Origin of the sequence: Flavobacterium sp. TSSA_36, assembly GCF_051547165.1 — a bacterium.
GTDB lineage: Bacteria > Bacteroidota > Bacteroidia > Flavobacteriales > Flavobacteriaceae > Flavobacterium.
In genome coordinates, this window is record NZ_JBPTTP010000005.1 from 57,672 (window position 1) to 173,014 (window position 115,343).

The following is a 115,343-nucleotide window of genomic DNA, read 5'->3' on the forward strand; positions in this document are numbered from 1 at the left end:
GTGCCTATTTAAATTTATTTGTGGCTTTCTAAAGCTGTTATTGACCACAATTTGGTGCATTTTTATATGACTGCGCGTCTCTTCATTTCAAGAGGCTACATTTTAAGAAAATACATAGCGTTAGGAACTCTTGAAGTGTTTTAGTTGGACAAGAGTAAAAATGTTAATCTGTAAAATCTGGGTAGTCGCTATTATTTCTTTTCTTAATAGAAATTCCCTTTTGAAAAAAAAGATTGTTGGGATAAATAACAATTTCTCCTTCTTTGGATCGAATAGTTACATGATAAGCACCAATATCTTCAATTTCACCTTCAATTAAGTATTCTTTGTCGTGAATTTGGATCATGTCTCCAATTTTGAAAGGAAAAGAAAAAAACAAAATGATTCCTGCTGTAATATTGCTTAAAATTGACCATTGCGCAAACATGGCTACCCCAATAACAGTGGCTACAGACGAAATCGTAATGAAAATATCTTTAGCTTGTACCCCCCAAATTACGATTAAAAAAATAATTGCTAAAATAGTAATCAAAATATGAATGTATTTAATTACTAAATTTGTTCTTTTTTCAATTATTTCACTTGATTTTGCATAGCGTCTAACAATTTTGCTCACCAGTGTCCTACATATAACAACAACAATTAGTAAAATAAAGGTGCTGATTTCTTCTTTCAAAAATTGGTTTAAAAACGACATCTCAATACTAGTTTAAAGATTGTTTAGATATTCAAAGACTTTCTCAGTTGGCAACCCCATGACGTTAGTGTAAGATCCTTCTATTTTTTTAACGCCAATAAAACCAATCCATTCCTGTATTCCGTAAGCTCCAGCTTTATCATAAGGCTCGTATTTTTCAAGATAATAGGTAATAGCAGCATCGTTCAAGGTTGTAAAAGTAACTTTTGTTATTGCAGAGATAACGTCTGTTTTATTTTTTGTTTTGAAACATACTGAGGTGATTACTTCATGAGTCGTGTTGGATAAAGACGATAACATTTCAAAAGCCTCTTTGTAATTTTTGGGTTTTCCTAAAGCTTTTTCATGATGCCAAACAAGGGTGTCACTGGTTATTAAAAGTTCGTTTTCTTCTAATTCATTTTCAAATGCTTGGGCTTTCAACACTGATAAATATTCGGTTATTTCTTTTCCTTGCAAATGTTCCGGAAATACTTCTTCAATTTCTTTTAAACGAATTTCAAAATTTATATCTAAATCTACAAAAAACTGTTGCCTTCTTGGAGAACCAGAAGCAAGGATAATATGAAAAGCGGCTAATTTATTTTTAAGCATGATTTTGAATATTGTAATGAAGAATGGGTAAGATGAAAATTCCAAAGAAAATAATCCATTTTAAAACCAAGCTTAAATGATGGAAATCACTTTGGGTTCTTGCGCGTATAATTTTTACAGTAAAATACACAAAAGGGGCTAAGATTCCAACTAAACTATATAGTGTAACAATTTGCAAATTGTTGCTTATAAAATAGTGATACATATAATTGATGAATAAACCTATTGGAAGTAAGCTTACAACAAACAGTAATTTTGTCGTGTTTTTGATTCCTAATTGTATAGCTAATGTTTTCATTTCGTAGGTTGTATCCCCATGTAAGTCCTCCAAGTCTTTTACTATTTCTCGGATTAAATGTACTAAAAAAGCAAACACCGCATAGTCAAGCAAGAGACTAAAAATCGAGATCATTTGTATTTGATTTTCTGGTGTGGTGGAAGGGATAAGATCAAATATACCCACGATCACAATACTTAATCCTGCGAGCAAGGCAATTAGTAAGTTTCCTACTAGAAATAACTGCTTTAGCGTAGTTGCATAAAAATATAAAATGGAAGCAATAAAGATGAAGAATACTGCAAAATTTGGCTTTTGTACACTGTTAGCCAATAGAAATCCAATCGCAACTCCAATAATTGTCAAGGAAACATATAGGGAATAGGCTGTTTTTTCTGAAATCAAACGGCCAACAAAAACTTTATCAGGTTTGTTGATACTGTCTGTACCTTGATCAAAAATATCATTAATCACGTAGCCACCTGCAGCAATACATAAAGTAGATATAACTAACAATACATATTTCCAGTCAGTTAATGAAAGTGTAAAGTGTTGCTTGTTCAAAAAACCAAAGCGCAAAATGAGTTGCATCAGTGCCAGCAAAAGCAAATTTTGGAAACGAATGAATTGAAGGTATTTCATAGGGTATTAAAGGAATTGATGTTATTTAGCTTATCAAAAAATTAATTCTGAAAAGGGTTACAATTATCAACTAGGGTTACACTATATTTTTAAAAAATTAATCTAATTTTCCATCAAAATTTCCCATCCATTTACCTTGTACTCTCATCACTTGTTCAATGACATCTCGAACGGCTCCTTTTCCCCCATTTTTATGTGAAATATAGGCAGCAATAGATTTTATTTCCGAACAAGCATCTTGAGGGCAAGTAGGTAGTCCTACTAATTTCATAACATGATAATCGGGTATATCGTCTCCCATATAAAGTACTTGTTCGGGCTTAATTTGATATACATCTACATATTCATCAAAAGTTGCAACCTTGTCGGGAGTGCCTAAATGAATATCTGTAACACCTAAGTTTCTCAACCGAACGCGAACGCCCTCATTGCTTCCTCCAGATATAATACATACATTATAACCGCTGTCCACTGCCGTTTTTATTGCATAACCATCCCGAATATTCATAGTTCGCAGCATTTCCCCTTGATTGTTGATAAAAACAGAACCATCTGTTAATACTCCGTCTACGTCAAAAACGAATGTTGAAATAGCATTCATTATTTCTTTATAACTCTTAGCCATGATCTTGTATTGATTGTGTTAAAATTTGATATATTTTTTTTTGATTTTCATCAGTTAAAAAGGATTCATGCGTATTTAATGTGGTAAAATCTTTTCTTTTGGCTGGTCCGGTTTGTGCTACGGTAGGTGATAACTGTTGAATTTTTTGAGCGGTTTCAATAATTAGTGGTTTTAGAATATCAAAGGGTATACTATTGGCGACACAAATTTCTTCACCAAGACGATATAAATGATTCGTAAAATTATTGACAAAAACTGCAGCAACATGCAAAGCTTTTCTTTGCTCTGAATTGATGGTATACACGTGATTTGATATAGAATTTGCTATTTTTTCTAAAATGGAAAAATCATCAGAATGAAAGGATTCTAGACAAATGGGAATTGTTTCAAAATTTACTGCTTTACCTTTACTAAAGGTTTGTAAAGGATAAAAAACGCCACCTCTATTTTTTTTGTACAGCAAATCTAAAGAAGCTGCACCAGAGGTATGAACAATAAAACGATTTTCAAAAGGTAATTGTTGAGAAACTTCGCTAATAGCATCATCTGAAACAGCTAGAATATAAACATCTGCTTCAATTAATTCTGATAAGGAAGTAATTATTTTTTTGGGAGCTAAGTTGTTAATAGCCAACAAGGGGTTTCTACAAAAAACCTGTATAACCTCGATACCTTTGGCCGTATTAAAAGCCGTAATCAAGTGTTGTGCAACATTTCCAGAACCAATTATACTTACTTTAATCATCGTGCAAAAATAGTGTTTTTTTTGATTGTGATTTCATGATGTCTTGCGTCGGATTAATAATTTATTGGTAAAATTTGAATTTCATGTTCAGTGTTTTTTTTTAATAGAATCATTTTTTCATGAGTCATTAAGGAAGATTTTTTTGTTCTATTTTTTAGGTTTACGGATGTAAATCACCAAAAATAAATTATAATAAATGGTTTTAAATCAATAATTTGTGTTAAGTTTAGCAGATATAAATTAATTATTATGAAGAAAATAGTTTTTACTTTAGTATTGCTTTTGATAGGAGGATTGGTATCAAAGGCTCAGATTTCAATGAATGATGTTAATAAGGTATCTGCAATTGCAGGTAAAACAGCAACCTCAGCTTTTGATGTAAGTGGCATTAGTTCAGAAATTCTAGGTTCCTTAAAGCCTCAGTTGAAATTAACTCCAGAACAAGTGCCACAAGTTACCTCGATTGTGACCGAATTGTTAAATAAAAAGAAAAACGCGCTCCCCATGATGGCTAAGGACAAAGCGGGCTATTCAAAAGTAATGACGGGTATTCAAAGTGCTTTTCCTTCAAAAATGAAAACAGTTTTAAAAGCACAGCAATATGCTAGTTTGTTAGGAATTATGCCGAAGTCAGCTAGCGCAACAAATGTCTTGTCGAAATTATTATTTTAGTTACGCAGCAGTTTGAGTTTGTAACTTTTTGTAAGATTCAGTGGAGCTTTTGAATTAAAATTAATTCATTGTGCATTTCAATTCTTGGAATAGCATTTATTTTGTATTGTTTCAAATCGAAATGTGTCATAAAATTTTTATTTCTTTCTTCGTCTGATTTTTTTAGGAGCATAGTGTTGAAAAGAATAAAACCTTTTGGGTTTAGTAATGCAGCTAAGGGATGGATAAAAAAGGATTCAAATAAAAAATTTGGCATCTCAGTATCCTCAAATACATCTATTATAATTAAATCGTATTTTTCGGTACATCTTAGAACATACTCAAACGCATCTTGGATTTGAATGTCTACATTTGGTAAGGAATTCAATTGAAAATAAGTGTTGGCTACGTCAATTATTCTAGAATCAATGTCTATACCTTTTATTTTTCCTTTAAATTCGATTTCGTTGATCAATGTTTTGATAACGCTACCGCCGGCAACTCCAAGTACTAATGCCTTATCCATGGCTTGAATCGTTGAAAAACCTATTTTCAATAATCCTATTCTTAATATGCGCTGTAAGCTACCATATGAGTAATTGGTATTTTTAGAATCCATAACCAATTCACCATTTGTCCATGTGATTTCAATAGACTTACTGATGGTAGATTTTGATTTATAAATGGTAATCGGTAGGAGATAACTAAAAAGTTTTTTTAGCATTTGAAAAGTATTTTTTCAAAAATAACATTTTTATCAGTTATTTTGTGTCATATTTTCAAAAAAAACAATGAAAAAACAAATCTACAAATGGCTATTTTTTGATCTTATGGGTTGGAAAATTGTTGGGACTATAAAGCCAGAGGTTACAAAATGTGTAATGATGGTAATGCCTCATACGAGTAATCATGATTTTTATTTAGGGGTTTTTACTCGAGGTATTACGCAACTTGAGATGAATTGGATTGGTAAAAAGGAGTTGTTTATGTTTCCGTTCAATTATTATTTTCGTTACATGGGGGGTGAGCCTTTGGACAGAAGCGGTGGTTTGAATAAAGTGGATGCTATTGCTTCAATTTTTAAAAGAAAAGAAGTTTTTAGGTTGGCGGTTGCTCCAGAAGGTACTCGAAAAAAAGTAACGCAATTGAAAACGGGCTTCTATTATATTGCCTTGAAAGCCGGCGTCCCTATTATACCGGTGGCTTTTGATTTTGGAAAAAAGGAAGTCAATTTAGGGCAACCTATAATGCCAACGGGAGATTATGATGCGGATTTGGTTCAGCTTCAAAAGCATTTTGTTGGTGTAGTGGGTAAAATTCCAGAAAATGGGTTTGAATGGTAATGTGTTTAAAACTAAGTCTCTTTCGGATGTAAAATTTTAAAACTACCATCTTTATATATCATAATAATTTGATCTAATTGCTCTTTTGATTCTTCTGATGAAGAAGGAGTAACAGACGTATTGTTTTTTGTTTCTTCTAAAAAAGTACTACTATTTTCTTTGGTTAGAGACGGTAGGGTAGGTAGTATGTTGGAATTCTCACTTAAATCGTCATAGCGATCTTCCTGTTTGGGAAAATTTCCTTTTCCCAGAAGAATCCAATACAAATCTATTTCGGGGAATTTTTCTATTATTTTTAATACAAAATCAAGACTTGGTTTGTTTCTTCCAGATAAAAGATGAGACAAACTAGACCTTTGTACACCTATTTTATCTGCAAATGTAGCTGCATTCAAATTGTAGTAGTCTAGCAAAATTTCTAATCTTTGGATGAATTTATCTGTGTTTACCATTGTAAATAATTTTGAATGAATTTGAAGTTTTCAAAAGTAAATCATTTTAATGGGGTAGCCAATTAAAGATTTAAAAAACACTTTCGAAAAGAAAAATAGGGTGTTTTTTACTTTATATGAATAGTATTAATGTCTTGATTTGTATGTGTTTAGGTGTTAATTATTAAAATTGTTTTGTCTTCATTTTTTTTATCGCCGAAGGGTTTGTTTATGGGAGACTTAGTTTACATTCGTTATCTTTTGAAGGAGATGATGAATTTACAAATGTAAAATTAAAGATAGTTATTTTTGTAAACCAAATTTTATAATTTATGGAAGCACTAGAGTTATTTTACAAGTATAAAGAACAATCGATTCAAGGGAGGTATTTAACATTGGAGGCGATTTTGCCTATTCTCAAAAAGCATAACACGAATCAACAGGTTAAACAAGTGGGAGAATCGGTTTTGAAGAAACCTATTTATTCCTATCAGATAGGGGTTGGAAAAACAAAAATGTTTTTGTGGTCGCAAATGCATGGTAATGAAAGCACGACTACCAAAGCACTGTTAGATTTTATTAATTTTTTAAACGGTGATTCTGATTTAGCTAAAGAATTACTTGAAGTTTTTACTTTTTTAGCCATTCCGATACTCAATCCTGATGGTGCGGCATTGTATACAAGAGAAAATGCAAATAAAGTAGATTTAAATAGAGATTCGCAAGAATTGAGTCAGCCAGAAAGTCAAACACTGAGAGGAGTTTTTGAGGTTTTTGAGCCGGATTATTGTTTTAATCTTCATGATCAACGCACTATTTTTGGTGCCTCCGATACTGGAAAACCTGCAACTGTATCTTTTTTAGCGCCATCTTTTAATGAAGCAAGAGAGATTAATGCTACGCGACAAACGGCTATAAATACAATAGTCTCTATTAATGAAGTCTTGCAAAACTATATTCCTGGGCAAGTAGGCCGTTTTGATGATTCGTTTAATATAAATTGCATCGGAGATACCTTTCAGTTTTTAGGAGTGCCTACAATGCTGTTTGAGGCGGGACATTTTCCTAATGATTATCTGCGGGAAGAAACACGTAAATATATTTTTATCTCCTTATTGGTTAGTTGTGCTACAATATTCGAAAACGATATAGTTAGCAACAAAATGATTCAATATTTGAATATTCCTCAAAATAAAGTTGTTTTTTATGATTTTATATTTAAAAATGTCAAAATAAATTATGATGGTAATGAAATAATAACGAATTTTGCACTACAATATAAAGAAGAATTGATTGAGGGGGCTGTAGTTTTGAAAGCTTATGTCGCTGCAATGGATAATTTAGACTCTTTTTTCGGTCATTATGAGTATGATGCTAAAGAAGCATTGTATAAAGATGATTGGGGTAATTTGCCTAAAATTAATCAAATAGCTAGCTTTTCATTAGATAACCTAGTTTTTTTTGTTAATGGAGTGAATAAAGTTTAGTTTTTTTATCAAATCATTGATTTTTTCTTATATTTGTAATCATACTTGCTTTAACAGTAATATTAATTAATGAATTATGAGTAAATTTCGTTTAGATGAGGTAGATCATCAAATTTTAGATATGTTGATTGACAACACAAGAGTTCCTTTCACAGATATCGCAAAAAAATTATTAATCTCTGCAGGTACTGTTCATGTTAGAGTTAAAAAAATGGAAGACGCAGGAATCATTATGGGCTCTTCTTTAGTGTTAGATTATGATAAATTAGGATATTCATTTATTGCTTACGTTGGAGTTTTTCTGAACAATACATCACAAACTAAATTTGTTCTAGAGCGTATCAACGAAATTCCTTTTGTAACTGTTGCTTCAGTGACTACGGGAAAATTCAATATCTTTTGTAAAATCAGAGCAAAAGATACTAAACATGCTAAGGATGTTATCTTCATGATTGATGATATTGATGGGGTGTACAGAACTGAAACTATGATTTCTTTAGAAGAAAGCATCAATGATAAAAAGCGCTTAATGCATACCATCTTTAAAGAGATGTAATCAGCTTGAATGCTTATGTTTAAAATATAACCTCAAGTTTTCTTGGGGTTTTTTTATGAAATTGCTATTAATACAACCAAAAATCACCAAATAAATTATGTATACGTTACCAAAAATTGAACGTTTCAATAGAGATGTTCTTTCAAAATACCATATTTACAATAGTGTATTTATTACTTTACCTTTTGATTCGGTAGATAATACTGGGGTTTTGTTGCCTCTTTTTACCGATATCTGTGAAAAAGGTTTTAGAAAACAAGAAACTCCCAAAGAAATTGTAAATTTTTTTTCTGAAAAATATTTGAATGCTGCTTCTGAAAAAGAAGCAATCGATTTGATGTTTCGATTTATTCAATATATCGAGCGTCAAATTGTTTTGTTTGATGCGATTGAAGATGCTGCTTTTTCAACAGTAAATAACATGGAGGGTAGAGGTTCGCTGCGTGATGTCAAAGAAAAATCAGATGCCAAAAATAAGCAAGAAGAATTAATTGCTTTTCTGGAAAATTTCAACGTACGTACTGTATTAACGGCTCATCCGACACAGTTTTATCCTGGAGCGGTACTCGGTATTATTAATGATTTGACTGAGGCTATTCGCAAAAATGATTTAATCGAAATCAAACAACTTTTAGCTCAATTAGGTAAAACACCTTTTATTCAAAATGAAAAACCGAACCCTTTTGATGAAGCCATAAGTTTGATTTGGTATCTAGAGAATGTATTCTATGACACCTCTGGGGAAATGGTTCACTATTTAGAGAAAAACGTTTTTAACGGCACTACCATTCAAAATCCATTAATAAAACTTGGCTTTTGGCCTGGTGGAGATCGTGATGGTAATCCATTTGTAACAACAGATATTACCCTTAAAGTTGCAGAAAGACTTAGAACATCGATTTTAAAATGTTATTATTTTAACATCAGAAGTTTAAAAAGAAAACTGACCTTTTCTGGAGTTGATGTTATCATTTCAGAGTTAGAGCAAAAGTTATATCGTTCTGTTTTTTATTCTAAAGGAGATATTTTTATTACACTTGAGGAGTTTAAAGAGCAAATATGTAAAATAAAAACAATTATCATCGAGCAACATCAGTCACTGTACTTGGATGAAATAGAAGCGCTTTTAATTCGTGTAAACTTATTCGGATTTCATTTTGCTACATTGGATATTAGACAAAATAGTAAAATTCATAATGCGGTATTTAAGGACGTTGTAACCTATACTTTTGGACAAAAAAACGCTGTATTCCCTGATAATTATTTTGATTTATCCGAGAACGATAAATTTGAGGTGTTAGCTACTGTAACCGCAGATTTAGACCCTAGTGTCTTTGAAAATGATATTACACGGTTAACATTAGAATCAATTCAAGCTATAAAAACAATTCAAAAAAATAATGGTGAATTTGGTGCAAATCGATATATAATTAGCAATAACGAAAGTGCTTTGAATGTGATGGAGACTTTTGCATTGATTAAATTATGTAATTGGAATGAAGCTACGCTAGATATTGTTCCTTTATTTGAATCGGTAGATGACTTGCAACACGCTCATGAAATCATGGAAAAGTTGTACCTCAATCCTGCTTATGCTGCTCATTTGAAAAACCGAGGAAATAAACAAACTATCATGCTTGGTTTTTCTGATGGTACCAAAGATGGTGGTTATTTAATGGCGAATTGGAGTATATATAAAGCAAAAGTAGCGCTTACCGAAATTTCAAGAAAATACAATATTCAGGCGATATTTTTTGATGGTAGAGGAGGACCACCGGCTCGTGGAGGTGGAAAAACGCATCAGTTTTATGCTTCTTTAGGTTCAAAAATTGAGAATAAAGAAATTCAAATTACCATTCAAGGCCAAACCATTAGTTCTAATTTTGGCACAATAGATTCTTGCCGATATAATCTAGAAAATTTATTGAGTGCAGGAGTTACTAATCAGGTTTTTGGAAAAAATAAAAATATTTTATCTGAAACTGATATTGAAATATTAGATAAAATGGCTGAATTAGGTTATAATAAGTATTTAAGCTTTAAGAATCATCCTCAATTTATTCCTTACTTGGAGAAAATGAGTACCCTTAAATATTATGCTAAAACGAATATTGGAAGTCGTCCCTCTAAAAGAAATACATCTGAACAATTAGATTTTAGCGACTTGAGAGCCATTCCTTTTGTAGGATCTTGGAGTCAATTAAAGCAAAATGTTCCCGGTTTTTTTGGTGTAGGAACTGCTTTGAAGTATTTTGAAGATAGTAATGAATGGGATAAAGTTCAAAATTTGTACAAGAATTCTCTTTTTGTTAAAACATTGCTTGAAAACAGTATGATGTCTTTGGCAAAATCATTTTTTCCTTTAACGGCTTACATGAGAAAAGATCCCGTTTTTGGGGAGTTTTGGCAAATAATATACGATGAGTTTTTAGAAACCAAACGCTTGTTATTAAAAATTGCAGGACATAGTGAATTAATGGAAAACTATCCTGATGGAAAGGCTTCGATTGCAATGAGAGAAAGAATCGTAATGCCGTTGTTGACGATTCAGCAATATGCTTTATTGCGAATCAATGAGTTGAATAAAGAGGAAAAACCCAATGATGAACTTATAAAAGTGTACGAAAAAATTGTAACGCGCTCGCTTTTTGGAAATACTAACGCTAGTAGAAACTCTGCTTAAAATCAAACCTATGAACTCGAATCAATTGCCTATTAATGAATATTCAAAGTTTCAATCTACTTATATTAACGCTTTGCAAAGTGTTGAATTACTTGAAGAATTAGAAATCTCGCTGCATGATTTTATCCGTTTTATACAAAACATCCCAATGGATAAATTTGATTATCGTTATGCAGAAGGAAAATGGACAATCAAAGATATTATTCAACATGTTATAGATACCGAAAGAATTTTTAGCTATCGTGCTTTGCGTATTTCTAGAAATGATAAAACGCCTTTGCCTGGTTTTGAAGAAAATGATTACGCGGAAAACACTGAGGCCAACAAGCGTAGTATTCAAGATTTATTGACAGAATTATCAGCTGTTCGGCATGCGACCCTGCTTATGTTTAAAAGCTTTAGCAAGGATCAGTTGTTGAAAATTGGTATCTGTTCTGATAGTGAAGTTTCTGTGCGTGCCATTGGTTTTATAATTATTGGACATCAAAAGCATCATCAAAAAGTTTTTGAGGAGCGTTATTTGTAAGTACTTTTCAGTTTTTAGAAAACAACTATAAAGCTCTTTTCGTTACGTAATAGCGATACCCGATGATAGCCATTTGCCATTTTTTAGCTTTGCTAATATCTAGACGTTGTTTTGTAAAACTGGGTAATACTATTTTATTGATTTGAGCTAAAACTTTATACATAAATATATTTTTTTCAAAGATATAAAAAAAGACGGTCTTGTGATGAGACCGTCTTTTGTGTTTATATTTTCTGAGTATCAGCTTTTGCCTTTTCTATTTCTTTTTTGGCTTTTAGAATTTCTTGTTTTGCTTTTTCTATTTCGGCTTTTGCTTTTTGCATTTCAATTTTTGATAGCTCTATTTCCTTTCTAGCACGTTCAATATCGGCTTGCATATTTTCTCTTTCGTTGAGAGAGCGTTCTACATCTACTTGGGCTCTTTTGATTATCTTGTTCATATTTACTTCAGTTCTTCCATCTTTAGTTGTAATTGCGATTACGCCATTTTTGCCATCGTCTCCATACTTTTCAATAGATATGTCTCCTTTATAAACATCCATGCTTTCGATTGAATTAGGGTCTAATTTGGAATTTAATTCTTCCATATTGACATCCACTTTTTTTCCATTGATATAGATAATTGGTTTATCCATAGTTTTACTATTCTTTATGGAAATTGTCTTTTTTACAACAGCATAGGGTGCATTTGGAGATGTTGGGTTATAAGGGGAATGAATAGAAGGCGGGACTTTGTCATAAACAGCTGGTGTAGTTGCATTAGACGCATCAAGCGCATCAGGTGCATTAGGTGGAGTTACATCATCTTCGTCATCACTGAAAGAAAAAGCAAAGTTAGATTCTTCATCATCAGAAGAATTTAGTACCATTCTTTTATTGATTTTTCCTTTAGGATTAGCTTTTCCAGTATAAAATCCGATACTTGATTTTCCGTTGCTATCCGTGTTTTTAATAAAAGTGATAGGCGAAATCGGTCGATCGCTATCCACTTGATTGGTTCCTTTGTTACCCTTTTTGTCATCAAATTGCACTTTGATTCCTGTAATTTCTTGATTAGCGTTACGTTTAACTTTGGAAATTTTTAGATTAATACCGTGTAGGTCTTTTAGTAATTGAGCTTCTTGTTTTAACTTGGCATCAGAAGTGTTTTTGTCAATAACCAAGATGATATCTTCAGTTGTTGCTTTAGATGTTGTGGTGTTTGTTATTGTTTTTTCCTGTGCCAAAACCTTAATTTGGAAAATTAATACAAAGGCGATTAAAGCAGGAAATATCAGTACATACTTCCAAGAATTCCATTTTTTTGATTGATTTTTGTTTAACATAACGATTCGTTTTTTGATTAATGATTGATAAAAATGATTGGTGAGGGCAACACAATTTTCGTGTGTTGTTATTTTTACAAGTGCCATTTGATAGGCTTTTTTGTCGTTAAGTCGTTTTGTAGCCACGCTATCAGCAATGAATTCAAGGTTTTGTAATATGGCTCTTTGGTACAACCAAATAAAAGGATTGAACCAAAATACGATACTAAAAAAGCGAATAATCAAAACATCTAGGGTGTGATGCTGTTCGCTATGCACTTTTTCATGTTCTAAAATACTTTGCAATTCTGATGGCGAATACAAAGAAGAATTGAAAACAATCGTATTGAAATACGAAAATGGCGCTATTTTCTCCTGAACATCAATCAGTTTGAAGTCGGCCTGTTGTTGTGCTTTCGTTTTATATAACATGCGATTCAAACTCCAATAATCCATTCCGAATTTGATGAAAAACAAAGCAGAACCTACTATATAAATCACAATGGCAGTCAAATACCAATTTATTTCAAAGCTCTCCTTAGGAGCGGCTTGCTGTAGTGGTAGTTCTGAAATAGGAAAAGTGAGTGGAGTAGGGGTTACCCAAACGATTTTGGTAATGTAAAATAAAGGAAGCACCACAGCTGTTCCTAATCCAGCGAGTAAGAAAAAGCGATTGGCTGTAAAAAAAGTTTCTTTTCGCAGCGATAAATAGTAAGCCAGATAAAATAAGGCAATCAAACCGCTTGCTTTTAGTAAGTAGATATAGATGGTTTCCATAGCGCTTATTTTTGTTCTATCATCGCTACTATTTCTCGCAACTCTTCAGCTGATATTTTTTCTTCTTTCGCAAATTGCGAAACCATATTCTTATACGAACTACCAAAAAAAGTTTCTATCGCATTCGACATAAATTTCTTGCGATAGTCTTCAATCTGAACCACTGGAAAATATTGATGGGTATTGCCAAAAGCGTTATGCGACACATATCCTTTCTCTTCTAGATTTCTGACAATCGTTGAAAGGGTATTATAATGTGGCTGTTCTTCAGTAATTTCTGCTTGAATTTCTTTTACAAAAGCTTTTTTAAGCTTCCATAAAATGTGCATAATTTCTTCTTCCTTGTTGGTTAATTTTTGCATCTTGCTTGCGTTTAATTTAATGACAAAACAAACCTACAACTATTTTTATAGTTTACAAACTAAAAATATAGTTATTTAACTATAAATTAAGTTTTGATGCAATAATGAGTTATTATTTTGATATTCAGCAATTTATTTGTTTTCATTTTGGACCCTTCGTATTACCCAAAAACAGCCACACACGGATAACCCTCCGAGGAAACTCATAAAAATCCAATTATTTTGATAGCCAAATCGACTGATGATATCCATTCCTGTTTTGGAGCTAACAATATGAGCCAAACTAAAACTCATCGTGAAAAGTGCCATATAACGCCCTTCGTGTCCTTTCGGTGCGCGACTCAATGCAAAAGAATTAGAAAACGGAAAGATGAACATTTCTCCAAAAGTGATAAACAACAAACTAATGACTAAAAATCCTATCCAGAAATTGAATATTAAAATCAGGAAACTAATGGACATTAAAATACAACCCCAGAGAATAATCTTGAGTTTGTTTATGTTTTTTCGTTGTGAGGCACTTACAATAGGCATTTCGAAAAAAAAGACAAGTAAACCATTTAAGGATAACAAAAGTCCACTTTGAAATTCACTCATGCCAAATTGTTCTTTATGATACAAGGGTAAAGTGGTAAATAATTGAAAAAATAATACTGCGGTAATAAAACAAACAAACAAGAAAACCCAAAAGATAGTATCCTTGAATACAGAAATTCTTGTAGCATTGATTTCTTTCATTTTTTCGTGATCGATTGTCGTTTTTTTCTCTTTTACCATCAGCGCAAAAATCAAAATAGCAACAATGCATGAAGCACCATCTACCCAAAACAATCCTTGATAACCCATTCCCATAATGATTAAACCGCCAAGAGCAGGCCCAGCAGCAAAACCTAGATTTACAGACAATCGTACCAATGTCAAGGCCCTTGTTCTGTTTTCTGGTTTGGCATAGGTTCCTAAAGAAACAAACATCGCGGGTCGAAACATATCTGCAATAGCCATAACGCAAAACATCCCCAAACAGAGTCCTTCAAAAGTGGTGATATACTGTATTACGAAAAATAAAATCCCAGTGGTAAACAAGCTGAAAATCATTATTTTATAAAAGCCTATCTTATCCGATAGTTTACCTCCTAACCAAGAACCCAGCATTGAGCCTAAACCAAAACATACCATAATCCAACCCACTTGTCCAAATGAAAAACCAAGATCTTCTTTCAAGTATTTGGACAAAAAAGGCAACACCATCGTTCCTGCTCGATTGATAAAAGTCATCAAAGTGAGGATCCAAATTTCTCTCGAAAAACCTCGGTAATTGTCAAAATAGCGTTGAATGGCGGTGGTCAGCATCTTTTTTTTCGTTTTGCCAAAGGTAGTAACTTTGATTGGAAGCGCTTTGCTGGCTGATAACTTTAAGTTATTTTTGCCAAAAACGACTCAAAAGATGAAAAAAGCACTTCTTGTATTGATGATTATTTTCTGTAATTGGACTTTCGGACAAGCTCAAAAAGGCCTTGAAGCCGTCGAAAAATTCCAAAATGAACTCAATGCAGCATATGCTTCCCCTGAAAAAAGTCCCTTGCTCAAAGAGGATTTAGCCGTTTTCAAAAGCTTGGATTTCTTTCCTTACAATCCCAACTTGCAAATTGAAGCTCGTTTCGTTCGTACGCCTAATGAAAAAGTGTTCGAAATGAAAACCTCTACGACAAGAAAACCCTTGTATATTAAATTCGGAGAAGCACATTTCACCATCGACGGAAAAGCTTTGGTACTCAATATTTATCAAAACATCGAACTTTCCAAAAAGAAAGAATACGTAGACTACTTGTTTTTACCTTTTTCTGACCTGACTTGCGGCAAAGAAAGTTACATCGGCGGACGCTACATCGATTTGAAAATCCCAACAACTGAAACCATTTTTATCGATTTCAATTCGGCTTACAATCCTTACTGCGCTTACAATCACAAATATTCTTGCCCCATAGTACCGCTTGAAAATGATTTGCCAGTAGCCATAAATGCAGGAGTAAAAAAGTTTCACGACTAAATGAAGTATTTCAATTTACATACGCACAAAGCCACCCAAAATCCCAACCGAGTCGAGTTGGTCAATCAGTATCCTAACGAATTCGAGAACTCTTTTCCCTATTATTCCATAGGCATTCATCCTTGGTATATTGTGGAGGAACGGATAACAAGCGATTTAGAAATCATCGAGCAACAACTCCAAGACCCCAATTGTTTGGCTTTGGGCGAATGCGGTTTAGACAAACGAATTGCCATTCCGTTCGAGTTACAACAATCCGTTTTTGAGCAACAATTGCATTTGGCGCAGAAGTACAACAAACCCGTGGTGATTCATTGCGTGGCGGCCTATCAGGAAGTAATAGCTAGTAGTAAGAAACTAAAAATCAGCGTTCCGTTACTCATTCACGGATTCTCAAAGAACGAAACCGTGGCACAATCGTTACTCAACAATGGATTTTACTTGTCCTTTGGGAAGTATTTGGTTCAAAATCCAGCCTTGGCAAGCGTTTTTCAAAACGTACCAGACCATCAGTTCTTTCTAGAAACCGATACGATCGAAAACGGAATCGAAGAAGTCTATGCTTTGGCAGCTCAGTATAAAAACACAACTGTTGAAGCCATACAGCAACAAATTAACGCAAACACAAAACGAGTTTTTGGATTACACCTCGATTGATTTTATAATAAAATGATTTTTTAGGAGCAGAAAAAATAGGCATTTTAGCCAGCAAAGTCCCGTGATCCGCTATATCTTTGCTTTTTTAAAGAAAAAAGCAAAGGATGCCGCTCCTCCCGGGGCTAGAAGGCAAGATTGGTGATTTTTTGGAAACATTTAAAAAAATAAAAATAGATTCAAATAAAAATAAAGAAACATATCAGTCATTGAAACTTTTACTTTTTTGCACTTTTATTGTGCTTCAAATAATAAGTAGCAAAAACTAAAATGACTTAAATGTTTATAAAATAATCAAATAATAAAGAATATGGCAGAGTGGACAGAAAGAGCCGAGCTTTTATTTAAAGCCGAAGGATTACAAAAATTACAAAATGCAAAGGTATTAGTCGTAGGACTAGGAGGAGTAGGCTCATTTGCTGCAGAGTTTTTGGCAAGAGCTGGTGTAGGCAATATGACGATTGTTGATGGAGACGTGGTAGACATTACCAATATCAATCGTCAATTACCAGCTTTACATTCCACTGTTGGGCAACCCAAAGTAACCGTCGTTGGCGACCGATTAATGGACATCAATCCCGCACTTAACCTTACCAGAGTGCAAGAATTTCTATCTCCAGAGCGCGCTTTAGAAATTGTTTCTACCGATTTTGATTATGTTTTGGACTGTATCGATAGCGTAACGCCAAAATTGAATTTGATTTTGTCTGCCAAGCGCAACAGAGTCAAAATCATCAGCAGTATGGGAGCAGGAGGAAAAATGTTGGCTTCAAAAGTGAGAGTAACAGACATTTCCAACACCATCAATTGCTATTTCTCTAAAACCATTAGAAGACGATTAAAAGAGTTAAAAATTAATAAATTGAAAGTAGTTTTTTCTTCCGAAATTCAAGATACTACCAGTCTAAAAATGACAGATGGTTCTAATTTTAAGAAATCTTTTTACGGAACTAACAGTTATATGCCAGGTCTTTTTGGATTGCACGCCGCAGAAACTGTCATTCGTCATTTACTGAAGAATTAGTCCTTAGTACCCAGTAATTAGTTCAACACAAACAAAGCGACTCAGAAACTTAGCTTCTTAGCTACTTAGCAACTTAAAAAAATATGATACAAACTGTGATTTTTGATATGGATGGTGTAATTGTAGATACAGAACCTGTTCATCGTTATGCCTATTACCAATTATTTGAAGAATTAAATATTACCGTTACCGAGGAAATGTATACCTCTTTTACTGGTTTTTCGACTCGCAATACGTTTCAATTTTTGAAAAATCAGTTCAATCTACAACAAGAAGTAGAAGATTTAATTCAAGAAAAACGCAACCGCTTTAATGATGCTTTTGATACCAAAGAAGATTTGACGTTATTGGATGGTGTTGAAAATTTGATTAAAGATTTGCATCAAAACGGAATGCAGTTAATCGTAGCTTCATCAGCTTCAAAGGTTACGATTGATAGAGTGTTTACTCGTTTCAATTTACATCAATATTTCTCTCATATTGTGAGTGGTGAAGATTTTCCACAATCCAAACCGCATCCAGCTATTTTTGAACACGCGGCAAGTTTATCAACTGCTCCAAAGGAAAATTGTATCGTTATCGAAGACAGTACAAATGGTGTAAAAGCCGCCAATGCTGCGGGTATTTTCTGTGTTGGATATCAAAGTGAACATTCTAAAGATCAAGATTTAAGTACAGCAGATGTAATTATTGCTGATTTTAACAACTTAAACGCTGCAAAAGTAGCCCTATTTGGTTTTCAATCATAATAAGTAATTTACATTCTCTTTATCCAGTGCTAGTAGGATAATCAAGGTATTATTTGTTTCTGAATGTATCTTACTAGTAATGGGAAAGTAAATCTTCGCTAATCCTTTAGAAACCCCAAAATGGTTTTAAAAGGATGCTTAATTAGCTACTGAAAACTGTGAATCGTATAGGTTTTTATAAAATCCTTTTTCTAGATTAATTAATTCCTGATGTGTTCCTTGCTCTACAATCAAACCTTTGTCCATGACTACGATTTTGTCTGCGTTTACAATCGTAGCCAAACGGTGTGCAATCACTATTGAGGTTCTGCCTTGTGTAATGGTTTCGGTAGCACGCTGAATCAATTCTTCAGAATACGTATCGATAGAAGACGTGGCTTCATCCAAAATCAAAATACTTGGATTGGACACAAATGCTCGTAAAAAAGCTATCAATTGACGTTGCCCAGACGAAAGCATAACACCACGTTCTTTTACATCAAAATCGTAATCATCAGGTAAACTCATGATAAAGTCATGTACTCCAATTTTTTTGGCAGCCGCTAGTACTTTTTCTCTTGTAATTTCTGGATTATTAAGGGTGATGTTGTTGTAAATAGTATCGGCAAACAAAAACACATCCTGAAGCACCACAGCTATTTGTTTACGCAATGAACTTAAAGTATAATTTTCAATATTGTGATGGTCTATATCAATAGAACCACTGTTAATCTCGTAAAAACGATTCAGTAAATTGATTATAGTCGATTTTCCTGCGCCTGTAGAACCCACAATAGCAATGGTTTGTCCAGCACTAACCTCTAAATCTATTCCTTTGATTACTTCTTCATCCGGAATATAACCAAAACGGACGTCTTTGAAAAGGATGTTTCCTTCAAAGATAGGCGCCTCCATGGTTCCAGTATCCTGAATTTGATCCTCTGTATCCAAAATATCAAACACACGATTGGCTGCAATCATTCCCAATTGCATTTCGTTGAATTTATCTGCAATTTGGCGCAAGGGGTTGAATAGCATTCCAATAAACATGGTATAGGAAAATAAGTCTCCAAAAGTAGTAAAGTTGTCACCATTCAATATTTTGATACCGCCATACAAAACGATAAATCCCAGAGTCAACGACGAGATAATATCAGCAATAGGGAAGAAAATGGAGTTGTACAAAATGGTTTTTATCCACGCTTTTCTATGCTTGTCATTGATATTTTTGAATTTATCAAATTCAATATCTTCACGATTGAATAGTTGTACGATTTTCATTCCTGTAACTCGCTCTTGAACAAAAGTATTCATATTCGCAATTTGGGTACGTACTTCCTCAAAAGCCACTTGCATTTTCTTTTGAAAAATACGTGTAAAAAACACCAATATGGGCATTGCTACAATAACAATCCAAGTGAGTTTCCAGTTCATATAAAACATAAAAAGGAGCACTACCAGCATTTTCATCAAATCACTAATAATCATGAAAAGTCCTTGGCTAAAAATACGCGCAATAGCTTCAATGTCCGATACACATCGGGTTACGACTTGTCCAACAGGAACCAAATCAAAGTACTTCATCCTAAAACTAAGCAAATGCGCAAACAGTTTAATTCGGATGTCTTTTACAATATCTTGCCCCAACCAATTAGCCCAAAACACAAAATAGAATTGCGAAAAAACCTCAAGAAGCAATACAATTCCCATCAAGGAAACGTAGAATAGTAAACCTTGTTGGTCGTGGGTTTTGATGTATCCATCGACCGTTTGCTTTAGCAAATATGGTCGTAAGGCAGCAAAAATAGATAGAGAAATCGCAAACACAATGACCCCGTTAAATCGTAATTGATAAGGCTTTGTAAATTTTAAAATTCTTTTGAATAATCGAGTATCGAATGCTTTTGCTTTCATGTTTAGGAGCTATTTCCCGCTATTCGTGCAAATGTAATTCACTGAACTCCTATGTAAATAAAAGTTGAGTGAAGTAATCTTTTTTGTTTTTAAAGGAAAAACAAAAAAGGATTTCCACTACTATCGGGGCTATTTTAGGTATTCATAAGTGATTTCGGTTAAGTACAAACCATGTGCTGGAACCGAAAAACCTGCTTTTTCTCTGTTTTTGCTTTTTATGATGTTTTCAAAATCAACCAAAGTGATTTTATGTAATCCCACATTGACTAATGTTCCTACAATAGAACGCACCATGTTTCGCAAAAAACGATTGGCGGAAATGGTAAAAATCAAACGATCTTTTTCCTTTCTCCAAACTGCATCAAATATAGTGCAATCAAATGTATTTACGTCGGTATTCACTTTCGAAAAACACTGAAAATCGGTGTGATTTAACAATAATTTAGCAGCTTCATTCATTAACGCCACATCTAAATCTTGGTGGTAATACCAACTGAGTCCCTCAAGGAAAGGATTTTTTATGGTATTGATATGGTATTCGTAAGTGCGTTTGGTGGCATCAAATCGGGAGTGCGCCTCATCGCTTACGGGGATAATGTCAAATATGGCGATATCTTTTGGTAAATACGAATTGAGTTTGTGCACCAAGGTTGCTGTTTCTAGTTTTTTTTCACTATCAAAATGAGCATACATTTGGCTGGCATGTACGCCAGTATCGGTCCTGCCAGCACCCATAATATTGATAGAGGTATTCAAAAGTACCGAAAGGGCTTTGTTCAGGGTTTCTTGTACAGAACTGGCGTTGGGTTGGTATTGCCAACCGTGATAAGCTGTTCCGTTGTAGGCTAATTGTATAAAATACCTCAAGATGTTTTGTGATTTTTTGGTTGAAATCGTTTCCTAATGATGCAATGGTATGGCAACGATTGCTTGTTTTTATTGGCTGCAAATTTACAATCTTTAAGCTGATTTTTTTGATTTTATGTCATTTTTGTAACTGCCTGAAAAAATGCCGAATGTTTGATTCTAGTCCCGATGGGAGGGAATATCCTTTTTTCTAGACCTTGCAGGTTGCTAAACCGGCGAGGTGTAGAAAAAAGATAGGAAGGACAGCGGGAATCCCTGTTTATTTTTTTCTTTTGTTTTGCTCCCAAAAAAAGAACTTTAAATATTGGCTAAAATGGGAAAGAAGCGCTTATTTTTGCTGTTTTTTACTTTTAATTTTCTATGGTATGACCAAAATTCTTTTGCTCTCAGATACGCACAGCCACATCGATGAGGCGATTTTGAAACATGTAGCTTGGGCTGATGAAGTTTGGCATGCGGGGGATATTGGAGATTTGAGTGTGACCGATACGTTAAAAAAACTTAAGCCATTGCGAGCGGTGTATGGTAATATCGATGGGACTGAGGCTAGAATTGAATTTCCATTGCACAATCGGTTTATGTGTGAGCAAGTTTCGGTTTGGATTACGCATATTGGCGGTTATCCGGGGAAATACAATCCTGCTGTTAGAGATGAAATGGCAACGAATCCTCCTAAATTATTTATTTGTGGGCACTCTCATATTTTGAAAGTTCAGTTTGATAAGAAGCATAATTTGTTGCATATGAATCCTGGAGCCGCCGGAAAAAGTGGTTTTCATCAGGTACGAACGCTGTTGCGATTTGTCATAGAAGGCGATAAAATTAAAGACTTGGAAATTGTAGAAATGAAAAAATAACTATTCGATAGGAACATGAAGTTTAATCGTTGTTCCTTGATTTTTTTTAGAAATGATTACAAATTCTCCTTTCATATTGTTGATTCGTGCTTTAATTCTGTTGAGTCCATAACCATCTATACTGTTTTTTTTGAGGTCATCGAATCCTTTTCCGTTGTCTATAACTGAAACAATCAATCGATTATCGCTTTTATCGATGGTTACTTCTGAATTTGTGGCATTACTGTGTTTAATGATATTATTAAGCAATTCAGAGATGATAAAATAGAGTTTTGTTTCTAGGGTTTCTTCAAAGCGTAGCGAAGTATCTAAGCTGCTTTTGAATTTGAATGTAAGAGTAGAATTAGAGTTTTTTTCGCACAAATCGTCCAAGGCAAAAATTAATCCGAAACGAACTAATAAGGAAGGCATTAATTCATGCGATAAATCCCGTATTTTGTGATGTGTTTCTTCTAATATGACCTTAGTTTTGATAATTTCGGCGCTTTGATCTTTGTGTACCGTTGAGAAAACATTCAAATGCATGCCCGCCGAAGATAGTAAAGCACTGATGTTGTCGTGAAGAAATGCGGCTATTTTTTTACGTTCGGATTCTTGGCCATCTATGGTGGCATTGATAATGTTTTGTTGTACTTTGCTTTGAATTTCTTTTAATCGATTGTACTGTTTTAATTTTTCGTTTTTGGAAAAAGAATAAAAAATTAAGAAAACCAAGATCGAAATTACAATGACTAAAACCACAATTTTTTTGTTACGCGATTGTTGTTCCAGCCAATAGGTTTCTTTCGATTTATAGCTATTGGATATTTTGTTAATTTCTCTCTTGTATTCTTCCACCTCGAGATTAATCCCGGTATTTTTAGCAGTTTTTATTTTGCTATCGTTTAGGATTTGGTTATTTAAATTCTCGTATTTTTTGCTAAACTTGTAGGCTTCTTCAAACCTTTTGATTTTAGCTAAAAACAAAGAGTAATTGTAGTAGGTTACGGATAAATCAAATTTCTCGTTGCTTTTTTCACCGTATTGAATTGCTTTTTGATAATATTGATTAGCATTTGAATTATCATTCTTGTATTCAGCAAATAAACCATTCAGCATATTTAAGATGATTAAAGTGGATTCATCAGCAAATTTACTTTCGTATTTATTTAAATAATCAAGATAAGGTTTGGCTATTTTGTATTGATTTTCTTGAAAATAAGCCCAAGTAATATTGAGTTTTCTCAAGAATATTTTGGACGTATCTGCAATTTTTTCGGTATGGACCAATGATTTCTTATAATATTCGATTCCTTTTTGATAATTCTTTTTTTCAAAAAAATAAATATTTGCTAGATTATTGTAGATTTTTCCCTTGAGAGTGTCATCTGTTGTTTTACTAGCATATTTCAGACTTTTTTCATAGTAGCTGAAAGCTTTATCAAGCATGAAAAGATCATCAAAATTCACCCCAATAACGTTATAAGATTTAGCAATCAAATAGTTGTTTTTTAAAAAAATAGCTTTTTTTAATGCTAAATTAGATTGTTTTAAAGAAGTTTCATATTGGTCATTTTTCCAACTTTCAATGGCTTTGTTTAGTGAAATTTGCGTGCTTTTTTCAGAGACTTCCCCTTGTTGCGCCAAAACCCAAAAAGGAAGGAAAGATAGAAATAGGATACATTTTGATATGGTTTTAAAATTACAAAACATCATTACTTTGGTGCGTTTATCAATTCTTAGGAGACTAAAATTTACGTGTAATTTCGAAATAGTTTAGACGATAGGGACAAGTAATTCTACGGTAGTACCATTCTTTTTGTCAGATAGTATGTAAATTGTTCCTTTCATGTTATGAATTCGTGCTTTAATCCTGTTTAATCCGAAACCTTCCATGTTTTTATTCGTTTCATCTTCAAAACCATTTCCATTATCAATTACTAAAATATTTAGTTGATTTTGAATCATTTTTATATCTAGTTTTGCTAGGTTGGCATTACTGTGTTTTAAAATATTATTAAGTAATTCTGATATCACAAAATACAGTTTCATTTCAAGAAATTCTTTAAATCTAGTCGTTTCATCAACTGAGGAATGAAATTCAAAATGAATATTAGAATTTGAATTTTTTTCACATAAATCTTCCAAGGCATAGATTAATCCGAATCGCACTAATAACGACGGCATTAATTCATGAGAGAGATCTCTAACTTTATGATGCGCTTCTTCAAGAATGTATTTTGTTTTAATAATTTCAACGGATTGATCTTGATTTTTGCTCGAGAACACATTCAGATGCATTCCTGCAGAAGATAATAACGCACTTATGTTATCATGTAAAAAAGCAGCAATTTTTTTGCGTTCCGATTCTTGACCATCAATGGTTGCATTGATCAGGTTTTGTTGAATTTTATTTTGTATTTCACGCAATTTGTTTTTCTGCTTTAGTTTTTCATTTTTAGAAAAGAAATACAAAATAATAAAAATTAGAAGCGAAATAGTGACAATTAAAAGCACAATTTTCTTATTGCGCGATTGTTGTGCTAGCCAGTAATTTTCCTTGTTTTTATAGGTGGAAGAAATGTTGTCTATTTCTCTTTTGTACTCGTCTAACTCGAGGTTTATACCTGCAACATTCGCTTTCTTTATTTTGTCTTCAGAATTGATTTCTTCTGTAAGGATATTATATTTTTCGAGATTTGAATATGCTTTTTTATAATCCCCCATTTGATTTAAAAATTTTGAATATTCCAAATAGGTATATGATAAATCTGATTTTTCTTCATACAAAATTCCTGTTTTTATGGCTTTATTAAAAAAACTATCCGCTTTTTCAGGCTCTTTTTTATGTCTAAAATACATGCCATTCAGCATGTTGTGTACAGTTTCTAAAGTGTTATTTCCGTGTTTTTTGAAATGAGTATTTACGAATTGTAAATATTTAAAGCCTTGGTGAAATTTATTTACGTCAAAATGTGCCCAAGCCATATTGATCTTAGTAAAAAGGATTTTGCTAGTATCTTTAATTTTGGCACTGTATAAAATGGCCTTTTCATAATAAAAAACTCCTTTTTTGAAATCTTTTTTATCAAAAAAATAAATATTGCCGAGATTATTATTTAATTGAAATTTAATTTCATTTTTATTAGTAGTTTGAGCATAGCTAAGTCCTTTTTTGTAGTAAAGCATGGCTTTTTCGTACTCTAATAATCCGTCAAAATTACCTCCAATAGTGTTGTAGATTAACGCAATTATTGCATTGTCTTTTAATGTTGTGGCATCCTTTAGAGCAGCTCTTGACTGAATTAATGATTTTTCATAATTTTCCTTATTCATGTTTTGAATTGCACTGTAAGTCAATTCTAAAACTGTTTTTCTAGAGATTTTTTTCTTTTGCGCAAAAGTGCAAAAGGGGAGAAAAAGTAATAAAATTAATAGTACAAATTGGTAAGATGTAAATTGAATTTTATAAAAGAATTTTAGGATAGATATCATACATTTAAAATCAATTAAGCTTCAATTAATTGATTTTTTAAAGCATACTTTACAATACTTATAGTGTTTTTGGCTTTTATTTTTTTCATAATGTTTTTTCGATGGGTTTCAACCGTGTGGGTACTTATGAATAGCTGATCACTGATTTCTTTACCACTAAATTCTAAAGAAATCAAAATGATAATTTCAAGTTCTCTTTCGGTTAAGGTAGCGTTGATTCCCGTTGCAATACCTTTTACTTTTGGGTTATTACGTGTAACGGTGTTAAAAATTTTGTTTTGAATGCTTTTGCAAAAATATTCCTGACCCGAAGTGATGGTATGAATGGCATCAATAATGCTCTCGCAGGCACATTCTTTGGTCAAATAGCCACTTGCTCCTAATTTCATCACTTCTTTTACGATTTTTAAATCATCGTAGCTAGACAATATGATTACTTTACAAGGGAAGCCTTTCTTAGAAAATTCTCTTAATACTTGAATGCCATCTTTTTCAGGCATACTTATGTCTAGTACCAGTATATCGGTGTTGTTATTGGTAACCTCTTGATAAATATTAGCCCCGTTTTGCGAAGTTCCTACAATTGAAAATCCTTGAATTGTATTTAAAAGTGCTGTAATACCATCAATTAGAATTTGATGGTCATCGGCTAAATGTATTTTGATTTCTTGCATGCCTTATTTATTCTAAGTCTCAAATATATTATTTTTTAAATACATTAACTCTTTTTTTGTAAGAAATAAAAAAACCCGATTGTTACATCGGGTTTTCTTCGCACAAATAAATTAAGATTATAGGTTTATCTCAATCGGTCCACAGATTTTACAAGATCTTCATCCTTCTTGATGGCTTTATTAGCTAAAACTAATAACACGATAGCCAAGACAGGTACAAACATCCCAATACCTTTCTCAGAAACCAATGGGGTTTCTCCAGATAAATTTAGTGAATGATATACAAATAATCCTAATAAAATTAAATTTAAAATGATATTCAATCGTCCTAAAACAAATTGATTTTGTCTTTTTTTAAATGATACTATGCTGATTAATGACAAAGTCGTACTTAAGCCAAAAAGAAGAACATAAATGTTATTTTGCATAAAAAAATAAGATTTGTGATCATCAGTAATCCATAAAGGGAATAAAAATGGCGCGACTAATGTTGTTAAAAAAGCTGAAAACAAATAAATGGTTTGTATACGTTGTATCATGATATGTAATAAATATCTATTGCAAAAATATATTTTCTTTTTTTAAAATACTATTGTATGATTAAATTTTATTCGTATTATTGCATCATAAATCCGTAAGCACTTCATTTTGCGGTTGATTCAAGAAAATAAATCTATTCTTTTCTTCTCACAATTTTCCAAATTACAATAATTTAATAAAACATTCATGTTTGATATTGCTGCATTAAAAGAATTGAAGCTTTCTGAGCTTCAAGAAATTGCTAAAAAAGCAAAGACAATAAAATTTAATGGTGTCAAAAAGGAAACTTTAATTGGTCTTATTTTAGAAAATCAAAAAGCAACTTCCCAATCTAATCTAGATAAAGCTGAAGCTACAAACACAGAACAAAAAGTGGTTGAAAAAGCTAAAAAAGAACGAATCCGTATTGTTCCCACTAAAAAAGTAAAATCTAACCTAAATGTTGCCGAAGTTTTACCTGAATTAGAGTCGTCTGAAAATGAAAAAAACGCGGTGCGTTCAGACAATGTTACAGAGAGTAGGGAAGTAGTAGAAGAGAACATAATAGACACTAGTATTGAATCTGATAATAAACCGAAAGTTATTAAATTTAACAAAGCGGCTTACGAAAAAAAAATAGCGCTGCAAAAGGAAAAAGAAGCAGCAAAATTAGAGAAAGAGTCAACCCCTGTACCTTCTGATAATATACAGGAATCTAAAGAAGTTGGTGATAACATTTCCACAAGTGAATCAGAAAAAAGCCTTTCTTCTAAGAAAATTAATCCTAATCAATTAAAAAAACAAAATTCCAATCCTAATTTAGGCCAAAATGGAAATAATAACGGGAATCTAAATCCTAATTTCAAAAGTAAAAAAACCAATTTTAAAGATGCTGATTTTGAATTTGATGGGATCATAGAAAGTGAAGGTGTATTAGAAATGATGCCTGATGGCTACGGGTTTTTACGTTCTTCAGATTACAATTACTTAGCTTCACCGGATGATATTTATTTGTCAACGTCTCAAATTCGATTGTTTGGTTTAAAAACAGGTGATACAGTAAAAGGAGTAGTTCGTCCTCCAAAAGAAGGAGAGAAATATTTCCCTTTGGTTCGAGTACTCAAAATCAATGGTCACGATCCACAAGTGGTCAGAGATCGCGTTTCTTTTGAACATCTGACCCCAGTTTTTCCTTCTGAAAAATTCAAATTGGCCGAAAAACAATCCACTATCTCCACCAGAATTATTGATTTGTTTTCTCCAATTGGTAAAGGACAACGAGGAATGATTGTTGCTCAACCCAAAACGGGTAAAACAATGTTGTTGAAAGATATTGCTAATGCCATTGCTGCCAATCACCCCGAAGTTTATTTGATAGTTTTGTTAATTGATGAACGTCCGGAAGAGGTTACAGATATGCAACGTAGTGTAAGAGGGGAAGTGATAGCTTCTACTTTTGATAGAGAGCCACAAGAACATGTGAAGATTGCGAATATCGTTTTGGAAAAAGCGAAGCGTTTAGTAGAATGTGGTCATGATGTTGTCGTTTTGTTAGACTCTATTACTCGTTTAGCGCGTGCTTATAATACTGTACAACCTGCTTCAGGTAAAGTACTGAGTGGTGGTGTAGATGCTAATGCATTGCAAAAACCGAAACGCTTTTTTGGTGCTGCTCGTAATGTTGAAAACGGAGGTTCTTTGAGTATTATTGCTACGGCTTTAACTGAAACCGGTTCAAAAATGGACGAAGTAATCTTTGAGGAATTCAAAGGAACGGGTAATATGGAGCTACAATTAGATAGAAAAATTGCTAACAAACGTATATTTCCTGCTATTGATTTAACTTCATCAAGTACAAGGCGTGATGATTTATTGTTAGACCAAAATACCTTGCACCGCATGTGGATTATGAGAAAATATCTTTCAGATATGAATCCAATCGAAGCCATGGACTTTATTAATGATCGCTTTAAGAAAACTAAAAATAATGAAGAATTTTTGATTTCTATGAATGATTAACGTTTTATGAAACACCATAAAAAAAAATCCTCATTAGAGGATTTTTTTTTATAGTAAAGGTTATTTTTTAAGGTGAAATTGCATTAAAATTAAAGCAAAAACAGCATAATTAATCATATCTTGGTAATTGGCATCTATACCTTCTGATACTATTGTTTTTCCTTTATTATCCTCAATTTGTTTTACACGAAGTAATTTTTGCAAAATCAAATCAGTAAGTGAACTCACACGCATTTCGCGCCAAGCTTCTCCATAATCATGATTTTTAGCTTCCATTAAGGCTTTGGTACTATTAATTTTGTGGTCGTACCATTGTGTAGCGGTCGCTAAATCCAAATCTGGTTGTTCAACTACTCCTAGTTCTAGCTGAATTAAAGCCATAATTGAATAGTTGATGATGCCAATAAATTCGCCTGTTTCATCTTCATCAATTTTTCGAATCTCATTTTCTTGTAAACTACGAATGCGCTGTGCTTTGATGAATATTTGATCAGTGAGTGAAGGCAATCGCAAAATACGCCACGCACTACCGTAGTCTTTCATTTTATTAGTAAATAATTGACGGCAAATTGCTATGATGGTATCGTATTCTTGTGAAGTATTCTTCATTATTGGTGTATATTTGTATTCAATTGGCTCCAAAAATAAAACAATTTTTAATCAAATACCAAGTTATTACTAGAATCCTTTCCACTATGACTATTAACTGTAATGGTAACTTAATCGATTTGTCTACGCCTAAAGTGATGGGAATACTTAATATCACTCCCGATTCTTTTTATGCAAACAGTCGTTATGAAAACGAAAAAAGTATCTTGCAACGCGTTGAAGCCATGTTTTCTGAAGGCGCAACGTTTATTGATGTTGGGGGCTATTCTAGCAAACCGAACGCAAATGTGGTTTCAGCTCAAGAAGAAAAAGCACGAACACTACCTGTAGTAACAAGTATTATGCAACATTTTCCTACTGCAATACTTTCTATTGATACATTTAGAAGCGATGTAGCTCAGTTGTGTTTGGATCAAGGTGTAGCTATTGTAAATGACATTTCTGCTGGTGTTTTGGATCCTTTGATGCTAAAAATAGTATCGAGCTATAGCGTACCCTATATCATGATGCATATGAAAGGGACACCGCAAGATATGGTAAATCACTCTAATTATGTTGTACTAATTAAGGAGGTGCTGGGTTATTTTTCAGAACGAGTAGCGGCAGCAAGAAGTCATGGTATTTCTGATATAATAGTAGATCCAGGATTTGGTTTTGCTAAAACAACAGAACAAAATTTTGAACTTCTAAGCCAATTAAATTTGTTTAATACATTAGAATTACCTGTATTAGCAGGTATATCTCGAAAGTCTATGATCTACAAAACCTTAAATATTTCGGCTGATCAGGCTTTGAATGGGACAACTATATTGAATACAATAGCGCTGCAAAATGGGGCTGCTATACTCAGAGTTCATGATGTAAAAGAAGCTGTTGAAGTAGTGCAGTTATTTCAAAAATTAAAATCTTGTTTATGAAATTGAAGATATATTTAGGAGCAATGGTTGCTATTTTTTTAATTTCTTGTGAAGAAAAAAAAGAAATACAATTGCCTAAAGCGAATGCATCTATGGTTACAGCAGTAGGAGAACATTCTCTCGTTTATATTTTTTTCAAACAAAATAAAAATGATACCATTGCAGTGTTAAATCGTACCAATACGATTAGTTCAACGAATTGGATCTTTGCTGTAGATAAGAGGTTGTCCTTGCGTTTGGTTATGCCTGAAATTATAAAAATGCAAGCCAAAAAAGAGGGGAGTATGCACAAAAGCGAAATTTCGGAAAATTACTTTTCTTACGCGGATACCGTTCATAAAAGTTTGGCTTTTTTACCCTTTACAAAATCGAAATTTGAATTAGCAAGGCCTAAACAAAATGCAGTGGTATTTATGGATAAAGATAATTCTATTGCTATTGATGGATTGGATGTGAAAAGAGAAAATTTTGATTTGCTATTAAAGAATTTTTTAGAGAAAAACCCTCAACGAATTATTTTTGGTTTTTCCAGATACTGTAGTTTTGGACAATTCATCCAAAATCTGCTTTTTCTGCAGAATTCGGAAGTTTTTAAAGATAGTAATTATAAAACTTCAGACACGATTTATGTTTATTAGTATCCTAGATAGACTTTTTTACAAAAAAAAACTCCGTTAAAGAACGAAGTTTTTTAGGTAATATATTGCGTAAAATAGAAGTTCTTATTCTTCCATAGTGTGATATACATTCATCACATCATCGTCTTCTTCTAATTTTTCGATTAATTTTTCTACATCGGCCATTTCAGATTCAGATAGTTTTTTTGTGATTTGAGGAATTCGTTCAAAGCCAGAAGATAAAATTTCTAAGCTTCTATTTTCTAATTCTTTTTGAAGAGTTCCAAAACTTCCAAAAGGCGCATAAATTAAAATACCATCTTCGTCTTCAAAAACCTCTTCTGCTCCAAAATCGATCAATTCCAATTCTAATTCTTCAGCATCGATACCTTCTTTTGGAATTCTGAAGTTACAGGTGTGGTCAAACATGAATTCTACAGAACCTTGAGTGCCAAAAGTGCCATTACATTTGTTGAAATAACTTCTCACATTGGCTACAGTTCGGTTGTTATTATCAGTGGCCGTTTCAATTAAAAGTGCAATTCCGTGAGGAGCATATCCTTCAAAAAGAACTTCCTTATAATTGGCAGTATCTTTATCGGTTGCTTTTTTTATGGCGCGCTCCACGTTGTCTTTAGGCATGTTGGCTGCCTTAGCATTTTGTATTACTGCTCTTAAACGTGAATTGGCCTCTGGATTTGGACCTCCTTCTTTTACAGCCATTACAATATCTTTACCAATTCTAGTAAAGGCTTTGGCCATTGCGGACCAACGTTTCATTTTTCTACCTTTTCGGAATTCAAAAGCTCTTCCCATTTCTATACAAATTTATGAATTGCAAAAATACAGTTATTCCTTATTTTACCAAAGCTCTTTGCTTACTTTTCTCATAATTTGTTGCGAAAAACTTTATTTCAAATTCAAGTAATCATTTATAATTTCAATGGCTTCGTTGAGATAGTGATTCGATTTTAAACTACTAATTTGTTTTTCCTTGATAGCTCTTTCCGTAGGATAGACCTTCAATAAAGATTCGTTCATTTTTGAATTTTTCACATCAAGATTGATACTTTCATCCTTAAAATCACTAATTTCTTTCCATAATTTGGTTATCAATAGCTGTTCATTGTAAAACTCCTCTATTTTCATAGGAATTACGGTTCTAGGATTTTTTACAATCGCATCAATTTTTTTGTTAAGGCTTATGATATTGTTAAAATATGGGCTGCTATTTACTCTTTTATTACTGTTCTTGGTCAATTGATTAATCAGACTGTTTTTAACGTAAGGTTTGAATCCAATGTCGGTTTTTAGTACTTCATTTTTGAAAGCTGTTGGAAGATCACTTTCTTTAGTTAGGATATTTTCGTATAAAATTGGGAGTTTTACATTAGGTAGTACTCCTGTTGCTTGATGACTTTTGCCTGTAATTCTAAAAAATTTATTGATAGTTATCTTTACAAAATCTTTTTCTTCTTGTTCTAATGGAAGGATAGTTTGCATAGTAGCTTTGCCTTGAGTGTTACTACCAATTACCATGGCTCTGTTATAATCTTGTAAAATGGTGGCAAAAAACTCACTTGCGGAAGCACTATTGCCATTTACCAAAATAATAACGGGGCCTTTGTACAAATATCCTCTGTAGGGGTCTTTTATAATTTGTTGCTTTTGGGTGTTGTCTACAACTATTGATATTGGCCCATGATGTATAAACAAACCAGCAAGTTTGATAGCTTCCTCCATAGAGCCTCCTCCATTGTCCATAAGATCAATTACCAATCCGTCGATTACATCGTTTTGTAGTTTTACAATTTCTGTGGCAACATCTTCAGCACATCCACTACTATTTTTATTTTCGAAATTGGAATAAAAACTTGGGATTTTTATGTATCCGATTTTATTTTTTGCTTCAATTATAAAACTGTAAACGGTATTTTGTTCATCTTTAATCAACTCTTTTTCTAGGGTTACTTTGAAATTATTTTCGCCTTTTCTTTTAATCCAAAGGGTAATAATTCTGTTGCTGTCGGAGGCAATCAGCTCTCCAATTTCTTCTAGAGAAGCACAAGTAACTTTCAAAGTTTCCTTTTGATTCGAGAGTGCTATGATTTCATCCCCTTTTTTGAGTAATCCGTTTTTAAAAGCTGGACCATTCGGATCAATTTCTTCGATAATGATTTGATTTTTTTCATTAAGTGTGACCAAAAAACCTAGGGAGAGTTTTTCTTTAGATAATGATGACACAAAATTAGATTTAGTATCCATACTAAAATAATTAGTGTGTGGGTCAAAATAGGTGCAAAAAAGAGCGTAAATTTTTTGGTCAATAGTCTGAATTGTTTTGAGTTGACTATTTATTTTACAAATCTCATTTTGAATAATTATTTCCTTTTGTGTTTGTGTTTCTTGGTTAAAATTTATTGTAATAGAGTCTAAATTTTGTCCATGTGACGCTATATCACTCAGTATATCATATCGGATTTTTTTTCTCCAAATCTTTTCCATGTTGCTTGCGTTCATGTAAACAGGAAATGCTTTTTTATACAGTCGAATTGTGTCGTTAGCATTAAAGTTTAGGGAATCTTTATGGATTTTTTCTATCAGTAAAAGATTTCTTTGAAGTCCTTTTTGATAAGTTTCTTCGAATGATTTTATAAAACTACAATCGTTTTTTAAAATATTATTATCTAATTGAAGTCGATAATTGTGAGCTAGTGAATCGTACTCTGATTTAAAAAAAATATTTCTACCGGGATCTAATTGGTTAATCAGTTGATCAAATATAAAAACCGATAGACTGTCGTCTATCGGTTTAGGTTGGACATGCTCTTTTTGAATAAGGGCATTAATTTTTGAAAGTGTTTTACAGGAATCAAGATTATTTTGAGCATCAATGACGCTACTCAAGAGCAGAAAACCTAGTAAAATTTTTTTCATAATTTTATTTTTTATAAAATGGAAGTTTTACCACCTTGGCAGGAACATCATTTTTTCTTATTCTGATATAAATGGAGCTGTCTACTGCGCTGTTGGCGGTAGTTACATATCCCAAACCAATTCCCTTGTTCATAGAGGGTGACATGGTTCCGGAAGTTACAATTCCAATTACAGTTCCTGACGCATCTACGATTTCATAATCTTGTCTAGGAACAGCACGTTCTTGCATTTCAAAAGCGACTAATTTTTTAGTAACTCCAGTTTCTTTTTGTTTTTTTAAGTTTTCTGAATTAGTAAATTCTTTTGTGAATTTAGTAATCCATCCTAAACCAGCCTCTAAGGGTGAAGTGGTATCGTTGATGTCATTTCCATACAAACAGAAGCCCATTTCTAAACGCAAAGTGTCTCTCGCGGCTAAACCTATCGGTTTGATGTCAAAAGCTTTCCCTGCTTCGAAAACTTTATTCCAAATAGCTACGGCTTGATCGTTTTTACAATAAATTTCAAAACCTCCTGAGCCAGTATAGCCAGTTGCTGAAATGATAATATCTTGAAAACCAGCAAATTCTGCTATTTCAAAATGATAATAGTTAATTGCTGCTAAGTCAATATTTGTCAACGTTTGCATTGCTTCAACAGCTTTTGGACCTTGTATGGCTAGCAATGAATACTCATCGGATAAATTTTCCATCACTACTCCCAAATCATTGTGAGTAACTATCCAATTCCAATCTTTTTCAATATTTGAAGCATTAACCACTAAAAGGTATTTTTCATCTTCTATTTTATACAGTATTAAATCGTCAACAATTCCTCCTTCATTATTGGTAAAACATGAATATTGTGCTCTTCCAATTGTTATAGTTGAAGCATCATTGGAAGTTATTTTTTGAATTAAGGGTAAAGCATTTGGTCCAGAAAGTATAAATTCACCCATGTGTGATACATCAAAAACACCCACTCCGTTGCGAACGGTTTCGTGTTCTACATTTACGCCTTCGTAAAGAATAGGCATGTTATATCCTGCAAAAGGAAGCATTTTTGCTCCTAAACCTTCGTGTATTTGTGTAAGCGCTGTGTTCTTCATTGTTTTTTTGATAAAATTTAGTGGCGCTAATGTATTAATTTTATTTTTTTGTGGCAAAAATTCCTAAAATGATTACGTAGTCTGCTATTTAGTTTTGTTACGGATAAATTTATTTTAAATCAATTTCATTGAGATTTTGAAATAATCGAATGTAAAATCGAATCATATTTTGGTAATTTGAAATTGCTACACTTTCATCAACTCCGTGAACTTTTTCTAAATCAGAAGCATTAAAACGCAGTGGAATAAAACGCAATATATTTTTGCAAGTTAAGTTAAAATGGCGTGAATCTGTTGAGCCAATCACTAACACTGGAGCTACAAGTGCCTCAGGGAATAATTCTTGACAACTTTTGGCGATGGCTTTGTATCCAATGGATTTCTTTTTCGCTACTGGCGAAGCGTTATACGCATTTTCTTTTAAAGTAACATTGACTTTTGGGTTGTTGATTACTTTGTTTAGATAAGGCACAAGATCCTTTATGGAATCACCAGGAATTAATCGAAAATTAATGGTAGCTGAAGCTTTATGTGGAAGGACGTTTTCTGAATCTCCTGAATTAAAAATTGTTGTTGCGGCCGTAGTCCTAATGAAAGCATTAGTTGAATATTTCTTGGAAAGTTCTTTTTTGATTAATCCACTGAAAAGCCAACTATTTCTAAAAACCAAGCGGTGACTGAATTTCATGTCTGAAGCTATTTCGTCAAACATTTTTTTAGCTAAGCCATGGTAATGTGCTTTAAAAGGTTTGTTTTCAATATTGGCAATGGCTTGACTTAGTATGCCTATAGCGGTATGCTTAGAGGGCATAGAGGAGTGACCGCTTTCTTGAGTAACAGTCAATGTTGCGGTAGCATATCCTTTTTCGGCTATGCCAATAAAGGAGATTGGTTTACCTACTTCAGGTATAATGTCTTGTCCGATTCCTGGACCTTCGTCTAAAATCATTTCAAATTCTATTTTGTTGGACAAGAACCAATTTGCAATTTCTTTTGCGCCATTTCCGTCTGTTTCTTCGTCATCTCCAAAAGCAAAATAGGTGGTTCTTAAAGGTTCGTAATTGAATTTTAGCACGTATTCCGTTGCTTCTAATAAGCCTATCAAAGAAGATTTGTCATCCAAAGTTCCTCTGCCATAGATTCGACCTTCATTAATGATTCCACCAAAGGGAGGGAATCGCCATTCATGTGCTTGTTGTTTGGCAGGAACCACATCTTGATGTGCCATGAATAAATTTGGTTTTAAGTTTGTATTGGTTCCTTCCCATTTTAATAAAATAGCATTTGAATTTAATTTGATTTCCGTACAGTTTTTAAAGACCAAAGGATAGGATTCCTTTAAAAAAGCTTTAAATTTTTGGAATTCTTCTGTGTAAAAAAAGAGAGAGTCTGTTTTTGAAACGGTTTCAAATTGAATTGCTTTTGATAAATGTTCGGTTGCAGAATCACTGATGATGATATTTTCGTACTTTATAGTTTTCTTTTTCTTTTTGCGAAGAAATTGAGCCTGTAGACTGAAAGAAATCAATAATAAACAAAAATAGCAGATGAATCTCATTTAATTATAGGTTTTGTGTGACCAGTGATTTTTTTATTTTGGTTAGCAGATAACTATTGAATGATATTTTTGAATGTATTGTTTTTGGTTTTTATTTGATTATTTTTTATTTAAAATGTTAAATAATAACTAAAATACAAAATAATTATGATTTATGTATTCTTAGAAGCTTTATTTTTTAGAATAGTACCATTAAAAAAATGCTTGAAAAACTAATTTAATGCTTCCGTCGCACCCTCAAAATTCCGCCACTAGCTTCTTTGATAAATTGGATATAAGTAAACGCTTGTGGGTCAATAATCTCTATTTCGTCCTTAATTCGCAATAATTCTAGTCGAGTCACAATCGTAACAATTACATCACAATCAACTTTTACTTCAAAACTCTCGGGTAAGTATCCTCTTTCTCCTTTAATTATGGTAATTCCTTTCCCAAATTTTTTAACAATGAGTTCTTTGATTTCTTCACTTTTTGAAGAAATAATATGCAAAGCGGTGTATTGTTCAACACCATGTGAAATATAATCCAAAGCTTTTACGGCTGAGAAATAAGTCACTATAGAGTACAAAGCGGTACCAATTCCAAAAGTCCAAGCGGCAGCCAAAAAAAGTAATGTATTAAGTGCAAAAATGACTTCAGAAACGTTTAGTCCTATTTTGCGTGTAGTGAGTAATGCTAAAATTTCAATACCATCAGCAACGGCGCCACTTCGAATACATAAACCCATACCTACTCCTATCAAACAACCACCAAATAAGGCAATTAACAACGGATCTGAAGTAACGGCATCAAAATGAAAAAAAGTCATGCCAAAAGCGATTAGTAAAAATGTAATAAGGCTTTGTACTGCAAAAGTAATCCCCAATAATCGATGACCTAAAAACAAAAAAGGAACATTGAGTAATAAAACTAAAATACCAAAAGGCCAATGGGTGACTTCGTGAATTAAAATGGAGATGCCAATAACTCCTCCGTCTAGAAATTTATTGGGTATCATAAAACCTTTTAAGGCTAAAATGATGAAGGCGACCCCGATTAAATTTAGAATTATGTTTTTTAAATGAAAAATTTCTTTCCAGTCAATTGTTTTTGAAATTTTATGCATAATAAATTTATTTAAGGTTAAATTTAATTATTAAATTTTAATTTGTTAATTATCAAGATTTTATTTTTCAAAGTTTTAAGCTAAACATAAAAACTGTATATTTGATGATAGCTGTTTTATTCGATTATAAATCAGGTAATTATCATTTAAAATGTATTATGAATATTTATTTTTAATCTAAAACAAAATGTCATGGGTCGAAGAGTTAAAATAGAATTGAATGTAGAAGCAAGTCGGTTGTATCAAATGACGAATCCCTCTCAAAAGGATATTCATGAGCGTTGTTATTTATCGGATGATAATGATGGTTTTACAGAAAGTGGAAAAATTGAGGATTTTTTATCCAATGTGTATTTGTCTCAAGAAATCGAATGGGTTGGCGTCACTAAGGATAAATGGTATTCTGTAGCTATTGACAGTATTGTTTACGATTTGGATTTAAATAACAATGATACAGAAGTATGCTTTGGTAATGATGAATCAGATGATTATGTAATTAAAGGTAAGGGAGGGCAATCAGGAAATGTTGTAGCCACTGTTAAAGACCGTGAAAGCTTAATTGGAAAACAAAACGTATATAAAATTCATTTTACAGTGTACTACAAAGAAGCCTCTAAATCCTATCTTATTGATCCTAAAATAGCGATCAATCCATAATATTTTTTATGTTATCTAACCCTTTTTTTAAACCTTTTGCGCTGCTGTTTTCTGTGTTTTTGATGAGTTGTACGATAATGGCTCAAGATCAAAAAATAGCAGATAGTTTAGCGTTTATTTACAAAAATGGAAAAACAAAAGATACGGTTCGATTAGAGTTACTTCGAAATTTAGCGTTTAATGAAGTTAATGATTTTTCATTGTCAATCAAGTATGCAAATGAGCTAATTTCTTTATCAAAAAAAGAGAATAACAATTTGTATTTATTTAGAGGCTATTACCTTAGAGGTAGCAAACGAAAGTTGAAAGGAGATTTGCAAGAAGCTTTGCAAGATTTTATGGCCTCAATTAAGATAGCACAAATTTCTACAAATAAAATTGGTGAGGGGATTACTTATATGGAAATGGCAAATGTTTTTTCTGTTATGAAAGAAACAAAAAAAGCATTTCTTTATTATGATAAAGCTATCTTCATCTTGAGGAAATCAAAAGACAAGTTAAAATTAGCATCGGCATTGTCTAATCTTGGGGATGAATATCTAAAAAACAACTTGTTAGACAAGGCTTTAAAATGTTTTTATGAATCTGGAAAACTTTTTGAGGAAGAAAAATATACAAGTGGTATTGCCTACACGGTGGGTAGTATGGGGGTGATTTATTTTCAATTGGGTAATGAGGGCATGGCGGAAATTAACTTGAAGAAAGCCATACGTCTACTTGAGCCTATCGAAGATTATTACGGAATTTCAGAATATCTCATCAATCTCTCTGATGTTTATCAAAAACAAAAAAAATGGAATCTTGCAATTACTACCGCTTCTAGAAGTTTGCAACTAGCACAGAAAAATGGGTACAAAGATCAAATAAGTAGCTCTAGTTTACAGTTGTCTAAGCTTTACGAAAAAAACAATAATTACTCAAAGGCTTTACTGTTTTACAAATCACATGTAGCTTATAGAGATAGTGTTACCAATGTTAAAATGGTGCAAGAATTAGCCGATTTAAGAACTAATTTTGAAGTTTCGAAAAAGCAAACGGAAGTAAACTTACTCGAAAAAGAGTCCGAAATTCAGCAATTGAAAGCTAAAAAACAACAAACCATTTTATATGTCACCATAATTGCACTTTTTCTAATTGGTCTGCTTGTAATTGGTTTATTAAGAAGATATCAATTCATAAAGCGAACTAATGCGATTATTGAGAGTGAGAAAAAACGCTCTAACGAGTTGTTATTGAATATTTTACCAGAAGAAACAGCAGCTGAACTTAAAGCCTATGGAAAAGTACAAGCTCAAAAATTTGAATCTGTAACCGTTTTGTTTACTGATTTTGTAGGCTTTACGGCTTTTGCGGAAAACTTGTCGCCTGAAAAATTAGTTGAAACTGTAGATTTTTATTTTTCAAAATTTGACACCATAATTGATAAATATGAATTAGAAAAAATTAAAACAATTGGTGATTCCTATATGTGTGCTGGAGGACTGCCATTTGCTACATTCGACCATGCTTACAAAATGATTTTAGCCGCTCAGGAAATGCTTGATTTTGTATCAATGTCTAAAGTAGAAAATCAATCGCAACACATCCGTTTTGATATTAGAATTGGTATCAACACGGGGCCTGTGGTTGCAGGAATTGTAGGTACAAAAAAGTTTGCCTATGATATTTGGGGGGACACTGTGAATATTGCCTCTAGAATGGAATCAAATTCTGAATCTGGAAAAATTAATATTTCTGAAAACACTTATCAATTAGTAAAAGATCGATTAGATTGTGAGTGCAGAGGTTCAATTACTGTAAAAAACAGAGGGGAAATGAAAATGTATTTTGTAGAACGTTGCCGCAACTAGCGTTTTATTTGCTATCAATCAATCTCTTTTCTAATACAAAGAAATCAAGAACGACATCTTTAAGGATTTTATCATCTTTTCCCAAAGGGAATGGTGCTCTCAAGCCAGTATCTTCATAACCATTTCGGATATACCATTCCAATAATTCTTGTCGGATACCGATTACAGTCATTTGAATCCTATTTAATTGTAAAAGTCGTGCCTGCTTTTCAGCTTTAAGTAATAATTGTTTACCAATACCTTGATTTTGTAATTCGGGTGTAACCGTTAACATTCCTAGGTATAAAACGTCTTTTTTAGCAATTAATAATACGCTACCAATGATTTTTTGACAACGAGTAAATTTGTATAAATAGTGATTGGGTAAAGCAATAATTGTTTCCAATTCCTCTTCACTGGTTCTAGTACCTGCTAATAAATCAGCTTCGGTAGTCCATCCTTTTTTAGAAGATTCTCCACGATAAGCTGCATTAATCAGAAGCGATAATTCAACAACATTTTTTTTAGAAGCTTGTTTAATCATGCAATTTTTATTTATGCTTTAGGTTATTCTTTAGGTAATGGAGCGCCAACAGCAATATCGCATCGATGTTTGGGTTGACCATGGGCAGGATTCATGCCTTCTGGTGTAGTAGTTTCAGTTGTTGTCGCTAGGAGCGGAGGAACTGTGGGTGTATTAGAAGTTCCGGTAGTTAATGTCACATTGGATTTAGGATTGCTTGTTATTTTTGGAATGGCGGAATTGAGTGGGGCGCCCACTGGAATATCACATCTGTGTTTGGGCTCTCCGTGTGGGGGATTCATTCCTGGTTTCGTTATTATTTTGGAACTTATTTTAGAATTAGGTTTATTGACTACTGTGTATTTATATTGATACATAATACTTTCCTTTTTTTCTTCTTTAGCAACATAAGCATTACTTTGAATAGTTGCAGTAGGTGTCGGAGTATTTAAAGTCATTTGGGTAAAAGGAACAACATTGGTTCGTGTTTTAGGAGTATCGTTGTCATTCTTCTTACACGAATAAAATACTAAACAAGAAAAAAGAAGAGAATAAAATGTTGCTTTCATAAGGAAATTATTTTTAGAAGTCCAAATATAAAAGATTAATACTATTTATAATTCGCTTTACTTCTAGTAAAATTGAAATTTTCTGGTGTCATGTTGTTGAAACTTTAGTTTTCTTGTATTGAGTTAAATAATGTTAATTAAAAAAAAGTTAATTATTCTATTGATAAATTTGCAATTATTTAAAAAACAACAAGATATGAATAATAGAATAGTAATTTTATTAGTGGTTTCATTATTTTTTTTTATTTCATGTGATAAAAATGATGATAATTTAACAAATGACTCCAAAGATGCGCTGATAGATGTGAATAATGATTTATCAAGTTTGAAAAAGCGTATTTCTTTTGAGGGATCTGGAGTTTTAAGTATCAACAATCTTACAAGTAGGAGTAAAGTGGCCAACGACGCTAGTGATTTTCCTTTGGTTCAAATTGCAGAAGTTAATGCTCCTGTAGACGAATTTGGAAGACAACTACAGGCAAACCATGTATATGTTAGTGATAAATATGCCTATGTTGCTTACACTTTTCAGGGTGCAGTGTATTCTGGAGCGGTAGACGTGATTGATATTTCTGATCCGTATAAGCCTAAAATTATTATATCAGCTTTAATTAAAAATACTGATATTACTTCGTTAACTTATGCCGATGGTAAATTGTTTCTAGGAGCGGCTACTGACATAGATAAATCGCCTAATTTTACTAGTCCGGCAGTGGTAATTGTTATGCAATTGAATAATGGTTTACTTACTGAAAATTATACTATTGTTCCGCTACAAGGTCAAGTGACTACAGATATTGTGGCAAATGGAAATGCTTATTTTTCGGTAACAGGAGATAAAGGAAGTTTATCCAAGAATACTGTTGGGTCTAATCAGCAATTAGGGAATGTTCCGCAAGCGGATCTGCGATCTGTTTTATTGAATAATGAAGAGATTATTACTTTAAGTGGTACGCAAGGAGTTCAGATTTATAAAGAAAACAACCTAGCTTTCTCGCGCTCTTTTCCTACCTCTATTGATAGTAAAGAATCAAAACGTACCATGGATGTGTATGAGCAAAAGTTAATCGTAGCAGAAGGTTTAAATGGTGCAGGGGTGTATGCTATACAATCGGGCCAAAAAATACAATCTTTACCAATTATTGTTGGTACAAAAGATGGTATAGATCCGAATGATATTGTAACTAATGCTGTTGCTGTGAATGATAATAAAACATTTGTAGCTAATGGTGCTGCGGGAGTATCGGTATATCAAAACTCAAATCAATTAGATTGGTTGGGTAGAATTTCTATTAATGGATCTTCTAATTATATAAAAACTAAAGGGGATTATATTTATGTAGCTAGTGGTAAAGGTGGTTTAAAAATAATCAAAATAGAAGGGAAATCTAGTCCTGTTAATTGTACGGGCTATCCTACTTATACAGGAAATGCTAATTTGATTCTTAATTCTAATCAGACTGCTGCTTTTTCGGGTAGTACAGCTCTTTCTTCAATTATTGTGAATTCAAAATCGAGTCTTACTCATTGTGGAGCTCTCTCCGTGCAAAATGATCTCACGCTCAATAGTAACAGCTTGTTTGAAATGAGTGGTACTTTAAGTCAGGGAAGATATGGTCAAAACACACGATTGACTATTAATAGTAATGCTGAGATGAAAGTAAATGGTGCGGTAGTGATTTATGGTGACTTGGTTTTGAATAGTAATGCCAATTTAACTTTTTTAGGCACAGGTTCTTCAATAACTATTTATGGAAAAGTCATTAAAGGTAGTAATGTTAAAATCACAGGAAATTTCAAAGATACAGAGAATAAATTATAAAAATTAAAAACATCTTTTAAGTTTACGGAACCTGCATAGCAGGGTACTCCTTATTTATTTAAAATAAAAATGTTATTGATCTAGTTTAATTATTAGGCTCGATCTTTACTATCATGGCTTCAAAGTCCTCCTAATTATTGTTAATAAATCAGAAAAAATAGACTGTTAAAATAGCTGGAAAAAGTTCAGAAAGGCGTATATTGGCACGTTTTGAAATGAATATAATTATTTAATATAACAACTTATGTCTGAAGGAGAAAAGTTAATTCCTATTAACATAGAAGATGAAATGAAATCAGCTTACATCGATTATTCGATGTCAGTTATTGTATCAAGAGCGCTTCCTGATGTTAGAGATGGTCTAAAACCCGTACATCGAAGAGTGCTATACGGAATGTATGATTTAGGAGTTTTTTCAAATAAAGCCCATAAAAAATCCGCTAGAATTGTCGGAGAAGTATTAGGAAAGTATCATCCACACGGAGATACTTCTGTTTATGATGCCATGGTACGTATGGCACAAGAATGGAGCATGCGCTATTTGTTAGTAGATGGACAAGGTAACTTTGGGTCTGTTGATGGTGATAGTCCTGCAGCTATGCGTTATACAGAGGCAAGAATGCGTAAAATTTCAGAAGAAATAATGGCCGACATCGAAAAAGAAACGGTTGATTTTCAATTGAACTTTGACGACACCTTGTATGAACCAAAAGTAATGCCTACTCGCGTCCCTACCTTATTAATAAACGGGGCAACAGGTATTGCTGTAGGTATGGCAACGAATATGCCACCACATAACCTTACTGAGGTTATCAATGGTACATTAGCGTATATAGACAATAATGATATTGAAATAGACGAATTAATCACACATATCAAGGCTCCTGATTTTCCTACTGGTGGAATAATCTATGGGTATGAAGGTGTGCGTGAAGCTTTCAAAACGGGACGTGGCCGAATTGTAATGCGTGCTAAAGTTGGTTTTGAAGAAGTAGACGGCAGGGAGTCTATCATTGTAACTGAAATTCCTTATCAAGTGAATAAAGCAGATATGATCAAACGTACTGCAGACTTGGTTAATGAAAAGAAAATAGAAGGGATTGCTAATATTCGAGATGAATCGGATAGAAACGGTATGCGTATTGTATACATCTTAAAAAGAGATGCAACTCCAAATGTTGTTTTAAATACCTTATATAAGTATACACAACTGCAATCTTCTTTCAGTGTAAATAATATCGCATTAGTAGATGGTCGTCCACAAATGTTGAATCTAAAAGATTTGATTCATTATTTTGTGAAGCACCGCCATGATGTAGTAATTAGAAGAACCCAATACGAATTAAGAAAAGCAGAAGAGCGAGCTCATATTTTAGAAGGTTTAATTATTGCTTCTGATAATATAGATGAAGTTATTGCACTTATTAAAGCCTCAAAAAATACGGAAGAAGCTAGAGAAAAGTTAATTGAAAGATTCAAACTTTCGGATATTCAAGCAAGAGCTATTGTTGAAATGCGTTTGCGTCAACTTACAGGTTTAGAACAAGATAAGTTGAGAGCTGAATACGAAGAAATCATGAAATTAATTGATCATCTGCGTGCTTTGTTAGCAGATGTAAACCTAAGAACTGCTCTTATAAAAGAAGAACTAATTGAAATAAGAGATAAATATGGTGATGCACGTCGTTCTTTAATTGAATACTCCGGTGGAGATGTAAGTATAGAAGATTTGATTGCAGATGAAAATGTTGTGGTAACAATTTCGCATGCAGGCTACATTAAGAGAACTAATCTTAGTGAATATAAAACCCAAAATAGAGGTGGGGTAGGACAAAAAAGCGCTGGTACTAGAGATCAAGATTTCTTAGAACATATGTTTGTGGCTACTAATCATCAATATATGATGTTTTTTACGCAAAAAGGAAAATGTTTTTGGATGAGAGTCTACGAAATTCCTGAAGGAAACAAAACGGCCAAAGGAAGAGCGATTCAAAACTTGGTCAATATTGAAAGTGATGATAAGGTAAAAGCTTATATTTGTACTCAAGATTTAAAAGATAAAGAGTACATAAATAGTCATAATTTAATTATGGTGACTAAACAAGGTCAAGTCAAAAAAACGTCGTTAGAAAAATATTCAAAACCACGTGTTAATGGTGTTGCAGCCATTACTATCAAAGAAGGTGATGAATTATTGGAGGCTAAATTAACAAATGGCGAAAGTCAAATCATACTTGCTGTTAAATCAGGAAAATTAGTTCGTTTTGAAGAGACTAAAACTCGACCCATGGGAAGAACCGCTTCTGGAGTTCGAGGAATTACTTTAAACGATGAAAAGGATGAAGTGATTGGAATGGTGACCGTAGACAAAGAAAACATTACCGATTCTCAAATTTTGGTAGTAACCGAAAATGGATACGGAAAACGCACCAAATTAGTAGACGATGACGGAGAAGATGTGTATAGAATTACCAATCGAGGTGGAAAAGGTGTGAAAACATTAAATATCACTGAAAAGACGGGTAAATTAATCTCTATAAACGCAGTTACTGATGCTGATGATTTAATGATTATTAACAAATCAGGGTTAACCATCAGAATGGCAATTGAAGACTTGAGAGTAATGGGTCGCGCCACGCAAGGAGTGAAGTTAATCAATTTGAAAGGAAATGATTCAATCGCAGCTGTGACTAAAGTCATGAAAGATGAGGTAGACGAAAATTCTGAAGACGCTGCTGTTGAAAGAGTGAAACCTGTTTTAGAGGTATTAGAGGATGAAGAAGGTATTGTAGATAATGAAGAAGATGATGACGAAGAAATAGTAGATGATGAGGAAGAGGATGCAGAGGAAGAAGATAGTAACGAAGAGTAATAATTAAATAAATTTTAAATAGTAATACCATGAAAAGTAAATATGTAATGCTTGCATCAGCTATGCTGATATCAGTAGCTACTTTTGCACAAAAAGATCAAATTAAAGCAGCTGAAAAAGCATTAAAAGCTGGTAAATCGGACGAAGCAAAAAGTATTTTGTTAGATGCAGAATCCGTAATAACAAATGCTACTGATGCAGAAAAAGCACAATATTATTTTGTAAAAGGAAATGTAATGCTAGATTTAGCTACTAAAAGTGTTGATAAGGACACCAATTTGTCGCTTGCAGCCACCGCTTTTCAACAATTAATTGAAGTTGAAAAGACATCTGGTAAATCTAAATATACTTCCCAAGCTACAAAATCAGTTATTGATATCAAGTATAAATTGATTAATGAGGCCATAGCTGACTCAAAAATTGAAAAATATGATGTAGCTGCCAAAAAGCTATACGATGCTTATCAATTAGATAAGAAAGATACGATTAACTTATACTATGCCGCTTCGACCTATGTAAATGCTAAGAATTATGATGCCGCTTTGAGTAATTACGATGAGTTGAAAAAATTAAATTATTCAGGTAAGGGAACAAATTATTTTGCAGTTAACAAACTTACTTCACAAGAAGATATGTACTTGACGGCTGCAGAAAGAGACAGAATGATTAAATTAGGAACTCATGAAAAGCCAAGAACAGAAGTTATTCCTTCTAAAAGAGGCGAAATTTATAAAAATGTAGCTCTTATTTTAGTGCAACAAGGTAAAACCAAAGAGGCGCAGCAAGCTGTAGCTGAAGCTAGAAAGACAAATCCTGAAGATACGTCTTTGGCTTTAACTGAAGCGAATTTGTATTTAGAAACTAAAGATTTCGAAACCTATAAAAGATTAGTAGCCGATATTTTAACAAAAAATCCAAATGATGCAGATTTAGTTTTTAATTTAGGAGTTTTGAGTGCGAATGCCAAAAACACTGCTGATGCGGAAAAATATTACAATAAAGTTGTTGAAATCAACCCTAATTATACCAACGCTTATATTAATCTTGCTGCTTTGAAATTAGAAAATGAAAAGCCAATTATTGATGAAATGAATAAGTTAGGCACTTCAAACAATGACATGAAACGCTATGATGTTTTGAAGAAAAAAAGGGAAGACCTTTTCAAAAGTACTATTCCATTTTTGAAAAAAGCAGTTGAATTAGATCCGAAAAATACAGATGTAGCTAAAACATTAATGAATGTTTATAGTGCTTTGGAGATGACAGCAGAATATAAAGCCTTGAAAGCTAAAATTTAGATTTTACTACTTTTAACTTTGTTAAAAAAAAGTCGTTTATTTAAATAAACGACTTTTTTTTATGAATTTAATACTATACTAGATCAGTGCAACGTCTTTTTTATTGATTATGTTTTATTACTAAAAAAAAACAAAAGAAGGCAAAATTTTAAATTATTTTTTTGCTAAATCAAAATTAAATTCTATTTTGCAATTGTTAATTTAATCTTAAAATGATTTTTACAAATTAATGTTATAAATTATTATCTAACCCCAAAATAACCACCTACTATGAAAAAAAAATACCTTTTTACGCTTTTAACACTCGGGCTAACACTTTCTGGTATGGCTCAAAAAGAACAGATTAAAACGGCTCAATCGGAATTAACTAATGGAAATGCACAAGCATCGTTGAAAATATTAAACGATATAGAGTATTTGATTACCAATGCAAAAGAAGAGGATAAATCGGATTATTATTATTTAAAGGCTCAAGCATTTATTGCTTTAGCTCATAAAAATATAGAAACACCAAAAAATTTAGCATTGGCAGTTGGGTGCTATAATGAAATTATTGTTTTTGAGGTAGATTCTGGTAAATTAAAATATGCTGTGCAAGCTCGTGAAGGCATAAAAAATTTGAAAAATGAATTAGATAGAAGTGCTGCTACTGATAATAACTCACATAATTTTTCTGAAGCAGCCAATAAGATGAACTATCTTTATGAGATGGACAAAAAAGACACTGTTAATCTTTATAATGCGGCTTCCAATTATTTTAATGCCAAACAATATGATTTAGCATTAAAAAGCTATGAAAAATTGAAAGAGATTAAATACACCGGAAACGCAATGGAGTACTATGCAACGAACAAAGCAACAAATGAAGAAGAGCTATTTGGCTCGGCATCAAATAGAGATTTAGGTGTGAAACAAGGTTCACATGTAAATCCTAGAAATTTCAAGGCCCAATCTAAAAAAGTTGAAATTTTAAAAAAGATAGCATCTTTGTATTCTGAAAAAGGTGATATTGTTAGTGCTGAAAGTAATTACAAAGCTATAATTGATTTGAATCCTAATGATAGTGAAACCTATATTGATTTAGCATATGCTAAATTAGATCGAAAAAAAGAATTTTCAGACAAAATGTCATTATTAGGTACTTCCGCTGACGATATGAAAAAGTATGATGCTTTGAAAAGTCAGAAAGAGGAACTAGTTAAGTCTGCAGTAGTACATTTAGAAAAAGCCTTGAAATTAGATCCAAATAATAAAGATGTTTCTAAATTACTTCTCAACCTTTATAGATCTTTGGATATGACCGATAAATATGAAGCATTAAAATCAAAAGGATAATGTATTGCCTTATTTTGAAAACATAAAATCATAAAAGATTAAAAGTTAAAAAGAGGTTTGGATCATGAATGTTCCTAACCTCTTTTTTGTGCTTCTCACAAACTTTAAAGAAAAATTTTAATACCGTATTTTGGTTTGATTTTTTTTGCGTGTTTTACACTTGTTCTATAATTCTTCGGATGTTGATTCAATTTCGTTGTGCTCAGTAGCTATTTCTTCATCAGTGGATTTCTTTGAAAATAAATTCATTATTTTGTTTTTGAAAGCTCCAAAAAAACCAATTATTGCTAGAAAAATTATTTTTCCAAACTTAGCAAGAATTGCAAAAACTCCAACTTTTGTCAGTATCTTGCCTGCTACCAAACCACCTATTGTCCAAGCAGCCACAGTATCAATTGAACTGTCAAACTCATCATAGGTATATCCTTTATTAAAGGATACAATGTCTATGACTTTGCTAAGATCTCTTTGTACAAGTGGTAATTCTGAAGCGCCAGCAATCGCATTTAAAACTAAAACACCTTTTCTTCCTAAAATTCTAATGTTATAATTTAGAGTATTTTCTGATGCTTTACCAAATTTTATTTCTTTTGCCCAATGTAAAATTTTCTTTTCCTTATCATAAAAAGGAGTAGCTGCCCATCCTACAATGGTGATGGCTTCGTACCCTTCTTTTGTTCTCTCACTATTTTCTGTTTTAGTATCTTCCTTTATTTGGGTCAATAATTCGTCGTAATCAATGTCATCCGCATCTTTATCTTCTACATAACCAATCTCATCATACTGAATATTAAACACATAACCTTTTTGACTCAGAACACCTTGGTTCTCTGGAAGTAATAATCCAAGAGTGATATTTTCAGATTTAGGATTTCCCCATAAATCTACGAGTACTTTTTCTGCTTGTTCTGGATTTAAATATTTAAATCCTTTGGGGACTCTAATGCTGCCGATACCATTTTTTAGGGTGATAACACCTTTTTCATAATGAAAGGTTTGTTCGATGGAATCAATTTTCTGTTTCATTTCATTTTGGGAAAAGGATAGCAATGTGCATAAACAAAGCAGTAAAGACGAAAGACTTTTGTTAAGATTAAAATTCATGTTTTTAATAGGGTTACGGTTAGTTTGATTAATAATTTGATACTAGTACAATCAAATATATAAATTTTTCTTACATTGTTAAATCTTTTAAAAATAAAAATCTTAATAATTTTGTGTTAACACTATTGTTTTGCCTAATTAATCAACCTCAAATTAGTTTGATTTTTAATAGTAAAGTCAATTTAATTAATCGATAAAAACCAAAAAAGTATGTAGTTTTGAAAAAAACTATTTCGAATGAAAAAAATAGCGACCTTTTTATTGTTCACATCGGTGATGATCAATCATGCGCAAGGATTATTGAATGCAGCTGAAACTACTTTTACAAGACAGGATACCCTGAGAGGTAGTATTACCAAAGAACGTGCTTGGTGGGATTTGAAATACTATCATTTGGACATTAAAGTAAATCCTTCAGATAGCACTATTATTGGGTCAAATACCATTCGCTATCAAGTCTTACAAGAAAATATGGTAATGCAAATTGATTTGCAAAAACCTATGGCTATTACTAAAGTGATTCAAGATGGGAAACAGTTAAGCTATAAACGAGAAGGAAATGCCTATTTTATTACATTAAGTGCTCCTCAAATAGCTGGAAAAACGAAAGAAATTGTTGTTTTTTATAATGGTAAACCTAAAGTTGCGGTAAATCCACCATGGGATGGCGGAATTACCTGGAAAAAAGACAAGTATGGTAATCCTTTTGTAGCTTCCTCTTGTCAAGGTTTGGGGGCTAGCGTTTGGTGGCCGAATAAAGATCATATGTATGATGAAGTAGAGGAGGGCATGATGATTAGTGTAAATGTGCCAGGTAATTTAACAGAAGTTTCTAATGGTCGTTTACTTCGCATTCAAAAGCAAAAAGACGGGACTAAAACATTTCATTGGATCGTTAAAAATCCAATCAATAATTACGGAGTGAATATTAATATTGGTGATTACGTTTCTTTTTCTGAAAAATATAAAGGTGAAAAAGGCAACTTGGATTGTACGTATTATGCGTTACGCAATAATCTTGATAAAGCCAAAAAGCAATTCCAAGAAGTCCCTAAAATGTTGAAGGCTTTTGAATATTGGTTTGGTCCCTATCCTTTTTATGAAGACAGCTATAAGTTGGTCGAAGTCCCATACCTTGGCATGGAGCACCAAAGTAGCGTGACCTATGGTAATCAATATAAAAATGGTTATTTAGGACGCGATTTGAGTGGAACGGGGTGGGGGTTGAAGTTTGATTTTATTATTGTTCACGAGTCGGGTCACGAGTGGTTTGCAAACAATATTACTTATAAGGATATTGCGGATATGTGGATTCACGAGAGTTTTACAAATTACTCGGAGAGTTTATTTTTGGAATATTACTTTGGTAAAGAGGCAGGCTATACTTACGTAAGAGGGATTCGAAAAAATATCGAAAATGATAAACCTATTATTGGTCACTACGACGTTAACAATGAGGGGTCTTCGGATATGTATTACAAAGGGGCTAATATGTTGCACACCTTGCGACAAGTAGTTAGCGATGATGAGAAATGGCGCAATATTTTGAGAGGTTTGAATGCTACTTTTTATCATCAAACGGTAACTACGCAGCAAATTGAACACTATTTAAGTGAGAAAACAGGACGTGATTTAAGCTCTTTTTTTAATCAATATTTGCGCGATACACAAATTCCAACCTTAGAATATTTTTTTAAAAATAAGCAACTGGAGTATCGTTGGACAAATAGTGTTCCCCATTTCAATCTGCCTATAAAAGTATATTTGAATAATACAACTATGATTTTGGAACCTAGTAACGAGTGGAAATCTATTACAATTGATACTATAAACCCCGAATTTGAAGTTGATACTAATTTTTATATAACGAGTAAAAATACTACTAAATAAAAAAGAGTTTCCAAACGAAAAGATTGCAACACTTAATGATTATTGAATTTTTTCGAAAATGTAAAATTTTATTTTTATTGCAGCGGAAAGTTACCTTTTTAAACCTGTTTGTCAAACAATTGTATTTGACTTTTAATACGTTCAATAAGCATATTCATCATTCTTTTGTTGAGATTAGAAGAATTTTGAATGTAAGTTTTATACTCTTCTAATGTAAAAAGTCCAATAACGATTCCTTTTAAGGCATTTCGAAATTTTATATCTTTTTGAATAGCATTCTCTACCAAAAAAAGTTTTTTTTCAACAGAAAGAGTATAAAAATCTCTTTTGTTTTTATGAATGTAATTTTCAAAAGAAGCAAGAAAAAGTTCGTTTTGAAGTTTTAAAATAGGTCTAAGTACTTGATTTTGAAATTTTTCATCTGTTGAGGATTGATCTGTAAGGATTCCAATAGCCTCTCCTCGCAATTCTTTTAAAAGTAGTGTTCTTTGATCCATGCTTTTTTTTCTAAAGTTAATTAAAAAGGTTTTGGTAAATTGCTTAAATTTGAAAACCAACCAAAATAATTTTTCGTTAAACGAATCAAAAAAATAATTGTAGCTTTAAGTATCACATCATAAACTTAATTTTATCATCCATACAATGGAGAGTAGGCGTTTTAAAATTTGTAGCACTAGTATAATTAGGGTTGTGTAAAATAAACACTATGAGATTTCATACAAGAAAATGGGTTAAGCCCGAAGATTTAAATCCAAATGGAACCTTATTTGGTGGCCGATTATTAGCATGGATTGATGAAGAATTAGCCCTATATACCATTATCCAATTAGAAAATGCTAAAATTGTAACAAAATACATGTCAGAAATCAATTTTACTAGCTCAGCCAAACAAGGCGATATTATTGAAATTGGGATTGATGTTGTGAAATTTGGCACAACCTCATTAGTTTTAAAATGTGAAGCTCGAAATATGATGACTAGAGAAACTATTATTACTATTGATAAAACGACTATGGTAAATTTAGGAGCCGATGGCAAGCCGAAGCCACATGGTAAAACAGAAATTGAATATGTGAAAGATAGATTATAAAAAAGGGATGCTATTTAAAGTATCCCTTTATCGAATAAGCTATGTATCGGTTTTTAAGAATGTACTATTCGAAGGCATCTCATAAAGTTCTAAATAGAAATAAGGAACAGAAGCTATAACATGATCAAAAATGTCAGCCATAATATACTCGTAATTAATCCAACGTTTATCGGTTGAAAATGCATAAATCTCCAAAGGCATTCCATGTGAAGTGGGTTGCAATTGACGACACATCATGGTAAGATTTTTATTCAATCCCGGATGTTGGTGTAAATATTGATTGATGTATTTTCTGAACAAACCTAAGTTTGTCATGTTTCGGCCATTGATAGATAAGGATTTATCCACAGCGTTAGCCTGATTGTATCTTTCAATTTCTGCTTTGCGACTTTGAATATAAGGGCGGACTAATTCTACTTTTTGTAATTGATCTAATTCGTAATCTTCTAAAAAACGAATAGTACTAGCTTTAATTAAAAGATGTCTTTTAATTCTTCTACCATCCGAGTTAAGCATTCCTCTCCAATTTTGAAAAGAATCGGAACTAAGGCTATACGTAGGAATTGTGGTAGTCGTGTTGTCGAAATTGCGAACTTTTACTGTAGCCAAATTAATCTCGATTACATCCCCATCTGCTCCATAACGTTCCATAGTGATCCAATCCCCAATACGAACCATATCATTAATTGCAACTTGAACACTAGCAACAAATCCTAAAATGGTATCTCTAAAAATCAAAATAATAATTGCCGATACAGCTCCCAAAATAGTCAACATTTCTTTTTGACTAATTCCAAAAACTTTAGAAATAATTACTGAGATTCCAAACATCCAAAGTACAATCATAATTACCTGAATAAAACTATCTACAGGTTTATCACTGAATCTTGGAATTTGTTTTAAATAATCTTGAGTAGTGTTTAGCAATGACCTAATGATCCACAAAATCAGTAAAACAATATAGACGCCTACTAATTTTCCAAAGATATCTTCCCAGTAATCATAGCGTTTTAAAATGATGGGTACTGATTTGTAAATCAGTGTAAATGGAATTAATTGAGCAATATAAATTACCGTTTTGTTCGATATGATTAAATCATCAAATTTTGTTTTTGTTTTTAAAGCTATAATAGCCATAGTGGTAACAAACAAAAAACGAAAAATCATATAAATAGAATAGGTTAAAAAAATCAAAATAATGATATTTACAACCATACTTAAATACGAAGAGAAAGAATATCCAAAACCCCATCGTCGAAAGATAGGATAAAGGAAATTGAAAATTTGGTCTAAAAGATTACTCATTTCTTAAGTATTTCTTTTCAATATAAAAAGTGCCAAAGGGAATCAATGAGCCTAAAATAATCAGAGAAAATGTGGAAAAAGACCAATTTTGGCTCTTTTTCAAAAGTAAAGCTAATAGACAATACCCCACAAATAAAACTCCATGGCTCATGCCAATAGGATATAAAAGTGTTTTATACAAATCGATAAGATTAGGTTTAATAAACAACATATTCGCAAGTAAAATAAGATAGGAACAGCCTTCCAAAATAGCTGTGATTTTAAAAATTCTAAACATTATTTTGTAGTAATTTAAGTTGAAGCAGACAAAATTAAGGATTCTTATTGATTATAGTGTTTGTATTCGCAAAGTAATTTACTTTTACAGTATTCAAGTATTCAAAATGAGTAAGCGTGATTTAAAGAAATACATCGGCCAATTGACAAAAGAACAATTAGAAGAGCAAATTTTAGAATTGTACGACAAGTTTAATCCTGTAAAAGTGTTTTATAATTTTGTTTTTAATCCTAAAGAAGCTCTTCTTTTGAGAGAGGCTAAAACCAAAATTGCACAAGAATATTTTCCTGTTGCAAAATCGGGTGCCAAAAGATTGGCAAAAGCAAAACTACGGCGATCCGTAGCCCAAAAGTATTGTAAACATTTTTTAACTTTAGGAGTAGACCCCTTTATTACAGCAGATTTAATGCTTTATGGGATAGAAATTGCTCAAACCTATACGGCTGAAAACAACATAATTTCTGAGGCATTTTATAAAAGCACATACAATTCCTATGAACAAGTGGTGTCGTTTTGCATTAGTAATGGTATTTATTTTGATTTTAAAAATAGAATTGAAGGAATTTTAACCGAAACTAAAATTCAAAAATGGAAGAATTGCACTTATTTTGAAAACTTAATTCAGAAAAATACTCAATTATAGTGCCTCATTAATAAAATTATTGATTTCATGCCATAAAATTTTATTTTAATAGTAGTGCATTAACTCTTTTTTAGGCGTATTTTTGCAAAAATCCAAAATTTATAATGTTAGAAGACGCTTTAGAAATTCAAGTTGAAGGTAAAAAAGAATTATACGCCTATCAAAAAGGAGATATTGATGCCATATTTGAACGTATAGATAATGCACCGATTAATCATCATTTATTATATCAATTGCCAACAGGGGGAGGAAAAACAGTTGTTTTCTCTGAAATAGTGCGTCGATACTTATCACAACATGATAAAAAAGTGGTGGTTTTAACGCATCGTATAGAATTGTGTAAACAAACCTCTAAAATGTTAAAAGGATTTGGGGTTAAAAATAAAATTATTAATAGCAAAGTAAAAGAGTTACCTGATCAAAACGACTTTTCTTGCTTTGTTGCGATGGTGGAGACGCTCAAAAACCGTATTAATGATGAAAAATTGCATCTTGACAATATCGGATTAGTGATTATTGATGAAGCACATTACAATTCCTTCCGAAAATTATTAAGTTCCTTTAAAAATGCTTTTATATTAGGAGTTACAGCAACACCTTTGAGTTCTAATATTAAATTACCGATGCATCAAAGTTATAATGAATTAATTGTAGGGGATACTATAGGCTCTCTTATTGAAAAAGGATTTTTAGCTAGAGCGGTAACATATAGTTATGATGTAGGTTTAACCTCGTTAAAAGTTGGAATAAACGGAGATTATACGGTGAAATCATCAGATGATTTATACACTAATACGATAATGCAAGAGAAGTTGTTGTATGCCTATACCGAACGTTCTTTGGGTAAGAAAACGTTAATTTTTAATAACGGTATCAATACGTCTCTCTATGTATACGAAACGTTTCGCGAGGCAGGATATCCCATTCGACATTTAGATAACACGAGTAATAACGATGAACGTAAGGAAATTTTGCATTGGTTTAAGCATACTCCTGATGCAATTTTGACTTCAGTTGGTATTTTAACTACGGGTTTTGATGAGCCTACAGTTGAAACAATCATTTTAAATAGAGCTACTAAGTCCTTAACTTTATATTTTCAAATGATTGGGCGTGGCTCCAGAAAATTACCTGGAAAAGATGAATTTACGGTTATAGATTTAGGAAATAATGCTGCTAGATTCGGACTGTGGAGCGAGCCTGTAAATTGGCAACATATTTTTAAATCTCCTGAGTTTTATCTTGAAAATCTCAGAGATGACCAAGAAATTGAATTGCATTTTAAATACCAAATGCCTCCTGAATTAAGAGCAAAATTTAGTAAAACAGATGTAGTTACATTTGATGTAGATGAAGAACATAAATTAGCGATCAAACAAAATTTACGTTCGAAAGTAGTATTAGATAAGTCACTAGATCAACATTCCTCTATGTGTGTTGATAATGCAGATTTGCCACAAGAAGCCAAAGCGTTAGCACGTGAACTAGAGGATGATATAGAATGTCGTATTAAGCGCTATTCCAAATGTTTAAGTCAGTGTAGTAAAAATTATAGAGAATGGTTAGTGGAGGACTATAAGCAAAAATTGACGCTATTAATTGGAAAGAAATACCGTGAAAAAATTATGAATGAATTAGATTAATTTTTTGATTTCTATTTAAATACATTTCTAATTTATTGAATATAATCTTCGTTAAAATAAAAAAAACATGTCAAAACACTTCTCAAATTTAGGTCTTTCAGCACCTATTCTTAAAGCGATTGCCGAAATGGGAATTGTTGAACCAACCGAAATACAAGCAGAAGTTATTCCTTTAGTTCTAAAAAATAAAACTGACATTGTGGGCATTGCCAAAACGGGTACCGGAAAAACCGCCGCTTTTGGTTTGCCAATAATTGAAATGATTGAGGTGACAAAACCCTCGGTACAAGCACTTGTTTTAGTTCCAACTAGGGAATTAGGAAATCAAATTTTTCAGAATTTATTAGATTTTTCAAAATATAACGAAGCCCTGTCCATTGCAGTTACTTGTGGTGGTGTACCCATTAAACCTCAAATCGAGCGATTATCAAATACCGCTCATATAGTAATTGCTACACCTGGGCGATTAATTGATTTGATTGAAAGAAAAGCAATTGATTTGTCTCAAACGCCTTTTTTAATTATTGATGAAGCAGATGAAATGGTGAGTATCTTGAAAGATAGTTTAGATACAATCATAGCGCAATTGCCTAAAAATCACCGATCTTTTTTATTTACAGCGACACTTCCAGGTACTATAAAACAACTCATTCAGAATTATTTACATAAAAATGTGGTACAGGTAAGTGCTAACATGGAAATGATGGGTAATCAAGGTATTGATCATCATTATATTGTAGTTGATCCAATTGAAAAATTGGAGGTATTAATGCATTTTTTAAACACGAAAGAGGGGGAACGGGGAATTATTTTTTGCAAAACAAAAGCTGCTGTCAATAAATTAGCTAAAAATTTAGCAATTCATAAGTTCTCATCAGGTGCTTTACATGGTAGTTTATCGCAAGGAATTCGAGACAGAATTATGGGTCAATTTCGTCAGGGTCATATTAGCATTTTGATAGCAACCGATTTAGTTTCAAGGGGAATTGATGTTTCAGAGGTTTCTTATGTGGTCAATTATCATTTACCAGATACTTTTGAAGCTTACGTTCACAGAAGTGGAAGGACTGCGCGTGCCGGAGCTAAAGGACTGTCATTAACCATTTTGCAACCAGAGGAAGAAATTGAAATCCCTGAATTTGAAAAAGAATTGGGTTTACAATTTCAAAAGTATAATAAACCATCAGTGGCAAGTATTGAGGAAAATAACGCAATTTTATGGGCAAAACAAATTTTTAAAACTAAGCCTAACCATGATTTGGAGGTTGAATTTAAAAATAAAATTAAAACTATTTTTCATCATTTAACTAAAGACGAATTAGTTGAAAAATTAATAGCTCATTTTTCACTTCAAAATAAGTAATTTTTAGCTAAGTATTGAAAACGACTACAAGTTTTACAATCTATAAAACCTCATGAAGATTTATTTTGTGAGGTTTTTTATGAGTTATATTTGAATTATAATTTATAGTATGAAAAATACTATGACAATAGAACTATTTAAACTTTAGATAGTAAACATATACAAGCGTACACCAATATTTTTTTTAAGTATTTATTAACTTAAAAATTGGTGTTATGATCACAAAAAAAAACCAACAAAAAGCAATTAGTAATTATAATGCTTATTTGGTTGCTTGTTTCAAAATGCGCGTGCATCCTAAAATTTCCCTTGCGCAATTACAACGTACTTTAAGACCTTTCTGCAAAACTCAATTATCTAACGATGTTCATTTATATATTCGTTTTAAATTTACTGAAATTTCTTTCGGTATAACAATGATTGATTCATTTGAGTCTTTGCCTTGGTCTTACTTCCGAGTTTATTCTTCCTCTTATTCAAATTTAGAAATTTTATTTTCTGCTCGTAGCACTAAAGAGTTGATTTTGAAAATTAATCAAAAATTAGAAAAATTAAAACCTTTTCCAAATGATTGATATTTTAAAAATCCTCGTCCCTGTTGATTATCAATTATCTGCAAAAACATTTTTGTACTATTTAAAAACATTAAATAACAAATTGTATAAAGTACAGGCTTTAGAAATATCCTTGTATCAGATTGAAATACTTAAGACTGATAAAGGTTTAACTATTGTTAATCATCAATATTATACGTCAAATGTTCTAAACGTTACTTTTTCAAATTTAGAAAAAGAACTTAAAAAACATTTTGCACCTCAGGACCCTAAACAGTACGAAATTGATTTTATTAACTCTTTACGATTTTAAAAAATGGATACTTCTATAGCTTATGTTATTTGTATAAAAGATAAGTTCTTTTATAAATTTTCTAAGGATAAAAAAGCTTTAACGGCTTGGACTTTAGCTGGTTCTAAATTATTTGTCCCTTATATGGTTGATGATTTATTTTCAGATAATGAGTTTCATAAAACAATACGTTTATTACGTTCTAAGAAAGTAAACTATGTTATTAAGGAAGTTTGTTTGACTTCATATTAAAATTTAAGCCTTAATGCGTGGGTTGTTTGTTGATTAACATTACAAAACTAAGAAGGAAAATCCCGAACGATTTAAGGCTTTTTAAATATTTTTTTTATCTCTTATCAAAACTACTCAAGTCAAATCAAAATCAATGCCGTTGGGTAAAACGGCATTCAACTCACTATTAAATTTTCAATAATGCACCCAAAAACCTTAATTTCAATAGATTACCTTATTATTAATTTAATGGGCGATTTTAGACCTTTCGAGGCTTCCAACTCGTCCGAATTTGATATTATAAAAGAACCATTTGCAACCAAAACCTTTTCGGATAAATATTTAATAAAGTATCAAGGGCAAAACCTTGCGACAATTTTTTCTAAACCGCGTGCATCAATTATTAATGAATTTTTATCACAACTACAATTTGAAAATCATATATTTTATACTAAATCATTAGACGAAATAAGCGACATAATTAATTTATTTACAACTACTTACTGTTTGGATTTTTCAGCTATAAATCGTTTAGATATTGCATTCGATATACACGACAAAAACGAATATTACAGAAAATTAAATGCTGACTTGTCGAATGGTGCTCTGCGTGTTGCTGGTCGCAAAAAAGGTTTTTCATCTTATAATGAAATAGTAAAAGGTGTTTGTATAAATAACGGTTTTAATTTTGGTTCTCGTGGTTCTTCAAAGTTTTTGCGTGTCTATAACAAATCTTTGAGTTTAGAAATAAATGAGAAGTCATACATACAAGAATTTTATAAAAAGAATGATTTTGATAACAAAAACGTTTGGCGTTTTGAATATCAATTAAATGCTTCTTTTTTTACTAATTTAAAATCATTCGGACACGATAAAGATTTTTTTGAGGAAACAGGGCAAAAACTTGTTTTACCTTTTCAAGATGTAACTTACTCTTTGTTTAATTACTCTGCTTTAATTCAGTTGGTTATAATGGCTCAAACTAATTTTTTTGAATTGCGTGAGAATACAGGTAAATCACAAGTAAATAAAGAAAAATCAGTTTCTTTTATATTGGATTTTGATTATTTATTAGAAAATATTGGTAAATACAAACCGACCTTTATACGTTTAAAACGTTCGTTTGTTCCTAGCCTTGTGAAGCGTAAAAGATTGGCAAAAGCTTTGTTTCGGGAATATGTTGCGAACTTTCAAAATGTCACTTATATAGTGGCTTTGAATAGATTGTTATTAGAAAAAAATCCCTTTGATGGAACAACTTTACAAACGTGGTTTGATGATAAAATGCGCTTTTATTTATCGGAATTCCAACAACTTGAAAAGATGGGTATAAAATTTAATTATGCTCTTTATAATGAACAAACTAACCTATTTATTGAATAATGGCTACTATAAAAAAACCTTCTCCGACCCAAAAAGTGTCAAAGATGCAACTTAAGCACATATTAGAAATTAGTTACCCAACTGCAAGAAAGGAATATCAGACTATTATGGATTCTTTGCAAATAACAAGAGGTTATTTAACTATATCGGATTTGATTAAATACGGTATTTTGTCATAGTAAATAATGCTAAAAAATAGAAAAAAAGCATAATAAAGCAAAAAAAATAGAAATACCATTAATCAATCCTTTGTAACCTTTGTAACACGAAAATTTAATTAATAATATAAAAATGAAAATTAAAAGTATTACAGGAGTTACAAAAGTTGACGAAATTAGTGTAACGAAATCAATTGGGGCGCTTATTCTTGCTATTGATGGTTTGTCTATTGACCAACTCACAACGGAGAAAATTAGCATTTATATTGAGCGTGCGAATGGTTCAAACGTTTATTTGGCTAATAAAATTCCTGTATTGGATTTTATTTTGGCGTCTTCTTATGGATTAGAGGCGGTACAATCAGACGCAGTTTATGAGACTATCGCAATGTGTGAATTGGCTGTTGGTGGTGGTATTTTCTTGGCAGAAAAGGAAAGTATTAAAATTTCATTAGATGGATTAGATGCTTCTAAAACGTATGATTTGTACGGATTTGAAGAGCCTACGCAAACGGATGTTTTAGCGTTTTTTGAGCAAAAAACCGTAGCTAGTGAGGAATTCAGCAAAAAAATAGATGTTAATGGTTTTGATTTGGCGATTATGACAACTCACGCAACTATACAGGATGTTATTTATCGTTTCGAAAACGGTAAAAGTGTTAAATATCTTCCGTTTGAGTTACAAACTCAGTCAAGAGATAGTGACCCAATTCAAGCTATTAAAGGAACTGCTGTTTTGGCTCAGATTCCAAACCGTTTAGCGTTGCCTTTATTGCATATAGATGAAATCGAGGTAAATAAAGAACAGGGTGCAGTTATCAACTTTGTGGTTAGGAATTTTAAATCTGTTCAATAATGGGATTCTTTAAAGATGCGACAAACAAACTTAAAAGAGTAGTTTCTGTCAAAAATTTAGTAAGAGGTGTTACAGGGAATTTTTCGGCTATTGCCGAAGATGCACAAAGAGTTATGACTACAGAAGACCCGAAAAAAGTAGCTAAACAGGTTAATAGTTTGACTAATAAAACTTTTGCTATTCCTCAACCTGTTTCAGATGTTGTAAAACAAGCAGAAACGAATTATACTAATAATTTAATTAATTCCGTTGCTGGGATGCCTGCTGTACAGGATGCGAACGCTTTTATGTCTAAACTTTGGATTCAGTCTATGTGGAATAAGTATAAAACACAAATATTGCTCTTTGGTGGTGCTTTGGTCGCTCTCCTTGTGTTAAAATTTGGTATTAAAACGAATAACCGTAAAAGAAGGCGTTAGAAAATGAAATCTCAAAGGTGGCGCAATAGGCTCTATTTAATAATTTTTGTGATAGATTCTATTGTGCTAATCCTTAAGAAAATCACTCAAATAATAATTAATATTAAAAATATATTTCACTAATGGCAAATTATAATATGCAAAAGCCGAATCATTGGGATGGTGGAAATCAACACCCTTTTGTTCCTTTCAAAAATGATTATCAGCAAAGAAATGCTGGTTATTCAAGAACGCAAAGAAGAAACGATTTTGTTAAGCACTCTGGCGCAAAATTAACAAAGTACTTTCCTAAATCAGGGGTTAACGCTGGTGTTGAGCAGTTTCTAGTAACGGGATGGCGTTTATCGAATAAAGAATTGATTTCAATAAAAGCTGTAACTACCTCAAAATCAAAAGAATCTGACAAAGGTTGGTTTGGTTCGGTTGCTGTAACATTCACTAATACTAAAACGGGTCAGACTTCTTTTCATTGGGGTACAATGGAGAAAAAAACAGGAAAGGTGGTCATTAATGAAATGGCTTTCGTTATGAACCCTAAAGCAAAAAATGGCGGTTATGCTGGAACTTTCTTAAATAAATAGTATGTTCAAAGGATTATTAAAATTGTTGCCTTTGTTTATTCACGAATTAGCGGAAATTCTAATCGAGAAAGTAAAAGAAAGGCAACAAAGAAAAAAGCAAGAAAATGAATAAGTTAAAAGGTATTATCGGTGTTATTGGGATTATTGTTAAATATTCTGCCGTTGTTATGGCAATTATTAAAGGTGTCCAAGTTGTTTATGACGAATTGGAAAAAATCGATTTTGACAAACCTACAAAAACAATAGAAAATGAGTAGCTTTTTAGGTAAGGCAAATCTTTCGAGGGGTATTCGGAACAACAACCCGGGCAATTTGGTTAAAACCTCAGATGCTTGGCTTGGCAAAGTGTCTCATTCTAGTAATACAGATGGTCGTTTTGAACAATTTAGTGCTGTAAAGTATGGAATTCGTGCAATGCTTAGAGATGTTATAAATGACATTTTGAAAGGTAAAAATACCGTTAGAAAATTGATTGCTGAATATGCTCCTCCTTTTGAAAACAATACAGGGAACTATGTTGATTCTGTTGCAAAAAAGTTAGGTGTTCAACCTGACTCGAAAATTACTCTTATCAATGCTAGTTTTATGATGATGGTTGCAAAAGCAATTATTGAGAAAGAAAACGGCAAAGATGCAAAGTATATCAAGGATTCAGATATTAGGGATGCAATTCGTATTTTAGGTACTTTTAATGCTCCGAAGGATGTAAAAATTGATACTTCTGTATTTGCTCCTGTTTTGGTTCTTTTACCTCTTTTGCTTTTTTTTTATACGTGGTTTACGGTGATCCTTTGATTCAAAACCGTAAAAAAAGAAAATAATAATCTCAAAAAAATAAAAAAATGTTAGATAAAATTAAAAAGTTTGTTGACGAAAATAAGACTACTGTTTATGTTGGTTTAGGTTTAATTGGTGCTATTTTATTGTACCGTAAAATCAAAAAATAGTATATGTCTGTACGATTTCAAAATAGAAACACCGCTTTAAATCAAGGCGGTGTTTTAGAATTAATTAAAAATTATTGGTTTGTTATTCTCGGTTTGATTTTGGCTATTCCTTTTCTTATTCGTTATCTCCGAGATGCGAATACGGATATAACTATTAATAATCAACAAGAAGACGAAAAGTTAATTAAAGTTCAGAATGAAAACCCTACAACACAAAAGCAAGGTTTGGATAAAATTACAACACGTGAAGATTTGCAACTAATTGCACGGAATATAGCTTATAATTTCGGAACGTCTATACAGACAAAGGATGCGGGATGGGCTTCTTTTCTTAATCCGCGGGGTTGGACTGAAAATGACGAAAAGGCTTATAATCAGTTAAAAAAAATCAACTATGCAACTTCTCGAGATTTAGTCGCAAAATGTTATTATTTTTTGACTAGGCGAAATTTGTATGATGACGTTAAAACGTTATTAGATGAGGAATACCAAAAAAAACTACCATTATTTAAATAAAAACTATGTCACAAATTAAAAACTACATTCAGTACATAGACGAATTTCAAAACCTTAAAGTTATGCCAATATTGGCTTCTTATGATGGTTCGGGCGAGTTACAATACTATTTTCTGAAAGAATCTATTAAGATAGAATATTTCATCTTATCAGTTTATTTAGAAAATAAAAGGGTTGATTCTGTTGACTTCAAAAATTGTGATTCCTTATTTATGCTTTCTTTTATTAATGACGTTGCAACCGTTGATTTATCATTGATTAATAGGAATGAGTACTTTGCGCCTTCGTTTAATCCTCAGATTATTGTTGCTCCGAAATTGGTAAGTAGTTCGTCTGTTGTTTTTCCTTCGTATAATGGTAGTTTGGAAACGGCTAAAAAGCATCTTTTTCCAATTACTGATAAGTACGGAATTGTATTTCCGTTAATTATAACTTCTGGTAATCCTACTTATGATGGTTCTTCTTTTCCTTACGATATAAATGTAAAAACATTGGAGGTTTTTTCTGAGGGGTATAATAATGCGAATATTAATTATATTTTACCTATTTCATATGATGGTTATATGTCAAATTATGGCAGTACTTATCATACCTCACAAGTATTTGATAATGTATTTTCCATTGACGATATAAGGATTAAGATTTTTGTTAATACGGATATTTCGTATAATTTCAATGTTACGGTCTATCCAAATTATAACGCTGTTTTTTTTGATTGTACAATCCCTATAATATCTGTTGAAGAGAATCATAATAACTCTAGTACTGTAAGGATAGAGTGTAATGATGGTAACGGAAATTATGTTTTGTTTGGTCTGGATTGGAAGAGATTCCCCACATTATATGGTAGTTAATGAGTTATTTTTTAAAAGATAAAAACGATTATTCTGTTTATGTTTATAAAGATGGTCAAAAACGTTTGTTCACAGAATTCGTACACGACATTTATAAGTATTCCCTTTGGTTAAAAAGAAACGCTATTATGTGGGATTATTTGCTTGTGTTTTGTCGTAGAGATAGACAAATTATGTGTTATTACAAAAATGGCGATTATCTTCACGCAAAACCTGACTCGGGTAATATGGGTCGTAGGAAATCAAATTGGTAAATATTTTTTTTATCTCTTACCCCTTAATTTACTACGGTATTTTAGGGGGTTATTTTTGAAATAATATTTTTTTTATCTCTCACCATTTATTTCTTTATTCTTGTTAAATTTGGCATTATATTTGAAAATTTATTTTAATAATTTTAACAAAAAACAAGATGAAAAAAATAACTATTTTATTATTATTTGCTTTTGGAATAACAAGAGCGCAAACAACAACCGACGAATTTAATTATATGTCAAAGGGTTACGAAATTGCTGTTTCTTCTGGTATGGATATAAAAAAGGGTTATGTTGTCAAGGATTTAACCGTTTATAATTCAGATTCTTATACATTTGATTATAAGTTATTTTTAAGAGAATCTAACAATTCTTTGGCTGGTGTAATTTTAAAGGCTACGTCTAAAACATGGTCAAATGTTTATTATTTAGCTATTCCTATAAATAATCAGGAGTTGTTAACTTATTTTAATACTCGTTTGGAGTTATGGGATGAGTCAATGGTTACGGCATATTCTAAATCTTCAACTTTTTTAAATTCAGAGTTAATAAAGTTTTATAATCCATCAAAATAATTCAAAAAACCCTTAATAATAAGGGTTTTTTTTTATTTTAAATAAAACTTGTGTAATTGAATAATCTTATTAAATTTGTCAAAAAAAAATATTGTTATGCTTGTTAAATATTATAGTTCTATTGTCATTTAATGAATTATAATTTATATTATGTAAAATAGAAAATCTCATAAAAAACAATACTTTTATTTGCCCTCAAAATAATACTATCTGATGAAATCATAAAACTCAAAAAAAAACACCCATAAGGATGTTTTTAAAATAAAGAAATCAATTAATTATTTAATCGAGAAACCGATAATCCAATTTTCCCAAGCCAATTCAACTCTTGTAGCCAATATGGTGTATTGTAATTTTTCAACAAAAATGTCTGCTTTTTCATTTGAAACTGTAACACGTAATTGATCATTAGATTCTTTATAATCATAAGCACCCCATTGTTTTGAAATTTTATTAAAAATAAGGATGCTTTCTTTTGCATTGGGAATTATAAAAAATGCATATTTTCCAGCCGGTAACTGTTTTCCTTCAATGGATACTGTTTTATCGGTTTCGAATGTTGTAGCTTCATTTGCTCCCGCCCGCCATACTTGATCAAAGGGAACTAATCCGCCCCAAATTACCCTTCCTTTAACTGATGGACTCCCATAATTGATGGTTACGTTGGCACCATTATAAGTACCTTTTACAGTTTCGGCGGGGCTTGCCATTTTTTTTTGTGCAGTTGACACAAGTGTGCCTAAAAAAAGGAACACTAAGACTAATTTTGTTGTTTTAAATTTCATTAGGTTTTAAGTTAAATTTAGTATCTAAATATAATCCAACTTAAAGTATATTTGTATTTTAAAATCATTTTTTATGAAATTATTAAGATATTTGTAAATCAACAAGTTATGTCTTTTTTTTCTTAATTTTAATTTTTTATAAACCACTTTTTCTATGAATACAGTAGCTGAGCGTATTGCAGATTTCCTAAAAGAATATCCACCTTTTGACAATTTATCTTTTGGAGAACTAGCAGAAATTGCCTCAAACATCAGAGTACTTAATTTAGAGAAGCATCAAACCTTGTTTCAAATCAATGATGTGCTACATGAATGTTTTTATGTAGTAGCTTCCGGCACGATTAATTTATCTGTTATTTCAGATGCAGAGGAAACACTTTTGCATAAATGCCTTCAAGGAGAAATTTTTGGTTTGAGACCTTTTTTTGCTAAAAACAATTATATGATGACTTCCAAAGCAAGAGAAGAAAGCATCATATACGCTATACCTATTGCTACTTTTAGACCTTTTGTATCAAACAATTCCTTGGTCTTAAATTTTTTATTAGAAAGTTTTGCAGCTACCTCAAAGTTTTCCAATAATTCCGATTCAAATAGTGGTAGAATCATTTCTGATAATGTTTTTTTACCTGAGCAGCAATCTGAAGTTCAGTATTTTCAATCGCTCACCTATAATACTTCTCCATTAACTACTACGAAAAATACGGTTATTAAGGATATTGCTAAATTGATGACAGAAGAAGTCGTAAATAACGTTTTAATATGTGAAGCTAATTTCCCAATTGGTATTGTAACCGATCAAGACATGCGTTCAAAAGTGGCAACCGGAAGGTATTTAATCACTGATACAGTGGATAAAATAATGGATTCTCCTGTGATTACAGTTGTTGAGAGTATATCCTTGGCGGAGGCACAATTGCTAATGTTGAAACATAATGTAACACATCTTTGTGTAACTTTAGACGGAACGGCACAATCGGTAGTAAAGGGAATTATTTCTGAACACGATTTAATCATTGCTCAAGCGAGTAATCCTGGGGTGATGATTAAGGAAATAAAAAGAGCTTTGGCTCCAAAAGAATTAAAACAAATTCGGGAACGCGTAACAGATTTGGTTCAAAATGCTATTTACAAAAATATACCACTTTATCATGTAGCTAATATTGCTAGTGAAATCAATTTGGCAATTATTAAGCGAAGCGTAGAGTTATCTATTTTAGATATGGGCTCCCCTCCTGCCCGTTTTGCTTGGTTTAGCATTGGGAGTCAGGGACGGAAAGAGCAATTACTATTTACTGATCAAGATTCTATATTGATTTTTGAGGATGTACCAGCCGATCAATACAGGGATGTAAAAGATTATTTTATAAAATTAGCCAAACGAACAACTGCTACTTTAGAGCGAGTTGGCTACCCATTGTGTCCGCAAAATCATATAGCTAGTAATTTGCAATGGTGTAAATCCTTATCAGATTGGGTTAAGCAATACAACAGTTGGATGAATACCCCTGGAGAAAACAGTAGTGATATGAGTAGTATTTTCTTTGACTATGAATTGGTCTTTGGAGATGATAAACTTGAAGAAGCTATTGGTAATATCGTGGTACAGAATGCTAAAAATAATAGTTTATTTTATGATTTTCTGGGGAATAATGTATTGAAAAATAATGCACCTTTGACTTTCTTTAAAAAATTTATCACAGAAGAAGACGCTGTAAATAAAAATAAATTTGATTTAAAAACACGAGCATTAATGCCATTGATAGACGGAGCTCGCTTATTTTCCTTATTTTATAATTTAAAGGGAATTAACAATACCTATCTTCGTTTCAAACAATTAGCAATTGTTGATGCTAATAATCAAGAGATTTACTTAAATTGTGCGGATGCTTTTATTACTTTATCCAAATTTAGAACCATTGAAGGATTGAAAAATGATGATACAGGACAATTCATAGCAATTAATGATCTACCTAAATTAGAAAAAGAGAAATTAAAGGCAGCATTAGCGCCGATGAAAGATTTAGAAGAACTAATCAAAGGAAAGTTTAAACTCACACAATTTTCATAATATGCTCGATTGGCTAAAAAATATAAATAAAGACTACCCCGATTTTTGGAAAAACTATTTGGAAAAATTTGAAACCAAACCTAACCAAATCATTGTTTTTTCCACTGAAACCTCAGGTATGAATCCAACAAAAGATGTAATCTTGTCAATTGGGTCGTTTGTCATTGAGGAAGATAGTATTTCGATTAATAAAAGTTTTGAAGCTGTTTTGTTGCAATATAAATATTTTCATGATAACGGTTTGCCTAACGAGTTTATCGTTGAGAGTAAAATGAAAAAACTTGTCGAGATTGATGCTATTCAAATGTTTGTGGACTTCATTGGAAATTCCATTCTAATTGGTCATCATGTTGATTTTGATGTTGAGATGATTAATGCGGCATTAGAAAAGATAGATTGTGGAAGACTGAAAAATCAAGCTTTAGATGTAGATGTAATGTATCGTAAAATCAATGATATTACTGATAAACAGTTTTCTTTAGACGAATTGTGCTCGCTTCACAAAATACCCAAAAGCGACAGGCATTCCTCCTCTGAAGATGCATTTAGAATTGCATTACTTTTCTTAAAACTAAAAAATAAATTAGATTTGAAGTTTTAAAATGACTTAAAAGCACAAAATCTACCGAGTTAAAAAACTACGATTCCAAAAAAATTCCGTTCCAAAATCGACCGTGATGCGTGATTGAAGCGGGATTTTTTGTTTTAGTACTGGGATGAATCCAATAGGGAATTCCATTTTCTTTGCTAATTGTAGCTTCAGGCGATATGACTTGAATTTTGGAAAAAAGTGCACTATCACAAACCGCTATTGTATATATTTTACTCTCTTGTATTTCGGTATGAGTAGTATAGATTTTGTTTTTGATGGTAACGGTGCCTTCGAAAGTATCGTTAAGCATACATGAAAAATCCAACGGATTAAAGGAACGAATTTGTGTTTGGCGATTAAAAATTTTATACGCCGCTTCTTTTCTAGTCCATAAATTCCAAACCATTAGTTCTGGATTTTCTGCAGCCCAAATCAGTTGCTGTTCGTGAGGCAAAAAAAGTTTTTCTAAAAAACCTTTTCGTTCCCAAGCACTTTGCCAACGTGCTAAGTCCAAATCTACTACATCATTTCCTATCATCGAGTAGCTAGGATTCGTTCAACTTGTTTTCAATAATTTTTAAAGCGGCTTTTACGGTAAGCATTCGCTCCATCGAGGTATTATCAATTACGATTTCGTATTTCTCTTCTATATCCAAAACGATATCTACCAAATTAGCAGAATTGATTTGTAAATCTTTAATGAAATCGGTCTCTTCACTGAGTGTTTCAAGAGCTTCAGGACTTTGAATATAGGGCTTAATGATTTGTTTAAGCTCCTCGATTTTGGTGTTTTGATCTGTGTTCATATACAATCTTTAAGGTGAATAAATTTAAGTAGTACTCCATTTTTTAAAAACAATACAGGCATTTACATCTCCAAATCCAAAACTTGCCTTAGCAATATACTGCATTTTTTTAGTAAGTGCAAGTTGAGGAATTCGACTCGCAGATATCCAATCTAAAACTTCGGGGTTCAGATCCTCACAATTTAGGTTGGGAAAAATAAAATCATGATGGAGTTGTAAAACTGTAGCCACACACTCAATGCTACCTGCAGCCGACAAACAGTGTCCTACCATGGACTTCAAGGAATTGATATACGGAAAATCATCTCCTTTTAGGTTTAGTGCTTGGCACCAATTTTCAATTTCAAAAGCATCTTTGGCAGTAGCAGTCAAGTGTCCGTTAATCGCATCTACATCAGCAGCAGTAATTCCAGCATTAAGAAGCGCATCTGTAATGCATTTTTGCACTGCAATTCCATTAGGAGCCGTCATAGAACCCTGTGCTCTTTGTCCACCCGAATTGCAATTGCCTCCCAAAATTTCACCATAAATAGTGGCTCCACGTTCTAGGGCTGTTTCCAAGTCTTCGATAACTAATGCTCCTGCTCCGCTGCTAGGCACAAAACCCGAAGCTGATGCTGACAATGGTCTTGAGCCATTTTCTGGGGTATCATTATATTTAAAAGTACAGACTTTCATCGCGTCAAATCCTCCCCAAATATAAGGACCTGAATCGCTGGTACTCCCAACAAGCATTCTTTTGGACAAACCAGATTGTATGCGTTCGAATCCCATCAAAATGCTTTCTACACCAGTAGTGCAAGCCGAAGAGTTAGTACTAACTTGATTACCTAAACCCAATTTTCCACCGAGATAAGCGCTAACACCACTGTTCATGGTTTGTGCGACGGCAGTACTTCCCAACCGACGGGTTTGCAAGTCGTCTATTTTATATATGCTCTCTCTAAATTTTTCAATACCAGAAGTGCCCGTACCAAAGATTGTACCGCTGTCCCAATCGGGAACATCATTCATTTCTATAGTTAAACCTGCATTTTTCCATGCTTCCATCCCAGCGATAACGCCATATAAAATTCCTGTAGCCTTAAAATTACGCAGCTCTAAAGCGGTAAAATAGTCAAGCGCTAGTTCCTCAGAAATTGTAGGTTTGCCAGAAATCTGACATGAAAAGTCTAGACGTGCTAACTCGGGATCGTGTTGTATTCCTGAAACTCCATTTTGGATGGCTTTGGTAAAAGTGGGTATTCCTACTCCATTGGGAGCTACCACTCCTAAACCAGTAATCACTACTCTTTTTCTCATTTTAGCTTTAGCATTAAAGATTATAAAAGCGCTACTATTATTTCATCATACCAGAAATAAAACCTTTGCAAACGGTTTCATTCTTTTGATTTTCCATCCAAACTTTGCATTTTAATTTCCCAAAACGAAAATACATTTTTTCTGAAAAAACTTTTACAGTTTCATTTGGAAAAACAGGTTTTAAAAAATCAATTTCACTTGATGTTAAGGCAATTATACTATCTTTAGTGAAGTTATTATTTAAAATAAAAATACCTAAGCATACAACCCCAATTTGTGCCATTGTTTCTGTTAAAATCACTCCAGGAGTTACCGGATGATCTACAAAATGGCCTTTGTAAAATGCTAAGTCTTCATGATAATGATAAGTACCTATTACACCATTTTCATCTATTTTATCAATAGCATCAACAAACAAAAAAGGCTCCGCATAAGGTAATTTTGCTATGATTTCTTCGTTCTTCATCCTTTAAAATTGTAATAAAACACGTTGTGCCGAAAAACCAGGGCCAAAACTCAACATCAATCCTTTCGTTCCTTTGGATGGTTTTTTATTCATAATTGCTTCCAAAACATAAAGTACTGTTGCGCTTGACATGTTTCCGTATAAACGCAAAACTGCTTTGGTTTCTTCAATATCTTTGCCTAAACCTTCGAAAAGCGTTTCCACTGTTTGAATGATTTTTTTTCCGCCGGGATGAAAAATCAAATAATCCATATCTGAAATAGACAATTGGTGTTTTGCTAAAAATGGATGAATAATTGCTGGAAAATGATTGGCGATAGTCTCCGGAACGGCACTATCAAGCACCATTTGTAAACCTGAATTAGTCAATTCAAATCCCATCATATCAATTGCATCATAAAAATGATACATTTCTTCGCCAATGATTTCGGGGCCTTCATCTAAATCATTGGACGAAAGCAATACACAAGCCGCACCGTCTCCAAAAATAGCGGCACTCACAATATTAGCCATAGAAAAATCATCCAATTGAAAAGTTGCCGTTGGACTTTCGACTGCAATAACCGCAGCTCTTTTTCCAGGATTGGCTTTCAGGAAATTTTTTGCGTAAATAATACCCGAAATTCCAGCGGCACAACCCATTTCGGTTACAGGCAAGCGAACCACATCTTGACGTAATTTCAAGCTATTGATCAAATAAGCGTCAAGTGATGGAATCATAATTCCTGTGCAACTTACTGTAATTATGAAATCAATATCGGGTGCTTTCCATTCGGCTTGGAGCAATGCTTTTTGCAATACTTTCTCTCCTAATGTGATGACTTCACGGACATAAATAGCATTTCGTTCTGCTAAAGAAGTCTTTGTAAACACCTCGATTGGATCCATGATAGAATAGCGCTTATCGACAGCGGCTCCTTCGAATATTTTTTTGACTTTTCGAATAAAACGCTCGTCTTGACCTTCGAGCCAAGCATCCAAAAAAGGAATAATTTCTTCGGTAGCCTTTGAATAATTAGGCAATTGTTTGGCTACGGTACAAATTTTTACACTCATAATTTTGAAATTATCCATTGGTATCTAAATGCCCACCTCCAACGAATGGACCACTTATTAAAATTCATTTGATTTGAAAAAAGAATCAATTCTTCTTTGGTAAAACCTCTTAAAATAGAGATCAATCCGTCTTCACGCGACATCGTATTGAGATGAAAAACAAAACACAACAGCTGGAATAATCGATACGCTAAGCCGCTTCGTTGCAAATCATTGATAACTATTCCTAATCGTGAATTTCTATACAACAACGGCAGTAAATATTCGATTTCCTCGTTTTTAAAATGATGTAAAGTCAAGGTACACAAAAATAAATCTGCTTTTATTTCTTGAAATGAAGACTCAAATATATCCTCACACCGAAATGAAATATTTTCGTAATCAGCAGACAATTGCTTTGCATGATTCACTGTAAATCCATTAGCATCAATCCCAATTAATTCGAATACTAAATCCGATTTTTTTGCATATTGAGCTAAGGTACGCAACATGTCGCCATTTCCGCAGCCAATATCTACAATTGTGATTATTTCATTGTGAGAGGCATTATGAAGTAATTGTTCTACTCCATCGAGCGTAACTTTATTTCCACCTAAAAGTTGATTGATAGAAGCGATTTTGTCTAAAGCTTCTCTAAGTTCTTCTCCTTCAAGAGAAAAATCATCCATAATTTCAGGTGAAGTAGTTCTGTATTTTGTGGGGACTCTAAAATTCATTTACGAAATGGGTGTACCATGAGTACGTTTGATGATTTGTTTAATAATAAAAGGAAAAAGAACGGTTATTTGCAGCAGTAATATAGTAAGAATAGGTTGTTCCAAAATAGCACTCAAAGTTCTCCCCATACGCAATCGTGCTTTGAAATTGGTGTCCCAATTTTTGGTATAGATCTGTTCTAAGGTTGCTCTACTTCTTTTATGCTGAAGAAAATCAATACTCAATTCAGAAGCTATTTTGGCACTATGAATCGCCATCGCCATTCCGTTACCACACAAAGGATGAATGAGTCCAGCCGTATCGCCTATCATCAACATGTGAGTTAAAACAGGTTCTTTTTTTTCAAATGAAATTTGACTAATCGTTAATGATTTGTCAAAAACAGGAATTGAATTTTCTAAAATGTGACTTAATTTTTGATTTTTGAATAGAACGGCTTTTTGAAAATCTTCTATATTTTTAAACCGTTTGAACGCTTTATAATTGGTAATATAACATATATTTATCCGATCATTTTCTACTTTTGAAACACCACAATATCCGCCTTTAAAATGATACAAACCTACCACATCATCTGGATAATTGCCTTTATAGTGATTTTTGACTGCTAACCAAGGGGATGTTTTTTTTATAAACGTTCTGTGCAAATAATGGTCTAAATTGGCTCTTTTGCCAAAGGCGCCTAAAACAATTTTGGCTTTATATTGTACCTGATCTTGTGTCGTCACGATGAATTGATTCTCTTCAAAAACACATGTTGCTACGGTGTTTTTTATTATGTTGCATCCACTTTCAATCGCTTTTTGGCACAACATAAAATCAAGTGCGTAGCGACTAATACCAAAACCACCTAAAGGTAATTTTTGATGCAAACTTACTCCGTATAAAGTTGAAAATTCTAATTGTGTAATCGAAGTTGGAGCTGCTTTTTGAATTGGAATTCCTAAAGATTCTAGATAAGGCTTGACTTCATTAGAAATATATTCTCCACACACTTTGTGTTTGGGATAGTCGTTTTTTTCGATAACAACAACAGCAATTCCCTTTTGTGATAAGTGAATTCCGGCAGTTAATCCTGCTAAACCTCCCCCAATTATTACAACTTCTGTGTTTACCATATGGGTAAATTTAATCAAATGTTTTCGAATGCAATGGCTTATACAATTTTATATAAAAAAAATGCATTATCTATTGAATAAAGTCGATGTGAGTTGTCAATGGCGTGATCCTGATGCATCGCGCTCAATGTCATTAAGTTAAGGAAAAGTCAATCATTTTATTGCTGATTTTTTTTAGCGCTATTTGATTTAAGATTGGTAAACCACTGAAAACAAGTAGTTTTTATTGAAAACCACGAAAATCTAAAAACTCTTAACTTAATGAGATTGGTATCGCACTAGCCGTTGAACTTATCTCTACTTGCGCCAGCGGTGGGAGGACAAGGAAGCCGCTTTATTTCTTTGCTATACATTTCATAAAACTTCTTCTGGAACTTGATTTTGAACATAAAAAAAGGAACATTTCTGCTCCTTTGATTTTATTCTTTTTGAGTATTCGGATTTTGTCTAGTATCAAAAATTCTAGCAATAAATATAATTCCTTCTTCCTCAATGTAAAGTAATTTATAGTGTCTTACAATGATTCTTCTAAACTCAGGCTCCATCTCATCCCTTTGGTATTGTTCTGCAAAATGGAGTTCTTTAGTTGCTTGCCATATTTCATCTTTTATGGCTTTTGCACCTTGAAGAGATTTTACTTTGTAATTTTCATAAATCGCTTTTAACTGTGTTTTGGCTGTATTTGTCCAAACCTTTTTTAATTCACCCATTTACCAGTTATTCAATTCTTTTTCTAAATCTTCCTGCGAAGTATATTCGCCTCTTTTTATTTCTGCTTTTGCTTCTTGAAGCTCTTCTTTGTAGGTCCTTCTAGTCAATGGTTCTCCATCAATTGTATGAGCCACAATGTCATTCTCCTGATAACTTTCTATAACTGCTTTAACGACTTTCAAAAGACGTTCATCAGCCATATTTATGTATTCTAAAACACTATCTCTCAATTCTAAAGCTCCCATAATCGTATTGATTTTAATATCCCAAAGGTAATTGTTTTTGTCTCATTTTTTTATTCTATCGAATGAAACTAGTAATCATTTCGTGTAAACTTTCTAAATTATCTTGTTTGTAACGCTCGATAGAATTTATATATCGGTGTCCTGCAAGGTATATGTTTTTAGGTAAGTTGTGCCTTTTAAGCCCGTTTATAATTACCCTATTTCGGATTTTGATAACTGTAATTAATGAGTTTCAAATCTTCTGCTATCTTTATAATCACATTGTTAATACCAGTATTTCTGTAGATTGAAGTTTTTCTCTTCCTATAATAAGATGCCTATTTACACTTAATCTAACTTAGATTTAAAACGTACTAATTACAATCTATTGTTCTTAATTTCATCAACAATCTCAGGATTAAGAAGTGTTGAAGTATCTCCGAAATTAGAGAAATCGCCTTCTGCAATCTTACGTAAAATACGTCGCATGATTTTTCCTGAGCGTGTTTTTGGTAAGCCTGTTACAAACTGAATTTTATCTAATTTTGCAATTGGACCAATATGATCAGTGATGATTTGGTTGATTTCTTTGATTAAGTTTTCTCTGTCTCTTGATTCACCCGTTTCTTTCAAAATAACATAACCATATAAGGCATTTCCTTTGATTTCGTGAGGAAAACCTACAATAGCTGATTCAGCCACAGCCGGATGTTCATTGATGGCATCTTCTATTGGAGCAGTTCCTAAATTATGTCCAGAAACAATCACCACATCATCCACGCGCCCTGTGATTCTGTAATAGCCTACTTCATCACGTAATGCTCCATCTCCAGTAAAAAATTTACCAGGAAAGGACGAAAAATAGGTATCAATATAACGTTGGTGATCACCCCAAATCGTTCTGGCAATACCAGGCCAAGGAAATTTGATACATAAACTTCCTACGGCTTGATTTCCGTCAATTTCATTGCCTTTTTCATCCATTAACGATGGTTGTATGCCCGGTAAAGGTAACGTAGCATAAGTCGGTTTTGTAGGAGTTACAAAAGAAATTGGGGCAATCATTATTCCTCCAGTCTCAGTTTGCCACCAAGTATCTACGATTGGACAACGTTTGTCTCCCACATGGTCATTAAACCAATGCCACGCCTCTTCATTAATAGGTTCACCTACAGAGCCAATTACTTTTAACGATTTTAAAGGAAATCGCTGTACATAGTCAAGACTTTCTTTGGCTAAAGAACGTATGGCCGTTGGGGCAGTGTAAAATTGTGTGATTTTATGCTTTTCGATAATTTCCCAAAAACGGCTAAAATCAGGATAAGAAGGAATACCTTCAAAAATAACGGTTGTTCCACCATTTAGCAACGGACCATATAATGAATAAGAATGTCCTGTAATCCATCCTAAATCAGCGGTACACCAAAAGATATCATTTTCATCATGATTGAATACATTTTTATAGGTATAAGAAGTGTACACCATATAGCCTGCAGTGGTATGTACCATTCCCTTTGGTTTTCCTGTTGAACCTGAGGTATATAATATGAATAAAGGATCTTCCGCGTCCATTATTTCGGCCACATTGTTATCAGAGGCTTGATCTAATAAAGGTTGTAACCATTGATCACGACCTGGTTTCATGCTGATTTCTGTGTGCGTTCTTTTAGCAACCATGACCCCTTGTACTGAGGGACAAGTTAGTAAGGCTTCATCAATAATCCCTTTTAGATCTATAGTTTTATTGCCTCTAAAGCCACCATCTGCAGTAATAACCATTTTACATGCACTATCATTTATTCTGGAGGCGACTGCCGAAGATGAAAATCCTGCAAAAATCACCGAATGAATAGCTCCAATTCTTGCGCAAGCCAAAATAGCAATGGCCAATTCGGGAATCATAGGTAAATAGATGCAAACTCTATCTCCTTTTTCTATTCCCTGCTCTCTTAGCACATTAGCCATTTTGCAAACACTTTGATGTAGCTCGTTGTAAGTAATATGTTGTGCTACTTGTTCAGGATTGTTAGGTTCAAAAATAATAGCTGTTTTGCTACCTCTTTTTGCCAAATGTCTATCAATGCAGTTTTTGGTGATGTTTACTTTTGCCTCGGTGAACCATTTTACTTCTGCAGTGGCCATATTAAAATCGACAACTTTATCCCAATATTGATACCATGTAAAATTTTCTTCGGCAATTTTTCCCCAAAATTTTCTTGGCTCACGTACCGATTTATTATAGTGTTTAAAATATTGTTCTAAATTTTCGATTTTAAAATAACTCATTTTTTTTTCAATTTTATATGGTATTCAAATATAGTAAAACCTTTTTTGAAGTTTACAATCTAAAATATAATATTTATTAAATGATTCTTATTTTTTATGTTAAATAAAAAAAGAGAGGCACTTTTGAAATGCATCTCTTTTTAATATAAAATCTTACATAAAGAGAGTAAACTCTTTACTGTGAATTACATTCACTTAACTTCAAAACGAAGTTAAGTGAATCTGAAGATATCAAATCGCTTGGCCCATTTTAAAATTTTATAACTAATTCAAGCTAAAAATAGGAGAATATTGAGAAGATAAAGGATCAGCACACACTCCTTGTGTGGTAATTACATTTTGTTATCCAATTTTTTTCATGGCGGTCATTGATTCACGCAACCAAGCACCAACTTCTTCAATTGGATGTTGACGAATGCTTGCATTTACAGCAATCAAAACGGCATTATCTACTCCATTTGAAGTTGTAAAAGGTTTTCCGATCACATTCGTATCAATGGCTTTCATGAAGTCAATTAATAAAGGTTTGCATGCGTGATCAAACAAATAACAGCCATATTCAGCAGTATCTGAAATGATTCGGTTCATTTCATATAATTTTTTTCTAGCAACAGTATTAGCAATTAATGGTAATTCGTGCAAGGATTCATAGTATGCAGATTCTTCAATAATTCCAGATTCTGTCATAGTTTCAAAAGCTAATTCTACTCCTGCTTTTACCATCGCTATCATAAGAATACCATTATCAAAATACTCTTGTTCCGAGATAGGGGCTTCCGTAGGGGCTGTTTTTTCAAAATTAGTTTCGGCAGTAGCTGCTCTCCATGATAACAAATTGATATCATCATTTGCCCAATCAATCATCATGTTTTTAGAAAACTCACCTGAAATAATATCATCCATATGTTTTTGAAACAACGGACGCATAATGTCTTTTAGTTCGTCTGCTAATTCATAAGCTTCGATTTTTGAAGGGTTATTTAATCGATCCATCATATTGGTAATTCCGCCATGTTTCAAAGCTTCGGTAATCGTTTCCCATCCGTACTGAATTAATTTAGAAGCATATCCTGGCTCAATTCCATTCTCGACCATTTTATCAAAACATAAAATAGAACCTGTTTGTAACATACCACACAAAATGGTTTGTTCTCCCATTAAATCTGATTTAACTTCGGCTACAAATGATGATTTTAATACTCCAGCTCTATGTCCTCCGGTGGCAACTGCATAAGCTTTAGCTTGTTCTAAACCTTCACCATTTGGATCATTTTCAGGGTGAACCGCAATTAATGTTGGTACACCAAAACCTCTTTTATATTCTTCACGAACTTCAGAGCCTGGGCATTTTGGAGCACACATGATTACGGTAATATCTTTTCTGATTTGCATACCTTCCTCAACAATGTTAAATCCGTGAGAATAAGCCAAAGTTGCTCCTTCTTTCATCAAAGGCATAATCGCTGAAACTACGGCAGTATGTTGTTTGTCAGGAGTTAAATTGCATACTAAATCGGCCGAAGGAATTAATTCTTCATAAGTACCTACTGTAAAACCGTTGTCAGCCGCATTGGTATAAGAAGCTCTTTTTTGCGCAATAGCTTCCGCACGTAACGCATAGGAAATGTCTAAGCCTGAATCTCTCATGTTTAAACCTTGATTTAAACCTTGAGCTCCACAACCAACGATGACTACTTTTTTACCTGCAAGAGCTGTAACTCCATTTGAGAATTCTGATTGATCCATGAATTCGCATACGCCCAATTGTTCTAACTGTAATCTTAGTGGTAATGAATTGAAATAATTTGCCATTTTTTGTGTTATTTAAATGATTTTGTATTAATGTTATTACTATTCTTGATTAAAAATTTTCTAAAATGGCTGAAATTTCCATTTTTGATTTTGAAATTGAAATTCTTCCGGAGCGTACAAATTGCATGATTCCAAAAGGTTTTAATTTAGCATACAAATCTTCAATTTCAGTTCGTTTACCTGATTTTGAAATCACAAAGAAATCTCTCGAAACGGTGACAATTTCTGAATTGCTTTCTTTGATGATATTTTGAATTTGTCTTTCATCAAAAAGTAAGCTAGAATCGATTTTGAAAATAGCACTTTCCAAGAAAATAGTTTCTTCGTCAATGTGATAAAAAGCCTTGATAACTTCTATTTGTTTTTCAATTTGACCTACTATATTTTGTACCCATTTCTCGGTAGTATTTACTACAATTACGAATCGGGAAACATTTTCTATTTCAGATTCGGATACATTTAAGCTCAAAATATTGATATGTCGTTTCAAGAAAATACCCGAAATACGATTTAATAATCCCACGTTGTTTTCTGAATATACAGAAATTGTAAATGTTTTATTTTCCATAATTTTTAACTTAATCGGATATCAGACACAGATGCTCCTGTAGGAATCATCGGAAACACGTTGTTTTCTTTTTCTACCATTACTTCAAGGAAATAAGCCTCTTCAGAAGCCAGCATTTCGGCCACAGCGGCATCCAATTCTTCTCTTTTGGTTACTTTTTTGGCTTTGATGTAATACCCTTCTGCAATAGCAATAAAATTAGGATTAATCATTTCTGTTGAAGCATAGCGTTTGTCAAAAAACAATTGTTGCCATTGTCTTACCATTCCTAAGAATTCGTTGTTGAGTACTACAATTTTGACAGGAACTCTTGTTTGAAAAATAGTGCCTAATTCCTGAATCGTCATTTGAAAACCACCGTCACCAATAATGGCAACCACCTCTCTGTCAGGACGTCCCATTTTGGCACCAATTGCTGCTGGTAAAGCAAACCCCATCGTACCTAATCCACCAGAAGTGATGTTGCTTTTGGATTGGTTAAACTTGGAATATCTACAGGTAAACATTTGATGTTGTCCTACATCCGAAACCATAATTGCATCTCCTTTAGAGTGTTTATTAATCATTTCGATAGTTTCCCCCATAGAAATTCCACCTTCTTTAGGTGTGAGTTCATCTTGTATCACTTTTTCAAATTCAATGGTATATTTTTCTTTGAATTCGTTATGCCAAGCTTCGTGTGATTTAGCTTCTACCAAAGGTAAAAGTGCCGCTAATGATTCTTTTACATCACCCAAAACTGCAATTTCTGTTTTGACATTTTTATCTACTTCCGCTGGATCAATTTCAAAATGAATAACCTTAGCTTGTTTGGCATAAGTAGCTAAATTTCCGGTGACACGATCGTCAAAACGCATCCCAATCGCAATTAATACATCGCATTCATTGGTTAATACATTAGGGCCATAATTGCCATGCATTCCTAGCATTCCTACATTTAAAGGATGGTCTGTTGGCAAAGCCGAAAGTCCCAAAATTGTCCAAGCAGCAGGAATTCCTGTTTTCTCTATAAGTGCTTTTAGTAAATCTTCCGCTTGACCAAGAATAACACCTTGACCAAAAACAATATAAGGTTTTTTAGCTGCATTGATTAATGTTGCCGCTTCTTGTACTTTATTAAGATCCAAAATTGGTTTTGGAAAATAACTACGAACGCCTTTACACTTTGAATAACTAAAATCAAGCTCATCAAACTGCGCATTTTTAGTGATATCAATAAGCACAGGACCAGGACGTCCAGATCTAGCGATATAAAAGGCTTTCGCAATAATTTCAGGGATTTCATGCGCTTCGGTAACTTGATAATTCCATTTAGTTACGGGAGTTGAAATTCCAATAATATCTGTTTCTTGAAAGGCATCAGAACCTAATAAGTGCTTCCCTACTTGGCCTGTAATACACACCATTGGAGTAGAATCTATTTGTGCATCGGCAATTCCTGTGACCAAATTAGTTGCTCCTGGACCGGAAGTCGCTATAGCTACCCCTACTTTTCCTGTAGCTCTTGCGTATCCTTGAGCAGCATGAGTGGCTCCCTGTTCGTGACGCACTAATACATGATGTAATTGATCTTGAAATTTATATAATTCATCATAAACAGGCATTATAGCACCTCCTGGATATCCATAGACAATGTCTACTCCTTCTTCTAAAAGGCATCTAATAATTGCTTCTGCTCCTGTAATTTTTTTTGTTACCATTGGTATTTATTTTGAAATGAAATCAATTTCATTTTTTAAACTTCTTATTTATCGGTTACACATCCTGTAGATGCACTAGAAACGGATCGGGCGTATTTAAGTAATACTCCTTTTGTGGCTTTTAATGGGGGTTGCACCCAATTGGCTTTTCTGACTGCAAGTTCTTCTTCCGGGATTTTTAAATTAATGGTATTATTCACTGCATCAATACTAATTAAATCGCCATCTTTCACTAAAGCAATGGTTCCACCTTCGTAAGCCTCAGGGGTAATATGTCCTACTACAAAACCATGAGAACCGCCTGAGAATCTACCATCAGTGATTAAGGCAACTGATTTTCCTAAGCCTGCTCCCATTATGGCCGATGTTGGTTTCAGCATTTCAGGCATACCAGGGCCTCCTTTGGGACCACAATACCTAATGACGACCACATTACCCGGTTGTATTTTTCCTTCTTTTAATCCCGGAATTACTTCAAATTCGCTTTCAAAAACAACTGCAGTTCCTTCAAAATATTCCCCTTCATTTCCACTAATTTTTGCGATACAACCTTCCTCAGCAAGATTTCCGTATAAAACCTGTATATTACCTGTTGGTTTAAGTGCTTTATGTATTTCATAAACTACTTCCTGTCCGTCATTCAAATCAGGAAGTTCGGCTAAATTTTCAGCGACTGTTTTACCTGTTACGGTTAAACAATCCCCGTGAATATAACCTTCTTTCAATAAATATTTCATTACTGCTGGAATTCCGCCAACAGCATGTAAATCTTCCATCATGTATTTTCCACTGGGTTTTAAATCAGCTAATACGGGTGTTTTGTCATTTATTTTTTGAAAATCATCTAAAGTAATCTCAATATCTACGGCATGCGCCATGGCAATTAAGTGCATTACAGCATTTGTTGATCCGCCCAAAACTGCCACAATAGTGATGGCATTTTCAAAAGCCTTGCGCGTCATGATATCTCTTGGTTTGATATCTTTTTCTAATAAAACTCTGATCGCTTTTCCGACATTATTACATTCTTCTCTTTTTTCAACACTTAAAGCAGGATTAGAAGAACTATAAGGTAAGCTCATTCCGAGAGCTTCAATTGCTGAAGACATGGTATTGGCAGTATACATCCCACCACAAGCGCCTGGTCCTGGGCAGGAATTTTTTACAACCCCCTTAAAATCTTCATCTGAAATAGTATTATTGAATTTTTTTCCCAATGCTTCAAAAGAAGAAACAATATTCAATGATTCTCCTTTCCATGTTCCAGAATGGATAGTTCCTCCATAAACCATAATCGATGGACGATTGACTCTTCCCATAGCAATAAGAGCACCTGGCATATTCTTATCACAACCCGGTACTGCAATCATTCCATCATACCATTGCGCCCCCATAACCGTTTCAATTGAATCTGCAATCACATCTCTGGAAACTAATGAAAAACGCATTCCTTCTGTGCCGTTAGAAATGCCATCACTTACACCTACTGTATTAAAAATCAATCCAACCAAATCAGCAGACCAAACACTACTTTTGATGTCTTTTGCTAAATCATTTAGGTGCATGTTGCAAGTATTGCCATCATATCCCATACTCACTATTCCTACTTGTGCTTTATTTAGATCTTCTTCAGTTAATCCAATTCCATACAACATTGCTTGTGCGGCAGGTTGTGTTTCATCTTGTGTAATTGTTTTACTGTATTTATTTAATTCCATTTTGTTTTTAATTTTAATTGTAAGAATAAAAAAACCTCCCAAGTTATTTGGAAGGTTCTATTAAATATGATTTACATCAATCTATAGTATCTCCCTTGCCTACGTAATAATTACGATGACATTAATAATAGAGACAATTACGATATTTTGCTTGTTCATTGTGTTAGATTGAAATTCAAAACTAGCTAAATATTTTGAATAAAAAAAACAAACAAGAAATTGCTCTATTTTAAATGCTGTAACTTATTTTAAACAATTGTAGACCGCCCTATTTGTACAAAATCTTTTTTAAAGTACAAATCTTCAGCATCCATAATGTGATTGGCAATAAAGTCGCCTACTTCATTAGTTCCAAATCTTGAATCCACCTTTAAATCGACCGTTACTACTTGATTAATAAAGGCAGCTTCTACTGCAGCTACTATTTTTTTGGCTTCTTCGATTAATCCAAAATGCTCCAAAAGCATGGCTGCGGACAAAATAGAGGCCACTGGATTAGCGCTATTTTTATCTTTAGCTTCGGTATAGCACCCGTGAATCGGTTCAAATAGAGAAACTTTTTCTCCTATAGAGGCAGAAGCCATAAGTCCTTTTGAACCAGAAATTACACTAGCTTCATCTGATAGTATATCTCCAAATAAGTTATCGGTTAACAAAACATCAAATTGTCTTGGATTTAAAATAATTTGCATTGCAGCATTATCAACATAAAGGAAATGTAATGCTACATCTGAATATTCTTGAGCCACTTTAGAAACTACTCTTCGCCATAAACGAGATGTTTCTAAAACGTTTGCTTTGTCTACTAAAGTGACTTTCTTTTTTCTAGTTTGAGCCGCTTGAAAAGCTAAATGAGTAATTTTCTCAATTTCTGTTTCATGGTATTCGCATAAATCAGAGGCGTAGGTTGCGGCTTCATTGGTTGTTTTTTGACCAAAATACATTCCACCATTCAATTCACGATACACTATAAAATCAGTTCCTTCCAAAACTTCTTTCTTAATGGGGGAAGAATTCATCAAAATCGGATAGGCTTTGATAGGGCGAATATTAGCAAACAAACCAAGCTCTTGTCTGAGTTTTAACAAACCTTGTTCGGGTCTTATTTTAGCATTAGGATTGTTGTCATAGATAGGATCACCAATGGCACCAAACAAAATACAATCCGTATTTCTACATAAATTTAAAGTTTGATCAGGCAATGGTTTTCCTGTTTTCTCAATGGCAATGGCACCAATGTAAGCATCTTCAAAAACAAATTCATGGTTAAAAACCACACCAATTGCATGTAACGCTTTTTTAGCCTGCAAGGTTACCTCTGGTCCTATTCCATCGCCTGAGAGTACCGCTATTTTTAAATTCATAAAGTTTTGTTTTTAATATTTATAAAACTAAGCCGATTGACTATTGATTTTACAAATGGCTATGATTTGATGAATATCTGTATCTAGAACTTCTTTTTTAATATCTGCAAATTTTAAAAATTCTTGATAGACCAAATCCAATTGCACTTTTGTCAATTCATAACCTACTTTTTTAGCACGATAAGCTAAAGCTGCACGCCCACTTCTAGCAGTAAGAATGATGGAAGATTCGTTGACTCCAACATCTAAAGGATCCATAATTTCGTAAGTAGCTCTATTTTTAATGACACCATCTTGGTGAATTCCTGAGCTATGAGCAAAAGCATTCGCTCCAACTATAGCTTTGTTAGGTTGTACCATCATCCCCATACTTTCGGATACTAATCGACTCATTTCATTCAATTGGCGCGTATTGATATTCGTATCCAAGTTTAGGTAAGGATGTTGCTTGAAGATCATAACCACTTCTTCAAGTGCTGTATTACCAGCTCTTTCTCCAATACCATTAATAGTACATTCTATTTGTCTCGCACCGTTAATAGCCCCTGCAATTGAATTAGCGGTAGCCATTCCTAAATCATTGTGACAATGACAAGAAAGGGTTACCTTCTCAATCCCTTTAACATTCTCTCTCAAATATTTTATTTTTGCCCCATATTCTTCTGGTAAGCAATATCCTGTAGTATCAGGAATATTTAGAACGGTGGCTCCTGATTTGATGACTTCTTCACAGACTCGAGCCAAAAATTCATTATCTGTTCGACCAGCGTCTTCTGCATAAAACTCTACATCTTCTACATACGATTTTGCATGAGCAACAGCCGCTTTCGCTCTTTCAATAACATCTTCCCTTGTCGTATTCAATTTATGAATAACATGCGAATCTGACGTTCCAATACCCGTATGAATTCTTGGTTTCTTCGCATATTTTAAAGCTTGTGCAGCGACATCTATATCATTTTTAACAGCTCTGGTTAAGCCACAAACTGCAGCATTTTTTACAATTTTAGAAATTTCTGAAACAGATAAAAAATCACCGGGACTAGAAACCGGAAAGCCTGCTTCTATTATATCAACTCCCATTTCATCTAAACGACTGGCAATAACGAGCTTTTGTTTCGTATCTAGTTTGCATCCAGGAACTTGCTCTCCATCACGTAATGTGGTGTCAAAAATTTGAACTTTCTCTCTATTCATTTTGATTTATTTAATGTAATTTCACATCTCTAAACAAAAATAGATTTCGAAACACAAGTATAAAAACCAATATATTCAAATATACTCTTTATAAAATCAACTAATTACTTGTAATGTATTGATTTTTAATATTTTAAGATACACTATTTTACAATGGCTAACCATCAAAAAGATTTTTTATTTGTATTAATTAAGTCCCTTTCAAAGTCCGAAAAACGTCAATTTAAGATATTTGCTAGTCGTTTGGAAACGAGTTCGAATACAAAATTTATTGAACTATTCAACATTTTGGACAAATCAGAAGTGTATGATGAAAAAATGATTTTGAAAAATGGATTAATTAAAAAAGTCCAATTATCCAATTTAAAATCCTATCTCTACAAACAAATTTTGGTAAGTATTCGCTTGAATATCCCTAGTCAAAATATTCGATATCAATTAAGAGAACAAATCGATTTTGCGACAATTTTATATAATAAAGGACTTTACAAACAAAGTCTAAAAATTTTAGACAAAACCAAAGCTTTGGCATTAGAAAATGACGAAAAATACATGGCGTTTGAAATTGTTGAGTTTGAAAAATTAATAGAATCACAATACATTACACGCAGTATTCAAGGCAGAGCTGATGAACTTGTAGTTCAAGCCAAAGATTTGAATTACAGAAACACCATTTCGAGTAAATTATCGAATCTTTCCTTGCAATTATATGGAACCATGCTCAAAACTGGGTATGTTAAAAACGATGCTGAGTACAAATATATCGATGACTATTTTATCAAGCATATCTCTAAATTAGACGAAAGTAAATTTGGATTTAGAGAAAAATATTGGTTTTATAATGCCAATTTGTGGCGCAGTTTCTTAGTTCAAGATTTTTTAGCGAGTTTCAAATACTCCTTTAAGTGGGTAACCTTGTTTTATGATAATCCGAACATGATTTATTTGAATCCCGTATTTTTCTTAAAAGGAAACAATTATTTATTGGAGTCATTGTATATGCTCAAATACCAAACTAAATTCAAAAAATACTTAGGATTATTGGAAGAAACCATTAAAGATAATCGTTTTCCAATCAATGACAATATTGCTTGTTTGTCCTTTTTGTATCTATATAATAATAAAATAAATTATCATATTTTAGAAGGAAGTTTTATTGAAAGTGAGTATTTGATTCCTGAAATTTTGAATAAACTCAAAATTCATAACGATCATTTAGATGAGCATCACGAAATGTTATTCTATTATAAATTTGCTTCTATTTATTTTGGTAATGAAAAATATACCGAATGTATTTGGTATTTAGAAAAAATCATCAACAACAAAAACTTATCTATGCGAGAAGATTTGATGTGCTTTTCTAGGCTATTGTGTTTGATTGCTCATTACGAAGCAGGGAAAGATTTCTATATTGAAAATCAGATTAAAAATACGTATAAGTTTTTGATCAAAATGAATGATATGCATGAAGTACAAAAGGAAATCATACGATTTATGAAAAATTTAAACGCTATTTATCCAAGCGATATCAAAAAGGAATTTGTTAAAATGAAAGAACGCTTTGTAGAATTAGACAAAAATACTTACGAAAAAAGAGCTTTCCTATATCTTGATATCATCTCTTGGCTTGAAAGTAAAATCGAAAACAGAAAGATTAGCGAAATTATTAAAGAAAAAGCGAAGCTAAATAACCGTTAACAAAAAAGGAGATTTCAGAAATCTCCTTTTTTTTATTATAATTCTTTTCTACCTCGTAAAATATCTTCAAAACTACTACATTTCACAATTTCTTCTTCACCTTCTATCTTGATGGGAAGATAAACGAATTCGACCTCGGATAAATCTTCTTTTAAATGAAAAGCCATGTCATCCAATTTAAAAAACCATTCTTTGTCATATTGCACTTTATGAATGGAGGCATCTTGAAGCAGTAGTTTTTCTCTTAATGGTTTCATCTTGGCTTTTTTTTTCAAAAATAAGGCAATGGTCTTATTGATACAAATGAAAAATTTAAATAGACATAAAAAAACCTCACATTGCTGTGAGGTTTTCTATATTCAAAAAATCTAGAAATTATTTTTTCTCTGATTTTTCCATTTTAGCTTTCAATGCAGCTAATACATCATTGTTATCTCCTAAAGTTGCAGCTGGTGCATTAGTAGAAGCAGATGAAGTATTTTCAGTGGCAGCTTTCACATTTTTCTCTTCTTCTTCACGGAAGATAGCTGTGTGAGAAGCCACTACTCTTTTGAATTCTTTGTTGAATTCAATTACTTTGAAATCTGCAGATTCGCCTTTTTTCAATTTCTTTCCGTCTTCTTTTTCAAGGTGACGCGTAGGAATGAAAGCAACGATATCATCTCCAAATTCTACAGTAGCTCCTTTGTCAACGATTTCAGAAATTTCACCATTGTGGATAGTTCCTACAGCGAATGAATCTTCGTATTGATCCCAAGGATTAGCAGTAGTTTGTTTGTGACCTAAAGATAATTTACGTCCATCAACATCTAATTCTAATACAACTACGTCTAATTTTTCACCAACATTTACAAATTCAGATGGGTGTTTGATTTTCTTAGTCCAAGAAAGGTCAGAAATGTAGATTAATCCATCAATTCCTTCTTCTAATTCTACGAAAATACCAAAGTTTGTAAAGTTTCTAACGATACCTGAATGTTTAGAACCTACTGGGTATTTAGAAGTAATATCAGTCCAAGGATCTTGAGACAATTGTTTGATACCCAATGACATTTTACGGTCATCTCTATCCAAAGTTAAGATAACTCCTTCAACGATATCACCTACTTTTACGAAATCTTGAGCAGAACGTAAGTGAGTAGACCATGACATTTCAGAAACGTGGATCAACCCTTCAACACCTTCAGCTACTTCAATGAAAGCACCATAGTCAGCGATAACTACAACTTTACCTTTCACTTTGTCACCAACAGTTAAGTTAGCATCTAAAGCATCCCATGGGTGAGCGTTTAATTGTTTCAATCCTAATTGAATTCTTGTTTTCTCATCATCGAAATCAAGGATTACAACGTTTAATTTTTGGTCTAATTCTAGCACTTCACTTGGGTGGTTGATTCTACTCCAAGAAAGGTCAGTAATGTGAATTAATCCGTCAACACCACCTAAGTCAATAAACACACCATAAGAAGTAATGTTTTTAACAACACCTTCTAATACTTGTCCTTTTTGTAATTGACCGATGATTTCTTTTTTCTGTACTTCAATATCTGCTTCGATAAGCGCTTTGTGAGATACTACAACGTTTTTGAATTCGTGGTTAATTTTTACCACTTTGAATTCCATCATTTTGTTTACATATACATCGTAGTCTCTAATTGGCTTAACGTCAATTTGAGATCCTGGTAAGAAAGCTTCAATTCCGAAAACGTCAACGATCATACCACCTTTAGTTCTGCATTTTACAAAACCATTAACGATTTCACCTGTTTCGTTAGCAGAAATAACTCTATCCCAAGATTTGATAGTACGTGCTTTTCTGTGAGATAATACCAATTGACCAGTTTTGTCCTCACGGATATCAATTAATACTTCTACTTTGTCACCTACTTTTAAAGCTGGGTTGTAACGGAATTCGTTTAATGAAATAACACCTTCCGATTTTGCGTTGATATCAACGATAACGTCTCTATCTGTGATTCTTACAACTACTCCTTCTACAACTTCTTCTTGATCTGTAGCGATAAAAGTTTTTGATACTAGTTCTTCGAATTCCAATAAGTTTTTCTCATCTACTGCATCGATACCTTCTTCGAAGTTATGCCAGTTAAAATTTGCTAAAAACTCTTCTTGTGATTTTAATTGTTCAGACATGCTGATAAAAAATTTGTATTCTGTTTTCCTTGAGTTTCTTAAAGCGAGAGAAAAAACAGAAGTTGTTTTACATAAATAGTTGATACCTAAAGGAAACTCTTATTCACCAAAAGGTGTGCAAAAGTACACTATTTATTCAAGATGACAAATTTTTAAAAACAGTAAATTCATATTTCAATTAACTTTCAAAAAAAATCCCTCAATAATCGAAATTATCAAGGGATTCAAGCGTTTTAAAACTTAAAAAACTTTGCTAAACGCAAAAGTTATTTGTTTCCTTTTTCAAAATCAGCTACAAATTGAGCCAATCCAATATCCGTTAATGGGTGTTTCAATAAACCGTAAATCGCCGAAAGTGGTCCTGTCATTACATCTGCCCCAATTTTTGCGCAATTCACGATATGCATCGTATGACGAACTGAAGCAGCTAAAATTTGAGTTTCGTACCCGTAGTTATCATATACCAATCTGATTTCTTCAATCAAATTCAAACCATCTGTAGAAACATCATCTAAACGACCTACAAATGGAGAAACATAAGTAGCTCCTGCTTTAGCTGCCAAAATCGCTTGTCCTACTGAAAACACTAACGTTACATTAGTTTTAATTCCTTTATCAGAAAAATACTTTGCAGCCATAACTCCTTCTTTAGTCATTGGTAATTTTACTACAATTTGCTCATGCAAATCGGCTAATTCTTCTCCTTCTTTGATCATTCCGTCATAATCCAAAGCATTCACTTCAGCACTTACATCACCTTCTACTAAGTTGCAGATATCCACATAATGCTTCAAAATGTTATTTTTTCCCGTGATTCCTTCTTTAGCCATTAAAGATGGATTCGTCGTTACTCCATCTAAAACACCTAATGCTTGTGCTTCTTTAATTTGTGCTAAGTTAGCGGTGTCAATAAAAAATTTCATATCCTATTTATATTTAATTGTGTTCTTTTTGGGGCGTGACCACATTTACAAAAGGCGCTTCAAGGCTACCGGTTATGGGCGCCTTTTGTAAATGCGGTCGGGCTATACGCACTACTTCGGTAGTTTGCTTCTATCCCTCACGCAATTTTTTGCAAAACTACAATTTATAATTATGTAACAGAATTGTTTTTATTTAATTCTTTTAACTCATCTCTAATTTTCTCAAGAACATTTCGTAGGTCTTCCTAATAAAATTCTGAAATCTTAATTTGACCATTCAAACCAATTAACAAATTGCGAATAAAGCACCTAACAACCAATTTTATATGTGCCAAAAGTACAACTGACAAAAAAATCAATACTCTTTTTCTAATTATTATATTTTATAATGATTCATTAGCATTTTTTCATACACTTTATCCGGTAAAATCCTTTTCAAAACAATTGAAAACTTTTGCATAAAAACCCCAACTTTATAATGAATTTTTGGATTTGGATTTTGAATAATTTGGTACACTTCTTCGGCCATTTCATTTGGATTACTGCCGCTATCCACGTGTTCATTCATCGCTTGAAGTGTTCGTTTGTAAACTACCTCATAATCTGAGCCTTGAATAACAGGAGCATGATATCTTCCTGCGGCTATATTGGTTGCAAAATCACCTGGAGCAACATTGGTTATGGTTATCCCAAAACTCTTTACTTCCATTCTCAAAGCTTCAGTAATAAGTTCTAAAGCTCCTTTTGAAGCCGAATATACACTTCGATAAGGTAATCCCATATAACCCGCAATAGAAGTTATATTAATGATCAAACCCGATTTTTGAGCACGCATTTGAGGCAAAGCTGCTTTCATTACTTGGATTGGTCCAAATAAGTTGGTTTCAAAATTATTTTTGATTTCTTCTGTTGGAATTTCTTCAAGTGGCCCAGTTATTCCTACGCCCGCATTGTTAATAACCACATCTAGCCTACCTGTTATAGTAATGATTTCGGTAATCGCAGTCTTAATAGAGGTAGTGTCTCTAACATCTAAAGCAAGTAATGGAAAAATCGAATTAGTGATTCTCTCTGGATTTCTGCTGGTGCCATACACTACAAAACCTTTATGATGCAAAAATTCTCCAATCGATTTACCAATCCCTGAAGAACCTCCTGTTATTAAAACTACTCTATTCATAACTAAACTATTGTTTTAAAATTTTGAATCAAATCTACCGTATTTATGCTTTAGATTCGTCCTAAAATAAAAAAATCCTCCCGAGGGAAGATACTGTTTTTTAAATTTTATAAAAAAAAAGGCAAGCGACCTACATCGCACCGCTCAACCGCTTACCCTTGCTGCGTTCCCACCCTGGGGGAGTCTGCAGGAGCTGGTCGTGTAGGACTTGCCGGTGCAAATATACAACCTTTTTATATTTTTGCAAGAGCTTTGGCGCTTAAAATTATCGTTGTATATTAGCTTAAGCTAAATTTTTAATCATGAAAAAACTCAACTTCCTAGCGTTCATTTTATTAGGAATTATTTTAACTAACTGTGGAGATACTAAAAAAGGTAAAAATTCTCTTTTTACCATTGATAATTCTTCTTTTAAACCCTTTTACACATCAAATGATGTTCTAAAAATCGGAATCTTGAATCCAAAAGCAAAAACGATAGACAGTATCGTTTACTATATTAACGAGGTTAAAATTTCAAGCATCAAAGGAAATACAACTTTCGACTTTTCTTTCAAAGAACAAAAACTAGGATATCAAAACATAAAAGCATTGGTTTATTTTGAAGGTGAAAATTCAGAAGCAACTGCTAGAGTGGAATTAGTTTCTAACATTCAACCTAAATTATTGAAATACACCATTATCAATACTTATCCGCATGACACAACAGCTTACACTCAAGGACTTGAATTCTATAGAGACACTCTTTTTGAAGGAACAGGAAACGGGTCTGGACCAAGTGGAAAAAGAGGAATCTCTAGTTTGAGGAAAACGGATTATAGAACAGGAAAAGTATATACAAAAATTGAATTTCCTGAGCATATTTTTGGAGAAGGGATAACCATTCTTAATAACAAAATTTACCAGCTTACCTATAAAAATAACGAAGCCTACATTTATAATACAGATACTTTTAAGAAGGAAAAAACATTTTCTTATTTTAAAGACATGGAGGGTTGGGGGTTAACTTCGGATGGAACAAATTTATACATGACGGATGGTACTGAAAATATTCATATGGTAAATCCAAACTCTTTTCAATCTATTGGAAGTATTTTTGTCTATTCTTTAAACACAAAAATTAAAGCTGTTAATGAATTAGAGTGGGTAAATGGGAAAATTTATGGAAATGTGTATCAAAAAGATGCGATTGCAGTGATTAATCCTAAAAACGGAGCTGTTGAAGCAATTTTAAATTTAGTCGATTTAAAAAATAAAATTACACCACAAATAGACACTGATGTTTTAAACGGTATAGCTTATAATCCCAAAACGAAAACTTTTTTTGTAACTGGAAAAAACTGGGATAAAATGTTCGAGATTAAAGTTTCAGAATAAAAAAATATAAAAATGATCATCAAATTTCACAGTTGTTATGAAGCCATTCATTTCTATTTGTGAAATTTGTTTTTGACACACTTCCCTAAAATGACTACATTACTTATCAATATAAAAGAACTTTTGCAAGTCCGAAATAATGACATTGTAAAAGTTTCTGGCGCTGCAATGGCGATTTTACCCAGTATTAAAAATGCATTTTTAGTGATTAAAGATGACTTAATTTCTGATTTTGGCACTATGGATGATTTACCAGTCATTACAGCTGATACCACTATTGATGCTAACGGAAAAATTGTACTCCCAACTTGGTGTGATAGTCATACACATATTGTTTATGCTGGAAACCGTGAGCAAGAATTTGTGGACCGAATTAATGGATTGACTTATGAAGAAATAGCAAATCGTGGTGGAGGTATTTTAAATTCTGCTCAAAAGTTAAACGAAACTAGCGAAGAAGATTTATATCTACAATCCGCTTCTCGACTAAAAGAAGTGATGCAATTAGGAACAGGAGCTATTGAAATAAAATCAGGATACGGATTGACTGTAGAAGGAGAATTAAAAATGCTGCGCGTAATCAAGAAATTAGCACAAAATTTTCCCATTGCGATTCAATCAACTTTTTTAGGAGCCCATGCCTTCCCTACTTTATACCAAGAAAAAAAACAAGCCTACATTGATCTCATTATTAATGAAATGCTCCCAAAAATTGCGAAAGAAAATTTAGCTGATTTTATTGATGTTTTTTGTGAAAGTGGTTACTTTACAGTAGCCCAAACCGAAGAAATAATTAAGGCAGGTGCACACTACGGACTGAGGTCTAAAATACATGTGAACCAATTTAACTCTATTGGTGGTATTCAAATTGGAGTTCAAAATAATGCGCTTTCGGTAGATCATCTAGAAGTAATGACTCACGAAGATATTTTAGCTTTAAAAGATGCTGTCACAATGCCTGTTGCACTGCCCTCTTGTTCTTATTTTTTGAGTATCCCATACACCCCTGCTCGCGCTATGATGGCTGAAGGACTTCCACTAGCTTTAGCAACAGACTACAACCCTGGCTCTACACCTTCAGGCAATATGAATTTTGTAGTGGCAACTGCCTGTATCAAAATGAAAATGACACCCGAGGAAGCTATCAATGCAGCTACAATAAATGGCGCTTATGCTATGGGAATTGCAAAAACTCACGGAAGCATTACAATAGGAAAAAAAGCTAATTTAATTGTTACCAAAGAAATTTCTTCTTTTTATCAACTTCCTTATGCTTTTGGTAGTAACTTAATAGATTTTGTTTTAATTGAGGGAAAAGTATATGAATAAAAAAAGAGGAAACTTAATTTCCTCTTTTTAATAATAGACTACCGATTTTTGATTATTTCAAAGTAAAACTTGTTTTAGAAACTAATTCTGATTTATCAAAAATATTGATGAAATAAGTTCCTTTCTCGAATTTTTTTCCAGGAAGATCTTCTGAAACATCCACAGTTTTATTTTGATATGTTACTGTTGTAGCAAAGCTGTAAGTCAAACTTTTTTCACCAAAGGTTTCCGTTTGTTTTTCACCTAGTACATTGTTTTTGCTATCAATAACTTGTACATAATAAGTTTTGTCACCTGATTTTGCAATTTGATTTTCTGCAATCGTAAAACTAATTTTTAAAATATCAGCTCTACTAGCTTTTTCTGTTTCAATTTGTTTTCCAGAACTTCTTAATTTGTAAGCAGCTGTTTTTGTATTTAAAACAGTAAGTTTAGATCCTTTTTCAACAGTTTTAGATAAATCTTCATTTTGACCTACTAATACTTCGTTGAATTTTTTAGACTCTCCTAATACCACTACTGTACTATCTCTTTGTGCAGTAACTTTCTCATTAGCTAATTTTAGTCCCTCATTTTCAGTCATCAATGCTTTCATTTTATTTTGCAAAGCTGATAACTGAGTTTTGTATTTAGAAACATCTCCTTTTGATTGATTCAATTCATCCATTAAAGCTACAATTTTGTCTCTTTCTTGAATTAATTCTTCAGACATTGAAGTGTTTTCCGCAATAGCTGCATCATAAGTAGTCTTCAAGGTTTGAAGATCTTTCATTACAGATTCTTTTTCACTTAAAGTTGTAGTTAGTTCGGTTTTTACTACCTCTTTATCAGAAGATAATTTAAATATATACACCAAACTTCCTACCAATAATACGGCTAATACAGCTATGATAGCTTTTAAACTTGAATTGTTTTGTTCTTTTTCCATGTAGATTAATTTTTTTAGCAAATTTAAGTAATTCTTTTAAGGGTATAACGACTGTTAACATATTTATAGTATTTTTGAAATAAAAAAAATGGAAAAATTAATCCAATTCACCTCAAGTGATCTGGCTAAAATTACCAATCATAGAAGCGGAGAAATCAAGTTTGGCGAAAAAATGATCACGGTACCAAAAGACACTGATCTAGAGTCTTTTATTGTGAGTTCAGATGCTAGATATGTCCTTTTTGGAATTCCTGAAGATATTGGTATTCGTGCAAATTATGGAAGACCGGGCGCAGCCTCTGCTTGGGATTGTGCCATAAAAGGAATTGCAAATATTCAACACAATCGTTTTTGTAAAGGTAGTCAACTTCTGATTTTGGGAAAAATTGATGTAAGAGATGAAATGAATGAAGTTAAAAGCTTAGATTTTAATAACGCTGACGACCGTTCCAAATTAAGTCAATTGGTAAAAAAAATTGACAAAGAAGTTTCTTATATTGTTTGCAAAATCATTCAAGCCGGTAAAATTCCAATCATTATTGGCGGAGGACATAATAATGCCTACGGCAATATTAAAGGTACTGCATTGGCTAAAGGAAAAGCGATAAATGCCATTAATTTTGATGCACATTCAGATTTTAGAATTTTAGAAGGAAGACATAGCGGTAATGGTTTTTCTTATGCATTTGAAGAAGGGTTTTTGAAAAAATACTTCATTTTTGGATTACATGAAAATTATACTTCTAAAAGTGTTCTAGATATTATTAAAAAATTAGAAGATCGAGTTCGATATAATACCTATGATAGTATCAATGTACGTAAAGAAAAGAAATTCAGTCACGAAATGATTGAAGCACTTGAATTTATAAAAAATGATTCTTTTGGTATTGAAATTGATTTAGACGCTATTCCGAATATTCCTAGTAGCGCCATGACATTAAGTGGTTTTTCAATAGAAGAATTACGCATGTTTATTTCTTTTTTTGCTAATCAAAAAAACGCAACTTATCTTCATATTTGCGAAGGTGCTCCTGATTTAGATCACACTCAAAATAATCACTTGATTGGAAAATTAATTGGTTACTTGGTCACTGATTTTATAAAAGCACATAACCAAAACTTTCTTTAAATCACTTTTAATCCGTTAAAATTGTATTTAGATTCCTAGTTAAAATTTAGCTTATAAATAATAACACTATCTTTGCAGCCCTATTCTTTGAGAATTTTAAAGAATATTAAAACAAAAACTATGTTATTCGAAGATTTATCCCTTTCCAAAAGTATACAAAAAGCAGTTATCGAGCAGGGTTACACTAGTCCTACTCCTATTCAGCAACAATCTATTCCTCTTATTTTATCCGGAAAAGATCTCGTTGGATGTGCACAAACAGGAACCGGAAAGACAGCCGCTTTTGCGATTCCTATTATTCACCAATTACATCGAATTGTAGGTTCATCAAAGAAAAAAAAGGAAATAAGAGCTTTGATCATCACCCCTACAAGAGAATTAGCTGTTCAAATTGGTCAAAATTTTGATGCTTATGCTCAATATACCAATTTAACACAACTAACCATTTTTGGTGGGGTATCTCAAAATCCTCAAGTAGATATTTTAAGACAAGGCGTGGATATATTAATTGCTACCCCTGGCAGATTATTAGATCTTCATAAACAGGGTTTTATTAGTTTTGATCATCTTCATACTTTGGTTTTAGACGAAGCAGATCAAATGTTGGATATGGGATTCGTAAATGATGTCAAAAAAATTGTAAAACTTACTCCAAAAAACAGGCAAACACTATTGTTTTCAGCCACAATGCCTTTGGCTATTAGAGAATTGGCTGAAATGTTCTTAAATAATCCTGAAACTGTTACGGTATCTCCAGTTTCTTCAACTGCTGAAAAGGTTGAACAACATTTGTATTTTGTTGAAAAAGCAGAAAAACGCAATCTTTTGTATCATTTAATACAAGATAAAAATCTTACAGATGTGCTGGTTTTTTCAAGGACAAAACATGGTGCCGATAATGTGGTAAAAGCATTAAAAAAGAGAGGTATCGCTGCGGAAGCAATACATGGTGATAAATCTCAAAATGCAAGACAACGCGTTTTAGATGCATTTAAAAATAAGGAAATTGGTGTACTAGTGGCTACAGATATTGCAGCTAGAGGTATTGATATTGATCAGCTTCCCTTCGTTGTAAATTTTGATCTTCCTAACATCCCTGAAACGTATGTGCACCGAATCGGAAGAACTGGCAGGGCTGGAAATGGCGGACTTGCTATTTCATTTTGTGGCAAAGACGAACACCCGTATTGGAAAGATATTCAGAAATTAATAAAAGTAGACGTTAAAACCATTTCAGATCATCCTTACCCTTGGCAATCGGGGAATCCTGAAGCTACAAATGAAAAACCAAAGAATTCAAATAGAAGTGGCGGGGCTCATAAATCAAGAAAATCGGTAAATTCAAAACAAAACAAAAAGCGTTGGTATTAACTAACGCTTTGCGAATTTGAAACTAAGGAATGTATTACTTTGAATAGTTTTGACTGATCAAATGGCTTAATAATGATATCATCAAGTCCAGCAGCAAGGGCCTCTTCTGCTATTTCTTCTTTATCAAAAGCAGTTAAGGCAACTATGGGTGTTTCAATTTGTTGACTTCTAATTAATCGGGTGGTTTCAAATCCATTCATCAAAGGCATGTTGATGTCCATTAATATGATGTCGAAGGTTTCTTTTTCGAGTACCGAAAGCGCTTGAAATCCATCCTCTACCACGTGGCACTTAAAGTGATTTTTTTCCATCAATTTTCGAGTAACCATTTGGTTGATTTTATTATCTTCAACTATCAACACTTTAAAAATATGACTTGTACTTAAGTCAACATTTATATTATTGATGATTGCATTGGTTTTTTGAAGATCACTTTCAAAAGGAATAGTAAATGTAAAAGTGGTGCCTTGTCCAATTACACTTTCTAAATGCACCTCGCTATTGAATAATTCTAATAATCTTTTTACTATTGACAAGCCTAAACCCGTACCTTGATAATCCGTATCATTTCGGCCCACTTGTACAAATTTGTCAAATATCTTTAATTGATCTTTTACATCGATTCCAACACCGGTATCTGAGATTTTAAATTGAATATAACAAATATTACCTTCTTTTTTCTCTACAACTGCACTTATTTTTACATTACCGTTCTTTGTAAATTTTAGTGCATTACTAACGATATTCATGATAATTTGAGAAAATCTTAATTTGTCTCCAATAACATATTCTGGAAGATTAGAATGTATATCTATCTCTACTCTATTTCTATTGTTTTGGGCTAAAAAAGACAAAGATTGAATGATTAACTCTATTTCATCGGAAATATTAAAAGTCATATGTTCTAAAACAATTCGATTTTCTTCAATTTTATTGATTTGTAAAATGTCATTAATTAGAGAAAGTAAATAACGTGCCGAAAATTTTAAAGAAGTCAGGTGCGGGCTTTTGGCTAAATACTTATATTCATCTACCAGCATATTGGTGATACCGATAACGCCATACAAAGGTGTTCTTAATTCATGGCTAATTGTAGATACAAATTGTGATTTCATTTGAGAAGCCACCTCTGCTTTTTCTTTCGCAATTAGTAAATCATTATTCGCAATAGTTAATTCTGTATTTATTTTTCTTTTGTAACTGTTGTTTCTCACTAAAGTATAAATGAGGATCAATAAAATACAAAACACAATGATAAAAAGCACCACTATAATCTTCGACTTGATCAAATTTTGTTTTTGAGCTTCTTTAATTAATTCAAACTTGGTTAATTCTCTCTTGTATTCATCTAATTCAACGTTTAATCCTGCTACCGAAGCCTTTATTATTTTGTTTTCTTCATAAATAGAATTGATTAAATCATCATATTTTTTTAGATGGATATAAGCTTCCTTATAATGACCATACTTAAATAGTAATTTTGAATATTCATTATGAGCATCGGAAACATCGTCTAAATCATTATGAATATAGCCATGTTTAATCGATTTTTGCAAATGCTCTGACGCTTTTTTGAAGTTTCCTAGATGATTAAAGTACATACCATTGATCATTTCGAATACGGTACAAATAGATTCATTTCCATTTTCTACAAAATTAGCATTGGCATATTTCAGAAAGGGTAATCCGTGTTCAAAATCAGAATTTTCAAAATAGGCCCACGCCATATTGATGCTTACAAACAATTGGTAATTCTTATTATTTATTTTTTTACAGTAAAAAATAGCTTTTTTAAAGAATGGAATGCCTTTATTGTAGTTCTTTTTACTAAAACAATATACATTTCCTAGATTGTTGAAGGCTTTAAATTGAAGTGTATCATTAGCCACTATTTTGGCGTAATGTAATGATTTATTAAAATATTCAATGGCTTTATCAAATTCAGAAAATTCATTGTAATTGCAGCCAATTAGATTATAACTTGCAGCTACTAACTCATTATTTTTGGTTTGTAGTGCTTTTTTCAAAACTTCTCTAGCTAACAGCAATGACTTTTCAAAATTGTTATCTCGAAAATAAGAATTAGCTTCTTTGGATTGATTTATTAGTGCCTTTTGTGCAGCTGCTTTATTGCTAGCTATCAGATTACAAAGACTAAATATCACGAGAAAAAAAGCTAAAACAATTCGATTTCGAAGCATCTTTTAATAAATAATTTGGATTAATATGTTGGGAACAATGGTCTAAAATAAGACTATTTTATGAAAAAATTAACTAGTTTGTTGAAATATTTTCAAAAAAAATAACCATATGATAATCACATATTTACTTACAATAAAAAAGCCTGTAGTTTTACACCACAGGCTTTTGAATTCGTAGGTAATACAGATTATTCTTTTTCCCATTTTCCCACTACCGATGTTGCTAGAGCATTACCTAATACATTAGTTGCACTCCTAAACATATCACAAAAATGGTCAATTGGTAAAATTAAAGCAATTCCTTCTACGGGTATATCGAACATTCCACAAGTAGCTGCCACCACGACTAAACTAGCCCTTGGGACACCGGCAATTCCTTTACTAGTCAACATTAAAACAAAAAGCATTGTAAATTGTGTGGCTAAATCTAGGTGAATTCCATAAGCTTGCGCTATAAAAATTCCTGCAAAAGTCATGTACATCATACTACCATCTAGATTAAATGAATATCCAAGTGGCAACATAAAAGATACAATTTTGTCTTTAACTCCAAATCGTTCTAATTCTTCTGTCAATTTTGGAAACACTGCTTCCGAACTTGTAGTACCAAAAGCTATGATAAGTGGACTAACTATATGCTTTAAAAGTGAAGCCATTTTCTTTCCTAAAAATAGATATCCAATTGCAATTAAAACCAACCAAAGAGTACTAATACCGATCAAAAATGATCCAAAGAATTTGAAATAAGTGATGGCCAGCTCGCTAAAATCTCTGACAGCAAATACTCCTGCAATGGCACCAAAAACTCCAATTGGCGCAAACTTCATAACAAAATTGACCATTTTTAGAATGATATGCGATAATCTATCCATGAAATCTACCACAGGTTTTGCATGACTTCCAATGGAAGCTGCCGCTAATCCGAAAAAAATGGAAAAAACTACAATTTGCAAAATTTCATTGGTAGCCATTGCTTCAATAATACTCTTGGGTACAATATGTTCAATAAAATTATTGAAAGAAAGACTTTGTGTTTTTCCGGTAACCTCGCTAACAGCGCTTGTATCAACATTGGATAAATTTAGCCCCACTCCTGGACTTAAAATGTTAACATAAAACATTCCAATTAGCAAAGAAATAAATGAGGCGGTAAAAAACCAAGCCAAAGCTTTGCCTCCGATTCTACCAACAGCTTTGATATCACCTAATTTAGCTATCCCTACAACAAGAGTCGTAAATACCAAAGGTGAAATAATCATTTGTACCAAGCGAATAAAAATTGTGGCAAGAACTTTTATTTTGTTGCTAAATTCCTGTGCATTATCCATATCCCAAGAATTATGAATAAAAATTCCTAAGATAGCACCAAGAATCATGGCTATTAAAATTTGACCCGTGAGTCCTTTAAAAAAAGCTTTTTTTGGGGTTTGGATTACTTCCATTGGTTAATTGATTATACTATTATTGTTGATTTGTAAAAAAAATTATTGATAGGTTTTGTTCAATAAATAAAAATCTGCTAGAACGATGGCTGCCATTGCTTCTACGATAGGTACAGCTCTCGGTACTACACAAGGATCGTGTCTGCCTTTTCCGGTCATTTCCACTTGATTACCATCTTTGTTAATGGTGTTTTGTTTTTGCATAATGGTAGCTACTGGTTTAAAAGCTACTCGAAAATAGATATCCATACCATTACTTATTCCTCCTTGAATTCCTCCCGAAAGGTTTGTTTGAGTTGTTCCGTCAAGATTAAATAAATCGTTATGTTCGCTTCCTTTCATTTTTGCACCACAGAATCCACTTCCAAATTCAAAGCCTTTTACAGCATTGATCGACAGCATTGCTTTGCCTAGTTCGGCATGTAATTTATCAAAAACGGGTTCGCCAAGTCCAATGGGGACATTTTGAATAACACAAGTGATTGTTCCGCCTACTGTATCACCTTGTTTTCTGATTTCTTTAATGTAGTCCTCCATTTTAGCGGCCATCTCCATATCCGGACAACGAACTGGGTTGTCTTCAATTTTAGAAAAATCCAAATCTTGATAGGGTTTTTCCAAAAAAAGAGGACCCACAGAGGAAACATAAGCCTTGAATGTAATAGAGGGCATCATTTGTTTTGCAATAGCACCAGCAACTACTCTACTAGCGGTTTCTCTTGCAGAGCTCCTACCACCACCTCTATAATCTCGAATTCCATATTTCTTTTCATATACATAATCGGCATGACTCGGTCTGTAATTATCTTTAATATGAGAATAGTCATCCGATTTTTGATTAGTGTTAGGAATGATAAAACCTATAGGTGTACCTGTTGTTTTGCCTTCAAAAAGGCCTGATAAAAACTGTACTGTATCAGGTTCTTTTCTTTGGGTAACGATAGCTGATTGTCCTGGTTTTCTTCGAGACATTTCAACTTCAATTGCCTCTAAATCAAGTGTAATTCCAGGAGGACATCCGTCAATAATTCCCCCTAGAGCTTCTCCATGCGACTCTCCAAATGTTGTGATTTTGTATAAAGTACCGTAACTGTTTCCTGCCATGATTTTAATATTTTGGACAAATGTAAGTTTTAACGAGTAAACAAAAAAATTAATTTAGCAAGTATGTTATATAAAATTTATTAAAAATACTGATTTTTGTTAAAAAATTAACTTTATAAACAATTATTAAAGTAATATTTATTATTAATATAATCAAATAAAGTTATTTGTATAATCCTTAAACTATTATAATCCTTCTGTTATTTAACAAATGACTAATAAATAATGAAATTAAATCCAAAAAAAAGCAAATAAAATAACGCCTTTTATTGGTTAAAAAATTCATAATGAATTCGTTGATGTCTATTTTTTACTAATTTTGCAGCTCTATGTTATTTATATTATTAATATTTTAGTACAAAAATTATGAAAAAATTTCTTTTAGGATTACTGTTTTTGGGATCAGCACATTTTGCAAATGCTCAAGAAATTGGGGTTAGATTTGGAGATGTAACAGGTAATGATGTGGCTGTAGATGCTGTTTTTTCTGCAGGTAAATTCAGCCGAATCCACGCTGACGTTTCTTTTGGAAATGGTGGTGTTGGAGTGGAAGCATTATACGATTTCATTTATAGACCTCTAGGGAGTGAATCGTTCAATTGGTATATGGGAGCAGGTCCATCTGCTTTTATTGGCGATGATTTTCTTTTAGGCCTTAGTGGAGAAGTGGGTCTAGAATATCGTTTTAAAGGAGCTCCAATTGCCATTGGTGTTGACTGGAGACCTACACTGTGGGTACTAGAAGATACAGATTTCCATGCAGGAGGTTTTGGGTTAAATGTTAGATTTGTTTTCTAAAAAGAAGCAAAGAAAAATAAAAGGGAAGCTGCAGCTTCCCTTTTATTATATAAAAAAACAGGAATAGTAGTATTTCTTATGTGAACACTAAAAAACAATAGTCTATTGCGTTTTGATTTCGTAGCAAAGACGAGTTAAATAAATTATTTTGTGTTTTGTTTGAAATACACTTCTGTAGCGCCTAATCCATATTTTTGGTAATTAGCATCTTGAAATACTACATTGTCATAGCGACCTAAGAGAAAATCTAGCTCAGCTTTGAGGACTCCTTCTCCTACTCCATGAATGAAAACAATCTTAGGAATTCTATTTCTAATAGCAAATTCAATATGACGCTTAGCGGTATCAGCTTGCAGGGTCAATATATCGTAATTAGACATTCCGCGTTTATTAGGTACTAATTTTTCGATATGTAAATCAAATTCGGGAACGCCTACTTCCTTTTTTTCTTTGCGCTCTTTTACAAAACTTCTAGGCGCAGGAATTGTTTTTTCTTTGATGATTTCTTCTACATTAATTCTTCGGATAGTATCCATTAAATTACTGTCGTTGTGCAGTTTAACTAATTCATGTGATCCAAATTTCATCATAAAACCATCCTCCGTTTCAATGGTTACATCTGTTCCATTAACAGCGATCACTTGACCATTAATTGCCTCGTCTAAAACTGACACTCGGTCCCCTTTATTCCACATCATTTTCACCTTTATTTTGATTTTTACTGGGCGTTTTGGCACTTAAACGCATCATTCCATACATAAAAACAATCAAAGCCATCACCATCAAATACACATTTTTCTCTGGTTTACTTTGTTCATAAAAAGCAACTCCAATGGCCAAAACCATAATCAGCATCAGTATCTTTTTCATTTGTAAAAAAATTTCAAGCTTCAAAAATAAGAAATAAAAACGAGCAGCCCGTTTATTAAAAAAAGGATTTCCATTCGGTTTTGCGCGAAAAGCTTAAAATAAATAAAAATATTCCAGCCCCAAAAGGCAACCACAAACAAATAAACCAGTAAGCACATTAAGAAAATTAAGATTAATTATACTTGATGTGCCTTACTATCTTACTAGTTAAAAAAGAAGCTTACTTTTAAACTATTTCCCTTAATTCGCAGCGCTTTCTTTGCAGCTTTGTGAGAAATCAACGGAATGCATGACACTATTTTATTCTAATTACTTGTAATGGTTTTTATGCCTCAAATTTTTAATAGCTGTCTTATTAGTATCCTTTACTTTCAAAAATAGTACCCTTTGTGCTGTTCGTGGCTACCTTTTTTAAAAACAAATTACTGAAATGGAATCGACTTTTTTCGTAAAATTGTATCAAATTAATGGTGATGCATTTAGAAAAGTATTTGATTCCTTGTTTGAGTAAAACACTGTTTGGCGTAGAATGCATGGGCTGTGGTTTTCAACGCGCCCTACTTTTGATAGTAAAGGGTGAATTGGTGAATGCTTTTGTAATGTATCCTGCGGTGTACAGCATGATTTTCATGTTTTGTGGTCTTTTACTGTTTTATACTACCAAAAAAACGGCCACCACTAAAAATGTATTGACAATTTTAATCGGCATTAATATTATTTTCGTAATTGGCGGCTATGTATACAAACACTATTGATTAATCTTATATTTTCATTCTGCTTAAGATATCGTTCATCATTTCGATTTGAACTTTCTGAATTTCTATTAACTCGTGTTGCTGATGTTGAATTAAATGATCCAATTTATCATGTAACATTCGCACTTCTACTTCTGATTTTAAATTAATCATATAGTCTTTTTTAGCGCGTTCTCGGTCTTTTTCTTCTTGACGGTTTTGACTCATCATGATCACTGGTGCTTGCAAAGCAGCTAAACAAGATAAAATCAAATTTAGTAAAATAAAAGGATAGGGATCAAAGCCTTTATTAAGGTAAACATAGGTATTAATGCTAATCCACACTAAAATAAAGAAGCCAAAACAAATAATAAATGTCCAACTCCCTCCAAAAGTTGCGACTTTGTCAGCCACCATTTGTCCGAAAGTACGAGTGGCTATTTCGTCTTCAACTTCTGAAACCAAAGAAGTGTCCTCCTTTAATGAGCCAATAACATGTTGTTCTAAATGACTCAATTCCCCAATCTCAGCCAATAAATAATTTGAAATATATTTTTCTCTGTAAAAATTCAACTCCGATATAGCCAAAAATTGATCACTTGTAAAATCTGGGTAATCGGCTTTTATAAGTCCCAAAATTGGATTTTGAACGGCATGGCCGGCGATTCTTTCGGTCAAAGAAAATTCACTTTGAGAGAGGTCACTTTTAAACGTGGTAGTATTTTTCATAAAAAAAAGAGTAAAATATTGATTAATAGCAAACTAAAACTTACAAAAATTTTGTAAAAATAACACTAAAACGTTCCAAAAAAACTATATTTACTTTTACAAAACACAAAACTTTTAGTACTAAATTAAAAAAAACCAAAATGAAATTAACCCACTATTTTATTATTATTTTGACAATGCTCCTGTTTTCTGGCTGTGCCTCAGGATACAAAAATCTGGAACCTTCCAAAATCAATTATATTTCTTCTGACAAAAATAATGAGGTAACCTTTAGCTACAAATATGATGTATTAAATAAAAAATATTCAAAAAAAGAGATTAAAAAAGATCTTAGGCTAATTGCTGTAAAAGTGACAAACGCTTCTGGAAAAGAAATAACTATTGGGGATGATTGTACGCTAATTTTTGATAATGGAGAGCAGGCAAAGTTAATGGAAAACAATGAAATTTTTGCTTTTTTAAAGCAAAGTCCTGCTTCTTATTTATGGTATTTATTATTAACACCCATGCAATTTTATACCGCTAAAACAAATAACAATGGTTATACTGAGCAAACTTCCTCGTTTCCTGTCGGCGTAATTATCGGTCCAGGTTTAGCAGCGGGTAATTTTTTTACGGCAAGCGCTGCAAATAAAAAATTAAAAAATGATTTGTCAATATTGAATTTATTAGGAAGAAAAATTAATCAAGGCGAAACTGTCTACGGCCTTTTAGGAATCCGGTCCACTAACTATAATGCCTTGCATATCAAACTTAAATAATTAAAGCATTATTATTTAGAACTAACAATCATAACATCTGAATAAAAATTCCTTTCATCGAAGTTTTAACTAGAGAACGCGCTTGGAAATAAGTAGCATAATATAAAGAACTTACTTTCTTTTGAAGCAAAATGGTTTGCTTAGAAACACTGAAAAAATGAGTGAATTCGTGTACAACCAAATTACAACATCGGCAATCTTTTATGGATTTAAATAAAATCAATTTGAGATGAAATAATGCAGTTAGAATACGTATAGTTTTATTAGATTTCAACACAAACAGCATTCATTTTATAAACATGAAATGAATGCTGTTTTTTTTATTTTAATTATCATATAAAATCTATCAAAAAAATAGACTAAACAGATATTATTCCCCTAAAAATGGAGATTATCTCTAAAAAACATCTTATTTTTACGCTTTAATTTCACTTAAATCGCTTTATTGTTGTGTCAAAATCGCAAACCATTCAAAATATAAGAGTTCTTAAAAGTCATTTGACTATTATTTATAGCATCAAAACCAAAACAGAAGCTTTCACAGAAAAACTATTCTATACTCTTTTTGACTCCAATGCATCTCTGGAGCAAAGTATTGATACATTAGAACAACAATTTAAAGAGATTGCTAAAATTGCTTGTAAAAAAGCGGAGAATCATTGCGAAAGTGCTTGGGAAAATTTCCTCAAAAAATTGCCTTTGGTGCTGGAACAACTCAATCAAGATGCCGCTTATATTCTAAAAAATGATCCTGCCTCAAATGGTATTGAAGAAGTATATTTGGCTTATCCAGGCTTTTATGCTATCGCTATTTATAGGCTAAGTCACGAATTGTATTTGTTAGATTTACTACTTTTTTCAAGATTAATGAGCGAATATGCACATCGAATCACTGGTACGGATATTCATGCAGGTGCTAGCATTGCGTCTCCTTTTTTTATTGATCATGCTACCGGAATAGTGATTGGTGAAACGACAGTAATTGAAGAAAACGTCAAAATTTACCAAGGAGTCACTTTGGGTGCGCTTAGCGTTAGTAAGGAAATGAAAAACACCAAAAGACACCCTACCGTAGAAAAAAACGTGTGCATTTATGCTAATGCCACTATTTTAGGGGGCGATACGATTATTGGAGAAAATAGTATAGTGGGGGGAAACTCATGGGTCACCAAATCCATTCCTGCCAACTCAACCGTATTAAACACTACCACTACCGAGGTTAAGATAAAAGAAAAACGATAATGAAACCACAAAAGTTAGCGAATCTTATTGGCAACACTCCTTTAGCCATCAGTCAAAATTTAGTTAAAAATCCTAACATACAATTACTTCTAAAACTGGAAGGAAATAATCCGGGAGGCAGCGTAAAAGATCGCGCGGCCTACAACATGATTAAATCTGCAATAGAACGAGGAGACATCAAAAAAGGCGATAAATTAATTGAAGCTACCAGCGGAAATACCGGTATCGCTTTGGCTATGATTGCTCAATTATTCCAGATAGAAATAGAATTGGTTTTACCTGAAGATGCTACAATTGAACGTACACAGACCATGAGAGCCTATGGCGCAACAGTAATTTTAACATCTGCGAGCTCAGGCATCATTGGATCAAGAGACTATGCCGATAAAAAAGTAGCCGAAGGTGGATATTACATGCTCAACCAATTTGCCAATGAGGACAATTGGAAAGCACATTACAACACTACGGGCCCTGAAATATGGGAGGACACCGAAGGAACTGTAACTCATTTCGTCTCGGCCATGGGGACTACCGGAACCATTATTGGTACTTCGACTTATTTGAAAGAAAAAAATCCTTCCATTCAAATTGTTGGAGCGCAACCAAGTGATGGTTCTCAAATTCCGGGTATTCGCAAATGGCCACAAGAATATTTACCTAAAATTTTTGATGCTTCCAAAGTAGATACCATTATTGAAGTAACCGAAACAGAGGCTAGAGCTATGACACAACGCTTAGCTAAAGAGGAAGGAATTTTTGCGGGTATGAGCAGTGGTGGCTCAGTTGCCGCTGCCTTAAAATTGGCATCCACTCTTGAATCCGGAGTGATTGTTGCTATTATTTGTGATCGAGGGGATCGGTATCTGTCTTCTGATTTATTTGACTAATTAGGAGCAAACAAATTAAAATCAATTCAAATTGAATTTCAAATTAAAATAATAGGTTGCACCAAAATGGTTTTAAAAAGAATAACTGTAATTTTTATAGGTTTAATAAGTACTATCGGTATTGCACAAGAAAGCAATACGACACATAAGGATCAGGTTACTTCTTTGGGTGTCGGCTTTTCCATAGGGAAAACCATTCCATCAATTAGTATTTTTCCAGCAACTGAAAATCAAAAAGGGTTTGATGTATCGATAGCAAAAACAACTTTTGACAACCACACTTGGGCTAAAGCATTACATTATCCAAAAACAGGATTGCTATTTTCCTTAGCCGATTTTGGAAACACGCAACAGGTAGGCTACGGATTTACACTTATGCCCTATCTGGATTTTGGTGTGCTGAATAAGTGCACTAACAGACTTCGTTTCCAAATAGGACTTGGAGCATCTTATAATAATGTAATCTATGACAAAGTTACTAATCCGGGAAATTTTGGTATTTCAACGCATTTTACATGGGCATTTCGTTCCTTTATATATTACGACATTATTCATAAAAAAGATTTTAGTGTTAAAATTGGTGGAGGGGCGACTCATTTTTCTAACGGACACACCCGACTACCCAATCATGGTTTAAATTCATTTTTAGCAACGGTAAAAACAGATTTTAACCTTTCAAGAAGTCCTTTGCAGACATCTTCTTCTTCGGAAGATCATGACGATAGTGCAAATCAGTATTATTTTTCAACTCGATTGGGTTTAGGTCAAAAAGTATTAGCTAGAGATTTTAATGAAAGAAAAAATACCTATACCCTCTCTTTAGCAGTGGGACGAATAAAAAACAAAACCTACAAATATGGCTTTGGAGTGTACTATCGTTTTTATGAAGATTACTATGATTACATCAAAGAATCAGGTACTGTTATCACTACTAAATTTCCAACATTAAAAAACAATCCTTATCATAATGCTACTGCTTTAGGAGTATTTTCAAATTTTGAAGTATTGATGAATCATTTCAGTATAGAAACCGAATTGGGATTAAATCTTTATAAGCCTGCTTACAAATTAGATTGGTACCTAAACAATGGGGGCTCTAGTACAGGGGTGTATGTAGCAAAAGAATTTGGTACAAAAGCAAAAATAAAGCAATACATTTCTTCTCGTTTAGGCTTTCGTTATTATGCCATTACTGCAAATAAAGCTCCGAAACACAACTTGTTTGTAGCAGCGAATATTAATGCAAACCTGGGACAAGCTGATTTTTCAGAACTAAGTTTGGGATATGTTTACAGTCCAAAATAGTGAACATTGCTTGTTAGTTAAACCCAGAATCCGCATTAGACTTCGTAGCGAAACTGAATTATTCAATAAAAGCAAGAGCTCACGGACTATTTTTGAAGAAGGAATACTTTCGTATTTTGAATTTAAAAATAGGAGTAAGTTCTTGGTTTTGAAGAAGAATTTAGTTGTAGTAGATTTCTAATGCGGAATCTGGGTTAAAAGTCAAAACTCAAGGATTTTGAAAAGCAAATCTAGGTTTTACCCATAAAAAATCCCATTCTTGTTGAAGCGAATGGGATTTTTTTTGACTATGAAAATCACGAATTATTTTTTACTCCACTCCGTAATACTGTCTTTATTCATTTTTACATAATCTTGATTTTTGGCGATTTCAGCTGCAGCAAGAGATAATTTTGCAGTTTCGATTGCGCCATTTTTATCTCCTTGTTTGGCTTGAATCAATGACTTCAATCTCAAGAACCAAAATGGTTTTTCAGTACTTAATTCTAAAGCTTTATCTACATAGGTTCTTGATTTTGTGAGATCACCATTAGATTGAAACAAATATTGTGAGGCAGCAAAATAATCATTGGCCGTTGGGCCAGCTAATACTTTATTGATGCTTTCTGTAGCAATTTTTTGTGTAGGAACTTCAAATTTCATAGACACTGAAGAATTTTCCCATGCCATGTCCAAGTGTCCGGAATTTAAATCTAAGTTATTAATCCCAATGGTAAACGATTCAACTGCTTTGGGTAAAGCCTCTTCTTTTACAGTAGTTCTTAAAGCTACATTTTCTTCTTTGAATTCCTCGGGTAATCCCCAATTATCGGTTGTGCTGTAAAAAATCACTTCCCAACTTTCAATTTTTGGAATGGTGTACAAAGCATACTTCCCTTTTTTTAAGGTTTTTCCGTCTATAATTACGTCATCTGAAAAAGAAATAGTAGTATTGGCATTGGCTCCTGTTCTCCATAATTTCCCAAAAGGAACTAAATTTCCAAAAACGGGTCTTCCTTTGGCTGCAGGGCGTGAATAGACCACTTCTACCTCTGTAAGTCCAACAGTTTGCATAATAGTCGCTTTCGGACTCGGTGCGGGTGTTTTTACTTGCGCTTCGATTGTGAAGTTCGCTATAAAAACCGCTAAAGCAATGATAATTTTTTTCATGTTTATTTATTAAGTTAGTGGCCCAAATTTACAAATAAGATTGCTTTAGTTGTTTGTTTTTTTTTGACATTTTAAGCAACAATCCAATAAATTGTAGGGAACTCAAATATTATTTTATATGACTATCCGTGACTAGTACCATTTCACAGAATAAATTAGTTGTTGAATGTTTTTCACAAATATAAACCTTTCTGATCTTTGCGTCTTCGCGACTTTGCGAGCCCAATTTCACGCAAAGGCGCAGAGACGCAAAGTATATTGTCATTATTTAGACTGTTGGTATGAGTTACGGACAGTCCTATTGTTTTTTTTAAAATTTCAGGATGGGTAGTAATAACAGCTAGCAATGTTTGCGTTGTTAAGATTCTATTTTTCTTACTCTCTTACTCGCAAAATAGGATAGCTTAACCCTAAAATCTATTCCGTTTAAAATATACATTTTATGACAAAAAAGTTAGATTAACATATTCTCACATTGAAAGTTTCTCAAAACAGAATAAATCCTTAATTTTGTTTCCGATTTAAAAGAACACCTTAAATTCATCCAAACAAATAATTTATACTTTTAAAAAATTAAAATTAAAAAAAATGAAATACGATATTATAGTTTTAGGAAGTGGTCCTGGAGGTTATGTTACAGCCATTAGAGCTTCACAATTAGGTTTTAAAGTTGCGGTTGTAGAAAAAGAAAACCTTGGTGGTGTTTGCTTAAATTGGGGATGTATCCCAACGAAAGCCTTACTAAAATCAGCACAAGTTTTTGATTATTTAAAACATGCTGCTGACTACGGATTGACTGTAAAAGAATTTGACAAAGATTTTGGTGCTGTTGTTAACCGTAGCCGTAGTGTAGCTGACGGAATGAGCAAAGGGGTTCAGTTCCTAATGAAAAAAAATAAAATTGACGTTATTGACGGATTTGGAAAGCTAAAAGCTGGAAAAAAACTAGACGTTACGGATAAAGACGGAAAAGTAACGGAATACAGCGCTGATCACATCATTATTGCTACAGGTGCTCGTTCTCGTGAATTACCTAACTTACCTCAAGATGGTGTAAAAGTTATTGGTTACAGACAAGCCATGACGTTACCAACTCAACCTAAATCTATGATTATTGTAGGTTCTGGAGCAATTGGAGTGGAGTTTGCACATTTCTACAACTCAATGGGAACAGAGGTGACTATTGTAGAATTTATGCCAAACATTGTTCCTGTAGAAGACGAAGACATTTCAAAACAAATGGAACGTTCTATGAAAAAAGCTGGAGTTAAAATTATGACTAACGCTTCTGTCGAAAGAATCGATACTACTGGTGCTGGAGTAAAAGCTTATGTGAAAACGGCTAAAGGTGAAGAAGTCTTAGAAGCAGATATTTTATTATCGGCTGTTGGAATCAAAACCAACATCGAAAACATTGGATTAGAAGAAGTAGGAATTGCTACTGACAGAGATAAAATTTTAGTAAACGCCTACAATGCTACAAACATTCCTGGTTACTACGCAATTGGAGATGTAACTCCAGGTCAAGCGTTAGCGCACGTGGCTTCTGCAGAAGGAATCAACTGTGTTGAAAAAATTGCAGGTCTTCATGTTGACCCAATCGATTACGGAAATGTACCAGGTTGTACGTATGCCACCCCAGAAATTGCTTCTGTTGGTTTGACAGAAAAACAAGCCAAAGAAAAAGGATACGAATTGAAAATTGGTAAATTCCCATTCTCTGCTTCTGGAAAAGCAAAGGCTTCTGGAGCTGCAGATGGTTTTGTAAAAGTAATTTTTGATGCTAAATACGGTGAATGGTTAGGATGCCATATGATTGGTGCTGGTGTTACGGATATGATTGCTGAAGCAGTGGTAGCTCGTAAACTAGAAACTACAGGTCACGAAATCTTAAAAGCTATCCACCCTCACCCAACGATGAGTGAAGCGGTTATGGAAGCTGTAGCTGATGCTTACGGAGAAGTAATTCACTTGTAAGTTCTACTTTAAAAGTTAAAAACCGATTTGAATTTTTTCAAATCGGTTTTTTTATGCTAATCCTGAAGATTTACTTTTATTCTATATGTTTTCAATAAATTTAAAAAACGTTCTTCTTTAAAATACTTTTTATAAACTTCTTCTTCATGAACTATTCTATCAAAATTTTCAGAATTCATTCCAAAAATAAAAGATAATTGAAGATTTTTATAAAATTCGTTTTCATTACCCAATTCTGCATATATCTCAGCTAAAGTAGTAGAAGCAAATTCATTTTTAGGATTTAGTTCTAAACATTTATAAACATATTCAAATGCTTTTTCAAATTCTTTTAATAATCTATATGAATTTCCAACAGCATTATATCCATTATCATAGTCAGGAAAATATTCAATTACTTTTAAATAATAACTTAAAGCTTTTTTATAATCTAATTTATCATAATAAATATTACCTAAAAACAACAATGATGATGAATTTCTATTATCATTTTTTAAAATATTCTCAAGTATTTTTTTTGCTTCATCTGTCTCATTTAACTCATCTAGACAAAAAGCAATACGATACTGATAGTGCCAATTTTTACTGTCAATTTCCGAGGCTTGTCTTGCATATAATAGTGCCTCATCATAATTATGCAATTCAATAAAAGCTAGAGCCAGCAAATCCATTCCTTCATGAGAATTTGAATTTAGCGCAATTGCTTTTTTAAGTTTATTAATTTTTATAGCATTATCTAATATGTTTCGAGCTTCTTCAATTAATAATTCAGATTCTCTTAAATCATTAAACCTACAGAGTTCATCATCAGTTAAATCATCCTTAGTCAACTCTTCAAATAAAGTCAAATAATCCTCTTCGATTGGTACGACTTGATTTGAAGTAGTTTTCTCTGAAACAATATTAATCTTAAATCTCTCTTCCTCTTCCAAATCTCTATCAGAATGAATTACAAATACTTTATCTATTAATTTTCCATCTTTGTTTATTTGAAGTAAGGCTTTTCGAGTTATTCTAATTTCTTTATGTTTTTCATCAGGATTTGGATAATAAGGAATTCTTGTTAAAACAAAATGAATTTTAGGTAATCTACCTAACAAATTATTTTCATTATTCATTAAACTCTTGATTATTCTAGCAGTTCCAGAAATATTTTCATCATTATTAGCAGCTAAAGTAACTACACTATCAGCCAATAATGTCATTGCAATTCCTGAAATATCTGTAATTCCCGTTCTTGAATCTATCAGAATAAAATCTGGCTTTAAATCAATTTTTATTAATTCTTTAAGATGCAACAATAGGTTAACACCATTATTTTCCTCAGAATAAAATAAATCTTTCCAATTAATAGAAGATAAATTTTTCCAGTACTCGTTGCTATAAATATCTCCTGCCGGAATCAACTTTATAGAACCATTTAGAGTTCCTAAATAATTCACATCAGTCACATATTCATTAATAGTTTTTGGAACATAATCTTTATTCTGAAAATCAGAAATATATTCCACAATTCCTTTATTTATTTCTGATTGATTTATGTGTTTATTGAATTTAAGATGCAAACCTGGAGCTTCTAAATCAAAATCAATAATACATACCTTTTTCCCTAAATCAGCCAATCGCATTGCAATGTTTGATAATGTTAGCGACCTACCAACTCCACCTTTATATGAATAAAAAGTTATTGTTTTCATTTCTTATCTGCACATTGATACAGTTGTGCCTCTGCTTCTTATTCTATTTCGAATTTCTATGGTATCAACTCCTTGAGGAGCTAAAAAGTCTGATACCGCAAAACGTCTTTTTTTACTAAAATTAAATGTTGCATCAACGTCTACATCAAGAACAACCACTATTTCTTGTAAACGCTTTAAGCTAATATTAGAATAATTTTCAGATTCATACTTCTGAACTTGTTGCTCACTTGTTTTAAGTAATTCCGCAAATTGTTTTTGATTATAACCTTTAGCAATTCTGCTTTCTATAATACCACAACTTAAATCTTCAAAACCTCTGGAGATATTTGCAATTTTTCCTTTTTTTAATCCTTCATACATTTCAATTTCTTTCTCAAAAACATCAATTTGACTTTGAATAGAATCAATTTGAAGTTTTAATAATAATGGATTCTTAGAACTACTAGATTCAGAAATCACTCTTATTGCATCTTGAAATTTTTTCAAATTGTTTTTTGTGACACCGTATTGTTTTTCATTTTTTATCATAACTCAAATTTTTAGTCCAATTATACCTTTTGGATTACCGTCCCTATCTTGCTGGAAAAACTCTATAAATGTTATATCTGGTGGAGCTGCAATAAAATCCATTACAAAAAACTCACATCCAAATTTATCTTTCTGAGCTTTCCTTTTAAAATTGAAATCGAAAAGTACTGGTTCAATAGCAAGTAGAAAAT

The 115,343-nt window shown here is 32.7% G+C and carries 113 protein-coding genes and 1 other RNA gene (1 of these 114 only partly in view); 52 read left to right on the forward strand and 62 right to left on the reverse strand.

Features of this window, described 5'->3' with window-relative positions; translation table 11 throughout:
- Positions 1-163 precede the first annotated feature (163 nt).
- The 5 genes from ACSVH7_RS10835 to ACSVH7_RS10855 form a co-directional block, all read right to left on the reverse strand.
- Positions 164-697, reverse strand: a complete 534-nt coding sequence (locus ACSVH7_RS10835; protein ID WP_438066714.1) for a mechanosensitive ion channel domain-containing protein — start codon at positions 695-697, stop codon at positions 164-166.
- Positions 698-709: 12 nt separating this feature from the next.
- Positions 710-1,291 carry a Maf family nucleotide pyrophosphatase gene (locus ACSVH7_RS10840; protein WP_438066715.1) on the reverse strand — a complete coding sequence of 194 codons (582 nt, stop codon included), beginning with the start codon at positions 1,289-1,291 and terminating at the stop codon, positions 710-712.
- Positions 1,284-2,210, reverse strand: coding sequence for a geranylgeranylglycerol-phosphate geranylgeranyltransferase (locus ACSVH7_RS10845; RefSeq protein ID WP_438066716.1), 927 nt, complete (start codon positions 2,208-2,210; stop codon positions 1,284-1,286). Before ACSVH7_RS10845 ends, ACSVH7_RS10840 begins: the two co-directional genes overlap by 8 nt.
- Before the next feature lie 97 nt (positions 2,211-2,307).
- Positions 2,308-2,835, reverse strand: coding sequence for a KdsC family phosphatase (locus ACSVH7_RS10850; protein WP_438066717.1), 528 nt, complete (start codon positions 2,833-2,835; stop codon positions 2,308-2,310).
- Positions 2,828-3,580: a Rossmann-like and DUF2520 domain-containing protein gene (locus ACSVH7_RS10855; protein WP_438066718.1), complete on the reverse strand. Its 753-nt coding sequence runs from the start codon at positions 3,578-3,580 to the stop codon at positions 2,828-2,830. Before ACSVH7_RS10855 ends, ACSVH7_RS10850 begins: the two co-directional genes overlap by 8 nt.
- 249 nt (positions 3,581-3,829) lie before the next feature.
- Here ACSVH7_RS10855 and ACSVH7_RS10860 point away from each other — a divergent pair, with 249 nt between their 5' ends.
- Positions 3,830-4,252, forward strand: coding sequence for a hypothetical protein (locus tag ACSVH7_RS10860; RefSeq protein ID WP_438066719.1), 423 nt, complete (start codon positions 3,830-3,832; stop codon positions 4,250-4,252).
- 37 nt (positions 4,253-4,289) lie between these two features.
- On the opposite strand, the gene ACSVH7_RS10865 is transcribed toward ACSVH7_RS10860, so the two are convergent.
- Positions 4,290-4,955 (reverse strand): spermidine synthase, encoded by a 666-nt coding sequence (locus ACSVH7_RS10865; RefSeq protein WP_438066720.1) that lies wholly within the window; start codon positions 4,953-4,955, stop codon positions 4,290-4,292.
- A 67-nt stretch (positions 4,956-5,022) separates the two neighbouring features.
- Here ACSVH7_RS10865 and ACSVH7_RS10870 point away from each other — a divergent pair, with 67 nt between their 5' ends.
- Positions 5,023-5,574 carry a 1-acyl-sn-glycerol-3-phosphate acyltransferase gene (locus tag ACSVH7_RS10870; protein ID WP_438066721.1) on the forward strand — a complete coding sequence of 184 codons (552 nt, stop codon included), beginning with the start codon at positions 5,023-5,025 and terminating at the stop codon, positions 5,572-5,574.
- A gap of 11 nt (positions 5,575-5,585) precedes the next feature.
- Here ACSVH7_RS10870 and ACSVH7_RS10875 read toward each other — a convergent pair whose 3' ends face one another.
- A complete protein-coding gene (locus ACSVH7_RS10875) occupies positions 5,586-6,026 on the reverse strand; it encodes a helix-turn-helix transcriptional regulator (protein WP_438066722.1) in 441 nt (146 codons plus the stop codon).
- 311 nt (positions 6,027-6,337) lie between these two features.
- On the opposite strand from ACSVH7_RS10875, the gene ACSVH7_RS10880 reads away from it, so the two are divergent.
- The 4 genes from ACSVH7_RS10880 to ACSVH7_RS10895 all read left to right on the forward strand — a co-directional run bounded on the left by ACSVH7_RS10880 (position 6,338) and on the right by ACSVH7_RS10895 (position 11,257).
- On the forward strand, positions 6,338-7,492 hold the full coding sequence (locus tag ACSVH7_RS10880) for a M14 family metallopeptidase (protein ID WP_438066723.1): 1,155 nt from the start codon (positions 6,338-6,340) through the stop codon (positions 7,490-7,492).
- A 76-nt stretch (positions 7,493-7,568) separates the two neighbouring features.
- A complete protein-coding gene (locus ACSVH7_RS10885) occupies positions 7,569-8,048 on the forward strand; it encodes an Lrp/AsnC family transcriptional regulator (protein ID WP_159685266.1) in 480 nt (159 codons plus the stop codon).
- A 97-nt stretch (positions 8,049-8,145) separates the two neighbouring features.
- Entirely contained in the window at positions 8,146-10,731 is a 2,586-nt protein-coding gene (locus ACSVH7_RS10890) for a phosphoenolpyruvate carboxylase (RefSeq protein ID WP_438066724.1), read from the forward strand.
- Positions 10,732-10,741: 10 nt separating this feature from the next.
- Complete coding sequence (locus tag ACSVH7_RS10895; RefSeq protein WP_438066725.1) at positions 10,742-11,257, forward strand: DinB family protein; 516 nt, start codon at positions 10,742-10,744, stop codon at positions 11,255-11,257.
- 25 nt (positions 11,258-11,282) lie between these two features.
- On the opposite strand, the gene ACSVH7_RS10900 is transcribed toward ACSVH7_RS10895, so the two are convergent.
- The 4 genes from ACSVH7_RS10900 to ACSVH7_RS10915 all read right to left on the reverse strand — a co-directional run bounded on the left by ACSVH7_RS10900 (position 11,283) and on the right by ACSVH7_RS10915 (position 15,050).
- Positions 11,283-11,420, reverse strand: a complete 138-nt coding sequence (locus tag ACSVH7_RS10900) for an SsrA-binding protein (protein WP_438066726.1) — start codon at positions 11,418-11,420, stop codon at positions 11,283-11,285.
- A 61-nt stretch (positions 11,421-11,481) separates the two neighbouring features.
- Positions 11,482-13,338 (reverse strand): M56 family metallopeptidase, encoded by a 1,857-nt coding sequence (locus ACSVH7_RS10905; protein WP_438066727.1) that lies wholly within the window; start codon positions 13,336-13,338, stop codon positions 11,482-11,484.
- A gap of 5 nt (positions 13,339-13,343) precedes the next feature.
- Positions 13,344-13,700, reverse strand: coding sequence for a BlaI/MecI/CopY family transcriptional regulator (locus ACSVH7_RS10910; RefSeq protein WP_438066728.1), 357 nt, complete (start codon positions 13,698-13,700; stop codon positions 13,344-13,346).
- A 132-nt stretch (positions 13,701-13,832) separates the two neighbouring features.
- Positions 13,833-15,050, reverse strand: a complete 1,218-nt coding sequence (locus ACSVH7_RS10915; protein ID WP_438066729.1) for an MFS transporter — start codon at positions 15,048-15,050, stop codon at positions 13,833-13,835.
- Between the two features lie 94 nt (positions 15,051-15,144).
- On the opposite strand from ACSVH7_RS10915, the gene ACSVH7_RS10920 reads away from it, so the two are divergent.
- The 4 genes from ACSVH7_RS10920 (at position 15,145) to ACSVH7_RS10935 (ending at position 18,174) form a co-directional block, all read left to right on the forward strand.
- Complete coding sequence (locus ACSVH7_RS10920; RefSeq protein ID WP_438066730.1) at positions 15,145-15,747, forward strand: DUF1684 domain-containing protein; 603 nt, start codon at positions 15,145-15,147, stop codon at positions 15,745-15,747.
- Positions 15,748-16,404: a TatD family hydrolase gene (locus ACSVH7_RS10925; RefSeq protein ID WP_438066731.1), complete on the forward strand. Its 657-nt coding sequence runs from the start codon at positions 15,748-15,750 to the stop codon at positions 16,402-16,404. It begins immediately after the preceding gene.
- Positions 16,405-16,711: 307 nt separating this feature from the next.
- Positions 16,712-17,425, forward strand: a complete 714-nt coding sequence (locus tag ACSVH7_RS10930; protein ID WP_438066732.1) for a tRNA threonylcarbamoyladenosine dehydratase — start codon at positions 16,712-16,714, stop codon at positions 17,423-17,425.
- An 83-nt stretch (positions 17,426-17,508) separates the two neighbouring features.
- Positions 17,509-18,174, forward strand: coding sequence for an HAD family hydrolase (locus tag ACSVH7_RS10935; RefSeq protein WP_438066733.1), 666 nt, complete (start codon positions 17,509-17,511; stop codon positions 18,172-18,174).
- Positions 18,175-18,312: 138 nt separating this feature from the next.
- Here the strand turns inward: ACSVH7_RS10935 and ACSVH7_RS10940 are convergent, their stop codons facing one another.
- Positions 18,313-20,067 carry an ABC transporter ATP-binding protein gene (locus ACSVH7_RS10940; RefSeq protein WP_438066734.1) on the reverse strand — a complete coding sequence of 585 codons (1,755 nt, stop codon included), beginning with the start codon at positions 20,065-20,067 and terminating at the stop codon, positions 18,313-18,315.
- A 129-nt stretch (positions 20,068-20,196) separates the two neighbouring features.
- A complete protein-coding gene (truA, locus tag ACSVH7_RS10945; protein WP_438066735.1) occupies positions 20,197-20,934 on the reverse strand; it encodes a tRNA pseudouridine(38-40) synthase TruA in 738 nt (245 codons plus the stop codon).
- Positions 20,935-21,299: 365 nt separating this feature from the next.
- Here truA and ACSVH7_RS10950 point away from each other — a divergent pair, with 365 nt between their 5' ends.
- Complete coding sequence (locus ACSVH7_RS10950) at positions 21,300-21,791, forward strand: metallophosphoesterase family protein (RefSeq protein WP_438066736.1); 492 nt, start codon at positions 21,300-21,302, stop codon at positions 21,789-21,791.
- Here ACSVH7_RS10950 and ACSVH7_RS10955 read toward each other — a convergent pair whose 3' ends face one another.
- From ACSVH7_RS10955 to ACSVH7_RS10970, 4 genes are all read right to left on the reverse strand, one after another.
- Positions 21,792-23,486, reverse strand: a complete 1,695-nt coding sequence (locus ACSVH7_RS10955) for a tetratricopeptide repeat-containing sensor histidine kinase (RefSeq protein ID WP_438066737.1) — start codon at positions 23,484-23,486, stop codon at positions 21,792-21,794.
- A 60-nt stretch (positions 23,487-23,546) separates the two neighbouring features.
- Positions 23,547-25,106 (reverse strand): ATP-binding protein, encoded by a 1,560-nt coding sequence (locus ACSVH7_RS10960; RefSeq protein WP_438066738.1) that lies wholly within the window; start codon positions 25,104-25,106, stop codon positions 23,547-23,549.
- A gap of 173 nt (positions 25,107-25,279) precedes the next feature.
- The gene (locus ACSVH7_RS10965) at positions 25,280-25,939 is read right to left on the reverse strand and encodes a response regulator (protein ID WP_438066739.1); all 660 of its coding nucleotides are present in this window, start codon (positions 25,937-25,939) and stop codon (positions 25,280-25,282) included.
- Positions 25,940-26,064: 125 nt separating this feature from the next.
- Positions 26,065-26,478 carry a DUF4293 domain-containing protein gene (locus ACSVH7_RS10970; RefSeq protein WP_438066740.1) on the reverse strand — a complete coding sequence of 138 codons (414 nt, stop codon included), beginning with the start codon at positions 26,476-26,478 and terminating at the stop codon, positions 26,065-26,067.
- Between the two features lie 187 nt (positions 26,479-26,665).
- On the opposite strand from ACSVH7_RS10970, the gene rho reads away from it, so the two are divergent.
- Positions 26,666-28,477, forward strand: a complete 1,812-nt coding sequence (gene rho, locus ACSVH7_RS10975) for a transcription termination factor Rho (protein WP_438066741.1) — start codon at positions 26,666-26,668, stop codon at positions 28,475-28,477.
- Positions 28,478-28,537: 60 nt separating this feature from the next.
- Here the strand turns inward: rho and ACSVH7_RS10980 are convergent, their stop codons facing one another.
- Complete coding sequence (locus tag ACSVH7_RS10980) at positions 28,538-29,086, reverse strand: DUF1599 domain-containing protein (RefSeq protein ID WP_438066742.1); 549 nt, start codon at positions 29,084-29,086, stop codon at positions 28,538-28,540.
- A gap of 86 nt (positions 29,087-29,172) precedes the next feature.
- On the opposite strand from ACSVH7_RS10980, the gene folP reads away from it, so the two are divergent.
- Together folP and ACSVH7_RS10990 are read left to right on the forward strand one after the other, a co-directional pair.
- Entirely contained in the window at positions 29,173-30,003 is an 831-nt protein-coding gene (folP, locus tag ACSVH7_RS10985; RefSeq protein ID WP_438066743.1) for a dihydropteroate synthase, read from the forward strand.
- Positions 30,000-30,641 carry a hypothetical protein gene (locus ACSVH7_RS10990; protein ID WP_438066744.1) on the forward strand — a complete coding sequence of 214 codons (642 nt, stop codon included), beginning with the start codon at positions 30,000-30,002 and terminating at the stop codon, positions 30,639-30,641. Before folP ends, ACSVH7_RS10990 begins: the two co-directional genes overlap by 4 nt.
- 84 nt (positions 30,642-30,725) lie before the next feature.
- Here the strand turns inward: ACSVH7_RS10990 and ACSVH7_RS10995 are convergent, their stop codons facing one another.
- From ACSVH7_RS10995 to ACSVH7_RS11015, 5 genes are all read right to left on the reverse strand, one after another.
- Positions 30,726-31,436 (reverse strand): YebC/PmpR family DNA-binding transcriptional regulator, encoded by a 711-nt coding sequence (locus ACSVH7_RS10995; RefSeq protein ID WP_438066745.1) that lies wholly within the window; start codon positions 31,434-31,436, stop codon positions 30,726-30,728.
- 93 nt (positions 31,437-31,529) lie between these two features.
- Positions 31,530-33,557 (reverse strand): carboxy terminal-processing peptidase, encoded by a 2,028-nt coding sequence (locus tag ACSVH7_RS11000; RefSeq protein WP_438066746.1) that lies wholly within the window; start codon positions 33,555-33,557, stop codon positions 31,530-31,532.
- Positions 33,558-33,561: 4 nt separating this feature from the next.
- Positions 33,562-34,644, reverse strand: a complete 1,083-nt coding sequence (gene gcvT, locus ACSVH7_RS11005; RefSeq protein WP_438066747.1) for a glycine cleavage system aminomethyltransferase GcvT — start codon at positions 34,642-34,644, stop codon at positions 33,562-33,564.
- A 109-nt stretch (positions 34,645-34,753) separates the two neighbouring features.
- Positions 34,754-36,202 (reverse strand): M20/M25/M40 family metallo-hydrolase, encoded by a 1,449-nt coding sequence (locus ACSVH7_RS11010; RefSeq protein ID WP_438066748.1) that lies wholly within the window; start codon positions 36,200-36,202, stop codon positions 34,754-34,756.
- A gap of 217 nt (positions 36,203-36,419) precedes the next feature.
- The gene (locus ACSVH7_RS11015; protein WP_438066749.1) at positions 36,420-37,307 is read right to left on the reverse strand and encodes a YitT family protein; all 888 of its coding nucleotides are present in this window, start codon (positions 37,305-37,307) and stop codon (positions 36,420-36,422) included.
- 192 nt (positions 37,308-37,499) lie between these two features.
- On the opposite strand from ACSVH7_RS11015, the gene ACSVH7_RS11020 reads away from it, so the two are divergent.
- Entirely contained in the window at positions 37,500-37,964 is a 465-nt protein-coding gene (locus ACSVH7_RS11020; protein WP_438066750.1) for a hypothetical protein, read from the forward strand.
- A gap of 8 nt (positions 37,965-37,972) precedes the next feature.
- Positions 37,973-39,814 (forward strand): adenylate/guanylate cyclase domain-containing protein, encoded by a 1,842-nt coding sequence (locus tag ACSVH7_RS11025; RefSeq protein ID WP_438066751.1) that lies wholly within the window; start codon positions 37,973-37,975, stop codon positions 39,812-39,814.
- 4 nt (positions 39,815-39,818) lie between these two features.
- Here the strand turns inward: ACSVH7_RS11025 and ACSVH7_RS11030 are convergent, their stop codons facing one another.
- Both ACSVH7_RS11030 and ACSVH7_RS11035 read right to left on the reverse strand, forming a co-directional pair.
- The gene (locus ACSVH7_RS11030) at positions 39,819-40,337 is read right to left on the reverse strand and encodes a GNAT family N-acetyltransferase (RefSeq protein WP_438066752.1); all 519 of its coding nucleotides are present in this window, start codon (positions 40,335-40,337) and stop codon (positions 39,819-39,821) included.
- Between the two features lie 23 nt (positions 40,338-40,360).
- Positions 40,361-40,885: a hypothetical protein gene (locus ACSVH7_RS11035; protein ID WP_438066753.1), complete on the reverse strand. Its 525-nt coding sequence runs from the start codon at positions 40,883-40,885 to the stop codon at positions 40,361-40,363.
- A gap of 196 nt (positions 40,886-41,081) precedes the next feature.
- Here ACSVH7_RS11035 and ACSVH7_RS11040 point away from each other — a divergent pair, with 196 nt between their 5' ends.
- The 4 genes from ACSVH7_RS11040 to ACSVH7_RS11055 all read left to right on the forward strand — a co-directional run bounded on the left by ACSVH7_RS11040 (position 41,082) and on the right by ACSVH7_RS11055 (position 48,212).
- Positions 41,082-42,707: a hypothetical protein gene (locus ACSVH7_RS11040; protein ID WP_438066754.1), complete on the forward strand. Its 1,626-nt coding sequence runs from the start codon at positions 41,082-41,084 to the stop codon at positions 42,705-42,707.
- A gap of 244 nt (positions 42,708-42,951) precedes the next feature.
- Positions 42,952-45,579: a DNA gyrase subunit A gene (gyrA, locus tag ACSVH7_RS11045; RefSeq protein WP_438066755.1), complete on the forward strand. Its 2,628-nt coding sequence runs from the start codon at positions 42,952-42,954 to the stop codon at positions 45,577-45,579.
- Positions 45,580-45,608: 29 nt separating this feature from the next.
- Positions 45,609-46,877, forward strand: coding sequence for a tetratricopeptide repeat protein (locus tag ACSVH7_RS11050; protein ID WP_438066756.1), 1,269 nt, complete (start codon positions 45,609-45,611; stop codon positions 46,875-46,877).
- Positions 46,878-47,147: 270 nt separating this feature from the next.
- Positions 47,148-48,212: a tetratricopeptide repeat protein gene (locus tag ACSVH7_RS11055; protein WP_438066757.1), complete on the forward strand. Its 1,065-nt coding sequence runs from the start codon at positions 47,148-47,150 to the stop codon at positions 48,210-48,212.
- Between the two features lie 165 nt (positions 48,213-48,377).
- Here ACSVH7_RS11055 and ACSVH7_RS11060 read toward each other — a convergent pair whose 3' ends face one another.
- A complete protein-coding gene (locus ACSVH7_RS11060; protein WP_438066758.1) occupies positions 48,378-49,238 on the reverse strand; it encodes a DUF2167 domain-containing protein in 861 nt (286 codons plus the stop codon).
- A gap of 315 nt (positions 49,239-49,553) precedes the next feature.
- Here ACSVH7_RS11060 and ACSVH7_RS11065 point away from each other — a divergent pair, with 315 nt between their 5' ends.
- Positions 49,554-51,206 carry a M1 family metallopeptidase gene (locus ACSVH7_RS11065; RefSeq protein ID WP_438066759.1) on the forward strand — a complete coding sequence of 551 codons (1,653 nt, stop codon included), beginning with the start codon at positions 49,554-49,556 and terminating at the stop codon, positions 51,204-51,206.
- A gap of 98 nt (positions 51,207-51,304) precedes the next feature.
- Here ACSVH7_RS11065 and ACSVH7_RS11070 read toward each other — a convergent pair whose 3' ends face one another.
- Entirely contained in the window at positions 51,305-51,703 is a 399-nt protein-coding gene (locus ACSVH7_RS11070; RefSeq protein ID WP_438066760.1) for a glyoxalase, read from the reverse strand.
- Between the two features lie 209 nt (positions 51,704-51,912).
- Between ACSVH7_RS11070 and ACSVH7_RS11075 the strand changes: the two genes are divergently transcribed.
- On the forward strand, positions 51,913-52,296 hold the full coding sequence (locus ACSVH7_RS11075; RefSeq protein ID WP_438066761.1) for an acyl-CoA thioesterase: 384 nt from the start codon (positions 51,913-51,915) through the stop codon (positions 52,294-52,296).
- 39 nt (positions 52,297-52,335) lie between these two features.
- Here ACSVH7_RS11075 and ACSVH7_RS11080 read toward each other — a convergent pair whose 3' ends face one another.
- Together ACSVH7_RS11080 and ACSVH7_RS11085 are read right to left on the reverse strand one after the other, a co-directional pair.
- Complete coding sequence (locus ACSVH7_RS11080; protein ID WP_438066762.1) at positions 52,336-53,601, reverse strand: mechanosensitive ion channel family protein; 1,266 nt, start codon at positions 53,599-53,601, stop codon at positions 52,336-52,338.
- The gene (locus ACSVH7_RS11085) at positions 53,594-53,878 is read right to left on the reverse strand and encodes a DUF3817 domain-containing protein (protein ID WP_438066763.1); all 285 of its coding nucleotides are present in this window, start codon (positions 53,876-53,878) and stop codon (positions 53,594-53,596) included. Before ACSVH7_RS11085 ends, ACSVH7_RS11080 begins: the two co-directional genes overlap by 8 nt.
- A 106-nt stretch (positions 53,879-53,984) precedes the next feature.
- Between ACSVH7_RS11085 and ACSVH7_RS11090 the strand changes: the two genes are divergently transcribed.
- The 16 genes from ACSVH7_RS11090 to ACSVH7_RS11165 all read left to right on the forward strand — a co-directional run bounded on the left by ACSVH7_RS11090 (position 53,985) and on the right by ACSVH7_RS11165 (position 65,147).
- Complete coding sequence (locus ACSVH7_RS11090; protein WP_438066764.1) at positions 53,985-54,521, forward strand: DUF6155 family protein; 537 nt, start codon at positions 53,985-53,987, stop codon at positions 54,519-54,521.
- Positions 54,522-54,625: 104 nt separating this feature from the next.
- On the forward strand, positions 54,626-56,164 hold the full coding sequence (locus ACSVH7_RS11095) for a DEAD/DEAH box helicase (RefSeq protein WP_438066765.1): 1,539 nt from the start codon (positions 54,626-54,628) through the stop codon (positions 56,162-56,164).
- A 67-nt stretch (positions 56,165-56,231) separates the two neighbouring features.
- A complete protein-coding gene (locus tag ACSVH7_RS11100; RefSeq protein ID WP_438066766.1) occupies positions 56,232-57,527 on the forward strand; it encodes a DEAD/DEAH box helicase in 1,296 nt (431 codons plus the stop codon).
- A gap of 215 nt (positions 57,528-57,742) precedes the next feature.
- Positions 57,743-58,102: a hypothetical protein gene (locus ACSVH7_RS11105; protein WP_438066767.1), complete on the forward strand. Its 360-nt coding sequence runs from the start codon at positions 57,743-57,745 to the stop codon at positions 58,100-58,102.
- Complete coding sequence (locus ACSVH7_RS11110) at positions 58,095-58,394, forward strand: hypothetical protein (RefSeq protein WP_438066768.1); 300 nt, start codon at positions 58,095-58,097, stop codon at positions 58,392-58,394. The genes ACSVH7_RS11105 and ACSVH7_RS11110 overlap by 8 nt, the downstream gene beginning before the upstream one ends.
- A 3-nt stretch (positions 58,395-58,397) precedes the next feature.
- On the forward strand, positions 58,398-58,625 hold the full coding sequence (locus ACSVH7_RS11115) for a hypothetical protein (RefSeq protein WP_438066769.1): 228 nt from the start codon (positions 58,398-58,400) through the stop codon (positions 58,623-58,625).
- A gap of 180 nt (positions 58,626-58,805) precedes the next feature.
- Positions 58,806-59,987, forward strand: coding sequence for a replication initiation factor domain-containing protein (locus ACSVH7_RS11120; RefSeq protein ID WP_438066770.1), 1,182 nt, complete (start codon positions 58,806-58,808; stop codon positions 59,985-59,987).
- A gap of 291 nt (positions 59,988-60,278) precedes the next feature.
- On the forward strand, positions 60,279-61,001 hold the full coding sequence (locus ACSVH7_RS11125; RefSeq protein WP_438066771.1) for a hypothetical protein: 723 nt from the start codon (positions 60,279-60,281) through the stop codon (positions 60,999-61,001).
- Positions 61,001-61,420 (forward strand): hypothetical protein, encoded by a 420-nt coding sequence (locus ACSVH7_RS11130; protein WP_438066772.1) that lies wholly within the window; start codon positions 61,001-61,003, stop codon positions 61,418-61,420. The genes ACSVH7_RS11125 and ACSVH7_RS11130 overlap by 1 nt, the downstream gene beginning before the upstream one ends.
- Positions 61,421-61,542: 122 nt before the next feature.
- Positions 61,543-62,001 (forward strand): hypothetical protein, encoded by a 459-nt coding sequence (locus ACSVH7_RS11135; RefSeq protein WP_438066773.1) that lies wholly within the window; start codon positions 61,543-61,545, stop codon positions 61,999-62,001.
- A 104-nt stretch (positions 62,002-62,105) separates the two neighbouring features.
- Positions 62,106-62,258: a hypothetical protein gene (locus ACSVH7_RS11140; protein WP_438066774.1), complete on the forward strand. Its 153-nt coding sequence runs from the start codon at positions 62,106-62,108 to the stop codon at positions 62,256-62,258.
- Positions 62,251-62,796 carry a hypothetical protein gene (locus ACSVH7_RS11145; RefSeq protein WP_438066775.1) on the forward strand — a complete coding sequence of 182 codons (546 nt, stop codon included), beginning with the start codon at positions 62,251-62,253 and terminating at the stop codon, positions 62,794-62,796. The genes ACSVH7_RS11140 and ACSVH7_RS11145 overlap by 8 nt, the downstream gene beginning before the upstream one ends.
- A gap of 155 nt (positions 62,797-62,951) precedes the next feature.
- Entirely contained in the window at positions 62,952-63,464 is a 513-nt protein-coding gene (locus tag ACSVH7_RS11150) for a hypothetical protein (RefSeq protein WP_438066776.1), read from the forward strand.
- A gap of 5 nt (positions 63,465-63,469) precedes the next feature.
- On the forward strand, positions 63,470-64,318 hold the full coding sequence (locus ACSVH7_RS11155) for a hypothetical protein (RefSeq protein WP_438066777.1): 849 nt from the start codon (positions 63,470-63,472) through the stop codon (positions 64,316-64,318).
- Positions 64,318-64,572, forward strand: a complete 255-nt coding sequence (locus ACSVH7_RS11160) for a hypothetical protein (protein WP_438066778.1) — start codon at positions 64,318-64,320, stop codon at positions 64,570-64,572. The genes ACSVH7_RS11155 and ACSVH7_RS11160 overlap by 1 nt, the downstream gene beginning before the upstream one ends.
- 158 nt (positions 64,573-64,730) lie before the next feature.
- Positions 64,731-65,147: a hypothetical protein gene (locus ACSVH7_RS11165; RefSeq protein WP_438066779.1), complete on the forward strand. Its 417-nt coding sequence runs from the start codon at positions 64,731-64,733 to the stop codon at positions 65,145-65,147.
- Between the two features lie 278 nt (positions 65,148-65,425).
- Here the strand turns inward: ACSVH7_RS11165 and ACSVH7_RS11170 are convergent, their stop codons facing one another.
- Positions 65,426-65,857 carry a DUF2911 domain-containing protein gene (locus ACSVH7_RS11170; RefSeq protein WP_438066780.1) on the reverse strand — a complete coding sequence of 144 codons (432 nt, stop codon included), beginning with the start codon at positions 65,855-65,857 and terminating at the stop codon, positions 65,426-65,428.
- A 229-nt stretch (positions 65,858-66,086) separates the two neighbouring features.
- Here ACSVH7_RS11170 and ACSVH7_RS11175 point away from each other — a divergent pair, with 229 nt between their 5' ends.
- A complete protein-coding gene (locus ACSVH7_RS11175) occupies positions 66,087-68,003 on the forward strand; it encodes a DUF294 nucleotidyltransferase-like domain-containing protein (protein ID WP_438066781.1) in 1,917 nt (638 codons plus the stop codon).
- Position 68,004: 1 nt separating this feature from the next.
- Entirely contained in the window at positions 68,005-68,604 is a 600-nt protein-coding gene (locus ACSVH7_RS11180) for a 3'-5' exonuclease (protein WP_438066782.1), read from the forward strand.
- A gap of 37 nt (positions 68,605-68,641) precedes the next feature.
- On the opposite strand, the gene ACSVH7_RS11185 is transcribed toward ACSVH7_RS11180, so the two are convergent.
- The 16 genes from ACSVH7_RS11185 to ACSVH7_RS11260 all read right to left on the reverse strand — a co-directional run bounded on the left by ACSVH7_RS11185 (position 68,642) and on the right by ACSVH7_RS11260 (position 85,640).
- On the reverse strand, positions 68,642-69,133 hold the full coding sequence (locus ACSVH7_RS11185; protein ID WP_438066783.1) for a 4'-phosphopantetheinyl transferase family protein: 492 nt from the start codon (positions 69,131-69,133) through the stop codon (positions 68,642-68,644).
- Between the two features lie 7 nt (positions 69,134-69,140).
- The gene (locus ACSVH7_RS11190; RefSeq protein WP_438066784.1) at positions 69,141-69,401 is read right to left on the reverse strand and encodes an acyl carrier protein; all 261 of its coding nucleotides are present in this window, start codon (positions 69,399-69,401) and stop codon (positions 69,141-69,143) included.
- Positions 69,402-69,425: 24 nt separating this feature from the next.
- Positions 69,426-70,703: a beta-ketoacyl-[acyl-carrier-protein] synthase family protein gene (locus ACSVH7_RS11195; RefSeq protein ID WP_438066785.1), complete on the reverse strand. Its 1,278-nt coding sequence runs from the start codon at positions 70,701-70,703 to the stop codon at positions 69,426-69,428.
- Between the two features lie 37 nt (positions 70,704-70,740).
- Complete coding sequence (locus ACSVH7_RS11200) at positions 70,741-71,169, reverse strand: 3-hydroxyacyl-ACP dehydratase FabZ family protein (RefSeq protein ID WP_438066786.1); 429 nt, start codon at positions 71,167-71,169, stop codon at positions 70,741-70,743.
- 3 nt (positions 71,170-71,172) lie between these two features.
- On the reverse strand, positions 71,173-72,225 hold the full coding sequence (locus ACSVH7_RS11205) for a type III polyketide synthase (RefSeq protein ID WP_438066787.1): 1,053 nt from the start codon (positions 72,223-72,225) through the stop codon (positions 71,173-71,175).
- Positions 72,222-72,941, reverse strand: coding sequence for a methyltransferase domain-containing protein (locus ACSVH7_RS11210; RefSeq protein WP_438066788.1), 720 nt, complete (start codon positions 72,939-72,941; stop codon positions 72,222-72,224). Before ACSVH7_RS11210 ends, ACSVH7_RS11205 begins: the two co-directional genes overlap by 4 nt.
- Positions 72,942-74,060 (reverse strand): NAD(P)/FAD-dependent oxidoreductase, encoded by a 1,119-nt coding sequence (locus ACSVH7_RS11215; protein WP_438066789.1) that lies wholly within the window; start codon positions 74,058-74,060, stop codon positions 72,942-72,944.
- Positions 74,061-74,479: 419 nt separating this feature from the next.
- On the reverse strand, positions 74,480-74,770 hold the full coding sequence (locus ACSVH7_RS11220) for a type II toxin-antitoxin system RelE/ParE family toxin (protein ID WP_438066790.1): 291 nt from the start codon (positions 74,768-74,770) through the stop codon (positions 74,480-74,482).
- The gene (locus tag ACSVH7_RS11225; RefSeq protein ID WP_438066791.1) at positions 74,771-75,016 is read right to left on the reverse strand and encodes a hypothetical protein; all 246 of its coding nucleotides are present in this window, start codon (positions 75,014-75,016) and stop codon (positions 74,771-74,773) included.
- Between the two features lie 357 nt (positions 75,017-75,373).
- Complete coding sequence (acs, locus tag ACSVH7_RS11230; RefSeq protein WP_438066792.1) at positions 75,374-77,281, reverse strand: acetate--CoA ligase; 1,908 nt, start codon at positions 77,279-77,281, stop codon at positions 75,374-75,376.
- 342 nt (positions 77,282-77,623) lie between these two features.
- Positions 77,624-79,093 (reverse strand): ketol-acid reductoisomerase, encoded by a 1,470-nt coding sequence (gene ilvC, locus ACSVH7_RS11235; RefSeq protein ID WP_438066793.1) that lies wholly within the window; start codon positions 79,091-79,093, stop codon positions 77,624-77,626.
- Positions 79,094-79,142: 49 nt separating this feature from the next.
- The gene (ilvN, locus tag ACSVH7_RS11240) at positions 79,143-79,661 is read right to left on the reverse strand and encodes an acetolactate synthase small subunit (protein WP_438066794.1); all 519 of its coding nucleotides are present in this window, start codon (positions 79,659-79,661) and stop codon (positions 79,143-79,145) included.
- A 5-nt stretch (positions 79,662-79,666) separates the two neighbouring features.
- Entirely contained in the window at positions 79,667-81,361 is a 1,695-nt protein-coding gene (gene ilvB / locus ACSVH7_RS11245) for a biosynthetic-type acetolactate synthase large subunit (protein WP_438066795.1), read from the reverse strand.
- Between the two features lie 44 nt (positions 81,362-81,405).
- Entirely contained in the window at positions 81,406-83,079 is a 1,674-nt protein-coding gene (gene ilvD / locus ACSVH7_RS11250) for a dihydroxy-acid dehydratase (RefSeq protein WP_438066796.1), read from the reverse strand.
- 248 nt (positions 83,080-83,327) lie between these two features.
- Positions 83,328-84,443, reverse strand: coding sequence for a 3-isopropylmalate dehydrogenase (leuB, locus tag ACSVH7_RS11255; RefSeq protein WP_438066797.1), 1,116 nt, complete (start codon positions 84,441-84,443; stop codon positions 83,328-83,330).
- Between the two features lie 27 nt (positions 84,444-84,470).
- Entirely contained in the window at positions 84,471-85,640 is a 1,170-nt protein-coding gene (locus ACSVH7_RS11260; RefSeq protein WP_438066798.1) for a 2-isopropylmalate synthase, read from the reverse strand.
- Between the two features lie 153 nt (positions 85,641-85,793).
- Here ACSVH7_RS11260 and ACSVH7_RS11265 point away from each other — a divergent pair, with 153 nt between their 5' ends.
- Positions 85,794-87,338 (forward strand): hypothetical protein, encoded by a 1,545-nt coding sequence (locus tag ACSVH7_RS11265; RefSeq protein WP_438066799.1) that lies wholly within the window; start codon positions 85,794-85,796, stop codon positions 87,336-87,338.
- A gap of 35 nt (positions 87,339-87,373) precedes the next feature.
- Here ACSVH7_RS11265 and ACSVH7_RS11270 read toward each other — a convergent pair whose 3' ends face one another.
- The 5 genes from ACSVH7_RS11270 to ffs form a co-directional block, all read right to left on the reverse strand.
- Positions 87,374-87,595 (reverse strand): hypothetical protein, encoded by a 222-nt coding sequence (locus ACSVH7_RS11270; RefSeq protein WP_438066800.1) that lies wholly within the window; start codon positions 87,593-87,595, stop codon positions 87,374-87,376.
- A 118-nt stretch (positions 87,596-87,713) separates the two neighbouring features.
- Positions 87,714-89,489 carry a 30S ribosomal protein S1 gene (gene rpsA / locus ACSVH7_RS11275; RefSeq protein WP_438066801.1) on the reverse strand — a complete coding sequence of 592 codons (1,776 nt, stop codon included), beginning with the start codon at positions 89,487-89,489 and terminating at the stop codon, positions 87,714-87,716.
- A gap of 266 nt (positions 89,490-89,755) precedes the next feature.
- Positions 89,756-90,412, reverse strand: coding sequence for a fructose-6-phosphate aldolase (fsa, locus tag ACSVH7_RS11280; protein WP_438060336.1), 657 nt, complete (start codon positions 90,410-90,412; stop codon positions 89,756-89,758).
- Between the two features lie 376 nt (positions 90,413-90,788).
- A complete protein-coding gene (locus ACSVH7_RS11285) occupies positions 90,789-91,592 on the reverse strand; it encodes an SDR family oxidoreductase (protein ID WP_438066802.1) in 804 nt (267 codons plus the stop codon).
- A 116-nt stretch (positions 91,593-91,708) separates the two neighbouring features.
- Positions 91,709-91,806: signal recognition particle sRNA small type (gene ffs, locus ACSVH7_RS11290), an RNA gene on the reverse strand.
- An 88-nt stretch (positions 91,807-91,894) separates the two neighbouring features.
- On the opposite strand from ffs, the gene ACSVH7_RS11295 reads away from it, so the two are divergent.
- Both ACSVH7_RS11295 and hutI read left to right on the forward strand, forming a co-directional pair.
- On the forward strand, positions 91,895-92,968 hold the full coding sequence (locus ACSVH7_RS11295) for a glutaminyl-peptide cyclotransferase (RefSeq protein WP_438066803.1): 1,074 nt from the start codon (positions 91,895-91,897) through the stop codon (positions 92,966-92,968).
- 90 nt (positions 92,969-93,058) lie between these two features.
- Positions 93,059-94,297, forward strand: a complete 1,239-nt coding sequence (gene hutI / locus ACSVH7_RS11300; RefSeq protein ID WP_438066804.1) for an imidazolonepropionase — start codon at positions 93,059-93,061, stop codon at positions 94,295-94,297.
- A 52-nt stretch (positions 94,298-94,349) separates the two neighbouring features.
- On the opposite strand, the gene ACSVH7_RS11305 is transcribed toward hutI, so the two are convergent.
- Complete coding sequence (locus ACSVH7_RS11305) at positions 94,350-95,225, reverse strand: hypothetical protein (RefSeq protein WP_438066805.1); 876 nt, start codon at positions 95,223-95,225, stop codon at positions 94,350-94,352.
- Positions 95,226-95,313: 88 nt separating this feature from the next.
- Between ACSVH7_RS11305 and ACSVH7_RS11310 the strand changes: the two genes are divergently transcribed.
- Both ACSVH7_RS11310 and ACSVH7_RS11315 read left to right on the forward strand, forming a co-directional pair.
- On the forward strand, positions 95,314-96,354 hold the full coding sequence (locus tag ACSVH7_RS11310) for a formimidoylglutamase (protein WP_438066806.1): 1,041 nt from the start codon (positions 95,314-95,316) through the stop codon (positions 96,352-96,354).
- 120 nt (positions 96,355-96,474) lie between these two features.
- Positions 96,475-97,725 carry a DEAD/DEAH box helicase gene (locus tag ACSVH7_RS11315; RefSeq protein WP_438066807.1) on the forward strand — a complete coding sequence of 417 codons (1,251 nt, stop codon included), beginning with the start codon at positions 96,475-96,477 and terminating at the stop codon, positions 97,723-97,725.
- On the opposite strand, the gene ACSVH7_RS11320 is transcribed toward ACSVH7_RS11315, so the two are convergent.
- The 3 genes from ACSVH7_RS11320 to aroC form a co-directional block, all read right to left on the reverse strand.
- On the reverse strand, positions 97,722-99,926 hold the full coding sequence (locus ACSVH7_RS11320; protein ID WP_438066808.1) for a response regulator: 2,205 nt from the start codon (positions 99,924-99,926) through the stop codon (positions 97,722-97,724). The genes ACSVH7_RS11315 and ACSVH7_RS11320 overlap by 4 nt on opposite strands.
- Before the next feature lie 188 nt (positions 99,927-100,114).
- Positions 100,115-101,368 carry a dicarboxylate/amino acid:cation symporter gene (locus ACSVH7_RS11325; RefSeq protein WP_438066809.1) on the reverse strand — a complete coding sequence of 418 codons (1,254 nt, stop codon included), beginning with the start codon at positions 101,366-101,368 and terminating at the stop codon, positions 100,115-100,117.
- Between the two features lie 42 nt (positions 101,369-101,410).
- Entirely contained in the window at positions 101,411-102,472 is a 1,062-nt protein-coding gene (aroC, locus tag ACSVH7_RS11330; protein WP_438066810.1) for a chorismate synthase, read from the reverse strand.
- 366 nt (positions 102,473-102,838) lie between these two features.
- Here aroC and ACSVH7_RS11335 point away from each other — a divergent pair, with 366 nt between their 5' ends.
- Complete coding sequence (locus ACSVH7_RS11335) at positions 102,839-103,270, forward strand: hypothetical protein (protein ID WP_438066811.1); 432 nt, start codon at positions 102,839-102,841, stop codon at positions 103,268-103,270.
- A 143-nt stretch (positions 103,271-103,413) separates the two neighbouring features.
- Here the strand turns inward: ACSVH7_RS11335 and ACSVH7_RS11340 are convergent, their stop codons facing one another.
- Complete coding sequence (locus tag ACSVH7_RS11340) at positions 103,414-103,965, reverse strand: Smr/MutS family protein (RefSeq protein ID WP_438066892.1); 552 nt, start codon at positions 103,963-103,965, stop codon at positions 103,414-103,416.
- Positions 103,955-104,140, reverse strand: coding sequence for a hypothetical protein (locus ACSVH7_RS11345; protein WP_438066812.1), 186 nt, complete (start codon positions 104,138-104,140; stop codon positions 103,955-103,957). Before ACSVH7_RS11345 ends, ACSVH7_RS11340 begins: the two co-directional genes overlap by 11 nt.
- 473 nt (positions 104,141-104,613) lie before the next feature.
- Between ACSVH7_RS11345 and ACSVH7_RS11350 the strand changes: the two genes are divergently transcribed.
- On the forward strand, positions 104,614-104,895 hold the full coding sequence (locus ACSVH7_RS11350) for a DUF2752 domain-containing protein (RefSeq protein WP_438066813.1): 282 nt from the start codon (positions 104,614-104,616) through the stop codon (positions 104,893-104,895).
- Between the two features lie 6 nt (positions 104,896-104,901).
- Here ACSVH7_RS11350 and ACSVH7_RS11355 read toward each other — a convergent pair whose 3' ends face one another.
- Positions 104,902-105,603, reverse strand: coding sequence for a DUF1003 domain-containing protein (locus tag ACSVH7_RS11355; protein WP_438066814.1), 702 nt, complete (start codon positions 105,601-105,603; stop codon positions 104,902-104,904).
- Positions 105,604-105,743: 140 nt separating this feature from the next.
- Between ACSVH7_RS11355 and ACSVH7_RS11360 the strand changes: the two genes are divergently transcribed.
- From ACSVH7_RS11360 to ACSVH7_RS11375, 4 genes are all read left to right on the forward strand, one after another.
- Complete coding sequence (locus ACSVH7_RS11360) at positions 105,744-106,364, forward strand: hypothetical protein (RefSeq protein WP_438066815.1); 621 nt, start codon at positions 105,744-105,746, stop codon at positions 106,362-106,364.
- Positions 106,365-106,814: 450 nt separating this feature from the next.
- Positions 106,815-107,606: a serine O-acetyltransferase EpsC gene (gene epsC, locus ACSVH7_RS11365; RefSeq protein ID WP_438066816.1), complete on the forward strand. Its 792-nt coding sequence runs from the start codon at positions 106,815-106,817 to the stop codon at positions 107,604-107,606.
- Positions 107,606-108,493, forward strand: a complete 888-nt coding sequence (gene cysM, locus ACSVH7_RS11370; protein WP_438066817.1) for a cysteine synthase CysM — start codon at positions 107,606-107,608, stop codon at positions 108,491-108,493. The genes epsC and cysM overlap by 1 nt, the downstream gene beginning before the upstream one ends.
- Before the next feature lie 66 nt (positions 108,494-108,559).
- Positions 108,560-109,798: an acyloxyacyl hydrolase gene (locus ACSVH7_RS11375; RefSeq protein WP_438066818.1), complete on the forward strand. Its 1,239-nt coding sequence runs from the start codon at positions 108,560-108,562 to the stop codon at positions 109,796-109,798.
- A 303-nt stretch (positions 109,799-110,101) separates the two neighbouring features.
- On the opposite strand, the gene ACSVH7_RS11380 is transcribed toward ACSVH7_RS11375, so the two are convergent.
- Positions 110,102-110,947 (reverse strand): DUF2911 domain-containing protein, encoded by an 846-nt coding sequence (locus ACSVH7_RS11380; RefSeq protein ID WP_438066819.1) that lies wholly within the window; start codon positions 110,945-110,947, stop codon positions 110,102-110,104.
- A 588-nt stretch (positions 110,948-111,535) separates the two neighbouring features.
- Here ACSVH7_RS11380 and lpdA point away from each other — a divergent pair.
- Positions 111,536-112,924: a dihydrolipoyl dehydrogenase gene (lpdA, locus tag ACSVH7_RS11385; RefSeq protein ID WP_438066820.1), complete on the forward strand. Its 1,389-nt coding sequence runs from the start codon at positions 111,536-111,538 to the stop codon at positions 112,922-112,924.
- Positions 112,925-112,980: 56 nt separating this feature from the next.
- Here lpdA and ACSVH7_RS11390 read toward each other — a convergent pair whose 3' ends face one another.
- The 3 genes in view from ACSVH7_RS11390 to ACSVH7_RS11400 are tightly spaced (at most 3 nt apart) and all read right to left on the reverse strand, a layout consistent with a single transcriptional unit that may run on beyond the window.
- Positions 112,981-114,621, reverse strand: coding sequence for a KGGVGR-motif variant AAA ATPase (locus ACSVH7_RS11390; RefSeq protein WP_438066821.1), 1,641 nt, complete (start codon positions 114,619-114,621; stop codon positions 112,981-112,983).
- Positions 114,622-114,624: 3 nt separating this feature from the next.
- Positions 114,625-115,152 carry a helix-turn-helix domain-containing protein gene (locus ACSVH7_RS11395; protein WP_438066822.1) on the reverse strand — a complete coding sequence of 176 codons (528 nt, stop codon included), beginning with the start codon at positions 115,150-115,152 and terminating at the stop codon, positions 114,625-114,627.
- Positions 115,153-115,155: 3 nt separating this feature from the next.
- On the reverse strand, positions 115,156-115,343 hold the final stretch of the coding sequence (locus ACSVH7_RS11400) for a DUF6932 family protein (RefSeq protein ID WP_438066823.1). 328 nt of this gene lie beyond the right edge of the window; only the last 188 of its 516 coding nucleotides appear in the window; its start codon lies off the right edge, out of view; it ends in the stop codon at positions 115,156-115,158.

Coding starts and splice junctions, on each gene's coding strand:
- ACSVH7_RS10835 (WP_438066714.1), bottom strand. CDS start 697: ATGTCGTTTTTAAACCAATTTTTGAAAGAAGAAATCAGCACCTTTATT.
- ACSVH7_RS10840 (WP_438066715.1), bottom strand. CDS start 1,291: ATGCTTAAAAATAAATTAGCCGCTTTTCATATTATCCTTGCTTCTGGT.
- ACSVH7_RS10845 (WP_438066716.1), bottom strand. CDS start 2,210: ATGAAATACCTTCAATTCATTCGTTTCCAAAATTTGCTTTTGCTGGCA.
- ACSVH7_RS10850 (WP_438066717.1), bottom strand. CDS start 2,835: ATGGCTAAGAGTTATAAAGAAATAATGAATGCTATTTCAACATTCGTT.
- ACSVH7_RS10855 (WP_438066718.1), bottom strand. CDS start 3,580: ATGATTAAAGTAAGTATAATTGGTTCTGGAAATGTTGCACAACACTTG.
- ACSVH7_RS10860 (WP_438066719.1), top strand. CDS start 3,830: ATGAAGAAAATAGTTTTTACTTTAGTATTGCTTTTGATAGGAGGATTG.
- ACSVH7_RS10865 (WP_438066720.1), bottom strand. CDS start 4,955: ATGCTAAAAAAACTTTTTAGTTATCTCCTACCGATTACCATTTATAAA.
- ACSVH7_RS10870 (WP_438066721.1), top strand. CDS start 5,023: ATGAAAAAACAAATCTACAAATGGCTATTTTTTGATCTTATGGGTTGG.
- ACSVH7_RS10875 (WP_438066722.1), bottom strand. CDS start 6,026: ATGGTAAACACAGATAAATTCATCCAAAGATTAGAAATTTTGCTAGAC.
- ACSVH7_RS10880 (WP_438066723.1), top strand. CDS start 6,338: ATGGAAGCACTAGAGTTATTTTACAAGTATAAAGAACAATCGATTCAA.
- ACSVH7_RS10885 (WP_159685266.1), top strand. CDS start 7,569: ATGAGTAAATTTCGTTTAGATGAGGTAGATCATCAAATTTTAGATATG.
- ACSVH7_RS10890 (WP_438066724.1), top strand. CDS start 8,146: ATGTATACGTTACCAAAAATTGAACGTTTCAATAGAGATGTTCTTTCA.
- ACSVH7_RS10895 (WP_438066725.1), top strand. CDS start 10,742: ATGAACTCGAATCAATTGCCTATTAATGAATATTCAAAGTTTCAATCT.
- ACSVH7_RS10900 (WP_438066726.1), bottom strand. CDS start 11,420: ATGTATAAAGTTTTAGCTCAAATCAATAAAATAGTATTACCCAGTTTT.
- ACSVH7_RS10905 (WP_438066727.1), bottom strand. CDS start 13,338: ATGGAAACCATCTATATCTACTTACTAAAAGCAAGCGGTTTGATTGCC.
- ACSVH7_RS10910 (WP_438066728.1), bottom strand. CDS start 13,700: ATGCAAAAATTAACCAACAAGGAAGAAGAAATTATGCACATTTTATGG.
- ACSVH7_RS10915 (WP_438066729.1), bottom strand. CDS start 15,050: ATGCTGACCACCGCCATTCAACGCTATTTTGACAATTACCGAGGTTTT.
- ACSVH7_RS10920 (WP_438066730.1), top strand. CDS start 15,145: ATGAAAAAAGCACTTCTTGTATTGATGATTATTTTCTGTAATTGGACT.
- ACSVH7_RS10925 (WP_438066731.1), top strand. CDS start 15,748: ATGAAGTATTTCAATTTACATACGCACAAAGCCACCCAAAATCCCAAC.
- ACSVH7_RS10930 (WP_438066732.1), top strand. CDS start 16,712: ATGGCAGAGTGGACAGAAAGAGCCGAGCTTTTATTTAAAGCCGAAGGA.
- ACSVH7_RS10935 (WP_438066733.1), top strand. CDS start 17,509: ATGATACAAACTGTGATTTTTGATATGGATGGTGTAATTGTAGATACA.
- ACSVH7_RS10940 (WP_438066734.1), bottom strand. CDS start 20,067: ATGAAAGCAAAAGCATTCGATACTCGATTATTCAAAAGAATTTTAAAA.
- ACSVH7_RS10950 (WP_438066736.1), top strand. CDS start 21,300: ATGACCAAAATTCTTTTGCTCTCAGATACGCACAGCCACATCGATGAG.
- ACSVH7_RS10955 (WP_438066737.1), bottom strand. CDS start 23,486: ATGATGTTTTGTAATTTTAAAACCATATCAAAATGTATCCTATTTCTA.
- ACSVH7_RS10960 (WP_438066738.1), bottom strand. CDS start 25,106: ATGAATAAGGAAAATTATGAAAAATCATTAATTCAGTCAAGAGCTGCT.
- ACSVH7_RS10965 (WP_438066739.1), bottom strand. CDS start 25,939: ATGCAAGAAATCAAAATACATTTAGCCGATGACCATCAAATTCTAATT.
- ACSVH7_RS10970 (WP_438066740.1), bottom strand. CDS start 26,478: ATGATACAACGTATACAAACCATTTATTTGTTTTCAGCTTTTTTAACA.
- rho (WP_438066741.1), top strand. CDS start 26,666: ATGTTTGATATTGCTGCATTAAAAGAATTGAAGCTTTCTGAGCTTCAA.
- ACSVH7_RS10980 (WP_438066742.1), bottom strand. CDS start 29,086: ATGAAGAATACTTCACAAGAATACGATACCATCATAGCAATTTGCCGT.
- folP (WP_438066743.1), top strand. CDS start 29,173: ATGACTATTAACTGTAATGGTAACTTAATCGATTTGTCTACGCCTAAA.
- ACSVH7_RS10990 (WP_438066744.1), top strand. CDS start 30,000: ATGAAATTGAAGATATATTTAGGAGCAATGGTTGCTATTTTTTTAATT.
- ACSVH7_RS10995 (WP_438066745.1), bottom strand. CDS start 31,436: ATGGGAAGAGCTTTTGAATTCCGAAAAGGTAGAAAAATGAAACGTTGG.
- ACSVH7_RS11000 (WP_438066746.1), bottom strand. CDS start 33,557: ATGAAAAAAATTTTACTAGGTTTTCTGCTCTTGAGTAGCGTCATTGAT.
- gcvT (WP_438066747.1), bottom strand. CDS start 34,644: ATGAAGAACACAGCGCTTACACAAATACACGAAGGTTTAGGAGCAAAA.
- ACSVH7_RS11010 (WP_438066748.1), bottom strand. CDS start 36,202: ATGAGATTCATCTGCTATTTTTGTTTATTATTGATTTCTTTCAGTCTA.
- ACSVH7_RS11015 (WP_438066749.1), bottom strand. CDS start 37,307: ATGCATAAAATTTCAAAAACAATTGACTGGAAAGAAATTTTTCATTTA.
- ACSVH7_RS11020 (WP_438066750.1), top strand. CDS start 37,500: ATGGGTCGAAGAGTTAAAATAGAATTGAATGTAGAAGCAAGTCGGTTG.
- ACSVH7_RS11025 (WP_438066751.1), top strand. CDS start 37,973: ATGTTATCTAACCCTTTTTTTAAACCTTTTGCGCTGCTGTTTTCTGTG.
- ACSVH7_RS11030 (WP_438066752.1), bottom strand. CDS start 40,337: ATGATTAAACAAGCTTCTAAAAAAAATGTTGTTGAATTATCGCTTCTG.
- ACSVH7_RS11035 (WP_438066753.1), bottom strand. CDS start 40,885: ATGAAAGCAACATTTTATTCTCTTCTTTTTTCTTGTTTAGTATTTTAT.
- ACSVH7_RS11040 (WP_438066754.1), top strand. CDS start 41,082: ATGAATAATAGAATAGTAATTTTATTAGTGGTTTCATTATTTTTTTTT.
- gyrA (WP_438066755.1), top strand. CDS start 42,952: ATGTCTGAAGGAGAAAAGTTAATTCCTATTAACATAGAAGATGAAATG.
- ACSVH7_RS11050 (WP_438066756.1), top strand. CDS start 45,609: ATGAAAAGTAAATATGTAATGCTTGCATCAGCTATGCTGATATCAGTA.
- ACSVH7_RS11055 (WP_438066757.1), top strand. CDS start 47,148: ATGAAAAAAAAATACCTTTTTACGCTTTTAACACTCGGGCTAACACTT.
- ACSVH7_RS11060 (WP_438066758.1), bottom strand. CDS start 49,238: ATGAAACAGAAAATTGATTCCATCGAACAAACCTTTCATTATGAAAAA.
- ACSVH7_RS11065 (WP_438066759.1), top strand. CDS start 49,554: ATGAAAAAAATAGCGACCTTTTTATTGTTCACATCGGTGATGATCAAT.
- ACSVH7_RS11070 (WP_438066760.1), bottom strand. CDS start 51,703: ATGGATCAAAGAACACTACTTTTAAAAGAATTGCGAGGAGAGGCTATT.
- ACSVH7_RS11075 (WP_438066761.1), top strand. CDS start 51,913: ATGAGATTTCATACAAGAAAATGGGTTAAGCCCGAAGATTTAAATCCA.
- ACSVH7_RS11080 (WP_438066762.1), bottom strand. CDS start 53,601: ATGAGTAATCTTTTAGACCAAATTTTCAATTTCCTTTATCCTATCTTT.
- ACSVH7_RS11085 (WP_438066763.1), bottom strand. CDS start 53,878: ATGTTTAGAATTTTTAAAATCACAGCTATTTTGGAAGGCTGTTCCTAT.
- ACSVH7_RS11090 (WP_438066764.1), top strand. CDS start 53,985: ATGAGTAAGCGTGATTTAAAGAAATACATCGGCCAATTGACAAAAGAA.
- ACSVH7_RS11095 (WP_438066765.1), top strand. CDS start 54,626: ATGTTAGAAGACGCTTTAGAAATTCAAGTTGAAGGTAAAAAAGAATTA.
- ACSVH7_RS11100 (WP_438066766.1), top strand. CDS start 56,232: ATGTCAAAACACTTCTCAAATTTAGGTCTTTCAGCACCTATTCTTAAA.
- ACSVH7_RS11105 (WP_438066767.1), top strand. CDS start 57,743: ATGATCACAAAAAAAAACCAACAAAAAGCAATTAGTAATTATAATGCT.
- ACSVH7_RS11110 (WP_438066768.1), top strand. CDS start 58,095: ATGATTGATATTTTAAAAATCCTCGTCCCTGTTGATTATCAATTATCT.
- ACSVH7_RS11115 (WP_438066769.1), top strand. CDS start 58,398: ATGGATACTTCTATAGCTTATGTTATTTGTATAAAAGATAAGTTCTTT.
- ACSVH7_RS11120 (WP_438066770.1), top strand. CDS start 58,806: ATGCACCCAAAAACCTTAATTTCAATAGATTACCTTATTATTAATTTA.
- ACSVH7_RS11125 (WP_438066771.1), top strand. CDS start 60,279: ATGAAAATTAAAAGTATTACAGGAGTTACAAAAGTTGACGAAATTAGT.
- ACSVH7_RS11130 (WP_438066772.1), top strand. CDS start 61,001: ATGGGATTCTTTAAAGATGCGACAAACAAACTTAAAAGAGTAGTTTCT.
- ACSVH7_RS11135 (WP_438066773.1), top strand. CDS start 61,543: ATGGCAAATTATAATATGCAAAAGCCGAATCATTGGGATGGTGGAAAT.
- ACSVH7_RS11140 (WP_438066774.1), top strand. CDS start 62,106: ATGAATAAGTTAAAAGGTATTATCGGTGTTATTGGGATTATTGTTAAA.
- ACSVH7_RS11145 (WP_438066775.1), top strand. CDS start 62,251: ATGAGTAGCTTTTTAGGTAAGGCAAATCTTTCGAGGGGTATTCGGAAC.
- ACSVH7_RS11150 (WP_438066776.1), top strand. CDS start 62,952: ATGTCTGTACGATTTCAAAATAGAAACACCGCTTTAAATCAAGGCGGT.
- ACSVH7_RS11155 (WP_438066777.1), top strand. CDS start 63,470: ATGTCACAAATTAAAAACTACATTCAGTACATAGACGAATTTCAAAAC.
- ACSVH7_RS11160 (WP_438066778.1), top strand. CDS start 64,318: ATGAGTTATTTTTTAAAAGATAAAAACGATTATTCTGTTTATGTTTAT.
- ACSVH7_RS11165 (WP_438066779.1), top strand. CDS start 64,731: ATGAAAAAAATAACTATTTTATTATTATTTGCTTTTGGAATAACAAGA.
- ACSVH7_RS11170 (WP_438066780.1), bottom strand. CDS start 65,857: ATGGCAAGCCCCGCCGAAACTGTAAAAGGTACTTATAATGGTGCCAAC.
- ACSVH7_RS11175 (WP_438066781.1), top strand. CDS start 66,087: ATGAATACAGTAGCTGAGCGTATTGCAGATTTCCTAAAAGAATATCCA.
- ACSVH7_RS11180 (WP_438066782.1), top strand. CDS start 68,005: ATGCTCGATTGGCTAAAAAATATAAATAAAGACTACCCCGATTTTTGG.
- ACSVH7_RS11185 (WP_438066783.1), bottom strand. CDS start 69,133: ATGATAGGAAATGATGTAGTAGATTTGGACTTAGCACGTTGGCAAAGT.
- ACSVH7_RS11190 (WP_438066784.1), bottom strand. CDS start 69,401: ATGAACACAGATCAAAACACCAAAATCGAGGAGCTTAAACAAATCATT.
- ACSVH7_RS11195 (WP_438066785.1), bottom strand. CDS start 70,703: ATGAGAAAAAGAGTAGTGATTACTGGTTTAGGAGTGGTAGCTCCCAAT.
- ACSVH7_RS11200 (WP_438066786.1), bottom strand. CDS start 71,169: ATGAAGAACGAAGAAATCATAGCAAAATTACCTTATGCGGAGCCTTTT.
- ACSVH7_RS11205 (WP_438066787.1), bottom strand. CDS start 72,225: ATGAGTGTAAAAATTTGTACCGTAGCCAAACAATTGCCTAATTATTCA.
- ACSVH7_RS11210 (WP_438066788.1), bottom strand. CDS start 72,941: ATGAATTTTAGAGTCCCCACAAAATACAGAACTACTTCACCTGAAATT.
- ACSVH7_RS11215 (WP_438066789.1), bottom strand. CDS start 74,060: ATGGTAAACACAGAAGTTGTAATAATTGGGGGAGGTTTAGCAGGATTA.
- ACSVH7_RS11220 (WP_438066790.1), bottom strand. CDS start 74,770: ATGGGTGAATTAAAAAAGGTTTGGACAAATACAGCCAAAACACAGTTA.
- ACSVH7_RS11225 (WP_438066791.1), bottom strand. CDS start 75,016: ATGGGAGCTTTAGAATTGAGAGATAGTGTTTTAGAATACATAAATATG.
- acs (WP_438066792.1), bottom strand. CDS start 77,281: ATGAGTTATTTTAAAATCGAAAATTTAGAACAATATTTTAAACACTAT.
- ilvC (WP_438066793.1), bottom strand. CDS start 79,093: ATGGCAAATTATTTCAATTCATTACCACTAAGATTACAGTTAGAACAA.
- ilvN (WP_438066794.1), bottom strand. CDS start 79,661: ATGGAAAATAAAACATTTACAATTTCTGTATATTCAGAAAACAACGTG.
- ilvB (WP_438066795.1), bottom strand. CDS start 81,361: ATGGTAACAAAAAAAATTACAGGAGCAGAAGCAATTATTAGATGCCTT.
- ilvD (WP_438066796.1), bottom strand. CDS start 83,079: ATGGAATTAAATAAATACAGTAAAACAATTACACAAGATGAAACACAA.
- leuB (WP_438066797.1), bottom strand. CDS start 84,443: ATGAATTTAAAAATAGCGGTACTCTCAGGCGATGGAATAGGACCAGAG.
- ACSVH7_RS11260 (WP_438066798.1), bottom strand. CDS start 85,640: ATGAATAGAGAGAAAGTTCAAATTTTTGACACCACATTACGTGATGGA.
- ACSVH7_RS11265 (WP_438066799.1), top strand. CDS start 85,794: ATGGCTAACCATCAAAAAGATTTTTTATTTGTATTAATTAAGTCCCTT.
- ACSVH7_RS11270 (WP_438066800.1), bottom strand. CDS start 87,595: ATGAAACCATTAAGAGAAAAACTACTGCTTCAAGATGCCTCCATTCAT.
- rpsA (WP_438066801.1), bottom strand. CDS start 89,489: ATGTCTGAACAATTAAAATCACAAGAAGAGTTTTTAGCAAATTTTAAC.
- fsa (WP_438060336.1), bottom strand. CDS start 90,412: ATGAAATTTTTTATTGACACCGCTAACTTAGCACAAATTAAAGAAGCA.
- ACSVH7_RS11285 (WP_438066802.1), bottom strand. CDS start 91,592: ATGAATAGAGTAGTTTTAATAACAGGAGGTTCTTCAGGGATTGGTAAA.
- ACSVH7_RS11295 (WP_438066803.1), top strand. CDS start 91,895: ATGAAAAAACTCAACTTCCTAGCGTTCATTTTATTAGGAATTATTTTA.
- hutI (WP_438066804.1), top strand. CDS start 93,059: ATGACTACATTACTTATCAATATAAAAGAACTTTTGCAAGTCCGAAAT.
- ACSVH7_RS11305 (WP_438066805.1), bottom strand. CDS start 95,225: ATGGAAAAAGAACAAAACAATTCAAGTTTAAAAGCTATCATAGCTGTA.
- ACSVH7_RS11310 (WP_438066806.1), top strand. CDS start 95,314: ATGGAAAAATTAATCCAATTCACCTCAAGTGATCTGGCTAAAATTACC.
- ACSVH7_RS11315 (WP_438066807.1), top strand. CDS start 96,475: ATGTTATTCGAAGATTTATCCCTTTCCAAAAGTATACAAAAAGCAGTT.
- ACSVH7_RS11320 (WP_438066808.1), bottom strand. CDS start 99,926: ATGCTTCGAAATCGAATTGTTTTAGCTTTTTTTCTCGTGATATTTAGT.
- ACSVH7_RS11325 (WP_438066809.1), bottom strand. CDS start 101,368: ATGGAAGTAATCCAAACCCCAAAAAAAGCTTTTTTTAAAGGACTCACG.
- aroC (WP_438066810.1), bottom strand. CDS start 102,472: ATGGCAGGAAACAGTTACGGTACTTTATACAAAATCACAACATTTGGA.
- ACSVH7_RS11335 (WP_438066811.1), top strand. CDS start 102,839: ATGAAAAAATTTCTTTTAGGATTACTGTTTTTGGGATCAGCACATTTT.
- ACSVH7_RS11340 (WP_438066892.1), bottom strand. CDS start 103,965: ATGTGGAATAAAGGGGACCGAGTGTCAGTTTTAGACGAGGCAATTAAT.
- ACSVH7_RS11345 (WP_438066812.1), bottom strand. CDS start 104,140: ATGAAAAAGATACTGATGCTGATTATGGTTTTGGCCATTGGAGTTGCT.
- ACSVH7_RS11350 (WP_438066813.1), top strand. CDS start 104,614: ATGCATTTAGAAAAGTATTTGATTCCTTGTTTGAGTAAAACACTGTTT.
- ACSVH7_RS11355 (WP_438066814.1), bottom strand. CDS start 105,603: ATGAAAAATACTACCACGTTTAAAAGTGACCTCTCTCAAAGTGAATTT.
- ACSVH7_RS11360 (WP_438066815.1), top strand. CDS start 105,744: ATGAAATTAACCCACTATTTTATTATTATTTTGACAATGCTCCTGTTT.
- cysM (WP_438066817.1), top strand. CDS start 107,606: ATGAAACCACAAAAGTTAGCGAATCTTATTGGCAACACTCCTTTAGCC.
- ACSVH7_RS11375 (WP_438066818.1), top strand. CDS start 108,560: ATGGTTTTAAAAAGAATAACTGTAATTTTTATAGGTTTAATAAGTACT.
- ACSVH7_RS11380 (WP_438066819.1), bottom strand. CDS start 110,947: ATGAAAAAAATTATCATTGCTTTAGCGGTTTTTATAGCGAACTTCACA.
- lpdA (WP_438066820.1), top strand. CDS start 111,536: ATGAAATACGATATTATAGTTTTAGGAAGTGGTCCTGGAGGTTATGTT.
- ACSVH7_RS11390 (WP_438066821.1), bottom strand. CDS start 114,621: ATGAAAACAATAACTTTTTATTCATATAAAGGTGGAGTTGGTAGGTCG.
- ACSVH7_RS11395 (WP_438066822.1), bottom strand. CDS start 115,152: ATGATAAAAAATGAAAAACAATACGGTGTCACAAAAAACAATTTGAAA.